The sequence below is a fragment of the Streptomyces sp. NPDC002817 genome, assembly GCF_053592055.1.
This window is the reverse complement of sequence record NZ_JBSFUY010000016.1, coordinates 1-115,343: the sequence shown is the minus strand read 5'-3', so window position 1 is coordinate 115,343 and position 115,343 is coordinate 1. Positions and strand designations below refer to the sequence as shown.

Genomic DNA, 115,343 nt, shown 5'->3' with positions numbered 1-115,343 from the left:
GTGCCACACCTGGGCGCGGCAGCCGTCCACCTCCTCGACACAGGTCTGCTGGGCGGGGGCGAGCGGGCGTCCGGGTTGCTCGACAAGGTGCAGACCGAACAGCTGGCCCGGCTGCTCGGCGGCCCCGCCATGGACTCGGGCTGGGGGTTGCGCGGTCTGGGTGCGAAAGAGGCGGGGTACAACCCGTTCGGCCACCGCGGGGGAGCCGTGCGCACCCACGAGACGGCCCTAGCCTGCGCCGGCCTGGCCGCCGCCGGCTACGAGAAGGAGGCGGCCTCTCTGCTGCGCGGCACACTGGCGGCGGCCGAGGCCTTCGGCCACCGGCTGCCCGAGATGTACGCGGGGGAGCAGCGCACCGACGGGAGCGCCCCCGTCCCGCATCCGGCGGCGTGCAGGCCCGCGGCCACGGCGGCGGCAGCGGGCGTGCTGCTGCTGACCACGCTCGCGGGCATCCGCCCCGACGCGCCTGCCGGGACCGTCACCCTGCGCCCGGTGCGCAGCGCACCGCTGGGCGAGATCGTCCTGACCGGACTGCGGGTCGCGGGTGCCCCGTTCTCCGTACGGGTGGGCCGCTTGGGCCTCGCCATGGTCGAGGAGGCGGCCGACGGGCTGCAACTGGGCGTGTGACCTCGTACGACGTGTCACCGCACGACGGCAGGGAGAGCGGTGGCACCCGCTCGAGCCGCAGTGGATCAGACATCGATGCGGCCGACGAAGGGAGTGTTTATCGTCAGGCAGACGACTATGATCGCCGCATGCCCTACGACCCGTCAGCCTTTCCGCCCTTCGCCGTCACCGTGGACCTGGTCGTGCTGACCGTGCGCCGCCATGCCCTGTGTGCGCTGGCGGTGCGCAGGGGCGAGCCGCCGTTCCAGGGACGCTGGGCGCTCCCGGGCGGTTTCGTACGGGCCGACGAGGACCTGTCACAGGCCGCGGCTCGCGAGCTGGCCGAGGAGACCGGGCTGCGTGCCCACGAGCCGGCCGTCCCCGTGCAGGACAACGGCGCCCACCTGGAACAGCTCGCGACGTACGGCGACCCCAAGCGGGACCCCCGGATGCGGGTGGTCAGCGTCGCCCACCTCGCGCTCGCCCCCGACCTCCCCGCGCCCCGCGCGGGCGGCGACGCCAGCAACGCCCGCTGGGCGCCGGTCGAGGAGTTGCTGCAGCAGAGCGGCTACGGGCGTGACGGCGAACCGGTCGCGCCGCTCGCCTTCGATCACGCCCAGATCCTGGCCGACGGAGTGGAGCGCGCCCGTTCCAAGATCGAGTACTCGTCGCTGGCGACGGCGTTCTGCCCCACCGAGTTCACCGTCGGCGAGCTGCGCCGCGTCTACGAAGCGGTGTGGGGAGTGGCGCTGGACCCGCGCAATTTCCACCGCAAGGTGACGGGTACGCCGGGCTTCCTCGTCCCCACCGGCGGCACCACCACCCGTCAGGGCGGCCGCCCCGCCCAGCTCTTCCGGGCCGGCGGCGCCACGCTGCTCAACCCGCCGATGCTGCGCCCCGAAGTGTGACGAGCGCTCAATCTCCTTGCCGACGCCGCGAGATGTGACGCCTCCGCCGCGGACCGGATCGACCGGCCTCACCGACAGCCGCCGGACATGGGTCCGACCGGGCCGAATTTCCGCTTGCGGAGCGAGCCTTGCGATGCCCGCAAAACCTGACATAGCGCGCTATCTTGCTACGGGTGATCCAGGCCTTCGGACTGACCAGCAACCCCCGCAAGGAGCTTCCGCCCGCCGTCGACGACGTCTCCTTCGAGGCACGCGCGGGCCGCGTCACCGCGCTGCTCGGCGCTCCGGGGGCGGGCAAGACGACAGCGCTCAGACTCATGCTCGAACTCCAACAAGGCCGCGGGGTCACCTACTTCAGAGGACGCCCCCTGCGCCGGATCGCCCATCCGTCACGCGAGGTCGGCGTGCTCCTCGGCGACGTGCCGGGGCACCCCGCCCGCACCGTCCGCGGCCATCTGCGCATGCTGTGTGCCGCCGCGGGCGTCCCGGTGCGCCGTGCCGACGAAGTGCTCGAGGTCGTCGGTCTCGTCAGCCTGCGCGAGGAACGTCTCGGCACCCTCTCGCGCGGAATGGACCGTCGCCTCGGTCTGGCCTGCGCCCTGCTGTCCGACCCGCACACGCTCGTCCTCGACGATCCCGCCGACGGGCTCTCCGCCCGCGAGGGCCGCTGGCTGTACGGCATGCTGCGCGCCCACGCGTCCCAGGGCGGCACAGTCCTGATCACCGCGACCGACCCCAAGGAGGCCGCCCGCACCGCCGACCGGATCGTCACGCTCGAGGAGGGCCGGCTCGTCGCCGACCAGCAGTCTGCCGAGTTCTCCCGCACCCGACTGCGCCCCCGAGTCGCTGTCCGGACCCCGCACGCCACCCGCCTCGCGACCCTGCTCACCAAGGAGGCCCGCACGGCACAGCGCTCCGTCGAGGTCGTACGGGAGGGCGGCAGCCGCCTCTCCGTGTACGGCAGTACCTGCGCCGACGTCGGCGAGACCGCGTTCCGCCACGGCATCCTCGTGCATCAACTCGCGGACGAGATCGGCGACATGGGTCCCGGAGCTGGAGTGGCCCCGTCGGACGCACCGCAGGCCACCCAGGGCGGGCACCGGCTCGACGCGATCCGGGAGTCCGACACCGCCGCACACGGTCCGGCCCCAGCCACTGCACCCGGAACAGCGGAAGCTGCGCCGAAGCCGTCTGCCGACGAGCCGCAACCGGACGCAGCCGCTTTCAGTCCCGAAGCCACTGCCGGAGCGGACCGGCCCCCGTCGACCGGCGCTCGCGAGGGTCACCTCGATCCTGGGGGAGCACGGGAGGTGCCGTCGCCGTTCACACGGGACGGTCAGGCCGGCCAGGAGGGAGCCGGCGAGGCGCCGCTCGTCGCCGAGGCCGATCACTCAGGAGCCCGCGAAGCTGACGATGCGGTGGCAGCCGACGTCAGCGAGCGATCAGCGACGTCCGCGCATACCTCAGGCGAGGGCACGGCCACCCGCCAACCCTCCGACTGTGTCGCACCCAACCCGGCCAAGGACGCCTCGCCTCAGCGCCCCACGCGGCTCCGACCCGCTGCCGGAGTCACCATCCTCAACGCCCTCTCCGAACTCCCGCCCCCCATCTCCGTCCGCCCCGCTCCCAGCCCGCTGCGCCCGCTGCGGTACGAGTTGCGCCGTGCCGCCGGTGTCGGGACCGGGTTCCTCACCGGTGCTGCCGTGCTCGTCGTCTCCGCCCTGACCGCCGCTCTTCTCGCCCGTGTCGGCCACACCCCGCAGCACCGACTGCTGGCCGCGTGGCCGCAGGAGCTGCCGTTGCCGCCCGCGGCGCTGGGTGCGGGGCTGCTCGGAGCGTTCGCCTTCGGCGACGAGTTCCGCCACCCCGCCCTGGCGGCGGACCGCGGCACCGTGCCCCGCCGACTGGGGCTGCTCGCGGCCAAACTCGTCGTCTCCGCGGCCACCGCGCTGCTGCTGGCCTTTCTCACGGTGGGCTGCGACGCCGAAGTGCTCTATCTCCTCTACGGACGAGAGCTCGCGCAAGTTCCCGCCGACTGGCTTCCACTGAGTGCGAGTTGGTTCGGGCTCGTGACCGGGTGCGCCTGGGCCGGTGTGCTGGCCGCCGGGATCTTCCGCTCCACCACGGCCGGGCTGGCGGCGGTGGTCGCGGTCCCCGTCCTGGTCGTACCCCTCGTACAAAAGGCCTTCGAAGGACCGGCTGTGCGGACGGCGGCCGGGTTTCCGCTGCGGCTGCGCGAGGGGCTCCTGCTGCAATGGCCCTTCGGCGGAGAGCGCTATCTTTCCGCTGCGGCGCGCATGATCGCCCAACCCGTGGGTGGTGCGCTGACGTTGTCGTTGATGGCCCTGCTCTGCGCATATGTGCTCACGACCCTGCGAAGCAGGGTCCGATGACGACCGTCCATGGCCGTCCGGTCCTGCTCTGCGCACAACTCCCCGTGGAAAGCCCATTTCTTTCCGATAAGGCGTCAATTGCGACGGGGTGAGCGATCACCCTTTCGTGTGCTTTTCACCAAAGACCTCAAGGCAGTTGAGGACGGCGCCGACAAAGGATCCGTGAGTACCCTTGCGCACACCATGATGACCGCCGCCCGCTCCGCAGACTCCGGCCTCGCCGGCCCGGGCGGACTTGACCGCTACCCCTATGCCGAGGCGCCCGCCGCCGACCGTGTCGGGGTGTCCGCCTGGGACGCCGCGGACCCCGAGCTGGGCCGCGTGGGCCGACGCGCCGCGGGCAGCCGTGGACGCGGACTGCACGGCCAACTCGTCCAGCAGCTAGGCCAGATGATCGTCTCGGGCGACCTGGGTGCCGACCGCCCGCTGGTGCCCGAGGAGATCGGCCAGCGTTTCGAGGTCTCCCGCACCGTCGTCCGTGAGTCCCTCCGTGTCCTGGAGGCCAAGGGCCTGGTCAGTGCCCGCCCGAACGTCGGCACGCGCGTGCGCCCCGTCAGTGACTGGAACCTGCTCGACCCGGACATCATCGAGTGGCGGGCCTTCGGGCCGCAGCGCGACGACCAGCGCCGCGAGCTGGGCGAGCTGCGCTGGACGATCGAACCCCTCGCCGCGCGCCTCGCCGCCGGGCATGGACGCGACGACGTCCAGCAGCGGCTCTCCGACATGGTCGAGATCATGGGGCACGCCATGGGCCAGGGTGACGCGCTCACCTTCTCCCGCGCGGACGCCGAGTTCCACTCCCTGCTCATCCAGGTCGCGGGCAACCGCATGCTGGAGCACCTTTCGGGGATCGTCTCGTCGGCCCTTCAGGTCTCCGGCGGTCCGGTCACGGGATGTGAGCGGCCGAACGAGGCGTCGCTGGTGCAGCACGGCAGGATCGTCGACGCCCTCGCCGCCGGCGACGGGACGGCGGCCGAGGCGGCCGTACGGCAGCTGCTCACCATTCATCCTGAGGTCGAGCGCGTGGTGCCTGCGCCGCGCGAGCACTGACCACGCACCGCGGGCGGTACGGCCGGAGGGTGCCTCCCCCTCCTGGGCATCGTTCGGCCGGTGAACCGTCCCCCCGTCGGACCCCGCAGGATCCTTCGGAATCCTGCGGGGTCCGATGGTGTGACAGGGCAGTTTCTTCCTCGAAGCGCCCGCTGGTGACCTCCTCTGTCCGTGTCTGACCGTTTTTGAACGCTTACGGGGTGTGACTCGGGCCACGCAGATTGGGCGTAACGCTTGTGGAAACAACGCGATGACCTAAGAGGTGACAGCCGCGGAGGGAATACGGACGCCGTAAAAGGCGCTGTGCATCTTCCCGGCCCCCGCCCGCACCGTCGGCCCATCCCCACGGCCGGTGGTCGGTTCCTGTCCATCCCGGACGGGGCCGGAAGCCGTTTTCCAACGTTCCGAGAGGTTGTTCGTGTCGGCCAGCACATCCCGTACGCTCCCGCCGGAGATCGCCGAGTCCGTCTCTGTCATGGCTCTCATTGAGCGGGGAAAGGCTGAGGGGCAGATCGCCGGCGATGACGTGCGTCGGGCCTTCGAAGCTGACCAGATTCCGGCCACTCAGTGGAAGAACGTACTGCGCAGCCTCAACCAGATCCTCGAGGAAGAGGGTGTGACGCTGATGGTCAGTGCCGCGGAGCCCAAGCGCACCCGAAAGAGCGTCGCAGCGAAGAGTCCGGCCAAGCGCACCGCCACCAAGACGGTTGCTGCGAAGACGGTGACCACGAAGAAGGCCACCGCCACCGCCACCCCGGCGGCGCCCGCCGCCGAGGCCTCCGTCGAGGACGAGGCGCCCGTGAAGAAGGCCGCCGCCAAGAAGACGACGACCGCCAAGAAGGCGGCCGCGAAGAAGACCGTCGCCAAGAAGACAGCGGCGAAGAAGACGACCGCCGGCAAGGACGACGCCGAGGCCACCGAGGACGAGGCCCTCGAGGAGATCAAGCCCGGCGAAGAGGAGGAGGAGGGCGGCGAGGCCAAGGGTTTCGTCCTCTCCGACGACGACGAGGACGACGCGCCTGCCCAGCAGGTCGCCGTGGCCGGTGCCACCGCCGACCCCGTCAAGGACTACCTCAAGCAGATCGGCAAGGTCCCGCTGCTCAACGCCGAGCAGGAGGTCGAGCTCGCCAAGCGCATCGAGGCCGGTCTGTTCGCCGAGGACAAGCTGTCCAACGCCGACAAGCTGGCTCCGAAGCTCAAGCGTGAGCTGGAGATCATCGCCGAGGACGGCCGTCGCGCCAAGAACCACCTCCTGGAGGCCAACCTCCGTCTGGTGGTCTCCCTGGCCAAGCGCTACACCGGTCGCGGCATGCTCTTCCTGGACCTGATCCAGGAGGGCAACCTCGGTCTGATCCGCGCGGTCGAGAAGTTCGACTACACCAAGGGCTACAAGTTCTCCACGTACGCCACCTGGTGGATCCGTCAGGCGATCACCCGCGCCATGGCCGACCAGGCCCGCACCATCCGTATCCCGGTGCACATGGTCGAGGTCATCAACAAGCTCGCGCGCGTGCAGCGCCAGATGCTCCAGGACCTGGGCCGCGAGCCCACTCCGGAGGAGCTGGCCAAGGAACTCGACATGACCCCCGAGAAGGTCATCGAGGTCCAGAAGTACGGCCGCGAGCCCATCTCGCTGCACACCCCGCTCGGCGAGGACGGCGACAGCGAGTTCGGTGACCTCATCGAGGACTCCGAGGCCGTGGTCCCGGCCGACGCGGTCAGCTTCACGCTGCTGCAGGAGCAGCTGCACTCCGTGCTGGACACCCTGTCCGAGCGCGAGGCCGGTGTGGTCTCGATGCGCTTCGGTCTCACCGACGGTCAGCCGAAGACCCTCGACGAGATCGGCAAGGTGTACGGCGTGACGCGCGAGCGCATCCGCCAGATCGAGTCCAAGACCATGTCGAAGCTGCGCCACCCGTCGCGTTCGCAGGTGCTGCGCGACTACCTCGACTAGGTCGCGGTCGTACGACGTCGAAGGCCCGGTTTCCCTGGTGGGAGCCGGGCCTTCGTGCTGAGCGGGTGCGCGTCGCGCCGACGTGGATCACTCTGGGTGTCCCATGACCACCCCAGAGTGAGGATCTTGCATGCGTCGTCCCTTTGCCCGGGCACTGAACGGGTCGCTGGTCCTGGCGGCCGTGGCGGGTGCCATACCGCTGGTGTCCGCCGCCCCCGTGGCCGCCGACAGCATCGTCGTCGGCGGGTTTCCCGTCGACATTTCCGAAGGGCCGTGGACCGTGGCACTGTCCAGCCGTGACCGCTTCGGAGGAACTCGCGCGGGGCAGTTCTGCGGCGGTGTGGCCGTCGGCCGGACCGTCGTGCTCACCGCGGCCCACTGCCTGGGCGCGGACGTGCTGGGGGCGCCGCCGAACCGAGTGCGCGATCTCAAGGTCATCGCGGGCCGTACGGACCTGCTCTCGGACCAGGGGCAGGAGATCCCCGTCCGCGACACCTGGGTGAACCCCGGATACGACACGAGCACCAACGCCGGGGACTTCGCGGTCCTCAGACTCGCCGAGCCGTTGGCGGGCGGCTCCGTCGTCACGATGGCGTCCGCCGGTGACGCGGCGTACGAGCCAGGGGCGGCGGCCATCGTCTACGGCTGGGGTGACGCCACGGGGGGTGGTGACTACGCGCGCGGTCTGCGGGCGGCACGTGTGCATGTGCTGGCCGACGCCCTCTGCGAGCGGGCCTACCCGGGCGATGCCGACGGCACCTATGCCGCCGACTCGATGCTGTGTGCCGGTGAGGAGGAGGGTGGTGTCGACGCCTGCCAGGGGGACAGCGGCGGGCCGCTGGTCGCCCAGGGGAAGCTGGTCGGGCTCGTGTCCTGGGGGAGTGGCTGCGGACGCCCGGGCAGCCCAGGCGTCTATACGCGCGTGTCCGACGTCGTACGGACGCTGGGGTGGGCCGGCGGCCTGCGGGGGCCGCACACGGCCCCCTGACGGATCCTGAGGGCCATTGCCGGATACGGCGCGGGCGGCCGCCCCTGCTTTGAGGGGCGGCCGCCCGCATGCCGGCCTGTGCCGACGCTGGCTCGTCGTGGACGCGAGGTGTCAGCGCTCTTCTTCGTTGGAGGATGCCGGAACGGTAGTCAGTCGCTCCGTCTCGTCCTGTATCTCAGCGGCGATCTTCTTGAGTTCCGGCTCGAACTTGCGGCCATGGTGGGCGCAGAAGAGCAGTTCACCGCCACTGAGCAGGACGACGCGCAGGTATGCCTGGGCGCCGCAGCGGTCGCAGCGATCGGCGGCCGTCAACGGGCTCGCGGGGGTCAGAACAGTAGTCACGTCGCCTCTTCTCTAGCTCGACGAGCTGTCGTACCAGGGTCAACATCCAACCAGCCCCAAAACGTTCCCGCTCAGGGCCTCTCCTCGAAAAAAATCTTCGAGTCCGGCTGTCTGCTGCCGGTTGGCGGCGAATGTGCCGTATTGGGTGTCTATGTGTCTTACGGGTTCGCTCTTGTTGTCAATGTCCGTCCTCCCGGCTGGGTTGCCGGTTGTTCATGAGGACGTGCCCGGAGCCTAAATGGTTCATGCCTCGAAGGGAACGTGATATGTACTTCACTCCATTGAGGGATCGAACACGTATGCGACTCTGGACTATCGTGAGTTCAGACGAGGGTGGCGTTACAACGGCTCTACCAGGCCTCGGTACCCTCTTGGCGGCGACCGAAGCCGCACCCTTACCCACAAGGGCCACATCTGAAATTCAGCGAGGAGCGAACCGCGTGACCGCCGAGACGTCCGTGCCGTCCACAGCGCTGCTGGCAGGAGCAGACCGGGACGGTTCCAACTACACCGCGCGGCACCTGCTCGTCCTCGAGGGGCTCGAGGCCGTGCGCAAGCGCCCGGGTATGTATATCGGCTCGACCGACAGCCGAGGCCTGATGCACTGCCTCTGGGAGATCATCGACAACTCCGTGGACGAGGCCCTCGGGGGCTACTGCGACCACATCGAGGTCATCCTGCACGATGACGCCTCGGTGGAGGTCCGGGACAACGGCCGGGGCATCCCGGTCGATGTCGAGCCCAAGACCGGTCTGTCCGGCGTCGAGGTCGTCATGACCAAGCTGCACGCCGGCGGCAAGTTCGGCGGAGGGTCGTACGCGGCCTCCGGCGGCCTGCACGGCGTCGGTGCCTCCGTGGTGAACGCCCTGTCCGCCCGGCTGGACGTCGAGGTGGACCGCGCCGGGAACACGCACGCGATCAGCTTCCGGCGCGGCGTCCCCGGCGCCTTCGCCGCGGTCGGTCCCGACGCCAAGTTCGAGACCGGCGGCCTGCGCAAGACCAAGCGGGTCCCCAAGACCCGCACCGGTACGCGCGTGCGGTACTGGGCCGACCGGCAGATCTTCCTCAAGGACGCCAAGCTGTCCTTGGAGAACCTCCACCAGCGTGCCCGTCAGACCGCGTTCCTGGTGCCGGGGCTGACCATCGTCGTCCGTGACGAGTTCGGTCTCGGCGAGGGCGGCAGCAAGGGAGAGGAGTCCTTCCGCTTCGACGGCGGCATCAGCGAGTTCTGCGAGTACCTCGCCACCGACAAGGCGGTCTGCGACGTCCTCCGTTTCTCCGGCCAGGGCACCTTCAAGGAGACGGTGCCGGTCCTGGACGATCATGGACAGATGACGCCCACCCAGGTCACCCGGGAGCTCGACGTCGATGTCGCCATGCGCTGGGGGACGGGCTACGACACGACTCTCAAGTCGTTCGTGAACATCATCGCCACCCCCAAGGGCGGCACTCACGTCGCGGGCTTCGAGACCGCCGTGGCCGGCACCATGAACGAGGTGCTGCGCGCCAAGAAGCTGCTCCGCGTCGCCGAGGACGACATCGTCAAGGACGACGCCCTGGAGGGGCTCACGGCGGTGGTGACGGTGCGACTGGCCGAACCGCAGTTCGAGGGTCAGACGAAGGAGGTCCTCGGCACCTCGGCGGCCCGCCGCATCGTGAACACTGTGATCGCCAAGGAGCTCAAGGCGTTCCTGACGTCCACGAAGCGGGACGCGGCGGCGCAGGCCCGGGTCGTCATGGAGAAGGCGGTCGCTGCCGCACGCACGCGTATCGCGGCCCGCCAGCACAAGGACGCGCAGCGCCGGAAGACGGCCCTGGAGTCCTCGTCGCTGCCCGCCAAGCTCGCCGACTGCCGCAGCGACGACGTCGACCGCAGCGAGCTGTTCATCGTCGAGGGAGACTCCGCGCTCGGTACGGCGAAGCTGGCCCGGAACTCCGAGTTCCAGGCGCTGCTGCCGATCCGCGGCAAGATCCTCAACGTGCAGAAGTCGTCCGTGACCGACATGCTCAAGAACGCCGAGTGCGGCGCGATCATCCAGGTCATAGGAGCGGGGTCGGGCCGGACCTTCGACATCGACGCGGCCCGCTACGGCAAGATCATCATGATGACCGACGCCGATGTGGACGGCTCCCACATCCGGACCCTGCTACTGACGCTGTTCCAGCGCTACATGCGGCCGATGATCGAGGCGGGCCGGGTGTTCGCGGCGGTTCCGCCACTGCATCGCGTCGAGCTCGTCCAGCCCAAGAAGGGGCAGGACAAGTACGTCTACACGTACTCGGACCGAGAGCTGCGCGACAAGCTCATGGAGTTCCAGACGAAGGGCGTTCGGTACAAGGACTCCATCCAGCGGTACAAGGGCCTCGGTGAGATGGACGCCGACCAGCTGGCCGAGACGACCATGGACCCCCGCCACCGCACTCTCCGACGCATCACCCTCTCCGACCTGGAGGCCGCCGAGCAGGTCTTCGACCTCCTGATGGGCAACGATGTGGCGCCGCGCAAGGAGTTCATCTCCAGCTCGGCCGCGACGCTGGACCGGTCGCGCATCGACGCGTAACGCCGCACTGGGCTTGGACCGGGAACCCGGACCGGCGATGCCGGGACGGGGCCCGGCCGGGCTTGGCGGGGCCCCGTCCGGTGGGCGCGGCTGCGCTGGGAGTGGTCGCCTCGGGCTGGTGAGGTCGCCGGGCTCGGTCCGGGGTCTGAGGCGTGCCTCCGGTTCATCGGGAGGCGCACTTCCGGCTGGGCGCGAGGCGGTGGGCACGGTCGGTGTCCGGCTGGCGACGGGTCGCCTGCGTACGACTGCCGGCGGCAGCGTCTCTCCACCCGTGGGTGGACGCCGCCGCACTCGCGGATCCACCCACGATCCACCCCTGCTCCGATCTCCTGACCTGCGAATTTCCGTAGCTTCGAAGGCGTCGGCAGCGCTCGCTGTCGGCACGGTCCTTCTTCGCTCACGGAGGCTCTGATGTCCGGGCTGGTCGACGCGTTTCTGATCGTGGCCGTGGTCGCCCTGGTGATCGCGCGCCAGTTCCGCGCGCAGCAGATCGACGCGGGACGCCGCTGGTGGGTGCTGCCCGTCGTCCTGGGCGTCGTGGCGCTGCGCGAGCCCGGCATCGTCGATGCCCATCACCACACGGCGTCGGCCGTCCTGCTCACCGCCGAGCTGCTCATCGGTCTGGCCACCGGAGCCGCGTGGGCCTGGACCACCCGCATATGGACGGAGCCGGACGGAGCCGTGTGGAGCAAGAGCACCAAGGCGAGCGGCATGGTCTGGTTCGTCGGCATAGCCCTCCGCGTCGGCCTCTACGCCCTCGGTGCCGCACTGGGCGTCCACCAGGAGTCGTCCGCCCTGCTCCTCGCCCTGGCGGCCACGCTGCTCGTCCGCTCGGGGATCCTCGCCCTTCGTGCCCGGTCCCTGCACACGGCTCCCGTACAGGGCGCGGCGTACGGTGACGGCATGCCCCGGCTCGCGTGGAAGGAGCGTGTGTGACGGAGAACGCCTGGACACGCTGGCCTTCCCGGGAGGCGCTGGGCCGTGACGGTGCCGCGCGATCCCGGAGGCTGATCGGCTGGGTCGTGCGGCTGTTGGTGATCGGCATGCTGCTGTGGGGTGCGTACGACAGCACTCACGTCCATGGATGGGGCGTGGTCGGGGCCGTTGCGGGAGTTCTGCTGACCGCCTTCGCCGCCTGGGCGTTCTGGCGCGCCACGCTCGCGCACCGGCTCCTGCCGTCGGTCGCGCTCATCGCCGTGCTCGTGGGGATCGCGGTCGTGGGACAGGCAGCCGACTTCACCACGGTGGCTCTCGTCATCTGGTGCGGCTGTGCCATCAGCGCCCTGGAGCGGCTACCCCTCGCTGCCGCGCTGCCCGTGACGGCGGTCTCCCTCGCGGCCTTCGCCGCGATGAACAACGACGTGTGGCTGACGACCGCGGTGACAGCGGCCGGACTGGCGCTCGCCGGCTACACCCTGCGCCTCGACGCCGAAGCCCGTGGCAACGCCCACCGGCTGCTGGCGCAGGAGCGGGCCGCGCGGGCGGCGGAGGCGGAGTCGGCGGCCCTCGCGGAACGGGCCCGCATCGCACGGGAGATCCACGACGTGCTGGCGCACAGCCTCTCGGCGCAGCTCGTGCATCTGGAGGCCGCCAGGCTGCTGATCGAGCAGGGCGCCGACCGGGAGCAGATCCTCGAGCGGGTCGTGGCGGCACGGGGGATGGCGCGGGGCGGACTCGCCGAGACCCGGCAGGCTCTCTCGGCGCTGCGCGGTGATCTGACGCCGCTGGAGGACTTCCTGACCCAGCTCGTGGGGACGACCGACGATGCCGAGGTCACCATTACGGGTGAGCGCAGGGGCCTGCCGGCCGAAGCCTCGCAGGCTGTCCGCAGGGTGGCCCAGGAGGCGCTGACCAATGTCCGCAAGCACGCTCCGGGCGCCCAGGTGCGGCTGAGGCTGGACTACGGCGAACATCAAGTGACCCTGGGCGTACGGGACTCTGGGGGATCGCCGGGCGAACTGACCGCTGCGGGGGCCGGGTACGGTCTGCTGGGTATGCGGGAGCGTGCCGAACTGCTCGGCGGTTCGCTGGAGGCCGGGCCGGACGAGGAGGGGTTCGTGGTGACGCTGAAGGTGCCCGTATGACGGAGGAGGTCCGGGGCAGGACCGCGCGGGTGGTGGTCGCTGACGACCAGACCGTCGTCCGGGAGGGCATCGTGATGCTGCTCGGATTGCTGCCCGGCGTCGAGGTCGTCGGCGCGGCCGGAGACGGGGACGAGGCGGTGCGGCTCGTGGCCGAACTCGCCCCGGACGTGGTGCTGATGGACCTGCGCATGCCCCGCTGCGACGGCGTGGAGGCGACCCGGCGGATCCGGACCGAGCACCCCGGCACCCAGGTGGTGGTGCTCACCACGTACGCGGACGACGAGTCGTTGTTCCCGGCGCTGCGAGCCGGTGCGCGCGGCTATCTGACGAAGGACGCGGGAGGTGACGAGATCGTCAGGGCGGTGCACAGTGTGCTGTCCGGGGACGCCGGGCTGTCGCCGAGCATCCAGCGGCGGTTGCTGGAGCGGCTGTCGGACCCCGAGCCGCAGCCGGCCGAGCCGGTGGAGGCGCCTGACGGGCTCACGGGGCGGGAGACCGAGGTGCTCGTGCTGATCGCCGATGGGCTCAGCAACCAGGAGATCGCCAGAAGACTGCATGTCTCCACCGCGACCGTGAAGACGCACATCAACAACCTGTTCGCCAAGACGGGGCTCAAGGACCGGGCGCAGGCGGTGCGTTACGCGTATGCGAAGGGACTTGTGCGGCCTCCGGCGGGTTGAGTCACCTGATGGGGTGAAGCGCGAGGGGAAGAAGAGTCGGGGATCTTCCCGTTCTGTCCATCCTTGGGCATGCAGTCAAGCAACGGTCGTCCCCGCGGCGGCGGGGGTGGTCCCGAAAGTGCGGCCGAACACCACGACGGTCACGACCCGGCACTCGCCGAGGCGCCCGAAGCCGTGAGGTACGAGGACCCCTGGTACGACGCACTCGCCTCCGGCTGGGGTGAGTCGGGCGGTGCCGGTGCGCCTGTGCCGTTGCCCGTTGCGCAGACCGGGCGGGCGCAGCGGGAGGCGGCGGCTGCGGACGTGTACCTCCAGGTGCAGCGCAGTGCGGCCTTCCAGGAGGTGCGCGGCCGGTACCGGAGATTCGTCGTGCCGGCGTCCGTCGTGTTCTTCGGCTGGTACGTGGGGTATGTCGTGACCGCGACGACCGCGCCCGGGTTGATGGCACGGCCGGTGGCGGGTGCGGTGAACGTGGCGATGGTCGCGGGGCTGGGGCAGTTCCTCAGCACTTTCCTGCTGACATGGGCGTACGCCCGGCACGCGCGGCTGCGCAGGGATCGGGCGGCGCTGGAGCTGCGTTGGGACACCCAGGAGCTGACGCGGGGCATCCGGGGCGGTGCTTCGTGACGGGCAATCATCAGACACTGGCGTTACTGCTGTTCAGCGCCTTCGTCGCGGTCACGCTGGGGATCACGACGTGGGTGAGCCGCAACCGGCACGGTTCGGCGGAGGAGTTCTACGCGGGGGGTCGTCTTTTCTCACCGCTGGAGAATGGTTTTGCCATCGCGGGCGACTACATGTCGGCGGCATCCTTCCTGGGCATCTCCGGGCTCATCGCGCTCTTCGGGTACGACGGGATGCTGTACTCGGTGGGCTTTCTCGTGGCGTGGCTGGTGGTGCTGTTCCTCGTCGCCGAACTGGTGCGCAACTGCGGGCGGTTCACGCTGGCCGACGTGGTGGCGGCGCGGATGCGTGAGAGGCCGGTGCGGATCGCGGCGGGAACTTCCTCGGTCACGGTGTCCGTTCTGTATCTGGTGGCGCAGATGGTGGGTGCGGGGAGCCTGGTCGCCCTGCTGCTCGGCGGTACCAGCGAGGCGGCGCAGACCTGGACGGTCATCGGGGTCGGCGCGCTCATGGTGATCTATGTGTCGTTGGGAGGGATGCGGGCCACCACATGGATCCAGATCGTGAAGGCGGTCCTGCTCCTCAGCGGCACGATCGTGTTGACCGTGCTCGTTCTGGTGCGGTTCCACGGCGATTTCGACCAGCTGCTGCTCACCGCGGCCGAACGCAGCGGGCACGGCGAGAAGTTCCTGGCGCCCGGTCTCAAGTACGGCGAGGACTGGACCGCGCGCTTCGACTTCATCAGCCTGGGACTCGCGCTGGTCCTGGGCACGGCGGGGCTGCCGCACATCCTCTCGCGCTTCTACACCGTGCCCACGGCGCGGGCCGCACGCCGTTCGGTGGTCTGGTCGATCGGGCTCATCGGCGGCTTCTATCTGATGACGATCGTCCTCGGTTTCGGGGCGGCCGCGATCGTGGGGCCGCAAGCTGTGCGCGGGTCCAACGCGGCCGGGAACACGGCCGTGCCCCTGCTGGCCCTTGATCTGGGCGGAGGCGCGGACTCCACAGGCGGAACGGTTCTGTTCGCGGTCGTCGCCGCCATCGCCTTCGCGACGATCCTCGCGGTCGTCGCCGGGATCACCCTCGCCTCCTCAGCGTCCGTGGCCCACGACCTGTACGCGTCGCTGCGGCGGCGGAACGCGAAGCCCCGCAGCGAGGTCGCCGTGGCGCGCGTCGCCGCCGTCGGTATCGGCGTGGTGGCGATCGGGCTCGGCCTCCTGGCCCGCGACCTCAACGTCGCCTTCCTGGTGGGTCTCGCCTTCGCGGTCGCCGCGTCCGCCAATCTGCCGGTGCTGCTCTACTCGCTGTTCTGGCCCGGTTTCACCACTCGGGGTGCGGTGTGGGCGGTGTACGGCGGGCTGATCCCGGCCGTGCTGCTCGTGCTGCTGTCGCCGGTGGTCTCGGGAAGCCCCGCGTCCCTGTTCCCGGGTGTCGACTTCCAGTTCTTCCCGCTGCAGAACCCCGGCCTCGTCTCGATCCCGCTGGGCTTCGTCGCCGGCTGGCTAGGGACGGTCACCTCGGCGGAGGTGGCGGACGAGGCCAGGCACGCGGAGACCGAGGTGCGGTCGCTCACGGGGGCGGGTGCCGCCTAGGTCGTCGAGACGACGACGGGGTGACATCCGTAAGAGGGGAGGGCACGGTTCCCTTCCCCCGCCCCCACGGGCCGTGCCCTCAGGCGCGGGTCGCCCACACGTAACGGTGTTCCGGGCGGCCCGCGTCGCCGTACTTGAGGGTGAGGCGGGCGCGTCCCGTGCGTTCCAGGAGCTTCAGATAGCGCTGAGCGGTCTGGCGGCTCACTCCGGTCCGTTCGGCGATCTCCTGGGCCGACAGGGGGCCTTCGGCGTTCATCAGGGACTGCCGTACGAGCTCCGCGGTCGTGGGGGAGTGACCTTTGGGCAGGTCCGGCTCCGACGGCGCGGACAGGGCGCCGAAGATGCGGTCCACCTCGGCCTGTTCCGCCTCGCCGCCGCCGTCGAGGGTGCGGCGCAGTTCCGCGTACGCCTCCAGCTTGGCGCGCAGGCCCGCGAAGGCGAACGGCTTGACCAGGTACTGCAACGCGCCCTGCCGCATCGCCGCCTGCACGGTGGTGATGTCCCGGGCCGCCGTCACCATGATCACGTCGGTCTGGTGGCCGCGGCGCCGCATCTCCTGGACGACCGACAGACCCGTCTCGTCGGGCAGGTAGTGGTCCATGAGGACCAGGTCGAGCCGGGGCAGGAGCTCCACCTGGCGCAGCGCCTCCGCCGCGCTGTGCGCCTCGCCCGCCACATGGAAGCCCGGCACCTTCTCGACATAGGCGGCGTTGACCCGCGCGACACGCGTGTCGTCGTCCACGACAAGGACCTCGATCATCACGACTCCTCCTCGACGACTGCGGGTACGGTGAGCGCCGGTTCCAGGTCGGGGCCCGCCAGGGCCTCCGGCAGGACGACGGTGAACTCCGCGCCCCCGCCGTCGGCCTCGGTCACGGTCGCGCTGCCGCCCTGGCGCTCGGCCAGCCTGCGCACCAGGGAGAGACCGATGCCGCGCTTGCCGTGTGCCGGCGGCTTCTTCGTGGACCAGCCCTCGGTGAAGACCAGTTCACGGTGTTCCGCGGGGATCCCGGGCCCTGTGTCACGCACCCTGAGGACGGCCGTACGTCCCTCCGCGCGCAACTCGACCTCCACGCGCGCGTGCGGTTTGCCCGCGACGGCGTCCAGCGCGTTGTCCACCAGGTTGCCGACGACCGTGACGATGCCGCGGGGATCGATCAGCCGATCGGGAAGCCAGGTCCGGTCCGAGATCCACAGCGCGACCGCGCGCTCCGCCGCGACGGTCGCCTTACCGACCAGCAGGGCCGCGAGCAGCGGGTCCCTGATCTTCTCGGTGACCTGCTCCGCGGTGGCGCGATGGTCGCCGACCACCTCTCCGACGAACTCCACGGCGTCGTCGTACATCTCCAGTTCGAGCAGTCCGAGGACCGTGTGCATCCGATTGGCGTGTTCGTGGTCCTGGGCGCGCAGAGCGTCGATCAGACCGCGCGTCGAGTCGAGTTCCCGCCCCAGCTGCTCCAGCTCGGTGCGGTCGCGCAGGGTGGCGACGGCGCCGCCGTCGTCGGTGGGCATGCGGTTGGCGATCAGGACCCGCTGGCCGCGCACGGTGAGCAGGTCGGTGCCGGTCACCCGGCCGGCCAGTACGTCGGTCGTACGGCCCTCGCCGAGCGCCTCGTCCAGGGAGCGGCCGACGGCCTCGTCGCCGATGCCCAGCAGGCGCCGCGCCTCGTCGTTGAGGAGACGGATACGGCCGCTGCGATCCAGAGCGACGACGCCCTCCCTGATGCCGTGCAGCATCGCCTCGCGCTCCGCGAGCAGCGCCGAGATGTCGGAGAAGGCCAGGTCACGGGTCTGCCGCTGGACCCGGCGGGAGATGAGCCAGGCGGCGAGCGCGCCGACGGCCAGGGCACCGCCCGCGTAGGCGAGCAGCCCCGGGATCGCGTGGATCAGCCGGGCCCGCACGCTGTCGTACGCGATGCCCACCGAGACCGCGCCGATGATGTCGCCGTCGCTGTCGCGCAACGGCACCTTGCCGCGGGCCGAGCGGCCCAGGGTGCCGTCGTCGATCTCCATGACCTGCTCGCCGGCCAGCGCCCGCGCGGGGTCGGTGGAGACGATCCCGCCGATCTGCTGTGTGTCGGTGTGCGACCAGCGCACGCCTCTCGTGTTCATGATCACGACGTACTCGGCCTGGGTGGCCTTCCGGATCCGCTCGGCCTCCACCTGCACCGGTCCGTTCACCGACGGCGAGGTGCTCTGCAGGTCCTTCGCGATCTGCGGCTGCTCGGCGGTCGTCTGCGCGATCGCGAGGGCCCGGCGCATCGCCTGGTCGTCCAGCTGGTCGCTCAGCGGCGCTAGGAAGAGCCCGGTCGCGAGCACCGTGACCCCCGCGGCGATCGCGAGCTGCATCAGCAGCAGCTGCGAGAACATCCGCCGCGGCAGACCGAGGCGGAGGCGTCGTGCGGGGGGAGTGGGGCTCATACCCATGACGGTACGCGGAGGGGTGCGAGCTGCCGTAGGGGTGTGGCGTGGATCTCTTGATCAATACATGGGGGCCGTACGACCGTCTCCGCGCGGAAGTCGTACGCCCAGGTCAGCTCGCGAGCGCTGCCGGCGGTGCCAGTTCGCGCACCGCCACCACGTCCATCCGCGCGGGCGAGCCCAGTACCGACGTCCCGCAGCTCTCGGCGCGCGGCGGCAGGGACGCGCTCTGGGCCACGGCGACCCGCCAGTGGCGCCCGTCGACGTGCGCGACGGTCACCTCCCAGCGCGGTGCCGCGCCGTCCATCCGTACGACGCTCAGCGCGTCCGCCGTGTACTCGCCCGCCGCCGTGCGCACCGCCAGCTCCGCCGCCTGGCCGGGCCGCTCCCAGGCCGAGCCTCCGCGGCAGCCTTCCACGACGATCCGTCCGTCCTGGACGCTGTGCAGGATCTCCTTGACGGCGTGGGCCCCGACCCGGCCGTACGCGTAGCCGTACGGCAGGACGAGCAGCGTCGGCGAGAAGCGATGTCCACCCAGATGGGTGACCTCCCAGACCCCCTCGACCCCGGAGGCGGACAGCTCGGCCGCCAGGGGTCGGCCGAGGAGCGCGCAGCAGCGGTCGCGCTTGCCGTTGGTGCAGACGAGCGCGAGCGGGTCACCTGTGTGGGGCCGTCCGTCGAGCGCCGAGCCGAAGCTGTGGTGGTCACCGGCGCCCAGCGCGGCGAAGTCGAGATCGAGCAGCCGCCGCGGGTCGCGGACCTCGGCACTGTGCAGCCAGACGCTCCCGGGAGCCGTGTGGGACGCGTACACCCGGCGCACGGACGGTGTGCCGCAGTCCGCGTGCCGCCCGGGACGGCGGATGAGCGCGATCCGTACGCCCGTGCCCTTCGCCGCCCGCTCCAGGGCGCGGCCCAGCGCGGGGTCCAGATGGCTCGAGGTGAGCGCATGAGCGCCCCACGGACCGGACTGTTCCAGGAGCAGCCAGGTCTTCGCGGTCGCCGCGGTCCCGGAAATGGGCTCGTCGAGGTCGCGGGAGACGGATACACACGTACTCACAGAGGTGAGCCTAACCTGACTCGGCTCGGGGCGACTTCCGACGGTGCTGGTGTCCCGCTACGGCAGCGCTTGAGGTGGCTTGGCGCCTACGTAGAGACCGGTCGGGCGCATGCGCAGCGGGCGCTCCCCGTACTCCTCCAGGGTGTGGGCGATCCAGCCCGCCGTGCGGGCGACAGCGAAGATCGTCTCGCCGGCCGTGGCGAGCATCCCGGAGGACGCGGTGAGCACGGCGAGGGCCAGGTCCACGTTGGCGTGCAGCGGGGTGTGGCGGGCGGTGGTGGCCACCACGTCGCGGGCCGCGGCGAGGGCGGGCGCGGCGCGGGGGATCTCCTCCAGGAGGCCGAACAGGGCACGCGCGCGTGGGTCCTCGCCCGGGTAGAGCCGGTGGCCCAGTCCCGGGATGCGGCGTCCGGCCCGCAGCTCGTCCGCGATCACGGGGCCCGCGTCGCCGCGGTCGAGTACGTCCAGCAGCAGCCGGTGGGCGAGCCCGCTGGCCGCGCCGTGCAGCGGGCCCTCGAGCACGCCGAGCCCGGCGGAGACGGCCGCGTAGGCGTGTGCGCGGGCCGAGGCGGCGACCCGCACGGCGAGGGTGGAAGCGGCCAGGTCGTGGTCGACGAGCAGGCCCAAGGCGGTGTCCAGGGCGCGCAGGGACGCCTCGTCGGGCTTGCGCGCGCTGAGCCGGGCCCACAGGCGCTCGGCCAGCGAGCCCTCGTCGCGGTGGCCGATCCGCACCGGAGGCAGGGCGGCGACGAGGGTGGGGATGAGGATGCGAGCGGTGCCCAGCACGGCGCTCTCGGACAGGTCGAAGCGCAGTGGGTCCGCGGTCGCGGCGGCGATCGCCGCGACCCGCAACCGGTCGGTGGGCGAGGTGTGTTCGGGTAGCGCGTCGACGGCGCGTCGGGCGACGGAGACAGAGGTGTCGGGGGCCGTGAAGGTCGTGCCGGGAAGCATCCGCCCCGTCCACAGCCACTCGGCGATCTCCTCGTAGGAATGGCGCGCGGCCAGTTCGGTCGCGTCGACGCCCCGGAAGTAGTACCGGTCCGTGTCGATGAGCGTGATGCGGGTCCGGACGGACAGCTCGCCGCCGGTGCCCGAACTCCCGCCGCTGTCGCGCCTGTTGCGCCGGGCGAGCGCCTGTACCTCCTTGGCGTCGAAGGTGCTGCCGCGGCCGCCGGGCACACGTCGGCTGCCGAGCTGACCGCGGCTCACATAGGCGTAGACGGTCTCGGACTTCACACCGAGGAGCTCGGCGGCCTCCTTGGTGGTCAGCCGCCGTCCCTCGAGGTCGGGAACGGGTTCGTGATCGCTCATGAGGTCACCGTATCGGCGTTGAGTGAATATTGATTCAATCAATATTGACAGTAGCGGAGTCAATCATGGACAGTCGAATCAAGTCCAGGGAGGAAACATGTCCGTCAACAGGACCGCGGCGACCCTCGTCGACGTACCGCGAGGACTCGCGGGCGTCGTCGTCACCGACACGGAGATCGGTGATGTCCGAGGGGTCGAGGGCTTCTACCACTACCGCCAGTACTCGGCCGTCGAACTCGCGCAGACCCGCGGGTTCGAGGACGTCTGGCATCTTCTGGTCCACGGCGAACTGCCGGACGCCGAACGTGGCGCCGCCTTCGCCGCCGAGACCGCCGCTCTGCGCCGGCTGCCCGACGAGGTGCGGGCGGCACTGCCCGCCGTCGCGGCGGCGAGCGCGGTCTCCGGCCCGCTCGCCGGGATGCGCACGGCGCTGTCGCTGCTGGGTGCGGCGAAGGGCTTCCGCCCGGTGTACGACATCGACGCGGACGAACGTCGGCGGGACACCGTCGGCACGGCCGCGGCCGTGCCGACCCTGCTCACCGCGCTGTACCGGCTGGGGCAGGGGCTGGAACCCGTGGAACCGCGCGAGGACCTGTCCTACGCGGCCAACTACCTCTACATGTTGACGGGTTCGGAGCCGGATCCACGCTGTGCGCGGGCGATCGAGCAATACTTGATCTCAACCATTGATCACGGCTTCAATGCATCAACCTTCACGGCGCGCGTCATCACCTCGACGGGTGCGGATGTCGCGGCGTGTCTCGTGGGTGCGGTCGGGGCACTGTCGGGGCCGTTGCACGGCGGTGCGCCCAGTCGTGCGCTGGACACCCTCGATGCGATCGGTACGCCCGACCGTATCGATCCCTGGATCCGTGAACGGGTCCTCGCCGGCGAGCGCATCATGGGCTTCGGTCACGCCATCTACCGCACCGAGGACCCGCGCTCCCGCATGCTGCGCGAGGTCGCCGAGCGGTTCGGCGGCCCGCGCGTCGCCTTCGCCGTCGAGGTCGAGCGTCAGATCGAGGCGATCCTGGCCGAGCTGAAGCCCGGTCGCGAACTCCACGCCAACGTCGAGTTCTACGCGGGCGTGGTCATGGAACTCTGCGGTCTGCCCCGCGAGATGTTCACCCCGACCTTCGCGGCGGGGCGGGTGGTGGGCTGGAGCGCCAACATCCTGGAGCAGGCACAGGATTCGAAGATCATCAGGCCGGTGGCGCGGTATGTGGGGCCGGGGGCGCCGGTGGCGGTGCCGGGGGCGGTGTGAGAGACGCGAAAGGTCCGGCACCTGGCGAGGTGCCGGACCTGAGAGCGCGCCCGTCACCCCGACCGGTCGGCCCGTCGGCGCGTATCGGGATCTTCGGGAAGTTGCGAAGTGGTGCCGGGGGGCTGATCTTCGAGGGCCTGGCGAGGCCCGTGCGGATCGGTCCCGGACCGGGCGGCGGGGCCTTCCGGGTGTCGAGGCCGACGCCTGAGAGCGATGACCGCGGCAGTGGCGGCGATCAGGCTACCTGCCGCGCCGGCGGCTGCTGATATGTCGGCGACAAGGGACATGGCATCACTCACACATCCGGGATGTCTGCTCTGGCGCGGACCAGCGTCTCCCGAGTGATCACCACGATGCGTTCGTAGTCCGCGCGCGCGGCGTCTGCGGGAAGTTGCGAGTCGAGTGAGTCGGTTGCGTCCGTGCCGATGATGGCGAAATTCCCGTCGGCCAATTCGAAAATATCCGGGCAAGTCGCACCGGTTGCACTCCCTCGTTCTCGTGGAGACGCGCCGAGGCGACGGACGATCTGACTCACTGTTGAATTCCCTACTGGTCTCAAGGCAAAGGCGCCTGCGCACGACAGCAGCGCGGCGCGATTGCATCCCTGTAGGGCTGGGTCTCGACCACCGGGCGGCGTGGAGCGACGAATCCTTGTGGTGGCCGACTCCTTGCGCGGTCGCGCAGTAGTCAACCTCATTCCCCTCGAAGAACGCGCCGTTTTATTCATCCGTTATCGCCCGTTGGCGTGACGTGCATCGACAGACGGTGAGTGGGTGCTCCGCAAGGGCGGCGAAAGGGGCCTGAGCTTACATTTTCTGCCAAGGCGGGCATGCGGCTATTGGGTCGGCGGGTCCCCGACCACCCACCACTCCTCCGTGTCCGCCTCTTCCAACTGGCGCAGGAGATCGTCGACCATCAGTCCGATTTCAGCTTCCTCGGAGTTCGCGATGCTGGCGCGATGCGGCTGAGTGGCGTACCAGTACTCCCGCACGATCGGGTTCTGGAACATCCCGCGCGCAAGTCCGAAGAATTCTTCGCGGCTTATATTCCCAATGCGGTAGTAGAAGAGCAGATTGGTGTAAAGGACGTTTGCGAACAGATATTGCCGACGCTGCTTGGGGGAGACGGGGTCCTCGTAGAGGTCCAGGACTTCGGCGAGGTCGGGATCGTCGATTGCCTTGCTCAGCAACTCCCAGTGCTGGCGATGCTGGTTGGCCAGGTTGGTGTGCTGCTGGTTGTGCGCGTGCTGTTCCAGGTGCTCCAGGCGCACGCGCAGCGACTCGATGGTGTGGCGCTGCGCGGCCATGGTGGCGAGGACGCCGACGACCGCGCCGAGTCCGGCTGTTGCTGCGGAGCCGAGTGCACGTATCCCGTAGTTCTGTGTGGCCATGTCAACCCCCGGATCAGGCGGCCGTCCGCCGGTCGTCGGGGTGCGGGTCGACGGAAGGGGACCGGCGAGCGGTGGGCGGCGCTTGCCGTCTCCCAGGGTGCCGAGCGGCTCTGATCGGCGGGGGAGGCGGAGAGGAGGCGCACGGAGGGAAGCGAGGGTCGCACGCACCGGCGCCTTGCCCAACGTCTGCCCCGCAAGTGCTGCTAACAATCGTTCACTTCGCGGTGATTCTTCCGGCTCGTATCCTGGTCCGGCATTCAATCCTCGTACGTGCGCCGGGCCCACGATCCGGTGCACGCACCGGTGTCAGAGAGGTCGCACGTTGAGTCAGCCGAGCCACAGCCGTCGGCAGATCCCGGTCGTCGTACTCGCCGGATTCCTCGGCTCCGGCAAGACCACCCTCCTCAACCACCTCCTGCACCGCAGCGGAGGCAGCCGCATCGGTGCGATCGTCAACGACTTCGGGGCCATCGAGATCGACGCCATGGCCGTCGCGGGCGCCCTGGGCGACTCCACCGTCTCCCTCGGCAACGGCTGCCTGTGCTGCGCCGTCGACGCCGCCGAGCTGGACGTGTACCTCGAACGGCTTGCCCGTCCGGACACCGGCATCGATGTCGTCGTTATCGAGGCCAGCGGACTCGCCGAACCCCAGGAACTCGTGCGCATGCTGCTCGCGAGTGAGCATCCGGGGATCGTTTACGGCGGACTCGTCGAGGTCGTCGACGCCGCCGAGTTCGACGACACCCGCGCCAAGCACCCCGAGATCGACCGGCATCTCGCCCTCGCCGACCTCGTCGTGGTCAACAAGCTCGACCGGGCGGCCGACGGCGAGCGCGTCCTCGGACTCGTACGGTCCCTCGTCGACCGTGCCGCCGTGGTGTCCGCCGCCTACGGCCGCATCGACCCCGAGTTCCTCTTCGACTGCCGGCCCGGCGAGGAGCGGATCGGGCAGCTCTCCTTCGACGACCTGCACCACCACGGGGACGACACGCACGACGGGCATCTGCACGCCGCGTACGAGAGCCTCTCCTTCGTCTCCGAGACGCCGCTCGATCCGCGCCGGCTGATGCGGTTCCTCGACAGTCGGCCCGAGGGGCTGTACCGGATCAAGGGGTACGTCGACTTCGGCGCGTACGACAACCGGAACCGTTACGCCGTCCATGCCGTCGGGCGGTTCCTGCGCTTCTACCCGGAACCCTGGCCCGCGGACACCGAGCGCCTCAGCCAGCTGGTTCTCATCGGGTCCGGCATCGATGTGCCCGCGCTCGGCAAGGAACTGGGGGAGTGCCGGAGCGACGCCCCGCACACCGCCGACGAGCACGGAATGTGGGGCGTCCTGCGCTACGTACAGGATCCCGAAGAGGACCTTCAGGACCCCGCGTTCTAGACCGGTCCCGCCACCACCGACACCGTCTTCGCCAGCGACACACCCGAACCGTCACGGCGCGGGTCGATCTCCGGCAGGTCCGCCGGTGTGCCGTTCTTCTGCGCGGCGCGGGCCGGTACGGGACCCGCCCAGGCCAGGGACAGACAGTCCTCGCCCTTCAGGAACCGCTGGCAGCGGACGCCGCCGGTGGCGCGGCCCTTGCGCGGGTACTGGTCGAACGGAGTCAGCTTGGCCGTCGTCTGGACGGAGTCGTCCAGCGTGCCGCGCGAGCCCGCGACCGTGAAGACGACCGCGTCCACGGCCGGGTCCACCGCGGTGAAGGAGATGACCTTCGCGCCGTCCGTGAGCTTGACGCCCGCCATGCCTCCCGCGGGCCGGCCCTGCGGGCGGACCTGCGCGGCCTGGTAGCGCAGCAACTGCGCGTCGTCCGTGATGAAGACCAGGTCCTCATCACCGGTGCGCAGCTCGACCGCGCCGACGATCCGGTCACCGTCCTTCAGCGTGATGACCTCCAACTCCTCCTTGTTGGTCGGATAGTCGGGCACCACACGCTTGACCACACCCTGCTCCGTGCCGAGCGCCAGACCCGGCGACGACTCGTCGAGGGTCATCAGGCAGACCAGCGTCTCGCCGTCCGGCAGGGAGACGAACTCCGTCAGCGGAGCCCCTCCGGCGAGGTTCGGCGCCGACGCCGTGTCCGGCAGTTGCGGCAGGTCGATGACGTTGATCCGCAGCAGCCGGCCGCTCGACGTCACCGCGCCCACCTCACCGCGCGCGGTCGCCGGGACCGCCGAGACGATCACGTCGTGCTTCACGCGCCGGCTGTCCGCGTCCTCCGGGAAGGGTTCGCCGTTCGCCGTACGGGCCAGCAGACCCGTCGAGGACAGCAGCACCCGGCACGGGTCGTCCGCCACCTGGAGCGGAACGCCGACCGCGGGGGCGACCGCTCCCGCCTCCAGCAGGACCGTACGTCGGTCGGTGCCGAACTTCTTGGCCACCGCGGCCAGTTCGGTGGAGACCAGCTTGCGCAGCTCCGTGTCCGAGTCGAGGATCCGGGTCAGCTCCTCGATCTCCGCGTTGAGCCGCTCCTTCTCGGACTCCAGCTCGATGCGGTCGAACTTGGTGAGGCGGCGCAGCGGCGTGTCCAGGATGTACTGCGTCTGGATCTCGCTCAGCGAGAAACGCTCCATCAGGCGCTGCTTGGCCTGCGCGGAGTTGTCGCTGGAGCGGATGAGGCGGATGACCTCGTCGATGTCGACGAGTGCCGTGAGCAGGCCCTCCACCAGGTGCAGACGGTCACGGCGCTTGGTGCGGCGGAACTCGCTGCGCCGGCGCACGACCTCGAAGCGGTGGTCGAGGTAGACCTCGAGGAGCTCCTTGAGGCCCAGCGTCAGCGGCTGGCCGTCGACCAGCGCGACGTTGTTGATGCCGAAGGACTCCTCCATCGGCGTCAGCTTGTACAGCTGCTCCAGGACCGCCTCCGGTACGAAGCCGTTCTTGATCTCGATGACCAGGCGCAGGCCGTGCGCACGGTCGGTGAGGTCCTTGACGTCGGCGATGCCCTGGATCTTCTTCGAGCCGACCAGGTCCTTGATCTTGGCGATGACCTTCTCCGGGCCGACCGCGAAGGGCAGCTCGGTGATGACCAGACCCTTGCGGCGGGCCGTGACGGTGTCCACCGACACCGTGGCGCGGATCTTGAACGTGCCGCGGCCCGTCTCGTACGCGTCCCGGATGCCGGCCAGGCCGACGATCCGGCCGCCGGTGGGCAGGTCGGGGCCCGGGACGTACTTCATCAGCGTCTCGAGATCCGCGTTGGGGTGGCGGATCAGATGGCGGGCGGCCGCGATGACCTCGGAGAGGTTGTGCGGGGGCATGTTCGTGGCCATGCCGACCGCGATGCCCGACGCGCCGTTCACCAGCAGGTTCGGGAACGCGGCGGGCAGCGCCACCGGCTCCTGCTCCTGGCCGTCGTAGTTGGGGGCGAAGTCGACCGTGTCCTCTTCGATCGACTCGGTCATCAGGCTCGTCGCCTCGGCCTGCCGGCACTCGGTGTACCGCATGGCGGCCGGCGGGTCGTCGTTGCCCAGCGAACCGAAGTTGCCGTGGCCGTCGACCAGGGGAACGCGCATGGAGAAGGGCTGGGCCATGCGCACCAGGGCGTCGTAGATCGACGCGTCGCCGTGCGGGTGCAGCTTGCCCATGACCTCGCCGACGACGCGGGCGCACTTCACATAGCCGCGGTCGGGGCGCAGGCCCATCTCGTTCATCTGGTAGACGATTCGCCGGTGCACCGGCTTGAGGCCGTCACGGGCGTCCGGCAGGGCGCGGGAGTAGATGACCGAGTACGCGTACTCGAGGAAGGAGCCCTGCATCTCGTCGACGACGTCGATGTCGAGGATCTTCTCCTCGAACGAGTCGTCGGGCGGCGGGGTCTTCGTGCTTCGGCGGGCCATCGCTGCCGGCTCCTCTTTTCTGGTCGCTCGCCTTCGGGTCGCGCCCCTTCGGCTCACTCTTGCTGAAGCGTGAACGGGATCTGACGCGGACCATTGTGGACCGCGGCACTGACAACGCGGACGACGACCCGGCGTCAGCCGTCCCGCCGGGTGTTCACCCGTACGGCACGCGGCGCCCGCCCGCAGGCTACGGGATCTCGCTGTCGGCGTACGACCACCGGGAACTTCACCGGCGCTCCGCACGCTTGCATACAGTGGCAGGACCGGCAGAAAAACGCGGTTCAGATCAACCGCACCGCGATCGAAGGGACGTACATGCCCATGGGTCACACGGCCACAGACCAGGCAGGCACCGGAGGCCTGACAGCAACGGAGCACCGCCTGGCCAACGGGCTGCGCGTGGTGCTCTCCGAGGACCACCTGACCCCGGTCGCGGCGGTGTGCCTCTGGTACGACGTCGGCTCGCGTCACGAGGTCAAGGGCCGTACCGGCCTGGCTCACCTCTTCGAGCACCTGATGTTCCAGGGCTCCGGACAGGTCAAGGGCAACGGCCACTTCGAGCTCGTCCAGGGCGCGGGCGGCTCGCTCAACGGCACCACGAGCTTCGAGCGCACCAACTACTTCGAGACCATGCCCACCCACCAGCTGGAGCTCGCCCTCTGGCTGGAGGCCGACCGCATGGGCTCGCTGCTCGCCGCCCTCGACGACGAGTCGATGGAGAACCAGCGGGACGTCGTCAAGAACGAGCGTCGTCAGCGCTACGACAACGTCCCCTACGGCACGGCGTTCGAGAAGCTGACCGCCCTCGCCTATCCCGAGGGGCACCCGTACCACCACACGCCGATCGGTTCGATGGCCGACCTGGACGCGGCCACGCTGGAGGACGCGCGCGCGTTCTTCCGGACGTACTACGCGCCGGGCAACGCGGTGCTGTCCGTCGTCGGCGACATCGACCCCGAGCAGACGCTCGCCTGGATCGAGAAGTACTTCGGCTCGATCGCGTCCCACGACGGCAAGCCCGCCCCGCGCGACGGCTCGCTGCCCGAGGTCATCGGCGAGCAGCTGCGCGAGGTCGTCGAGGAAGAGGTCCCCGCGCGCGCGTTGATGGCGGCCTACCGCCTGCCGCACGACGGCACGCGCGACGCCGACGCGGCAGACCTGGCGCTCACCGTCCTCGGCGGCGGCGAGTCCTCCCGCATCTACAACCGGCTGGTACGCCGCGACCGTACGGCCGTCGCCGCCGGCTTCGGCCTGCTGCGGCTCGCCGGGGCGCCCTCCCTGGGGTGGCTGGACGTGAAGACGTCCGGTGACGTCGAGGTGCCGGTCATCGAGGCGGCGATCGACGAGGAGCTCGCCCGGTTCGCCGCGGAGGGTCCCACGGCCGAGGAAATGGAGCGCGCCCAGGCCCAGTTGGAGCGCGAGTGGCTGGACCGGCTCGGCACCGTCGCGGGCCGCGCCGACGAACTGTGCCGCTACGCCGTCCTGTTCGGCGACCCGCAGCTCGCCCTCACCGCCGTCAACCGTGTGCTCGAGGTGAGCGCCCAGGAGGTCCAGGAGGTCGCCAAGGCCCGCCTGCGCCCCGACAACCGCGCGGTGCTCGTCTACGAGCCCGTCTCCGGAGAGACCGCCGAGGACGCGGATCCCCCGGAGGACCCCGAGGCCGAGGCCACCGTCGAGGCCGGCGACAAGAACGAGGAGGCGGCCAAGTGACCGAGCTCGCCACGATGGAATTCCACCCCCGGCCGCAGGCGGGCGAGGCGCGGCCGTGGGCCTTCCCGGCCCCCGAGCGCGGCACGCTCGACAACGGCCTGACGGTCCTGCGCTGCCACCGCCCCGGCCAGCAGGTCGTCGCCGTCGAGGTCCTCCTCGACGCCCCGCTGGACGCCGAGCCGGCCGGCCTGGACGGCGTCGCCACGATCATGGCGCGGGCCTTCTCGGAGGGCACCGACAAGCACACCGCCGAGGAGTTCGCCGCCGAGCTGGAGCGGGCCGGCGCCACCCTCGACGCCCACGCCGACCACCCCGGCGTACGGCTGAGCCTCGAGGTCCCGGCGTCGCGGCTGCCCAAGGCGCTCGGTCTGCTGGCCGACGCCCTCAGAGCGCCCGCGTTCGCGGACAGCGAGGTCGAGCGCCTCGTCACCAATCGCCTCGACGAGATCCCGCACGAGCTGGCCAACCCCTCGCGCCGGGCCGCCAAGGAGCTCTCCAGGACCCTGTTCCCGGCGGACCTGCGCATGTCCCGCCCACGCCAGGGCACCGAGGGGACCGTCCGGAACATCGACTCCGCGGCCGTACGCGCCTTCTACGAGAAGCACGTCCGCCCGGCCACCGGCACCGTCGTGGTCGTCGGTGACCTCACCGGCATCGACCTCGACGCGCTGCTCGCCGACACCCTCGGCTCGTGGACCGGCTCCCAGGCCGAGCCGCGTCCGGTGCCGCCGATCACCGCCGACGACACGGGCCGTGTCGTCATCGTGGACCGGCCCGGCGCCGTCCAGACGCAGCTGCTGATCGGCCGGATCGGCGCCGACCGGCACGACCGTGTGTGGGCCGCGCAGGTGCTCGGCACGTACTGCCTCGGTGGCACCCTCACCTCCCGCCTGGACCGCGTCCTGCGCGAGGAGAAGGGCTACACCTACGGCGTGCGCTCGTTCGGGCAGGTCCTCAGGTCCGCTCCCGACGGTACGGGCGCCGCGATGCTCGCCATCAGCGGCTCCGTCGACACCCCGAACACCGGTCCGGCCCTGGACGACCTGTGGACGGTCCTGCGCACCCTCGCCGCGGAGGGGCTCACCGACGCAGAGCGGGACGTCGCCGTGCAGAACCTCGTCGGCGTGGCCCCGCTGAAGTACGAGACCGCGGCGGCCGTCGCGAGCACGCTGGCCGACCAGGTCGAGCAGCACCTGCCCGACGACTACCAGGCCACGCTGTACCGCCAGCTCGCCGCGACCGGCACCGTGGAGGCCACCGCGGCGGCCGTCAACGCCTTCCCGGTGGACCGGCTGGTGACGGTCCTGGTCGGCGACGCGTCCGCCATCAAGGAGCCCGTGGAGGCCCTCGGAATCGGTGAAGTGACCGTCGTGTCCGCCGAGTAGCGGCACGCGCGTGAAGGGGCCCTGGTGACTGACGTGTCACCAGGGCCCCTTAATGTCCGAATTAGGGGAGAGGTTGCCTGTCTGCCCTGTGGCATGCGCTACAAAAGCCCTGATCCGTTTGGGGTTTGAAAGTCGCCCCGCTTAGCGTCATCCGGGCTGTTCGTCAGGCAGTGCGCCGCGCCCGCGGCACCGGACAGCCATCGCCGAGTCCCCGTACGGCGCGAGCCAGGGGAGCCGGGGACCCACATTTATGTAGTCCCTGGGGTGAATCGGACGCCCGCGCGTGCAGCGAGGGGGTCCGTAGGAGACCTTCCTGCTCCGAACCCGTCAGCTAACCCGGTAGGCGAGAGGGAAGGAAAGGACCAGCCACTACATGGCGTTCACGCGCGCCACCGGGAAGCACCGCCGTCCCAGCCGGATGAAGCGCACCACCGCCCACGTGGCGGGGGTCGCGGCACTCACCACCACCGGCGTCATCGGCACCCTCGCGGCCCCGGCCCTCGCCGCGGAGCCCGCGGCCGAGCAGACCGGCCTCACCCCGGTCATCACCATCGGCGACTCGGTCGCCGCCCAGATCGACGCCCAGGCCGAGGCCCAACAGCAGGCGGCCGTCGAGGCCGCCGAGCAGAAGGCCCGGCAGAAGGCCGAGGAGGAGGCGCGCGAGAAGGCCGCCGCCAAGGCCGAGAAGGAGCGCGAGGCCAAGGAGCGCGTCGCCCGCGCCGCCGCCGAGCGCAAGCGCCTCAACAGCTACGTCGCCCCGATCTCGGGCTCGTACATCTCCACCGGCTACAAGGCCGGCGGCGCCGTCTGGTCCTCCGGCAGCCACACCGGCGTCGACTTCCACGCCGCCAGCGGCACCTCCGTCCGCTCGGTCGGCTCCGGCACGGTCGTCGAGGCCGGCTGGGGCGGGTCGTACGGCAACAACATCGTGATCAAGATGAACGACGGCACGTACACCCAGTACGGGCACCTGTCGTCCATCGGTGTCTCGGTGGGCCAGACGGTCACTCCGGGCCAGCAGATCGGCCTCTCCGGCGCGACCGGCAACGTCACCGGGGCGCACCTGCACTTCGAGGCGCGCACGACCGCGGAGTACGGCTCGGACATCGACCCCGTCGCCTACCTGCGTTCGCATGGTGTGAACGTCTGACGACGGACCGCGAGATCTTCTGAAACCCCGGCTCTCCGAGCCGGGGTTTTGCCGTTTGTGTCGCCCCGCTGTCCAAAAAATATCCATGGATTCCGGCTCGCCATCGGAAATTCCCGCTCTTTGCAATAGAGTCACTGAACACACGTCAATCATCGACGTTTCACGGGGATTAAGGCGGAGGTCGGTCATGCGTATTCCGGCGCACTCGGTATGCACCGCGATCAGGGACGACATCGTCGCCGGTGTCTACGAGCGCGGCAGCCGCCTCACCGAGGAACTCCTCGCCCGTCGCTACGGGGTCTCCCGTGTCCCCGTCCGGGAGGCGCTGCGCACTCTGGAGGCCGAGGGCTTCGTGGTGACGCGGCGGCACGCGGGCGCGTGCGTGGCCGAACCGACCGAGCAGGAGGCCGCCGACCTGCTGGAGATGCGGATGCTCCTGGAGCCCCTGGGTGCCTCGCGGGCCGCCCAGCGGCGCACCGAGGCACATCTGAAGGTCCTGCGCGGTCTGGTCAGGCTGGGCCAGGAGCGCGCCAGGAGGGGCAACAGCGATGACCTGCGGTCCCTGGGCGGCTGGTTCCACGAGACGCTCGCCCAGGCCTCCGGCAGCCCCGCGCTGACCTCGATGCTGACCCAGCTGCGGCACAAGATCTCCTGGATGTACGCCGTGGACGCCCCGGCCAACCCCGTCGAGTCCTGGGCGGAGCACGGCGCCATCGTCGACGCCGTGGCGCGCGGCGACGGAGAGCGCGCGCGGGCGGTCACGGCGCTGCACACGGAGCGCTCGACAGCCGCGCACCGACTCCGATTCAACGGCGCGGGAGATCGGCCGGAGCGTGTGAGGAACTCGCAACATCCCGTAAACATGCCGAGCCTGCGGCATTAACACGAGAGCCGTATACAAAGAGGCAGTAATTCGTGGGGGATTATTTCTGCTGCCTTTGAGCGGGAAATGCAAAGGGCTCGCCCGATAAATTCGGACGAGCCCTTCTGTGGTGCCGTGAATCAGTCGGCCCCGGTAAATCAGACGGTCTCGGGAAGCTCCTCGAGACCCTCGGAGACCAGCTTCGCCAGTCGGTCGAGGGCGGCGTCCGCGCCCTCGGCGTCGGAGGCGAGGACGATCTCCTCGCCGCCCTGGGCGCCGAGGCCCAGAACCGCCAGCATGGAGGCCGCGTTGACGGGGTTGCCGTCGGCCTTGGCGATCGTCACGGGGATACCGGAGGCCGTGGTGGCCCGGACGAAGATGGAAGCGGGGCGGGCGTGAAGACCCTCGGCCCAGCCGACGTTGACGCGGCGCTCAGCCATGTGATGCTGCCCTTCGGTGTTCAGGGTTGTCTAGACCAGTTTCCCACAACGTGAAGCGTCTCCGGATCGGACCTGTGTCCCGTCCGGGGTGAGTCGTCGGACCGCGGCCTCGGTCCGACTTCCGTCCTTGAGTGATCCTCTTGCGTTCTCCACAGACTGCCTCGCGCCGTTGTCGTACGCGAGCCGTAATCTGGGGCCCATGCAGACCTCGCCGGACCGGCACGAGTACCCCGCGCACTGGGAAGCCGACGTGGTGCTGCGCGACGGCGGCACCGCGCGCATCCGCCCCATCACCGTTGATGACGCCGAGCGCCTGGTCAGCTTCTACGAGCAGGTGTCGGACGAGTCGAAGTACTACCGCTTCTTCGCGCCCTACCCTCGTCTGTCCGCCAAGGACGTCCACCGCTTCACGCACCACGACTTCGTGGACCGGGTGGGACTCGCCGCCACGGTCGGCGGTGAGTTCATCGCCACCGTACGCTACGACCGCATCGGCGCCGATGGAATGCCCGCGTCCGCACCGGCCGACGAGGCCGAGGTCGCCTTCCTCGTGCAGGACGCCCACCAGGGCCGGGGCGTCGCCTCCGCCCTCCTCGAACACATCGGGGCCGTCGCCCGCGAGCGCGGCATCCGCCGCTTCGCCGCCGAGGTGCTGCCCGCCAACAACAAGATGATCAAGGTGTTCAGGGACGCCGGGTACACCCAGAAGCGCAGCTTCGAGGACGGCGTCGTCCGCCTGGAGTTCGACCTCGAACCCACCGACCGCTCCCTCGCCGTGCAGTACGCGCGCGAGCAGCGCGCCGAGGCAAGGTCGGTGCAGCGGCTGCTCACGCCCGGCTCGGTCGCCGTGATCGGCGTCGGCCGCGCCCGTGGTGGCGTGGGCCGCGGCATCTTCGACAACATCCGCGACGCCGGCTTCACGGGCCGGCTGTACGCCGTGAACCAGGCATTCCCCGACAAGGAGCTCGACGGGGTACCCGCCTACCGCTCGGTGCGCGACATCGAGGGGCCCGTCGACCTGGCGGTCGTCGCCGTGCCCGCCGAGCACGTCCCCCAGGTCGTCACCGAGTGCGGCGAGCACGGCGTGCAGGGACTCGTGGTGATCTCCGCGGGGTACGCCGAGAGCGGGCCCGAGGGACGCGAACGGCAGCGCGAACTCGTACGGCACGCACGCGCGTACGGCATGCGGATCATCGGGCCCAACGCCTTCGGCATCATCAACACCAACCCGGACGTACAGCTGAACGCGTCCCTCGCCAACGAGAAGCCCCGCCCCGGCCGTATCGGCCTCTTCGCCCAGTCCGGTGCCATCGGCATCGCCCTGCTGTCCCGCCTGCACCGACGCGGCGGCGGCGTCACGGGGACCACGGGCGTGTCCACCTTCGTCTCCTCCGGCAACCGCGCGGACGTCTCCGGCAACGATGTTCTTCAGTACTGGTACGACGACCCGGACACCGACGTCGTCCTCATGTACCTGGAGTCCATCGGAAACCCGCGCAAGTTCACCCGCCTCGCCCGCCGCACCGCGGCCGCCAAGCCGCTGGTCGTCGTCCAGAGCGCCGGCGCCGCCCCCCAGGGGCATGCCGTACGGGCCACCCGGCTGCCGCACTCGACGGTGTCCGCCCTGCTCGGACAGGCCGGTGTGATCCGCGTGGACACGATCACCGAGCTCGTCGACACCGGCCTGCTGCTCGCCCGGCAGCCCCTCCCGGGCGGCCCGCGCGTGGCGATCCTCGGCAACTCCGAGTCCCTGGGCCTGCTGACCTACGACGCCTGCCTCTCCGAGGGGCTCAGGCCGCTGACCCCGCTGGACCTGACGACGGCCGCCTCGCCCGCGGACTTCCACACCGCCCTGTCGCGCGCGCTGGCGGACTACACCTGCGACGCGGTGGTCGTGACCGCGATACCCGCCGTGGGGGAGGGCTCCGCCGGGGACGCGGCGCTCGCCGAGGCGCTCAGGTCGGCGGCCGAGCGGCTGCCGGGCAAGCCGGTGCTGGTGGTCCACGTCGAGCTGGGCGGACTCGCGGAGGCACTGTCCGCCGCGGCCAGCACGGCACCGCAGGCCGCCACGCCGAGCGCCTCCCACCCCTTCCGCGCCCTGGACCGCCTCGCCGTCAAGGCCCCCGAAGAGGCACCCCGGAACTGCTCCCGTCTCATCCCCGCCTATCCCGCCGCGGAGCGTGCCGTCCGCGCCCTCGGCGAAGCCGTGAAGTACGCCCAGTGGCGACGAGACGCCGCGGAGCCCGGCAAGGTGCCCGAGCACGAGGACATCGACGAGAAGGGCGCCGCCGAACTGATCGACGGCCTCCTCGCACGCGGACAGGGCCTGACCCTAGGCACCGACGAGACCTGCGAACTCCTCGGCAGGTACGGCGTCCAGGTGCACCGGGCCCTGCCCGCACCCACCCCCGACGACGCCGCCCGAGCCGCCGGCGCCCTCGGCTACCCCGTCGCCCTCAAGGCCACCGCCCCGCACCTCAGGCACCGCGCCGACCTGGGCGGCGTCCGCCTCGATCTCGCGGACGAGGAACAACTGCGGCGGGCGTACGCCGAGTTGACCGAGCTGTTCGGGACGCCCGAGGAGCTGCGCCCCGTCGTGCAGCGGATGGCCCCACGCGGCGTGGACACCGTCGTACGGGCCGTCATCGACCCCGCGGCCGGAGCGGTGCTCTCCTTCGGGCTCGCCGGTGCCGCCTCGCAGCTGCTCGGGGACGTCGCGCACCGGCTGATTCCGGTCACCGACCGCGAGGCGACCTCTCTGGTCCGCTCCATCCGGACGGCACCGCTCCTGTTCGGCTGGAGAGGCTCGGCGCCCGTCGACACCGCGGCCCTGGAGGAGCTGCTGCTGAGGGTGTCCCGCCTCGTCGACGACCACCCCGAGGTCGTCGCGGTGACCCTGGAACCGGTCGTCGTGGCCCCGCACGGCCTGAGCGTCCTCGGCGCCTCCGTACGCCTGGCACCCCCGCCCGCCCGCGACGACCTCGGCCCGCGAACCCTGCCCGCGTACTGAGAACACCCCTGAGCGGTGCCTCGCAGTCGGTGGTCCCCCGTAGGATGGGGCTCATGGCCAAGACCAGTACGACGACCCAGGGGCTGCGAGCGGCGATCGAGCGCAGCGGCTACTACCCGGCCCTCGTGGCCGAGGCGGTGGAGGCCGCTGTGGGCGGCGAGCCCATCCGGTCGTACCTGGTCCACCAGGAGACGACTTTCGACCAGAACGAGGTGCGGCGGCATGTGACCGTGCTCGTCCTCACCGGCAACCGCTTCATCGTCAGCCACACCGACGAGCAGGCCGCCGACAGCACCTCCCCGACGCCGTACGCCACGACGTCCACCGAGTCCGTGAAGCTTGGCCGGATCTCGTCGGTCGTGCTCAGCCGGGTGGTCGCCAACCCGGAGCAGTACCAGCCGGGCACCCTGCCCCGCGAGGTCGTGCTGACCATCGGCTGGGGCGCCGTCTCCCGGATCGACCTGGAGCCGGCCGCCTGCGGCGACCCCAACTGCGAGGCCGACCACGGCTACACGGGCAACTCGACCGCAGACGACCTCAGTCTGCGGGTCAGCGAGGCCGGCGACGGCCCCGAGACGGTCCGCCAGACCCTCGTCTTCGCCCAGTCCCTCTCCGAGGCGACCGCGGACACCGCACACTGATGGCGCAGCCCACCGCCTGGGAGTCCTACCCGGAACCACTGGCCGTCGACTCCGCACCGCTGCCCGAATACGGCAGCGGCTCCCTCGCCGACCTCCTGCCCACGCTCGCCGCCGGCATGGGCGTACCCGGCACGACCGCCACGATCACCGAGCTGACCCCCGCCGACCGGAACTGCGTGTTCCTGATCGACGGCCTCGGCTGGGAGCAGCTGCGGGCGCACCCGGACGAGGCCCCCTACCTGGCCTCGCTGCTCGCGGGCTCGCGCGGCGGCACCGGCCGGCCGATCACCGCCGGCTACCCGGCGACCACCGCGACCTCCCTCGCCTCCGTCGGCACCGGACTGCCGCCGGGCGCGCACGGACTGCCCGGCTACACCGTGCGCAACCCCGACACCGGCGAGCTGATGAACCAGCTGCGCTGGCAGCCGTGGACCTCGCCGCGTGTGTGGCAGCCGTACCCCACGGTCTTCCAGCTCGCCCATGACGCGGGCGTGCACGCGGCGCAGGTGTCCTCACCGACCTTCGAGAACACCCCGCTGACCAAGGTCGCGCTGAGCGGCGGCAAGTTCCTCGGCCGGCTGGCGGGCGAGGACCGCATGGACCTCGCGGCCGAGCAACTGGCCGCCGCCGACCGCGCGCTGGTCTACACGTACTACGCCGAACTCGACGGCGCGGGACACCGCTTCGGCGTCGACTCCGACACCTGGCGCGGTCAGCTCATGCACGTGGACCGTCTGGTGCAGCGCCTCGCGGAACAACTCCCGCCGCGCAGCGCCCTCTACGTCACCGCGGACCACGGCATGGTCGACATCCCCTTCGACGAGCAGCACCGCATCGACTTCGACGAGGACTGGGAGCTGCGCGCCGGAGTCGCCCTGCTGGGCGGCGAGGGCCGGGCCCGCCACATCTACGCGGTGCCGGGCGCCGAGAACGACGTCCTGACCTGCTGGCGCGAGGTGCTCGGCGAGCAGTTCTGGGTGGCCTCGCGGGACGAGGCGATCGCCGCCGGCTGGTTCGGCCCACAGGTCGACGACCGGGTGTACGCGCGTCTCGGCGACGTGGTCGCGGCCGCGCGGGACGACGTCCTGATCATCGCGTCCGAGCGGGAGCCCAAGGAGTCGGCGATGGTCGGCAACCACGGTTCGATGACCCCCGCGGAGCAGTTGGTCCCGCTGCTCGAAGTACGCTCCTGAAACCTCCCGCTGCCGTCCTCCGTTGCCGAAAGGTGCTCAACTCCCCATGCCCGAGCTGGTGTTCTTCTCCGGAACCATGGACTGCGGGAAGTCGACCCTGGCTCTCCAGATCGAGCACAACCGCTCCGCGCGCGGCCTGCAGGGCATGATCTTCACCCGGGACGACCGCGCTGGCGAGGGCAAACTCTCCTCCCGCCTCGGCCTGGTCACGGACGCGGTGGAGGTCGAGGACGGCCAGGACCTGTACGCCTACCTGGTCGACCACCTCTCCCAGGGCGGCCGCGCGGACTACGTCATCGCCGACGAGGCCCAGTTCCTGGCCCCTGGGCAGATCGACCAACTCGCCCGCGTCGTCGACGACCTGGGCCTCGACGTCTACGCCTTCGGCATCACGACGGACTTCCGCTCCAAGTTGTTCCCGGGCTCCCAGCGCCTGGTGGAACTGGCCGACCGCGTAGAGGTGTTGCAGGTCGAGGCCCTCTGCTGGTGCGGCGCCCGCGCCACGCACAACGCCCGCACGATAGGGGGCGAGATGGTCGTGGAAGGCGCTCAGGTGGTCGTCGGGGACGTCAACCAGGCGGAAGCGATCGGGTACGAGGTCCTGTGCCGTCGCCATCACCGCCGCCGGATGACCGCGGCCACGGCACGGGCGGCGGCGTTGTCCCCCGACGTGCTGCCCGTCACCGCCGTCTGAGGGCCCGGCACGGCGGTCACTTCCTGGTCCGACCCGGCTCACGCATGCCCTGGCCGTCTCTCGAGTCGATCTCCAGCAAAGCCCGGCGGAGCTTTGAGAAGCCCCTCCTGCGTTTGACCTGTCCCGAAACCCCAGGGGCCACAGTCGACAACAGGAGGTTCAGACATGGACGCCGAGCAGATCACCGAGGTCGAGGTCGAGACGGACGAGCTGGCCGAGGAGTTCGGTCTCACGGTCTCGGGCGTGGCCTACTACGCCCCGGCCGTCTGATCTCCGACATCAGGCGACCTGCCCTCCTGGCGACCAGGCGGGCTCGCGATGGCCGCAAAGGGCGAACTCCCTTTGCGGCCATCACCCTTCGTGGCGCACACCCATCGGATCAACGACAGCCGATCAACGGCAGCTGATCAACGGCAGCTGATCAACGACAGCCGATCGACGACAGAGGACCACGACGGAGGAGCCAGCGGTGGAGAAGTTTCTGCGGACCAAGGGAAGCGTCGGCGACCTGCCCCCGATGCAGGAGCCGCCGGGGGGAACCTTCGAGCCGGAGCCGGCCCCTCGGTCACGTGAACTCCTCGCCTCCCACTTCGACCTGGAGAGCCCCGGCGGCCCCCTGCACGCCCAGTGCACCGCCGACGTCGGCCGTCGCCTCGACCATGACCTGCCCGTACCCGTCTACCAGATCGCCTCGCTCGGACTGCTGAGGCAGGCGCTGAAGACCGAGGAGCCCGGCCGGCCCAACCCGGACGACCCCCGCGACCTGCCCGTATCCCTGAGGTCGGCCCGCTGGCAGCACCTGTGCGCCCTGACCGAGAGCTGGTCCGGGCTGTCCACCGGCGACCGGTCCCGCCTGGTGACCGCGCTGGCCAAGCTCGGCTTCTGGAAGACCATCGCGGCCCTCGTCCCCGCCGACCCGACCGGCCGCGATCTGGACGCCCTGCGGCTGGCCTACTTCCGGCACAACGCCGACGCACAGCTCGCCGGGGACGCCCGGAGCGCGGCCGCGGCGTTCGTGCGGGCCGCGGCGTCATGGAGACCATCGCCCGCACCGAGGAGTTCGACCCGGCCGTACGGTACGGGGCCGCCGCCCACATGATCGTGCTGTGCGCCAAGGGCGAGAAGCAGAAGGCACTGGCCGACATGCGGTACTGGCTGGCCGCCGCCGACGAGGTGGCCGACCGGGCCGGCGTGGAGATGGAGCCGCTGCACACGTCCATCTACCGGCGCGGAGTGGCCTTCATACCGTTCTTCGAGGGCGACCACGCGGAGGTCGACCGGCAGCTGCAACTGGCGGAGAAATACGCCCTGGAGGCCGTGGCGCTCGCGGACGGCGATGCCCGGCTCCTGGCGCTGGAGAACGTCCACCCCGTCCTCGAGACCTCAGGGCGTTCGGCCAAGGCCCGCGGGGACGTCGAGGGCGCGGAGCGGTTCTACCGACGGATGACCGAGTGGGACCCGCTCGATCCCAAGGCGCACGTACGGCCGGCCGACTTCCTGATGGGGGAGCGCCGGGTCGCCGAGGCGCGCGAGGCGTACCGCACCGCCGCCGGGCTGGGTGCTCCGTACGCCTCCTACGCCCACTGCCAGGCCGCCCGCTGCTCCCTGCGGCTGGAGCAGCCGGACCGGGCCCACGGTGCCCTGGTGGCGTCGGCCTCCCTCGACCGGCAGGCGCTGTCCCCGCTGATCCTGCTGCGTGACATCAGCACCGACGGCGGGCCCGCCCCGCTGCGCCAGTGGGCCGTGGACGAGCTCGCCGTACGGATGGGGGCGGCCCGATGAGTCCGAACCCGCTTCTGGAGCCTCCCGCCCCTGGGCCTGGACGGCCGCTGACCGTCGTCAGGCCGATCACCGACCCCGCCCTCCTGCGATCCGTCGCCGGCCGGTTCCCCACGGGCGTCATCGTCATCACCACCACGACGTCGACCGGCCCGGCGGGATTCACCTGCCGGGCCTTCACCTCCCTGTCCCTGGACCCGCCGCTGATCTCCTTCAACGTCTCCCGGTTCTCGGACACTTGGCCACTGGTCCGCGAAGCCGGCATGTTCTGCGTCAACGTCCTCGCCGCGGACCAGCAGGACATCGCCCGCGCCTTCGCCCGCCGCCACCCCGACCGCTTCGCCGACATCCCCTGCTCCTGCGTCCTGGGCAACGGCACCCCACGCCTGTCCGGCGCAACAGCCTGGCTGGAAGCGACCGTTGAGGACACCTGCGCCGGCGGCGACCACCTGATCGTCATCGGCCGCGTCACGGCCGCCATCGCGGGAGAACGGGAAGAGGCACTGCTGTTCCACCCCGGCGCCTATGGACCGACCGGTTCCGAGGCGGAGGGGCTGAGGCGTGTGGGTTGACGGTCCCTTCGCCCACGTCGTCGGCGATCCGAGCCTCAGCGAGGTCCCTGTACCACCGAGAAGCGTGCCCCCTCCGGATCCGCCACCGTCGCCACGCGGCCGTGGGGGCTCTCGTGGGCCGGTTTCAGGATGTGGCCGCCGAGGGCGGTGAGGTGGGAGAGGGTTTCGTCGGTGTCGGCCACCTCGAAGTACGTCATCCAGTGCGGGCCCCGGTCGCGGGGGAGGGAGTTGCCGACGCCGTGGATTCCGGCAACCGGGTGACCGTCGATATGGAGGGTGACGTAGTCGAAGTCGGCGGAGACCACCGGCTCCTCCTCGTAGCCGAAGACCGTTTCGTAGAACTTGGTGACGCTCGCCGTCTCGAAGGTGAGCAGCTCGTGCCAGGCCGGTGTGCCGGGGACGCCCGAGATGCCCGTGCCGCGGTGCACTCCCGCCTGCCAGATGCCGAAGACCGCGCCGGAGGGGTCGGAAGCGATCGCCAGCCGGCCCGCGTCCTCCGCGTCCAGGGGGCCGACCCCGACCGTGCCGCCGCACAGCCGTACCGTCTCCGCGGTCAGGTCGACGTCGTCCGAGGCGAGGTAGGGCGTCCAGGCGACCGGAAGGTGGCGGTCGGGCGGAAGCTGGCCGATTCCGGCGACCTCCTCGCCGTCCAGCAGGGCCCGGACGTAGGGCCCGAGCTGCTTGGGACCGGGTTGGAATTCCCAACCGAACAGTTCGCCGTAGAAGTCCTGGGTCGTGGTCAGTCCGTGCACCATCAGGCTCACCCAGCAGGGCGTGCCGGGGGTGTGCGTCTCGCCGGTCATCGTCACTCTCTCCTCGACCCCTCGCGGCGGCCGTGTCGCCGCCGCTCTCCGGAACCCCGTGCCGATGCTCGCACCACCCGTGGCACGGCGCGCTCCGGGCGCGCCGCCGCTCCGTGGCCCGTGTCCGCAGAATGCCCGGTGTGCGGTTTCCCGTCCGTTTCTGCGTGATTGCCCACAGGTGTCGATCGGCTGTACAGCATGTGCCCGATCCCGTACGCCTCGTGATCGGGCCTGCCCGGCGGAGCAGAGTAGCCGGACATGGACGATGCGGCCACCCCGTGCGCAAGGATGGTGGCCATGAACGCCATCATCTCCGCATCCGAACTCGTGAGCGAACTGACGGGCGAGAACCCGCCGGTGCTGCTCGACGTCCGCTGGCAGTTGAGCGTGGCCAAAGCGGCCGGAGAACCGCCCTTCGACGGCCGGGCCGAGTACGCGGCCGGGCACATCCCGGGCGCGGTCTTCGTCGACCTGGACAGGGAACTTGCCTCCGCCGCCGGTGCGCGCGGTCGGCATCCGCTGCCCGATGTCGCGGAGTTCGGTGCCGCGATGCGCCGGGCGGGTGTGTCGGCCGTCGTGCCGGTGGTCGTGTACGACGGGGGACAGGGCTGGGCGGCAGCCCGCGCGTGGTGGCTGCTGCGCTGGACGGGTCACCCGGACGTGCGGGTCCTCGACGGCGGGTTGCCGACGTGGGAGGGGCCCCTGCGGTCGTCGGTGCCCGGTCCCGCTCTCGCCGAGGGCGACTTCGAACCGGTGCCGGGAGCCGCGGGGCTGCTCGACGCGGACGCGGCGGCGGCGCTGGCACGGTCCGGCGTGCTGTTCGACGCGCGGGCGGGGGAGCGGTACCGGGGCGAGGTCGAGCCGATCGACCGGGTCGGCGGGCACATCCCGGGCGCCGTGTCCGCGCCGACGAACGAGAACGTGGGGCCGGACGGGCGGTTCCTGCCCGCCGAGGAGCTGGGTGCGCGCTTCAAGGCCCTCGGGGCGGGTGACGGCTCCGAGGTCGGGGTGTACTGCGGTTCGGGCGTCTCCGGGGCGCACGAGGTGCTGGCCCTGGCGGTCGCGGGGATTCCGGCGGCGCTGTACGTCGGTTCGTGGTCGGAGTGGTCGTCGGATCCGTCTCGGCCGGTCGCCGTGGGCCCGGACCCTCAGTGACCCGGCGCTGGGGCTGAGCGGGGCTCGCGTGGCCCGGCTGCCGCCCTCTTCGGGTACGAATGCCCGCAGGGCAGGCGGCTGAAGGCGTGGCCGCGCGTGGCCACGCCGCCTGGCCGTACCCGCGTCGTCCAAGCCGGAGGGCCCGCTGCCGAACGGCGCGGGCCCTCATCCTCGTACGGCCGTCTTCACAGCCGTACGACCGACTACTCCTGCTTCTTGCGTCGCGTGCCGAACACGATCTCGTCCCAGCTCGGGACGGCCGCGCGGCGGCCGGGACGGACGCCGTCGGCCTCGGCCTGGCGGTCGGTGGAGCCGATGAGACGGTCGCGGTGGCTGCCGACGGAACGGGGCATGAGGACGTCCGCGTAGGCCGAGCCGGCCGAGGCCGCCGGGGCCGGGGGTTCCTCCGCCTCGGGTTCGGCGGGGGGCTCCTCCATGGGCGGGGCGGGCTCCGACGGGCGCTCCGGAACCACCAGGTCGCCCCGGAAGCTCGGCACCGCCTCCAGCAGGCTGGTCAGCGAGTCCCGCTCGGCCGCGGCCTCCTCGACCGGATCGGGCGTCGGCACGGGCAGGCTCGGCCCCCGTTCGAGGGCACGGTCCAGCGGACGGTCGCGCGGCAGCCGCGCGATCCTCGGGACGAACGGAAAGCTGGGCTCCGGCACGGCGAGGTCGTCGGACTCGCCGATCAGCGAGCGTGCCTCCTCGTCGACGGCCTGGACGAGCCGCCGGGGCGGGTCGTACGTCCAGCTCGCCGAGTGCGGCTCGCCCGCGACCCGGTAGACCAGCAGGACTTCCCAGGTGCCGTCGTCGCGGCGCCACGAGTCCCACTGGACGGTGTCCTTCTCGACGCCGCGCAGCAGCAGGCGCTCCTGGACGGCCTCGCCGAGCTGGGGACCCGCGTTCTCGCCGGGGCGGCGGACGGGTGTCTTGCGTGCCCGCTCGGCCATGAACGCGCGCTCCGCGAGCACAGGGCCCTCGAAACGGCGTACGCGGTCCACGGGGATGCCGGCCATCTGCGCGACCTCTTCGGCCGTCGCACCGGCGCGTATACGTGCCTGAATGTCACGGGGGCGGAGATGGCTCTCCACCTCGATCTCGATCTGGCCGAGGCGGGGACGGTCGCCGCGTACCGCGGCGCGCAGACGCTCGTCAATCGGAAGCGTGTACTCCGTGCTGTCCGCAGCCTTCAGCACCAGCCGTGTGCCGTCATTCGAGACGGCCACGACACGCAGTTCGGGCATGGGGACCTCCCGGGTGGTGCCTGCCGACGTCACGTGCGTCGCTGCTTCCGCTAGTCGAGTGTGGCCTGCCCGGGTGCAGCCTGCCACAACCTTGCCGAGTTGCCCGGCGTGTCGGGCACGGGCCCTGGATCGCCGTTATGGCACGGTTACCTATTCGCAACGCTAAGTGACCAACTCCGTCACCCTGTGCAACTAGCCCCCTCCTGGCGGTCCTTGGAGCCGCGGACGCCCTGGCGGGAGACCGGATCCAGGGCTCGCAACAGTACTCCATTTGGACCACGTGCGTGGATTGGCGCGCCGCCCAACTTCTGGCAACAGACCGGACTTGACGGCCTCTCGCGCGAATTTGCGGATCTTGAACGTGGCGTACTTCACGGAATCACCAGAAACGGAACTACTGGTTTCGTGCGTACGTCCTTTTCTCGTGCAGTTGGTTGGTCAAGTGCGGGAAAGCAGGCAAGATCCAGGAATGCGCGGAAGGTCCGATATCGGGAAAGGGGACGGTCTGTCGCGGACTCCTCGTCGTCCTCGAAGTCCGGTGACGGCACGCCCACTTCGAGCGGCACGTCATCGGACAGAGGTACGGGCTCCAGCTCGACGCGGACACCCACGTCTGTGCCGACACCCAGCGGGTCCGAGGGCGCTACGACCCCAACACCCTCCGCAAGTAGTCGTTCTGGAACCGACGATCAGGATCAAGCCGATCCCGCAGAGCGGTGAACTCGGCGAAGCGGGGATAGACCCCGGCGAAGTACTCGGCGTCGCGCGTGTGCACCTTGCCCCAGTGCGGACGCCCCTCGTGCGCGGTGAAGATGCGCTCGGCGGCGGTGAAGTACGCCTGGTAGGGCGTGCCCTTGACCATGTGCACGGCGATGTAGGCGCTGTCGCGGCCCGACGCAGTGGACAGCGTGATGTCGTCGGCCGGCGCGGTGCGCACCTCGATCGGGAAGCTGACCTTGAGGCCGGAGCGCTCGACCATGGTCCTCAACTCGCGCAGCGTCTCGGCGACGGCCTCGCGCGGGACGGCGTACTCCATCTCCACGAAGCGCACCCGGCGCGGTGATGTGAAGACCTTGTAGGGGATGTCCGTGTAGGTCCGCGAGGACAGGGCCTTGCTGGAGATCCGGGCGATCGTCGGGATCGTCCCGGGCGCCGCGCGGCCGACCCACTGGGCGACCTGGAAGACACCGTTGGAGAGGAACTCGTCCTCGATCCAGCCCTGGAGCTGCGGCACCGGCTTCTCCGGGCCCGCACTGCGGTTGTTGCGCTTGGTGTTGGTGCTGCCGGTGTGCGGGAACCAGTAGAACTCGAAGTGCTCGTTCTCGGCCCACAGTTCGTCGAAGTCGGCGAGGACCTTGTCGAAGGGCATCGGCTCCTCGCGAGCCGTCAGCAGGAAGATGGGCTCCACGGCGAAGGTGATCGCCGTGACGATGCCGAGCGCGCCGAGGCCGATGCGGGCGGCGGCGAAGACCTCGGGGTTCTCCTTCTCGGAGCAGGCGAGCACCGAGCCGTCGGCGGTGACCAGTTCCAGACCCTTGATCTGGGCGGCGATCGAAGCGGACTCACGGCCGGTGCCGTGCGTGCCGGTGCTGGTGGCGCCGGAGACGGTCTGCTCCATGATGTCGCCCATGTTCGTGAGCGACAGGCCCTCCCGCGCGAGAGCCATGTTGAGCCTCTTGAGCGGGGTCCCTGCCTCCACGGTGACGGTCCCGGCCTCACGGTCGATGTCGCGGATACCGGTCAACAGTTGAGGGCGGATCAACACACCGTCGGTGGCGGCGATCGAGGTGAAGGAGTGCCCGGTGCCGACGGCCTTCACCTTCAGGCCGTCCGCGGCCGCCTTCCGTACGGCGTCCGCGAGTTCCTCGACCGAGGCCGGAGTGACCTCCCGCGCGGGACGGGCGGCGACGTTTCCACCCCAGTTACGCCACGTGCCGTTCTTCCCGCTCGCTGTGCTGCTCAACGGTGCCTCCCCGACCCGGAGCCGGCCCCTTGAGCCGGCGGTACCCCAGAAAACCGACCGCGACCGCGACGGCCCCGGACACCGCCGGAACCCCGTACCCGGCGCGCGCCCCGGCCGCGTCGATGACCCAGCCGGCCGCGGAGGAGCCGAGTGCGACCCCGACCGCGAGCCCGGTACTGATCCAGGTCATGCCCTCGGTCAGCTGCGCGCGTGGTACGTGCTGCTCGATGAGGGACATCGTGGTGATCATCGTGGGAGCGATGGCCAGGCCCGCAAGGAACAGCGCCACGGCCAGAAACGGCAAGTTTCCGACCAGTAGGAGGGGGATCATACTCACGGCCATCGCGCATATGCCCAGCAGCCAGCGAGGTTCGGGCGCCCCCTTGAAGTGCAGCAGCCCGAAGACGAGGCCGGCCGCGCAGGAGCCCGCCGCGTACAGGGCGAGCACGATGCTGGCGGCGCCCTTGTGGCCCTGCTCGTCGGCGAAGGCCACGGTGACCACGTCGACGGCGCCGAAGATGGCCCCGGTCGCCACGAAGGTGGCCACCAGGACCTGGAGCCCGGGGGAGCGCAGGGCGCTGCCGCCGTCGCCGTGCTTCTCGCGCGGGTGCGGCGCGGGCTCGGTGGCGCGCTGGGCGGTCAGCCAGAAGACGCCGACCGCCAGGAAGCAGGCGGCGAGCAGCGGCCCCGCCTCCGGGAACCACGCCGTGGACAGCCCGATCGAGATGATCGGCCCGAAGATGAAGCAGACCTCGTCGATCACCGACTCGAACGAGTACGCGGTGTGCAGCTGCGGCGTCCCGCCGTACAGCGCGGCCCACCGCGCGCGGATCATCGCGCCGATGCTCGGCACGCACCCGATGCCCGCGCTGAACACGTACAGCGTCCAGTCGGGCCACCTGTAGTGCGCCGCGAACAGCAGCCCGGCCGCCGAGACGAGCGCGATCAGCGTCGCCGGCCGCAGCACCCGCCGCTGCCCGTGCTGGTCCACCAGCCGCGAGACCTGGGGACCTGCCACCGCCGCGGCCAGCGCCATGGTGGCCGACAGCGCGCCGGCGAGCCCGTACCGCCCGGTGAGCTGGGAGACCATGGTCACCACGCCGATGCCCATCATCGACAACGGCATCCGGCCGAGGAACCCCGCGGCGGAGAAGCCCTTGCTGCCGGGGGCGGCGAACAGGGCGAGGTAGGGGCTCGGCACGAGGGCCTCCGGTCGGACGGGATCGGCTGTGGATGCCGACAGTCCAGTAAGGCGTGAAGGCGGCGGATACAGCTTACGAGTTAGGTGACCCTAATGCACCTGGCGGGCCGGTCCCGGAACTCCGTCCGTCACCCCACCGTTTCCCGGCTGTCAGTACCGGATGACAGGATCGACCCATGCGAGACGCGCTCGATGCCACCCCCTACGACGCCCTGCTCCTGCTCTCGTTCGGCGGCCCGGAGGGCCCGGACGACGTCGTCCCGTTCCTGGAGAACGTGACGCGAGGGCGCGGCATCCCCAAGGAACGCCTGAAGGAAGTCGGGCAGCACTACTTCCTGTTCGGCGGGGTCAGCCCCATCAACGACCAGAACCGCGCCCTGCTGGACGCCCTGCGCAAGGACTTCGCCGACCACGGCCTGGGCCTGCCGATCTACTGGGGCAACCGCAACTGGGCCCCTTACCTGACGGACACCCTGCGCGAGATGGTCGCCGACGGGCACCGCCGCATCCTGGTCCTCGCCACGAGCGCGTACGCCTCGTACTCGGGCTGCCGCCAGTACCGGGAGAACCTCGCCGACTCGCTGGCGGCGCTGGAGGCCGAGGGCGTCGAGCTCCCCCGGATCGACAAGCTGCGGCACTACTTCAACCACGAGGGCTTCCTGGAGCCCATGATCGAGGGCGTCCTGCGGTCCCTCGCCGACCTCCCCGAGGCCGTCCGGGACGGCGCGCACCTCGCCTTCTCGACCCACTCCATCCCGAACGCGTCGGCGGACACCTCCGGCCCGGTCGAGGACCACGGCGACGGCGGCGCGTACGTGGAGCAGCACCTGGAGGTCTCGCGGCTGATCGCCGAGGCGGTCCGCGAGCGCACCGGTGTGGACCACCCCTGGCAGCTCGTCTACCAGTCCCGCTCGGGCGCCCCGCACATCCCGTGGCTGGAGCCGGACATCTGCGACCACCTGGAGGAGCGCCACGCGTCCGGCGCCCCCGCGGTCGTGATCGCCCCCATCGGCTTCGTCTCCGACCACATGGAGGTCCTGTACGACCTCGACACGGAGGCCAAGGCCAAGGCGGAGGAGCTGGGGCTGCCGATGCGCCGCTCGGCCACGGTCGGCGCCGACCCGCGGTTCGCCGCCGCGATCCGCGACCTGGTCCTGGAGCGATCCGCGGTCGAGCGCGGCCAGGAGGTCACGCCCTGCGCACTCGGCGCACTCGGCGCGAGCCACGACCTCTGCCCGATCGGCTGCTGCCCGTCCCGTGCCCCCCACCCCGCCGCCGCGGGCGTCGACAGCCCCTACGCGTGAGGAACCCCGTGACCGCCCCTCTGCACACGGAACTGCTTCGGCTCGCCCAGGAAGCCGCCCACAGGGCCGGTGCCCTCCTGAGGGACGGCCGCCCGGCCGACCTGGCGGTGGCCGCCACCAAGTCGAGCCCCATCGACGTGGTCACCGAGATGGACATCGCGGCGGAGAAACTGATCACCGACCTGATCGCCTCCCACCGCCCCGACGACGGCTTCCTCGGCGAGGAGGGCGCCTCCAGCGAGGGCACGAGCGGCATCCGCTGGGTGATCGACCCGCTCGACGGAACGGTCAACTACCTCTACGGACTGCCCACTTGGTCCGTCTCCATCGCGGCCGAGCAGGACGGCGAGACGGTCGTCGGAGTGGTGGCGGCCCCGATGCGCGGCGAGACGTACCACGCGGTGAAGGGCGAGGGTGCCTGGGCCACGGGCGCGTGGGACGGCGAACGCAGGCTGGCCTGCCGCCCGGCACCGCCCCTGGACCAGGCCCTGGTCTCGACGGGCTTCAACTACGTCCTGGAGGTCCGGGCCCACCAGGCCGAGGTCGCCCAGAAGCTGATCCCGCTCCTCCGGGACATCCGCCGCAGCGGATCGGCGGCGGTGGACCTGTGCGACGTGGCCGCGGGCCGCCTCGACGGCTACTACGAACGCGGCCTGAACGCCTGGGACCTCGCGGCGGGCGACCTGATCGCCCGGGAGGCGGGCGCCCTGACCGGTGGACGCCCCGGAGAACGCCCCGCACGGGATCTGGCGATCGCCGGCACCCCGGGCGTCTTCGAGCCCCTCCAGCGGCTCCTGGAGGACTTCGGCGCCTGGCACGACTGACGGGCACCGACGGAGCGCAAGCCAGTGGGCCCCGGTGCTGGATTCACCGGGGCCCACGGTCGTGCTCAAAGCCGATCCGACGCTATGCGCTGACCTCCACGCCATGCTCGGCGGCGAGGCGGCGCAGGTCTTCGAGCTCGCCCTGCTCCACCTCGACGAGGAAGTCGTCGCCCTCGTTGCGAGCCCGCGTCAGGTCGGTCTCGGTCGCCCTTATGCGCTGCAGAAGTCCTGCGGTGAATGCGTCCATGCTGCGCCCCCTCGTCCTGGGTCGTGGGTCGGTGGCACGGGGGTGTGCCGTTCGGAAGGGGCGATCACGCCTCCAGCAGATGCCCAGCGCTGCCCTGCTGGGCGGCGGCGGCGCCGGACACCCACGCCCGCTCTGCGGAAAGCGGATTGCGGTGTACCGCATGGTGCTGCGGCACATGCAGAGCGTGATCGCGGGGTGTAAAGCCGTCCTCCCCGCGCTCTCTTCCACGGAAACCTCAACCCGACGAGAAAATCTCGCATTCCCCGGCTTCACACCTGACCTTCACCCGGGCTCACACCTGGCCTTCAGACGGCCCTTCCCCGCCTTACAGCCGACTTATGGCCGAAAAGGGCAGGATGGAGGTCAACACACTCACCAAGGCCCCTGCCCGCGTGCCCCAGAAGCGCTACGCGGGTGGACACAGGAAGGACAAGCGACGTGCGCGTACTCGTCGTCGAGGACGAGCAACTGCTCGCCGATGCGGTGGCCACCGGACTGCGCCGGGAGGCCATGGCCGTCGACGTCGTGTACGACGGTGCGGCCGCCCTGGAGCGCATCGGCGTCAACGACTACGACGTGGTCGTCCTCGACCGTGACCTCCCGCTGGTGCACGGCGACGACGTCTGCCGCAAGATCGTCGAGCTCGGCATGCCCACACGCGTGCTGATGCTCACGGCGTCCGGCGACGTCAGTGACCGCGTCGAGGGCCTGGAGATCGGCGCCGACGACTATCTGCCCAAGCCCTTCGCGTTCAGCGAGCTGACGGCACGCGTGCGTGCCCTCGGCCGCCGCACCAGCATGCCGCTGCCGCCCGTCCTGGAGCGCGCCGGCATCAAGCTCGACCCGAACCGCCGCGAGGTCTTCCGGGACGGCAAGGAGGTGCAGCTCGCGCCCAAGGAGTTCGCCGTCCTGGAGGTGCTGATGCGCTCCGAGGGCGCGGTCGTCTCCGCGGAGCAGCTCCTGGAGAAGGCCTGGGACGAGAACACCGACCCGTTCACCAACGTCGTCCGGGTCACCGTCATGACCCTGCGCCGCAAGCTGGGCGAGCCGCCCGTCATCGTCACCGTGCCCGGCTCCGGCTACCGGATCTGATCCGCCGTGGCCGCCGCACCCGCGCCTCCCGGGGCGCCTCCGAAGCCCACCTGGGACCCGCGGCGGGTCGAACCGCCGTTCCCCTGGCTGCGCCCGACCATCCGCATACGGCTCACGCTGCTGTACGGCGGCATGTTCCTGATCGCCGGCATTCTGCTGCTGTCGATCATCTACCTGCTGGCCGCGAACGCGCTGAACGTCGGCAGCGACCTGCCCTTCAAGGTCGTCACCGGCACGGTGTCCAGCGAGAACTGCAACATCGTGTCCACCCAGCTGCCGGCGGCCGAGCTCAACCACGCGCTCAACGAATGTGTGAACGAGCAGCGCCAGCACGCCCTCGACAACCTCCTCAGCCGCTCTCTCCTCGCCCTGCTCGGCCTCGCGATCATCGCCTTCGCGTTCGGCTACGCCATGGCCGGCCGGGTCCTGTCCCCGCTGGGCCGGATCACCCGGACCGCACGCGCGGTGGCCGGCTCGGACCTGGCCCGGCGGATCGAGCTGGACGGCCCGGACGACGAGCTGAAGGAGCTGGCCGACACCTTCGACGACATGCTGGAGCGCCTGGAGCGGGCCTTCACGGCCCAGCAGAGGTTCGTCGGCAACGCCTCGCACGAGCTGAGAACGCCCCTCGCGATCAACCGCACGCTGCTCGAGGTGCATCTCTCCGACCCGGGCGCCCCGGTGGAGCTCCAGCAGCTCGGCAAGACGCTGCTGGCCACCAACGAGCGCAGTGAGCAGCTCGTGGAGGGCCTGCTGCTGCTCGCCCGCAGCGACAACCAGATCGTCGAACGCAAGCCCGTGGACCTCGCCGAGGTCGCCGAGCAGGCCGTCGACCAGGTGCACGCGGAGGCCGCGGCCAAGGGCGTCGTGATCCGCGGCGAGCGGCAGTCCGCGGTCGTCCAGGGCAACGGCGTGCTGCTGGAGCGGATCGCGCTGAACCTCGTTCAGAACGCCGTGCGGTACAACGTGCAGGAGGACGGCTGGGTCGAGGTCACCACCGAGGTCCTGCACGGGCAGGCGGTTCTGGTCGTGTCGAACACGGGCCCGGTCGTTCCGGCGTACGAGATCGACAACCTCTTCGAGCCGTTCAAGCGGCTCCGGGGTGCCGATCGCACCGGCAGCGACAAGGGTGTCGGTCTCGGACTGTCCATCGTCCGCTCGGTTGCCCGGGCGCACGGCGGGCACATCTACGCACAGCCGCGCGAGGGGGGAGGCCTCGTGATGCGGGTCACCCTGCCGATCTGAGATCATGTCGCCGACACACGGGGATGTTCGCTTTGCGCGGAATTTTCTGGGCACTCGTCGAGCTGTCCCGTGTGTGATCGATCACAAGGGCGAATTTCCGGCCATCTACTGTCAGTGATCAGGAATGCTGCCGGAAAGCCGGGAAAGTCCGGGTTTTCGAGGGGCTTGATCACGGGAAGTACACGGTGAGACGCCTTTGAAGTGCGGCATTCGGACCGTGTACGGTCCCCATCGCCATCCCAGCCGATCACTCATGAGGAGTCCGGTTGGGTGTCGATTGAGTAACAGACCTTGATGTGAGGCAAAATCTCCGCCTCGGGTCGGGCACAAGTCCGGCCTCTCACGCGTTACGTGCGCTGGAGACACCGCAGACACCCAGAGGGGGAGAGCGACATGGCAACGGATTACGACACCCCACGCAAGACCGACGACGACGTCGACTCGGACAGCCTTGAAGAACTGAAGGCTCGCCGGAACGACAAGTCGACCTCCGCAGTGGATGTCGACGAGTTCGAAGCCGCCGAAGGCCTCGAACTGCCCGGCGCGGACCTCTCGAACGAGGAGCTGGCCGTCCGGGTACTGCCCAAGCAGCAGGACGAGTTCACTTGCATGAGCTGCTTCCTGGTGCACCACCGCAGCCAGCTGGCCCGAGAGAAGAACGGTCAGCCGATCTGCCGCGACTGCGACTGAGGGCGGGTCGGCCGTGACTGGCTCGACCCCTCCTTGGAAGCGCCGCTCCCCCCTGCCGGGAGCGGACCAAGGGCCGTCCGACGGCCCTCACGGTGCGCGTGACGACGAGCGGGGCTCATCAGGTACGGGAGCCTCGCTCGAACCCGCGGCCGCCCGGGGTGACCTCCCGGCGCCCGCGGACCATCCCGCGCCCGTCGCCAGGCGACGGGTCGCGGTGATGCGCGACAAGGTCGGGGAAGGCGTCCGCAAAGGCGGTAGCCGCGCCAGGGCGGGCTTGGCGTACCTCGCCGACCGGATCATCGACAACGCCCCGCGGATCCCCGTACGCGACCTCCAGGCGCTCCGCAGGCAGTTCCCGGGCCTCGGGCCCGAGCAGCTCGCCGACAAACTCGTGGCGGGCGCCGCGAACGCCTCCTCGACCGTCGGAGCCGGGGTCGGCGCGGCGGCGATGCTGCCTGTCCCGCCGGCGATGCCGACGGAGCTGGCCGCGGAGATCACCGGGGTCGCGGCGATCGAGCTGAAGCTGATCGCCGAGCTCTACGAGGTCTACGGCGTGCGACCGCCGGGCGGTCTCAAGGACCGCAGCACCGCGTATCTGAACTCCTGGTCGGGAGAGCGCGGCATCGACGTGACCAAACCGTCGACGATCAACTCCGCCCTCGGTGGCCCGATGAAAGCTCAGCTGCGGCAGCAGATCATGAAGCGGATGGTCCGGAACCTGCCGAACCTGATGCCGTTCATGGTCGGCGCGGCCGTGGGCGCGGTCATGAACCGCAGAGACACCAAGAAGCTCGCGGCACGCATCCGCGCGGACCTGCGCAAGATGCAGGTGCCCTGGGAGGCACTCGACGCGCTCCCGCCGCTGGAGGCGCCGGCGCATCCCCTGGAGATCGGGGACATCGCGAAGGAACTCGGGCGGGGACACGGCGAGGGCCGCGGAACCCGGTAAGAGTTCCGTGAGATTCCGGGACCCCTGAGAAAGCGGGTCTGCGCGGAGTGAAACCTCGCGCGAACGTTCTAGGCGGCGTCCCGCGCCTGCTTGATCGCCTCCGCCAGCCGCTCCGGCTCCCGCGTCGACAGATACAGGTACGGCGTCGGGTCCTGAGGGTCCGTGACCTCCACGCGCAGCGCCGTCGGGATGTAGGCGCGCAGCAGCAGGAAGGCGCGGGTGTCGGCCTTGTACGTGCGCCAGGCGCGCGCCTCCTCCGCGTCCAGTACCTCCGCCGCACCCAGCGCCGTGACCGGGATCTTCGCCTCGCCGGCGATCAGCGAACCGCCCACCACACGGATGCGGAGCGCGCCGTACGAGCTGGCGGCGACGGCCGCGACCGCGGTGCCGCCGACCAGGCCGCCGAGCAGCGGCAGCGTGCCGAACGGCAACAGGATCAGAGCGAAGGAGACCCCCACCAGGAACGAGATGAGCCACCACGAGCGGGGGGCGGTGAGGCGTTCTTCGTAGGGGGCGGCGGAGAGCTGCATGGAGCCAAGCTTGGCACGGTGTGAGACGAAGGCCGACGCGCGGGTAAGGTCTGCGGCTGTGAGTGGTAGTTCCGCAGCTCTTCAGCCTCCCGCCGACGCCGTGCAGCCGGTGCGTCACCCCGACGCGCCCGCACCCGGCGAGCTCCTCGGCGCGCACTACGGCCAGTGCTTCGGCTGCGGCGGCGAGCAGGCCCACGGACTGCACCTGGAGGCCCGGGCAGGCGAAGGGGTCTCGGTCACCGCCGAGTTCACCGTGCGGCCCGCCCACCAGGGCGCACCGGGCCTGGCGCACGGCGGTGTGCTCGCGACCGCCCTCGACGAGACCCTCGGCTCGCTGAACTGGCTGCTGCGGACGATCGCGGTGACCGGACGCCTGGAGACCGACTTCGCGCGGCCCGTCCCGGTGGGGACGGTGCTGTATCTGGAGGCCGAGGTGACGGCCGTCGCGGGACGGAAGATCTACTCGACCGCCACCGGACGGATCGGCGGCCCCGACGGGCCCGTCGTCGTCCGTGCCGAGGCGCTCTTCATCGAGGTGAAGGTCGACCACTTCATCGACAACGGCCGCCCGGAGGAGATCCGGGCCGCCATGGACGACCCGGACCAGGTCCGGCGTGCCCGTGCCTTCGAGGTGAACCCGTGAGCCGTGAACCCCTGAGCGTGCTGATCCGGCGCGTCGACCCCGACGTACCGCTTCCGTCGTACGCGCACCCCGGCGACGCGGGAGCCGATCTGCGCACCACCGAGAGCCGTGAACTGAAGCCGGGCGAGCGGGCCGTGCTGCCCACCGGGGTGTCTGTGGCGCTCCCGGAGGGGTACGCGGCCTTCGTGCACCCCCGATCAGGCCTCGCCGCCCGCTGCGGTGTCGCTCTCGTGAATGCCCCAGGGACGGTTGATGCCGGGTACCGTGGGGAGATCAAGGTGATCGTGGTGAATCTCGACCCGCGCGAGGTGGTGCGGTTCGAGCGCTTCGACCGGATCGCCCAACTGGTCGTCCAGCAGGTCGAACGGGTCCGCTTCCAGGAGGTCGCGGAACTTCCCGACTCGGCGCGGGCCGAAGGGGGCTTCGGGTCCACCGGAGGCCATGCCGCGGTGGCCGGGGCAAGCAGCACAAGCGGTCAGGCCGCCGACGGCGGCACAACGGGTGGGAATCGATACGCTTCGGTCGTATCCGACCGGGAAGGACAGTGACGTGTTCGGACGTCGCAAGAAGAAGGGTGCCGCCGAGGACGCGGCCGGCGAGGCCGAGCAGGTCGTCGACAGTGTCGACACTGAGGCGGACGACGAGGACGGCGCGCGTGAGCGCGTGAGGCTCGAGCCCGAGCCGCGGCCCGACGGGCCCTGGGACGACACCGAGGTGCGCGAGCCCGGCGAGGGCCGCGTGGACCTGGGCGGACTCTTCGTGCCCGGCGTCGACGGCATGGAGCTGCGGGTCGAGGTCGCGGGTGACGCGATCGTCGCGGCGACCGTCGTGCTGCGCGACAGCGCCGTGCAGCTGCAGGCCTTCGCCGCTCCCAAGCGCGAGGGCATCTGGGGCGAGGTGCGCGAGGAGATCGCCACCGGCATCACCCAGCAGGGCGGCATCGTCGACGAGGTCGAGGGTCCGCTGGGCTGGGAGCTGCGGGCCCAGGTGCCGGTGCAGCTGCCGGACGGCACGGGCGGTTTCCAGGTCGTGCGGTTCGTCGGTGTGGACGGTCCGCGCTGGTTCCTGCGCGGTGTGATCTCGGGCCAGGGCGCGGTGCAGCCGCAGGCCGCGGGTCTTCTCGAGCAGATCTTCCGGGACACGGTCGTGGTCCGCGGCGAGGGCCCGATGGCCCCTCGCGACCCGATCGTCCTCAAGCTGCCGAACGACGCCCAGATGGTCCCCGAGGGCGTCCAGCAGCAGGAACAGGAGGGCTCCCGCTTCTCCGGCGGCATGGGCCAGCTCCAGCGCGGCCCGGAGATCACCGAGGTCCGCTGAGCGTCGTAGAACCGCAAGGGCCGCACCCCCACCGGGGGTGCGGCCCTTTCTCGTGCGCGGACCCTTGACGGCACATTGGTCTGTACCTACCGTCTCCGGCCAACGCGTCTGTTCATAAAGGCGCTTAACGTTCACATACGAGAACGGAAGGCCCCCACGTATGCGCAGAACCGCTCTCCTCGCCGCCGTCGCCGCGCTCGTCGCCGGTGCCCTCGCCTGGCCCGCCGATGCCGCCCCCGCCACCTTCGCCCACCCCGGAGTCACCGTCTCCAAGGGTCAGTTGGACTTCGCCCGATCCAAGGTCAACGCCGGCGCCCAGCCCTGGAAGGGCGCCTACGACCAGATGATGGCGAGCAGGTACGCCGATCTGAACCGCACGCCCAAGCCCCGCGCGGTCGTCGAGTGCGGTTCGTACTCGAACCCCAACTACGGCTGCACCGACGAGCGCGAGGACGCGATAGCCGCGTACACGCAGGCGCTCGCCTGGTACATCACCCGCGACGAGCGCTACGCGAAGAAGTCGATCCAGCTCATGGACGCCTGGTCGGCGGTCATCACGGACCACACCAACAGCAACGCGCCCCTCCAGACCGGGTGGGCCGGCTCCTCCTGGCCGAAGGCGGCCGAGATCATCAAGCACACGTACACGGGCGGCTGGGCCAACTCCGGGCGCTTCGCGACCATGCTCCGCAACGTCTACCTTCCGGAGATCATCAACGGCTCCAACTCCAACGGCAACTGGGAGCTGTCGATGATGGAGGCCGCCGTCGGCGTCTCCGTCTTCCTGGAGGACAGGGCGTCGTACGACAAGGCCATGGCGAAGTTCCGCACCCGCGCCGCCGCCTTCGTCTACATCGCCTCCGACGGCGATCTGCCGAAGACCGTGCCGAGCCAGAACCTCGACACCCGGGACAAGGTCGTCAAGTACTGGCAGGGGCAGTCCACCTTCGTCGCCGGCCTCACCCAGGAGACCTGCCGCGACCTCACGCACACCGGGTACGGCATCTCCGCGCTCTCGCACGTCGCCGAGACCAGCCGCATCCAGGGGCAGGACCTCTACGGCACCGACGTGGGCGAGCGGCTGCGGCAGGCGCTCGGGTTCCAGGCCAAGTACGAGCTGGGTACGGCCGTGCCGAGCTGGCTGTGCGGTGGGGCGCTGCATCTGGGTCTCGGGCCGGTCACCGAGGTCGGCTACAACGCCCTGCACAACAGGCTTGGCATGGCCATGACTAACACACAGGCGCTGACCGAGCGGAACCGCCCGGCCGGCAGCAACAACCTGTTCGTGGCCTGGGAGACCCTCACCCACGGGGACAACCTGAGCTGAAACCGTTGATCGGCCGGGCGTGCGGTGGGGATACTGGCGCCCGGTCGAAGGCTTCACGGGGGAGCGTCAGATGAGCCAGGTGGTCACCGAGACCATGGTGCGGGTCGAGAACGTCCACAAGTCCTTCGGGCGCGGAGCCGGCGTCGTCCACGCCCTGCGCGGGGTCTCCCTGGAGGTGCCGCGCGGTGAACTCGTCGCCCTGAAAGGACGGTCGGGGTCCGGGAAGACCACGCTCCTCAACATCGTCGGCGGACTCGACACCTCGGACGAGGGGCGCGTCGAGGTCGACGGCCGCGACCTCGCCGGGCTCGACGAGGACGGGCTGCTCGCCCTGCGCCGCGACAGCATCGGCTTCGTCTTCCAGTCCTTCGGGCTCATCCCGATCCTCACCGCCGCCGAGAACGTCGGTGTCCCGATGCGGCTGCGCCGGGCCGAGGCACGCGCGCGTGAGGAGCGCGTCGAACTGCTGCTGTCCCTGGTGGGCCTCGCCGACCACGCGGCACAGCGGCCCACCGAGCTCTCCGGCGGCCAGCAACAGCGCGTCGCCATCGCCCGCGCCCTCGCCAACAGCCCCTCGCTCCTGATCGCCGACGAACCGACCGGCCAGCTCGACGCGGAGACCGGGCACGCCGTGATGGAGCTGCTGCGGGCCGTCGTACGCAGCGAGAACGTCACCGCACTGGTCGCCACGCACGACGCGACCCTGCTGGATCTCGCCGACCGGGTGCTGGAGCTGGGCGACGGGGAGATCGTCGAGGTCTAGACGGGGAGACCGTGGCGGTCCGGCCGCCGCGGGTGTGCCGTCAGGGTTGCGTCAAAGACGACCCCGGCGGCGCCCCTCCGTCCCGTTTGCCGCGATTGCTGGTCGTAAGGTCGACGCTGCGCAGGCAGTAATGACCGGAAGACAATGGGACCCATGGGACGCGGCAGGCTTCGGATCTACCTCGGTGCGGCACCGGGCGTCGGCAAGACGTACGCGATGCTGTCCGAGGGGCACCGCAGGATCGAGCGGGGCACCGACTGCGTGGTGGCGTTCGTCGAGCACCACGGTCGGCCCCGCACCGAGGTGATGCTGCACGGTCTGGAGCAGATCCCGCGCCGGGAGCTGGCGTACCGGGGGAGCGCCTTCACCGAGATGGACGTGGACGCCGTACTGCGCCGCGCCCCCGCCGTCGCCCTGGTGGACGAACTCGCCCACACCAACGTCCCCGGCTCGCGCAACGCCAAACGGTGGCAGGACGTGGAGGAGCTCCTCGCGGCCGGGATCGACGTGGTGTCGACCGTCAACATCCAGCATCTGGAGTCGCTGGGGGACGTCGTCGAGTCGATCACCGGGGTACGGCAGCGCGAGACCGTGCCGGACGAGGTGGTGCGGCGGGCGGATCAGATCGAGCTTGTCGACATGTCGCCGCAGGCGCTGCGGAGGCGGATGGCGCACGGCAACATCTACCGGTCCGACAAGGTCGACGCGGCGCTGTCGAACTACTTCCGGCCCGGGAACCTCACCGCTTTGCGGGAGCTGGCGCTGCTGTGGGTGGCGGACCGGGTCGACGAATACCTCAAGCAGTACCGCAGTGAGCACCGGGTGTCGAAGATCTGGGGTTCGCGCGAGCGGATCGTGGTCGGGCTGACCGGCGGTCCGGAGGGGCGGACGCTGATCCGGCGGGCCGCGCGGCTGGCGGAGAAGGGGGCGGGCGGGGAAGTGCTGGCCGTGTACATAGCCCGCAGCGACGGACTCACCGCCGCCTCGCCCAAGGAACTCGCCGTCCAGCGCACCCTTGTCGAGGATCTCGGCGGCACCTTCCACCACGTCGTCGGCGACGACATACCCGCGGCGCTGCTCGACTTCGCACGCGGCGCCAACGCCACCCAGATCGTCCTCGGGTCCTCTCGCCGCAAGACCTGGCAGTACGTCTTCGGCCCCGGTGTCGGCGCCACGGTGGCCCGCGAGTCCGGACCCGACCTGGACGTCCACATCGTCACCCACGACGAGGTCGCCAAGGGGCGCGGACTGCCCGTCGCCCGGGGCGCGCGGCTCGGGCGGGCCCGGATCATCTGGGGCTGGGCGGTCGGAGTGGCCGGCCCGCCGGTCCTGGCCGTGCTGCTCAGCACCGTCGACCTCGGCCTGGCCAACGACATGCTGCTGTTCCTGACCGTGACGGTCGCGGCCGCCCTGCTCGGCGGACTGGCGCCCGCGCTGGCCTCGGCCGCGGTCGGCTCCCTGCTGCTGAACTACTTCTACACACCGCCCCTGCACCACTGGACCATCGCCGACCCCAAGAACATCGTCGCCATCGCGATCTTCGTCGGCGTCGGTGTCTCGGTCTCCTCGGTGGTCGACCTCGCGGCCCGGCGTACGCACCAGGCGGCGCGGCTGCGGGCCGAGTCGGAGATCCTCTCCTTCCTCGCGGGCAACGTGCTGCGCGGCGAGACCGGTCTGGAGGAACTGCTGGAGCGGGTCCGGGAGACCTTCGCCATGGAGTCGGCGGCCCTCCTGGAGCGCGTGAGCGATGTCGAACCGTGGACCTGCGCGGGCCGGGCCGGGCTCGGGCGCCCGGTGGAGCGGCCGGAGGACGCGGACGTGGACGTGCCGGTCGGCGACCACATGGCCCTCGCACTGACCGGACGGGTGCTGCCCGCGGAGGACCGCCGGGTGCTGGCCGCCTTCGCCGCGCAGGCGGCCGTCGCGCTGGATCGGCGGCGGCTCCAGGAGGAGGCCGACCAGGCCCGCACGCTGGCGGAGGGCAACCGGATCAGGACGGCGCTGCTGGCCGCCGTGAGCCATGATCTGCGGACGCCGCTGGCCGGGATCAAGGCGGCGGTGTCCTCCCTGCGGTCCGATGACGTGGCGTGGTCCGAGGAGGATCAGGCGGAGCTGCTGGAGGGCATCGAGGAAGGGGCCGACCGACTGGACCACCTCGTCGGGAACCTGCTCGACATGTCCCGGCTCCAGACCGGCACCGTCACCCCGCTGATCCGGGAGATCGACCTCGACGAGGTCGTCCCCATGGCGCTGGGCGGGGTGCCCGAGGACAGCGCGGAGCTGGACATTCCCGAGACGCTGCCCATGGTCGCCGTGGACCCGGGGCTGCTGGAGCGGTCCGTGGCCAACCTCGTCGAGAACGCCGTCAAGTACAGCCCGCCCGGTGAGGCCGTCCTGGTGTCCGCCAGCGCCATCGCCGACCGGGTCGAGGTCCGGGTGGTCGACCGCGGCCCCGGCGTCCCCGACGAGGCCAAGGAGCGCATCTTCGCGCCCTTCCAGCGGTACGGCGACGCCCCGCGCGGCGCCGGGGTCGGGCTGGGCCTCGCGGTGGCCCGTGGTTTCGCCGAGGCGATGAGCGGCACGCTGACCGCCGAGGACACGCCGGGCGGCGGCCTGACGATGGTCCTCACGCTCAGGGCGGCAGGATCGCAGCCTGAGCCACAACCGGTCGTACAACCCGAAAGGCAGGTCACATGACCCGGGTGCTCGTGATCGAAGACGAGCCGCAGATCGTGCGCGCCCTCGTGATCAACCTCAAGGCCCGCAAGTACGAGGTCGACGCGGCCCACGACGGCGCCACCGCCCTCGAGCTGGCCGCCGCCCGCCACCCCGACGTGGTCGTCCTCGACCTGGGCCTGCCCGACATGGACGGCGTCGAGGTGATCCGGGGACTGCGCGGCTGGACCCGGGTGCCGATCCTGGTGCTGTCCGCCCGGCACTCCTCCGACGAGAAGGTCGAGGCCCTCGACGCGGGTGCCGACGACTACGTCACCAAGCCCTTCGGCATGGACGAGCTGCTGGCCCGGCTGCGGGCGGCGGTCCGGCGGGCCGAGCCGGTCGGACCGGGCGAGGGCGACGTGACGACGGTGGAGACCGAGGAGTTCACCGTCGACCTCGCCGCGAAGAAGGTCAACCGGGCCGGCAAGGACGTACGCCTGACCCCCACGGAGTGGCATCTGCTGGAGGTGCTGGTGCGCAACACCGGTCGTCTGGTCAGCCAGAAACAGCTGCTCCAGGAGGTGTGGGGACCCTCGTACGGAACCGAGACGAACTACCTGCGCGTCTACATGGCACAACTGCGCAGGAAGCTGGAGGCGGACCCCTCGCACCCCAGGCACTTCATCACCGAACCCGGTATGGGCTATCGGTTCGAGGGCTAGTACCGCGGGTACGAACGTGTCAGTGCACCCCGGTACGCTTCACATATGAGTGCTGTTCCGCGTTCCGAAAAGCCGGTGGGCCGGTTCCGGCGCATGCTCGACAGGCTCTCCTCGTCCCAGGAGGACCTGGAGTCGGAGGAGCTGCGGGAGGACGCCGAGACCGCAGGCTGCATCAAGATCGGTGACTGCCACGACCGACAGATCGTGACCGTTACTGGTACCTTGCGCACGGTCACGCTGCGCCCGAGAGCCGGTGTCCCCGCGCTGGAGGCCGAGCTGTTCGACGGCTCCGCCGCACTGGACGTGGTGTGGCTCGGCAGGCGCTCCATCGTGGGGATCGAACCGGGGCGCAAGCTGATCGCGTCGGGCCGGATCTCGATGAGCCGGGGCCGCCGGGTGCTGTTCAACCCGAAATACGAACTGAGACCCCTCGGTAGGGAGTAGCCGGTGACGTCGCTCGACAAGCCGACCGAAGACACTGAGCAGCACGACGCCCGGGCGGTGACCGAGGCCGCGCTGTTCGAGGCCTTCGGAGGCCTGCGGGGCATGGTGGAGACGGTGCTGCCGGGCCTCCTCTTCGTCACGATCTTCACGATCAACAAGGACCTCCACATGTCCGCGATCGCCGCGCTCGCGGTGTCGCTGACCCTGGTCGTGGTCCGGCTGGTGACCAAGGACACCGTCAAGCACGCCTTCAGCGGTGTCTTCGGCGTCGCCTTCGGTGTCGTCTTCGCGATGATGACCGGCAACGCCAAGGACTTCTACCTGCCCGGCATGCTCTACACGCTGGGTCTGGGCCTGGCCTACATCATCACCACGCTGTGCGGTGTCCCGCTGATCGGCCTGATCCTCGGCCCGGTCTTCAAGGAGAACCTCTCCTGGCGCACCCGCAACCCGGGCCGCAAGAAGGCGTACGCCAAGGCCAGTTACGCGTGGGGCGCGATCCTGCTCGCCAAGTGCGCCATTCTCTTCCCGCTGTACTGGTGGGCCGACACGGCACAGCTGGGCTGGGTGCTGGTCGCGCTGAAGATCCCGCCCTTCCTGCTCGCCGTCTGGCTGACCTGGGTCTTCCTGGCGAAGGCCCCGGCGCCCATCGACGTCTTCGCGGAGATGGAAGCGGCCGAGAAGGCGGAGGAAGAGCGCAAGGCGGCACTGGCCGAGGAGCGCGGCGAGACGACCGGCGCCGCCCGGCACCGGCGCGACGCGTAGGGGCGAGGACTTCCGCCACGACGACGGAGGGCGCCCCGGGAATCCCGGGGCGCCCTCCGTCGTCGTAGCGCCTGACAAGGTCAGCTCGTCGCGTCCTCGCGGCGCACCGACAGCAGGTCCTCCAGCTGCTCCTCGCGGGCCGGGGCGGCCACGAAGAGGAGTTCGTCGCCGGCCTCCAGGGAGTCGTCCGGGGTCGGGGTGAGGACACGGTTGCCGCGGATGATCGTCACCAGGGACGTGTCCTGCGGCCACTCGACGTCGCCGACCTGGGTGCCGGCCAGGGCCGACTCCTCGGGCAGGGTCAGCTCGACGAGGTTGGCGTCGCCGTGGCTGAAGCGGAGCAGCCGGACCAGATCGCCGACGCTCACCGCCTCCTCGACCAGGGCCGACATCAGACGCGGGGTGGAGACGGCGACGTCCACTCCCCAGGACTCGTTGAAGAGCCACTCGTTCTTCGGGTTGTTCACCCGGGCGACGACGCGCGGGACGCCGTACTCCGTCTTCGCGAGCAGCGAGACGACCAGGTTCACCTTGTCGTCGCCCGTCGCGGCGATCACCACGTTGCAGCGCTGCAGCGCCGCCTCGTCCAGGGACGTGATCTCGCAGGCGTCGGCCAGCAGCCACTCCGCCTGGGGGACGCGCTCGACCGAGATGGCCGTCGGCGCCTTGTCGACGAGCAGGACCTCGTGGCCGTTCTCCAGCAGTTCGCCCGCGATCGAGCGGCCCACCGCACCGGCACCGGCAATGGCGACCCTCATCAGTGACCGCTCTCCTCTTCGGGACCCTTGGCGAAGGACGCCTCGACCTTGTCGACCTCGTCGGTGCGCATCATCACGTGCACCAGGTCGCCCTCCTGCAACACCGTCTGCGAGCTGGGCAGGATCGCCTCGCCGAGGCGGGTCAGGAACGCCACGCGGACGCCCGTCTCCTCCTGGAGCCGGCTGATCCGCTGGCCCACCCAGGAGGCGGAGGTGTGCACCTCGGCCAGCTGGACGCCACCGGTGGGGTCGCGCCACAGCGGCTCGGCACCGGAGGGCAGCAGCCGGCGCAGCATCTGGTCGGCCGTCCAGCGGACCGTGGCCACCGTCGGGATGCCCAGGCGCTGGTAGACCTCGGCGCGGCGGGGGTCGTAGATCCGGGCTGCGACGTTCTCGATACCGAACATCTCGCGGGCCACCCGGGCGGCGATGATGTTGGAGTTGTCACCGCTGGAGACGGCGGCGAAGGCGCCGGCCTCCTCGATGCCCGCTTCGCGCAGGGTGTCCTGGTCGAAGCCGACTCCGGTGACACGCCGGCCTCCGAATCCGGAGCCCAGTCGTCGGAAGGCGGTGGGGTCCTGGTCGATCACGGCGACCGTGTGCCCCTGTTGCTCCAGGGTCTGGGCGAGAGCGGAACCCACTCTGCCGCAGCCCATGATGACGATGTGCACGACCGTCCTTCCGGTGTCAAGAGATACTGCTCAGCCCCATCAGGGTCTCAGACCGTCGCCCAAGCTACACACGCACGGTAGGACGGCGGCACCCCTGTGCACGGTTGTCCCGGGGATCGGGACGATCAGCGGCGGCTGATGCTGCGGACACTCACCAATGTCAGGATTCCGAGGCCGACGAGGGTGGCGGCGGCACCGATCAGCTCTGCGGTGGCGTGCATGGGCCCTCCAGGGGGCGGTGAGAGGCAGGTACTGCCCGGGCGACAGGCGGGTTTTTGTCATATAGGCATGCGCATCCGGCCACCTGCGGAATCCGCAGCCGGGACGCCTCGTGTTTTCACCCGGAGGGCAGAAGCGGGGTGGCGGGTGGTTGGGCACCCGTTCGAACGCCTACGATGTTCTGTCGTGTCCAAACTGACCGACGTGCCCAAACGGATTCTGATCGGGCGCGCACTGCGCAGTGACCGGCTGGGGGAAACGCTCCTGCCGAAGCGCATCGCCCTCCCCGTCTTCGCCTCCGACCCGCTGTCCTCCGTGGCGTACGCGCCTGGCGAGGTACTGCTGGTCCTGTCCATCGCGGGTGTGTCGGCCTACCACTTCAGCCCCTGGATCGCCGTGGCGGTCGTCGTGCTGATGTTCACGGTGGTCGCCTCCTACCGACAGAACGTCCACGCCTACCCGAGCGGGGGCGGTGACTACGAGGTCGCCAACACCAACCTCGGCCCCAAGGCCGGCCTCACCGTCGCCAGCGCCCTGCTCGTCGACTACGTCCTGACCGTCGCCGTCTCGATCTCCTCCGGCATCGAGAACCTCGGCTCCGCGGTGCCCTTCGTCGTCGAGCACAAGGTGCTCTGCGCGACCGCCGTGATCGTGCTGCTCACGCTGATGAACCTGCGGGGCGTGAAGGAGTCGGGCTCGCTGTTCGCGATCCCGACGTACGTCTTCGTCGTGGGCGTCTTCATCATGATCGCGTGGGGGGCGTTCCGCGGCCTGGTCCTCGACGAGACCATGCGGGCGCCGACGGCGTCGTACGAGATCAAGGCCGAACACCAGGGCCTGGCGGGCTTCGCCCTGGTCTTCCTCCTGCTGCGCGCCTTCTCCTCCGGGTGTGCCGCCCTCACCGGCGTCGAGGCGATCTCCAACGGCGTCCCGGCCTTCCGCAAGCCCAAGTCGAAGAACGCCGCCACCACGCTCGCGGCGATGGGCCTGCTCGCCGTCACCATGTTCTGCGGCATCATCGCGCTGGCCATGGTGACCAAGGTCCGCATGGCCGAGAACCCGGCCGTGGACCTGCTGAAGGACGGTGCCGCCATCGGCTCCGACTACGTCCAGAACCCGGTGATCTCCCAGGTCGCCGAGGCCGTCTTCGGCAAGGGCAGCTTCCTGTTCATCGTCCTGGCCGCGGCCACCGCGCTGGTGCTGTTCCTCGCCGCGAACACGGCGTACAACGGCTTCCCGCTGCTCGGCTCGATCCTCGCCCAGGACCGCTACCTCCCGCGCCAGCTGCACACCCGCGGCGACCGCCTCGCGTTCTCCAACGGCATCGTGCTCCTGGCCGGCGCCGCCGGACTGCTGGTGTGGATCTACGGCGCCGACTCGACCCGTCTGATCCAGCTCTACATCGTCGGCGTGTTCGTGTCCTTCACGCTCAGCCAGACCGGCATGGTCCGGCACTGGAACCGCCATCTGGCCACCGAGAGGGACCCGGCCAAGCGCCGCCACATGGTCCGCTCCCGCGCCATCAACACCTTCGGCGCCTTCTTCACCGGCCTGGTGCTGATCGTCGTCCTGGTCACCAAGTTCACCCACGGCGCCTGGGTCGCCCTGCTCGGCATGGTGATCTTCTACGCGACGATGTCGGCGATCCGTAAGCACTACGACCGGGTGGCCGAGGAGATCGCGGCCCCCGAGGGCCCGAGCGACGACAGCGTACGACCGTCCCGCGTCCACTCCGTCGTCCTCATCTCGAAGATCCACCGCCCCACGCTGCGGGCCCTGGCGTACGCCAAGCTGATGCGCTCGGACACGCTGGAAGCCCTGAGTGTCAACGTCGACCCGGCGGAGACCAAGGCGCTGCGCGAGGAGTGGGAGCGGCGCGGGATCGACGTACCGCTGAAGGTGCTGGACTCGCCGTACCGCGAGATCACGCGGCCGGTCATCGAGTACGTGAAGGGGCTCCGCAAGGAGTCGCCGCGCGACGCGGTGTCCGTGATCATCCCGGAGTACGTGGTCGGCCACTGGTACGAGCATCTGCTGCACAACCAGAGCGCGCTGCGGCTCAAGGGCCGGCTGCTGTTCACGCCGGGGGTCATGGTGACCTCGGTGCCGTACCAGTTGCAGTCGTCGGAGGCCGCGAAGAAGCGGGCTCGCAAGCGGCAGGACTGGAACGCGCCGGGTGCGGTGCGGCGGGGGCCGGCGGAGGAGCGGGCGAAGGAGACGTCGACGCCGAAGTAGAGTGGTGGGTTGTTGTCGGCCCATCCCGTGGGCCCGCTCGTGGTCCATCCCTCACTCGATCGTTGTGGAGTCTCCCCGCCATGCAGGCAGAACCGAAGAAATCACTGGTGGGGGTCGACTGCGAGGTCGAGGTGGGCCCCGTAGCGCACGGCGGGCACTGCATCGCCCGTACGTCCGACGGACAGGTGCTGTTCGTCCGGCACACGCTGCCCGGTGAGCGGGTCGTGGCCCGGGTGACGGACGGCGAGGAGGGCGCCCGGTTCCTGCGCGCGGACGCCGTCGAGATCCTGGAAGCCTCCAAGGACCGTATCGAGGCGCCCTGTCCCTACGCGGGGCCCGGCCGCTGCGGCGGCTGCGACTGGCAGCACGCCAAGCCGGGGGCCCAGCGTCGGCTCAAGGGCGAGGTCGTCGCCGAGCAGTTGCAGCGGCTCGCGGGGCTCACGCCCGAGGAGGCCGGCTGGGACGGCACCGTGCTGCCCGCCGAGGGCGACAAGCTCCCGGCGGGCCAGGTGCCGCAGTGGCGGACCCGGGTGCAGTACGCGGTGGACGCCGACGGCAACGCGGGGCTCCGCCGCCACCGCTCGCACGAGGTCGAGCCGATCGAGCACTGCATGATCGCGGCGCCGGGCGTCAGCGAGCTGGGCATCGAGGACCGTGACTGGTCCGGGATGGCGTCGGTGGAGGCGATCGCCGCGACGGGTTCGCAGGACCGCATGGTGATCCTGGAACCCCGTCCCGGAGCCCGCCTGCCGCTCGTGGAGCTCGACAAGCCCGTCTCCGTCATGCGTGTCGAGGAGCACGACGGCGGCATCCACCGGGTCCACGGCCGCGCCTTCGTGCGTGAGCGGGCCGACGGCCGTACCCACCGGGTGGGCAGCGGCGGCTTCTGGCAGGTCCACCCGATGGCCGCCGACACGTTGGTCAAGGCTGTCATGCAGGGCCTGCTGCCGCGCAAGGGCGACATGGCGCTGGACCTGTACTGCGGTGTGGGTCTCTTCGCGGGCGCCCTCGCCGACCGGCTCGGTGACAAGGGTGCCGTCCTCGGTATCGAGTCCGGCAAGCGCGCGGTGGAGGACGCCCGGCACAACCTCGCCGCCTTCGACCGCGTCCGCATCGAACAGGGCAAGGTCGAGTCCGTCCTCCCGCGCACCGGGATCACCGAAGTCGACCTGATCGTCCTGGACCCGCCGCGCGCGGGGGCGGGGCGCAAGACGGTCGAGCACATGTCGTCGCTGGGGGCGCGGCGGATCGCGTACGTCGCGTGCGATCCCGCCGCGCTGGCCCGGGACCTGGGGTACTTCCGGGACGGGGGGTACCGGGTGCGGTCGTTGCGGGTGTTCGATCTGTTTCCGATGACTCATCACATGGAGTGCGTGGCGATCCTGGAGCCTGCCGCCAAGGGGCGCTGAACGCGGTCCTGGAAGCCCTCCCCTCCCCGGATCCGGTCGCGGGCGGCGTTGTCAGTGGTGACCTCTATTTTGGAATCACTGGGGATCGGCCGTCGCGGTCGACCGGGGTCTTGGGGAGGGGTGTGCTGTGTCCGCTGCGCAGGGACGACAGTCGGGGAGCACGACGTATCTGGAGCTGTCTCAGGAGAGCGGCGGTGCCCACAAGTTCTATGAGGTGACCGTCGAGGGGACCACCGTCTCCGTGCGGTACGGGCGGATCGGTGTGGACGGGCAGCGTCAGACCTCCGCCTTTCCGACTGTGGAGAAGGCGAACGCGGCGGCGGCGAAGAAGATCGCCGAGAAGGTGCGCAAGGGGTACGCGCCGGCTGTGCAAGGGCAGCGTGCGGCCCGGTCCGTGACGCGTCGTCAGGTGACGTCCGCTCCGTCCACGGCGCGGGCGACCGCCCCGGTGCTGTGGCGGTTCCGTACGGGCGCGTCGGCGTTCGGGATCCATGTGGACGAGGACCGCTGCTGGGTCGGCAACCAGCACGGCAGTGTGTACAACCTGAGTCATGACGGTGAGGTGCTGGCTCACTACTCCCTGCCCGACGGTGTGAAGTGCCTGGTGGCGGACGACTTCTGGATCTACGCGGGCTGTGACGACGGCCGCGTGTACGACCTCTCGGCGAAGGTGCCGTTCGCCGCCTACGAGATCGCGGCCGAGGTGGACATCTTCTGGCTGGACATCCACGCGGGCGTGCTGAACGTCTCCGACCGCAACGGCGGTCTGACGGTCATCGACCACGAGGACGAGCTCCAGTGGTCGCGCAACTCCTCCGGCGAGCAGGGGTGGATGGTGCGGGCCGACGACCGTGCCGTGTACCACGGGCACAGCGCCGGTGTGACGGCCTACGCGGCGGACGGCACCGGCCAGCTCTGGCACACCGCGACCAGCGGCAATGTGCTCTTCGGATGGCAGGAGGAGGACGCGGTCTACGCCGGGACGGGGCGGCGGGTCGTGCAGCGGCTCGCGAAGTCCTCCGGGTGGGTCGAGGCCTCCTACCAGTGCGATGCAGCGGTGTACTCGTGCGCTACCTCCCCCGGCGGGCGGTACGTCTTCGCGGGTGATTCCGCCTCCTCCGTCTACTGCTTCACCGCCGACGGCGCCCGGCTGTGGAAGCTCGGCACGGGTGGTGGCTCGGCCCTCTCCATGCAGTACCACGACGAGAGGCTGTACATCGTCTCCACGGACGGCTCGCTCGCCTGCATCGACGCGAGCGAGGCCGCGATCAACGCCGCTCAGTCGGGCACCGTCCCGGTCGCCGCGGACATCAAACTGGCGGCCGCCCTGCCGACGTACGCACCGTTGACCACCGCCGCCTCCGTCGCCACGGTCAGCGCCGTGCCCGCGGCGGGGAGCGGAGTCGTCGTGGAGTGCGTCGAGCACGGAGGCCGAGTGCGGGTGCATGTGGTCTCCGAGGGCTATGAGCCGAGTTGGAACGTCCAGTTCCCCCGTGCGATACGCCAGCCCGGCGCACGCTATGTGGTGGACGCCTTGCACTCCTCCTCGGGCGGCTTCTACCGGGTGCGCGGAGAGATCAGGCGGCTGGTGTGACGGAGGGTGCGTCGCGGTTCTCGCCGGACGCACCGACCGAGTTCGCCTCGCGGACAGGCCCAATGCGTCGCGCGAACGGTGCTTTCCTGTAAGGCTCGGTCCTGTGACGTACGTAGTGACAGTGGACACCTGCATCCCGGAGGGCACTCCGGAGATGGACCCGCTTCAGCGTGCCGGAGCCGTGGCGCTCGTCGAGGACGGATTCGATTCCGTCCGGGCGATCGAGGGGCCCGACGGCGTGGCAGTCGAGCTGCTGGACACCATCGTGGCCGTCCACCCCGGTGGCGCGCTTCTGAAGGTGATCGTGGACGCTCCGGCACTGGAGTTCGCCGAGGACTCGGTGCGGGCGCTCGTGGACGAAGTGCTGGAGCGGTCCGAGCTGTTGGCGGACTGGACGATCGAGCGATGCGAGGTGGAGCTGCACCAGGATCTGGCGAGGAAGAGCCTCGACGCGGCCGAAGGTCCCGATGCCCCGCCCGACGATCCCGCCACCCGTAAGGCGCGGCACGCCGGGAGTCCCACACCGGAAGGTGCCGAGGAGGCGCACGACGGCGAGGCGAAAGCCGCCGCGGTGCGGAGCCGGATGCTGGGCGTGGCGGCTGAACTGCGGTCCTTTCCACCGGCCGTGTTCGGTGTGCCAGGTGAGGAAGGCGACGGGAGGGTGCACGGCGACGGCGCGTCCGCCGTTTCGCCGGCAGGCGCCGCACTCGCCGCCGGTGCGTTGGTCCACGCGATCGACGTCCTGGTGGACGAGCTGTTCGAGGACGTGCAGGTCCTGACGCAGGAGGACGCCACCGTCGCGGAATGCGAGGGCCCTCTGTGGCACTTGGAGCGCCTGCCCGACCGGTACGCGCTCCGGTACGACGCCCGCTTCGCCCGCCGCTTCCTGGTGACGGTGATCGCCATGACCACCCGCTTCACCGACGGGAGCTTCGAGCGGCTCAGCTGTGTCGCCGAGGAACTCGCCCTGCGGTTCCTCCTGAGCCAGGCCGTCGTGACCCTGGAGCTGTACGGGCTGCTCGATGACGAGGTGTCGGCCGCTCTCGACGCGTTCGCCGGGAACGTCTACGAGGACATGGACCACGAGTGGCTCTACGACGGCGCGTCGGACGGGATCGACGAGTCCGCCGTGGGGGTCGGACTCGACGGCGCGCCCATCGCGTTCGGTTCGTGGTTCACCCCGTTCGGCGAGGACAGATACGTCCACCCGTCCGCGACGGACGAACCCGAGGCGGCGGCGCGGTGAGACACGGGGTGAACCTGCGGTAGGCCGGTCTCCGCGGTGGCGCGCGGGCACGGGCGGTGTGGGAGAGGCTTCGGTCGCATGGCAGCATCGGGTGGCATGAGTGCGTCCCTGGGGGTGCGGAGCCTGCGTGCGGCGGTGTTCGCCGTGCTGTGTGTGCTGTTGGCCACCGGGGGACATGTGCTGGCCGTGGGGGTGGCGCCGCCGGTGTCCGTGCAGGGCGCCGGGGGCCTGGCGGTCTTCGTGGCCGGTCTGCTGCTGGGCGGGCGTGAGCGGTCGCTGGCCGGTATCGGTGGCGGGACGTTGGCCGCCCAGGGCGGGCTGCACCTCGCGTTCGGCGCCGCCCGGCCGTACGCCGGGACGGCCATGCACGGCATGCGTATGGCGCCGCACCTCCATGCGTCGGCACCCCACGCCACCGCCGCCCATGTCGGGGCGGCTCTCCTGCTGACCTGGTGGCTGCGGCGCGGTGAGGCCGCGTTGTGGTCGCTGCTGCGGTGGGCGGTCGCCTTCGTGCCGGGGCTCGTCGCCTGGTGGCGGGCGGCCGGTGGCTTCCGGGGCGTGCCGAGCGGACTGGAGCCCGTGCGTCGGGTCGGCGACCGGACGTGGTCGCCGCGGCAGGTGTGGCTGCGCTACGCCGTTCGCCGGCGCGGGCCGCCCGCCGGGATGTCGTACGCCGTCTGAACCCCGACATCCCTTCCGCAGTACGGAGATCCACTCAGCCATGTCCACCACCCTGCGCCGCGTCGGCGCCGTCACCGCTCTCGCCGCGGTCGGAGTCCTCACCGCCGCCGGTGCCGCCTCCGCGCATGTCACCGTCCACCCGGAGAGCTACGCCAGGGGCGCCACCGACGGCACCCTGACCTTCCGCGTCCCCAACGAGGAGGACACCGCCTCCACCACCAAGGTCCAGATCTTCCTGCCCACCGACCACCCCCTCCTCGGCGTGCTCGTCGCGCCGCGGGGCGGCTGGACCGCGAAGGTCACCGACACCGAGCTCAAGACGCCGGTCAAGACGGACGACGGCACCATCACCGACGCCGTCTCCGAGATCACCTGGACCGGAGGGAAGATCGGAGCCGGGCAGTACGAGGACTTCGACGTCGCCTTCGGCCAGCTGCCCGACGACACCGACCAGCTGGCCTTCAAGGCCCTGCAGACCTACTCCGACGGCAAGACCGTCCGCTGGATCGAGGAGGCCGCGCAGGGCGACGAGGAGCCGGAGAACCCGGCGCCGGTCGTGAAGCTCACCGCCGAAGAGGGTGGTACCGCTGCCACTCCGGCGAAAGCCCAGGCCGCCGCCGACAGCAGCGACTCGACCGCGCGTGGGCTCGGCATCGCCGGGCTGATCGTGGGCGCGCTCGGGCTGGCCGCGGCCGCCTTCGCCGTCGTGCGGACGCGGTCCGCCGGATCCCGGGGAGCATGAGGCGCCTGCCCTGCCGACGGGGTCCCGTCGGCAGAGCAGGGCAGGTCCGTCATCGGGCCGCGGTGTCTTGAAACATCGCGGCCAGTTCGTCCGGGGTGCGTGGCCCCGGGGCGTCGTCGGCCGACAGCCCTTGGACCCGAGGGCCGTGATGTCCAGGGCGGCGAGCGCCTCGTCGGCCCGGGTCCGTACCTCCGTGTCGGGCAGGCCTGGATCCAGCGGCCCGAAGTACACGTCCTGCGCCACGGACCCGGCGAACAGTCGGTCGTCCGGGTCCTGGACGACCGACTGGACGGTGGTCCGCAGCCGGGTCAGGCCCTTGCGGTCATGGCGGAGACGGGCCGTCCCTCCACGGTCCACTCGCCGGTGCGCGGCCGCAGTCTCCCGTTCACCAAGGCGTGGTGACAGTAATGCCCCCGTAAAGAGGCTGGGAAGCGGCTACGGGGGGTGCGCGGAGGGCGCCCGAGGGTTCCGCCGGGCGCACGCGTCGACGGCGGCGGTCGGCTTCGAGGGGGCGTCGAGGACCAGCCTGCGGACGCCTCGACGGATTCGGGCGCGTTTCGCATACGATCGCAGGACGTGGACGAGGCTCCGACAAGTGTGCAGGATGCACACTTGCGCAGAAGTTAGGTAAGCCTTACCGTTCACAATCGCACCACTCGGGGCCCTGGCCGGAACACCGGCCCCGCCCGCGGCGAGCGCTTCACCGACGCAGCCTGGCCGTCCGATGCCGGAACTCGCTGCTCCCAGGACGCCCCTTTGAATCACAGCACCTTCGGTCTGTACGACCCTGCCCTCGACCACAGCGACTGCGGCGTCGGCTTCATCACCCGGCTCGACGGGACACCGAGCCATGACGTCATCCGCAAGGGCGACGAAGCGCTCCGCACCATCCCGCACCGCGGCGGCAAGTCCGCCGAGGGCGTCGGGGACGGCGCGGGCGTGAACGTGGACCTGTCGGTGGAGTTCTTCGGCGCGATCACCGGCGAGGAACTGCGCGCCGGGCACTTCGGCGTCGCCAACTGCTTCGTGCCGGCCGACGACGAACGCCGTGCCGCGGCGATCGACCTCGTGGGCCGGAGCATCGCCGAGCAGGGCTTCGACGTACTCCTCGTCCGGGACGTACCCGTCGACCACACCGTCGCCCGTCCCGCCGCCGAGCAGTACCAACTGCCCATCGTGCAGTGGGTGTTCCGGGCGCCCGAGAGCTGGGACCGCGAAGGCGTCGACTCGGCCGCCAACCGTGCCCTGCTCGCCGTGGAGGCCGTGGCCTACGCCGACGGGACGACGTACGCGGGGCTGTACGTGCTGTCGCTCAGCGCCCGCACCCAGGTGCTCAAGGGACGGCTCAACTCCGGAGAGGTCATCGGGTACTTCCGCGACCTCGTCGACCCCCGGCACTCCGTGCGCTCGCTCTACTTCCACACCCGGTTCTCCACCAACACCGAGCCGCACCCGACCATGGCCCAGCCGTTCCGGCTCATGGCGCACAACGGCGAGCTCAACACCGACCGCAAGAACCGTCTCAGCGACGAGGCCCTCGCGCGGGCCCGGACCCGGAGCATCGTGCGCCCGCCGGGGCAGTCCGACTCCAGCCGGCTCGACCAGACGCTCCAGAGCCGCGTGTTCGACGACGGCCTGGACCTCGTCGAGGCCGTCGTGTCCCTCATGCCGCCCGCCTGGGAGAACGACCGCACGCTGCCCGCGGCCACCAGGGACATGCTCGAGTACTTCTCCCTGTACGAGGAGAAGAACGACGGCCCCGCCGCCCTCATCTTCAGCGACGGCGACGTCGTCGGCGCCCGCCTCGACCGGCTCGGGCTGCGCCCACTGCGTACCGTCGAGACCGCCGAGTACCTGATGGTCGCCTCGGAGGCCGGTCAGGTCGCCTTCCCCGACGACGAGGTCGTGCACCGCGGTCGTATCGAGGCCGGCGGCATGCTCGTCGTCGACCACCGCACCGGACGCCGGCTGCGCACCCGCGAGGTACTGGACGCCCTCGCCGCGCGCCGCCCGTACAGCGACCTGCTCACCTCCGCCCGGGTGAACCTCGACGACCTGCCCGCCCCCGACTACTACCGCGGCACCACGACGCTCGGCTACGACGGCGACCTGACCCTCGCCGGGCGGTACGTGGCGTACTCGCTGAACCAGGAGAGCTTCCGGTTCATGCTCGACCCGATGCTCGCCGACGGGTCGGAGCGGATCTCGGCGATGGGCTACGGCAACGCCATCAACGCGCTCAGCGACACCGAGGGCGGCATGGCGAAGTACTTCTCGCAACGCTTCGCCCAGGTGACCAACCCGCCGCTGGACAGCATCCGCGAGGCCGACGGCATGAGCATGCGTGTCGCGCTCGGCCCCAAGCCCGACGGGACCCTGCACAGCGGCGGCCGCCAACTCGTGGTGTCCTCGCCCGTGCTCGGGCACCTCGACATGGTCCGACTGCGGGATCAGCGGATCGTGCCGCTGGAGCGGTTCGCCATGCTCTACGAGCCGGTGGCCGGGGACGAGACCGCCAACGCCAATGCCCTGCGGAGCGCACTCCACCAACTCTGCGACGATGTCGAGCGGTTCGCGTCGGAAGGGGGCGGCATCGCCGTCCTCACCGACCGGGCCGTCTCCTCGACGCGCGCGCCGCTGCCCGTCATCCTCGCCGTCGCCGCCGTCAACCAGCGGCTCATCGAGACCGGGCTGCGACTGCGCGTCTCGCTCGTCGCGGAGAGCGGCCAGCTGGCGTCCTCGCACCACGTGGCGACCGCGCTCGGCTTCGGCGCCTCCGCCGTCTACAGCCTCAGCGCACGGCTGCGCGCCGAGGAGAAGTTCCCGAGCGCACCCGCCCCCGCCGGTGAGATCACGGCGACCGACCGGGCGCTGGCGAAGTTCCGCAAGGCCGCCGAGAAGTCCCTCGCCAAGACCATGGGCCGGGTCGGACTGTGCACCGCCGAGAGCTACATCGGCGGCGAGTTCTTCGAACCCAACTACCTCGACACCCGCGACGACGTCTTCGCCCGGACCTTCCCGCACATGGACGCCCCGGTCGGCGGTGTCGGGTTCGCCCGGATCGCGCAGGCCGCCACGGACTGGCACGAGCGCGCCCGAACGGTCCAGGGCGAGCAGCAGATCCCGCTGCTCGGGCTGTTCAAGGAGCGGTCGGACGGCGCCGGGCACTCCTTCGGTGTCACGGCCGTGCGCGGCTTCGGCGACATGGTCGAGGAGCGGCCGGAGTTCGGGAAGCCCGAGGACTCCGACGCGCTCCGGCTGCTCACCCTCGGCCAGCTCGACGACGCGTTCGGCATCACCGACGCCGCGTACCGCAACACCGGGTACGACGCGCTCAGCGACGCCGAGATCGACGCGTTCCGGATCACCCCCGGGTACCGCGCCTTCCTGCGGACCACGCACGAGGAGCGCTCGCGCCGCCCGGCCGCGCTGCGGGACGTGCTCGCACTGCCCGCCGACGTCACCGGACTGCGTACGGCCGAGGACTTCGCCCGGGAGCTGGGACGGTTCTCCACGGACGGGAACGCGAGCGTCACGGTCCGCGGTGTCGCCGTCTCCCGCACGGAACAGGGCACCTTCCGACTGCGCCTCGCCGCACCGGACCCGGACCGTCACACCGCCCTCGCCGAAGGGCTCGCGCACCTGGGCGAGGCCGAGACCCTCGCCGTGGGCGCCGACGGCATCGAAGTCACCGCCGCCGGCACCGAAGCCCGCCTCCTGGCCCTCCTCGACAGCGACAGCGCCCCCGACAGCGTCCCGCTCGACGAGGTCCAGCCCGCGCACGAGATCACCCGGTCCCTCGCCTCCGGCGCCATGAGCCACGGCGCGCTCGTCGCCACCGCGCACGAAGCCGTCGCGCACGGCACGAACATGGTCGGCGGCATGTCGAACAGCGGTGAGGGCGGCGAGCACCACACCCGGTACGGCACGATCCGCGGCTCCCGGATCAAGCAGTTCGCCTCCGGCCGGTTCGGCATCTGGGCGGGCTATCTCGCCGACCCGATGCTCGAGGAACTGGAGATCAAGATCGGGCAGGGCGCGAAGCCCGGCGAGGGCGGCCAGCTGCCCGCGCCGAAGGTCACCGTCGACATCGCGGCCGCGCGCGGCGGCACCCCCGGCATCGAGCTGATCTCCCCGCCGCCGCACCACGACACGTACTCCATCGAGGACCTCGCGCAGCTCATCCACGACTGCAAGGCCGCCCGGGTCCGGGTCATCGTCAAGCTGGTGTCCTCGGAGGGCATCGGCACCATCGCGGTCGGTGTCGCCAAGGCCGGCGCGGACGTCATCAACGTCGCCGGGAACACCGGCGGTACGGGCGCCGCGGCCGTCACCAGCCTCAAGTACGCGGGCCGTTCGGCGGAGATCGGCGTCGCCGAGGTACACCAGGCGCTCGTCGCGAACGGGCTCCGGCAGAAGGTCGTCCTGCGCTGCTCCGGCGCGCACCAGACCGGCGGCGACGTCGTCACCTCGGCCCTTCTCGGCGCCGACAGCTTCGAGTTCGGAACGACCGCGCTGATGATGCTCGGCTGCGTCATGGCGAAGAACTGCAACGTGAAGTGTCCCGCCGGACTCACCACGAACCCCGAGGTCTTCGAGGGCGACCCGCGCGCGCTGGCCCAGTACCTGCTCAACATCGCGCACGACGTCCGGCAGATCCTCGCCCGCCTCGGACTGAGGTCCCTGCGCGAGGCCCGGGGACGCACGGACCTGCTGCAACTCCTCGACCACCCCGCGAGCGTGGGCCGCCTGGACGTGCGCCGCCTGCTCGCGCGCGTGCCCGAGAAGGTCGTGGCGGACCCGGAGTACCTGGAGAAGGACTTCACCACCGACGACGCCCTCATCGAGCGCATCGAGGAAGCGCTCCTCGACCAGCGCCAGCCGTCCCTGCTGGTCGAGGGCGTCCACCTCGGCAACAGCGACAAGTCGGTGGGCGGGCAGCTCTCCATCGACGTCGAGTGGCTGCTCAACCACGGCGACAACCGACTCCCCGGCCACGCCCCCGCGGTCACCACCGACGACCGCGGCCGCCGCCGCCTCGTCGACGACGCCGTCCGCATCCGCACCACGGGGTCCGCCGGTCAGTCGTACGGCGTCTTCTGCAACGACGGCATCACCCTCGAACACACCGGCACCGCCAACGACGGCGTCGGCAAGAGCCAGAGCGGCGGCCGGATCATCGTCCGAGCTCCCGGCGGCGGCAGCGCCGAACGCGGCGGCAACGTACTGATCGGCAACTTCGCGCTGTTCGGCGCGACCGGCGGGCGGACGTTCGTGCAGGGCGAGGCCGGTGACCGGTTCGCCGTGCGCAACTCCGGCGCGACCGCGGTCGTCGAGGGCGTCGGCGACTTCGGCTGCGAGTACATGACCGGCGGCACCGTGCTCAACCTCGGCGGCTTCGGCAAGGGCCTCGGCAACGGCATGAGCGGCGGGTTCCTGTACCAGTACGATCCCTCGGGCGAGCTGGCCGGACGGGTGAGCGCCGACTCGCTGCTGGTGTTCCCGGTGACGGACACCGCGCGCGGCGCCTTCCACGAGGAGGCCGTACGACTGCTGCTGGCCTGGCATGCCGAGGCCACCGGCTCCGAGCTGGCGGCCCGGCTCCTGCACGACTGGGACTCCGAGCGGCAGCACGTGTACTGCGGGATGCCCCGCGCGCTGCTGCTCTACCAGGACTCCACGGAGATCCTCGCCGCGGCGACCCGGTCCCAGCTCCTCGACGAGCTGGCGACCTCCATCGCGACCGACAAGCTCCGCGCGTTCAAGGTCGACTACCGCGACCGCCGCACCGTGCTCGACGGCCGGGCCCCGGCCTTCGGCGACCAGGGCAGCGACGACATGTTCTCGCTGCTGTCCTCGTACACGGTGCTCGGCGTCGCGCAGGACCTCGCGCTCCAGCGGGTGCCGGGCGCGAGTGGCCCGGAGGACCCGCGCATCGCCGAAGCCGTGCGCAACCTCGTGCTCACCGAGGACTTCTTCGTCAAGCAGCGCGTGGTGAAGTACCTGCGCGGCACGCTGGACCGCTTCGACGACGGCGAACTCGCCACCCTCATCGCGATCAAGCGCCTCGACGACTACAAGCGTGCGCTCAAGCAGCGCAACAACCTCAGCGTGGACGCCCCCGGCACCTACGGGTGGATCATCCACCAGACCATCAAGAACGCCGGTCGCGTCCGCGCCGCCCGGTTCGACGAACTGCTCGCGAACGCCGCGCTGGAGGACATCGCCTCCCGCCGCGCCCCGCAGGCCCCGACCGAGGCGGTGACCGCATGACCGTCATGCCCCCGACCGGAACCCTCATCCCGGCCGACGCGCCCTTCTCCGCCCAGCAGGAGTCCTGGCTCGCCGGGTTCATCGCCGGCATCGCGGCCGCCGGACGCCGGGACAGTGCCGGCGCCGACGCGCCCGCGGCGACCATCGACGTACTGATCGGCACCCAGACCGGCAACGCCGAACTCGTGGCCGACGACGTCGTCGCCGGTGCCCGCGCCCGCGGCCTCGGCGGCCGGGCCACTGCCCTCGACGACGTCACCCCTGAGGCGCTCGCCGCGATGTCCCACGTCATCGTCGTCACCTCGACGTACGGCGAGGGCGAGATGCCCGACAACGCCGGGCTGTTCTGGGAGGCGCTCCAGTCCGACACGGCCCCGCGCCTGGAGGGCGTGCGCTACTCGGTCCTCGGGCTCGGCGACCGCGGCTACGACGACTTCTGCCAGGCCGCGAAGCTCATCGACACCCGTCTGGAGCAGCTCGGCGCGACCCGGCTGCACGAACGCGTGGACTGCGACGTGGACTTCGAGGAGTCCGCGGGGGAGTGGACGACGGCGGTGCTCGACCTGGTCGCCGCCGAGACCGGCGCGAAGGGCACGGGCGCCGCGGAGGCACCGAAGAAGCCCCGCTCCCAGTGGAACAAGCGAACCCCCTACCGGTCCCGGCTCACCAGCAACCGGCTCCTGTCCGCCCCGCACAGCGCGAAGGAGATCCGCCACTACGAGTTCGACCTCGGCGACAGCGGCATCACCTACGAGGCCGGCGACGCGCTGGCCGTCGTACCGGTGAACGACGACGCACTGGTCGGAGCGCTGCTGGAGCACCTGGGCGCGAGCGGCGACCAGGAGACCGCCGAACTCCTGCGCACGGAACGGGAGATCCGCACGCCGTCGAAGGAGCTGATCGCCGACCTGGTCGAACGGGCGCCCGCCGCCGAGCTGGCCTCGGTCGTCGCGCACGGCGACCGCAGCGACCTCGACTCCTGGCTCTGGGGCCGGGACCTGCTCGACCTGCTCCGGGACGCCGGGTCCAAGGCACCCTCGCTCGCCGAACTCCTGCCGTTTCTCCGGCCGTTGCAGGCACGCCAGTACTCGATCTCGTCGAGTCCGCTGGCCCACCCGGGCAGCATCCACCTCACCGTCGCGTCCGTGCGGTACGACAGGTACGAGGGCGTCGCGTCGACGTATCTGGCGGATCGGGTCGGTGCGGACTCGACCGTAGGCATCTACCTCCAGCCGAACGCCTCCTTCAGCGTGCCGGCGGACGACGACTCGCCCGTGATCATGATCGGCCCCGGCACCGGCATCGCCCCCTTCCGCGGCTTCCTCCACGAGCGGGCCGCGCGCGGCGCCTCCGGACGGAACTGGCTGTTCTTCGGAGACCAGCACCGCGAGACCGACTACGTGTACGAGGACGAGCTGACCGAGCTCCACAAGCGCGGTGTGCTCACCGAGCTGGACCTCGCCTTCTCGCGCGACCAGGCCGAGAAGATCTACGTGCAGACACGGATGCGGGAGCGGTCGAGGGAGCTCTACGCGTGGCTGGAGGAGGGCGCGCACTTCTACGTCTGCGGCGACGCCTCCCGCATGGCGAAGGACGTGGAGACGGCCCTGCTGGGCATCATCGCCGAGCAGCGCGGACGCGGGGAGGACGACGCCGCGGAATACCTCGCGGATCTGCGCCGGGCCAAGCGCTACGTACGGGACGTGTACTGAGCATGACGGACCAGCACGGTTGCGTGTTCGAGGGCTGCTGCCCCAGGCGCGACACCGGCGCGCGGCTGATCGACCCACGCATGCCGGAACTGGCGCGCTGCCTGACGCTCTTCCAGTACGTCCAGGCCGTCACCGGAGGTCCGGTCGCGCGCATCGACCAGGCCGGCAGCTACGCGGCCCCGAGCCTGCGCGGCGACGCCTTCGCCGTGCACCCGGGCGAGATCGCGCTGCGTCTCGACGCGGCCGGTGTGGACACGGCCGTGGTCGCGCGGGACGAGGGCTCGGTTGCCGTGCGCCTGCTCGACGCGCAGGGCCGGATCGTGCACGAGGGGCGGCTGCTCTCCGACGGGGACCGGCTGCTGGCCGGCCTCACCCCCACGGTCCACGTCGGATCGCAGGCCATGACACCTTCCCGCGCCCGCGACATACCGGCGTGGGAGAACGGCGACCAGCTCGCCCAGCTCGACGCGATCCTCACGGACGGCGGCCCGGCCCGGCGCGCGGCGTTCGACCGGTACCGGGGCGAGCACCGGAACATCGGCGTCGATGTCGTGCCCGCGGTGCTCGACCACGTCTGCTCCGTCGGACTGCCGATCGGCGTCGCGGTGTTCGCCCCCTCGGTCATGCAGGCATGCGGCGGCCGGGTCCACGTCACCGACCGGACCACCGGCGGGCGGGTGTTCGCGGCGATCGCGCAGAGCTCGGTGGAGATCGACCTCGCGGGCGTCCGGGCCTGCCGGCTCGTCCGCTCCACGGCGGCCCACGGACCGACCTCGGCACTCGAACTCGACGACGCGGACGGCCGCTGCGTCGCGGTCGTCACACAGTTCGGGATCGTGGGGGAACAGGTGCACGCGGCGTGGGAGCACCTCGCGGCGTCGCTGCCCGACGCCTAGCCCGATGCCACGGAAATTCAGGATCAACTTCCTTTGCACTCAGGTAGGTTCGGGCGCGACCAGTTGTTCGAAGAGAGGAACGCTGTCTTGCGCAAGCCCCATCGCCGACTGACGACCGTTCTCGGGATCGCCGCGGCCTCCGCATCGGCGTTCGCCCTGGGCATCGCCCCGGCCCAGGCCGCGGGCGAGGTCTACGAGGCCTCCAACTCCATCATCTCGTCGAACGTCACCGCGAAGACGTACTTCGCCGCCGACGGCGAGATCCTCACCGCCCTCGACATGAAGCAGGACGGCCACGGCACCGCCGCCCAGTGGCGCTACAACTCCAGCTCCGCCACCCACTCGTACTACAACAGCTACGGCTACGCCGTTGCCCACGACTGGGACCTGTCCTTCGCCGAGGGCACCACCCTCCAGATCCGCGCCTGCCTCCAGGAAGGCTCCGACGGCACCCCGTACAGCTGCGGTGGCTGGGAGTACGCCAAGGCCTGAGCACCGGGCCCGACGGTCGCACGGCAGTGAAGGGGCGGGCCCGAGGGCCCGCCCCTTTCGTGACCGCTTAGGGTCGAGGACGTTCCGTCCCTCGCCGAGCCGGAGGTCGCCGCATGCGGATCTCGCAGCGGGCCCAGTCCGTCGCCCCGTTCTACGCCATGGAGTTCGGCAAGCACGCCGCCGCCCTGGAGGCCCAGGGCCACCATGTCGTCAAGCTCAGCCTCGGAGAGCCCGACTTCGGCGCGCCCCCGGCCGTCGTCGAGGCGATGCGGACGGCCATGGACGGGCGGCCCATGAGCTACACCGAGGCGCTCGGGATGCCGTCCCTGCGGCAGGCGATCGCGGGGTTCTACGGGGAGCGGCACGGCGTCGACGTCGACCCGGGCCGTGTCGTCGTGACCGCCGGGGCCTCGGCCGCCCTGGTGCTGGGCGCGGCCGCGCTCGTCGATGCCGGGGACGAGGTGCTGATCGGCGACCCGTCGTACCCCTGTAACCGGCAGATCATGGAGAGCTTCGGCGCCCGGGTCACGCTCGTCCCGACCAGCGCGGCATCCCGCTTCCAACTGGACGCGGACTCCGTGCGGGCGCACTGGACGGACGACACGCGCGGGATCATGGTCGCCACCCCGTCCAACCCGACCGGCACCTCGGTCCCGGAGAGTGAACTCGCCGCACTGTGCGACCTCGCCCGGGAGCGGGACGCGTGGCGGATCGTCGACGAGATCTACCTCGACCTCGGCGACCACGACGACCAGGACCGGCCGCCGCGCAGCGCGCTCTCGTTCGACCCCGACGCCGTCGTCATCAACAGTTTCTCGAAGTACTTCGGCATGACCGGCTGGCGGCTCGGCTGGTGCGTCGTCCCGGAGAGCCTCGTACCGGCGCTGGAACGCCTCGCCCAGAACTACTTCCTGTGCGCCTCGACCCCCGCCCAGCACGCCGCCCTGGCCTGCTTCACCCCCGACTCCCTCGCCGTCTGCGAGGAACGGCGCGCCGAGTTCGGGCGCCGGCGCGCGCTCGTCCTCGACGGTCTGGCGCGGCTCGGGCTGCCGGTGCCCGTGCCGCCCGACGGGGCGTTCTACGTCTACTTCGACGTCAGCGGCACCGGGCTCACCTCGTGGGAGTTCTGCGCCCGGGCACTCCAGGAGGCGCACGTCGCGCTCACCCCGGGCCGGGACTTCGGGGTGGGCACGGCGGAGACGCACGTACGGCTGTCGTACGCGGCCTCCGCCGGGGAACTGCGCGAAGGGATCGCCCGCTTGGGGAAGTACGTCGCAGCACTGCGGTAGTACGTCGCTTCACGGAACGCACACACACCTCACCCGTTAGCTTTAAAGTTCAAGCGATAGGCTCTTCGCCAGTCGAGTGGGGGCGACGGAGCCCACGCGCCGCGCTGCTCACTTCCCCCCACGGACACAGGAGAGTCGTGTGAGCGACGGCGACGTAGTGGTGATCGGCGGCGGCTACGCGGGAGTCCGCCTGGCGAAAAGGCTGGACGCGACGGCGCGGGTCACGCTGGTGGACCGCAAGGAGGTCTTCTTCCACCGCATCGCCTCACTGCGCGCCGGGATCCGGCCGGAGTGGTCGGTGACGCCGTTCATCCCGTACGACCGGCTGCTGAACGGCGGTCGGGTGGTGCTGGGCAAGGCGCTGCGCATCGACACGGAGGCCCGGCAGGTCGTCCTGGCGACGGGGGAGCGACTGCCGTACGACGTGGTGGTGATCGCCACCGGCGCCGACTATCCCGAACCGGCCCGCTTCAACGGCACCACCCCGGACGAGGCGGTGAAGGCCTTCGCCGGGCATCAGCAGGCGGTCGCCCGTGCCGGGCACGTCCTCGTGGTCGGCGGCGGGCCCTCCGGCGTCGAGCTCAGCGCGGAGATACGGCTGGCCCGGCCGGACGCCCGCGTCACGCTGGCCCACTCCGGGTCGGTGCTGCTGCACGGCACGGGCAGTGAGCGCGCCGGGCGCAAGGCGCTGGCCTGGCTGGAGGCGCATGACGTGGACGTGCGGCTGAACTCCTTCATGTCCCCCGGCTTCGACTTCGGCACCTATCGCGACGCGCACGGCAACGTCCTGGAGGCCGACCTCTCCTTCTGGGCCACCGGCACCACGCCCAACACGCTCTGGCTACGGTTGGGCGGCCACGGCGACTGGCTGAACCACTCCGGACACGTCAAGGTCGACCGCACGCTCCGGGTCGACGGGCGTCCGGACGTCTTCGCGGTCGGCGACGTCAACGACGCCACGGAGCTGAAGATCACCCCCGCCGCGCTGGCCCAGGCCGACCTGGCGTTCCACAACATCCGCGCCCATCTCCAGAGCTCCGGCAAGCACCGCAAGGAACCCCGCTTCTACAGGCCCGGCCACCGCACCCCGCTCATCGTCCCGTTCGGGGCGGCCGACGGCGTGACCCTGCTGCCGGTGCCGGGCGGGGAGAGCGCGGTGCTGGGAGGACGGACGTCGGTGCTGGCGAAGGCGAAGACGCTGATGACGCCTTATATGCGGCGGCAGTTGGGGTACACGGCGGCGTGAGGTGGCGGAGTGGCTGGGTGGCACGGTGGCCCAGTGGCCCAGTGGCCCAGTGGCCCAGTGGATCAGCCATTAGCCGCGGCGAATGGGCGAGCGGCTGAGTGGTCAAGAGGTGCAGTGGCTCAGCCATTAGCTGCGGCGAGTGACTTGAGCGGCTCAGTGGCTCAGTGGCTGAGCGGGTGAGCGGGTGAGTGGCCGAGCGGCGCAGTGGCTCAGCCTTTCGCCCGCCGTCCGCTCCGCCTCGGCGCCGGTTCCGCGCCGTCGAGGAGTTCCAGGCGGCGTTCCTCGCCGTTCTCCTCGACCTGGAGCACCACCTGACGCAGTCCGTCGGCGAGATCGCGGCACTCCTCGCCGGTGAGGCGGGAGGCGACGAAGGCCTCCTCCTCGTTGAAGGCGGGGAACAGGCGCCGCATCAGGGCCTCGCCCTCCTCGGTGAGGCTGAGCAGCACCAGGCGGCCGTCGGACGGATGGCCGGCCCGCTTGAGCAGCCCGCGCCCCTCCAGCGTGCGCGAGACCCCGGTGAGCGTCCCCTTGGAGATGCCCGCCTCCTCCGCGACATGCCGGGTCTCCGACTCGCCCCACACCCACACCACCCACAGCACGACGAACGCCGTCCAGGTGAGGTCGGCGCCGCGCAGCACGGAGTTCTCGAGGTGCTGACGTACCGCCGAGGCGGCGCGGTGGATGTTGGCGACCACCGCCATCTGATCGCGGTGGATCGGGATCCCCCCGAGCTTCGCCGCCGCCAGTTTCTCCGCTTCGGTGATGGACCGCTGGCCGGGCACAGGCACGCTCCTTTGATCGTTCGGAGTCAAATTGTACGAGGACGCAGGCCACCTGCGGAGAAACGGGGAACGCCCCGGCCGGCCCGTGCGGGCCGGCCGGGGCGTCCCGGTGATCGGATCAGGCTCGGATCGGGCTCAGACCAGGTCGAAGCGGTCCGCGTTGGACACCTTGACCCACGCCGAGACGAAGTCCTTCACGAACTTCTCCTTGGCGTCGTCGCTCGCGTAGACCTCGGCGAGCGCGCGGAGCTCGGAGTTCGAGCCGAAGACGAGGTCGGCACGCGTACCGGTCCACTTGACCGCGCCCGAGGCGTCACGGGCCTCGAAGTGGTTCTGGTCCTCGGAGGTCGACTTCCACTCCGTGCCCAGGTCGAGCAGGTTGACGAAGAAGTCGTTGGTGAGGACGCCGGGGGTCTCGGTGAGGACACCGAGGGACGTCCCGCCGTGGTTGGCGCCCAGGACGCGCAGACCGCCGACGAGCACGGTCAGCTCGGGGGCGCTCAGGCCGAGCAGGTTCGCCTTGTCGAGCAGCAGGTACTCGGCCGGGAGGCGGTTGCCCTTGCCCTGGTAGTTGCGGAAGCCGTCCGCGGTCGGCTCGAGGGCGGCGAACGACTCGGTGTCCGTGTGCTCCTCGGTCGCGTCGACACGGCCCGAGGTGAACGGCACCTCGACGGCGTGGCCGGCGTCCTTGGCGGCCTTCTCGACCGCGGCGGCACCGCCGAGGACGATCAGGTCGGCCAGGGAGACCTTCTTGGCGCCGGAGTTGAACTCCGACCGGACACCCTCCAGGACACGCAGGACCTGGGCCAGCTCGTCGGGCTGGTTGACCTCCCAGCCGGCCTGCGGCTGCAGACGGATGCGGGCACCGTTGGCGCCGCCGCGCTTGTCGCTGCTGCGGAACGTGGACGCGGACGCCCACGCGGTCGACACCAGCTGCGAGACGGTCAGACCCGAGTCGAGGAGCTTGGCCTTGAGGGCCGTGACGTCGGCGGCGTCGATGGCCTCGCCCTCGGCCTGCGGCAGCGGGTCCTGCCACAGCAGGGTCTCCGCCGGGACCTCCGGGCCGAGGTACAGGGACTTCGGGCCCAGGTCACGGTGGGTCAGCTTGTACCAGGCGCGGGCGAAGGCGTCCGCGAACTGGTCCGGGTTCTCGTGGAAGCGCTTGGAGATCTCGCCGTAGATCGGGTCGAAGCGCAGCGAGAGGTCGGTGGTGAGCATCGTGGGCAGCTTCTTGGAGTCGCTGTGGGCGTCGGGGATGATCGCCTGAGCGTCCTTGGCCACCCACTGGTTGGCGCCGGCGGGGGACTGGGTCAGCTCCCACTCGTAGCCGAAGAGGATGTCGAAGAAGTCGTTGCTCCACTGGGTGGGCTTGGTGGTCCAGGTGACCTCGAGACCGGAGGTGATGGCGTCGCCGCCCTTGCCGGTGCCGTGGGTGCTGGCCCAGCCGAGGCCCTGGGCCTCGATCGGGGCGGCCTCGGGGTCGGCGCCGACGTTGTCCGCCGGGCCGGCACCGTGGGTCTTGCCGAAGGTGTGACCACCGGCGATGAGGGCGACGGTCTCCTCGTCGTTCATCGCCATGCGGCGGAACGTCTCGCGGATGTCGCGGGCCGCGGCGATCGGGTCCGGGTTGCCGTTGGGCCCCTCCGGGTTGACGTAGATGAGGCCCATCTGGACGGCGCCGAGCGGGCTCTCCAGCTCACGGTCGCCGGTGTAGCGCTGGTCGTCGAGCCAGGTGGTCTCGGGACCCCAGTACACGTCCTCGTCGGCCTCCCAGACGTCGGCGCGGCCGCCGGCGAAGCCGAAGGTCTCGAAGCCCATCGTCTCCAGGGCGACGTTGCCGGTGAGGATCATGAGGTCGGCCCAGGAGATGGACTGGCCGTACTTCTTCTTCACCGGCCACAGCAGACGGCGGGCCTTGTCCAGGTTGCCGTTGTCCGGCCAGCTGTTCAGCGGCGCGAAGCGCTGCTGGCCACGGCCGCCACCGCCACGGCCGTCGCTGATGCGGTAGGTGCCGGCGCTGTGCCAGGCCATCCGGATCATCAGCGGGCCGTAGTTGCCGAAGTCCGCCGGCCACCAGTCCTGCGAGGTGGTCAGGATCTCGGCGATGTCCTGCTTGACGGCAGCCAGGTCGAGGTTGCCGAACGCCTCGGCGTAGTCGAACTGCGCACCGAGCGGGTTCGCGACGACCGGGTCCTTCGCGAGGATCTTCAGGTTGAGCCGCTCCGGCCACCACTGCCGGTTTCCGCCGCCCTGGGTGGGGTGTGCGGCGCGCTCGTGCGCGACCGGGCATTTACCTTCAGCGGCGTTGTTCTCGGACATGAGGGGAATTCCTTCCGGGTTTGGTGCTCAAGCCTTGCGGGCGGTGGAACAGGAGGGGCACAGGCCCCAGTAGATGACCTCGGCCTCGTCGATGGCGAAGCCCCGGTCGTCCGAAGCGGTCAGACAGGGCGCGTGCCCGACCGCGCAGTCGACGTCGACGACAGCCGTGCACTCCCGGCAGACCAGGTGGTGGTGGTTGTCGCCGACCCGGCCCTCGTACCGGGCGGGGCTGCCCGGTGGCTCGATACGGCGGACGAGTCCCGCCGCGGTGAGTGCGTGGAGGGCGTCGTAGACGGCTTGCACTGATATGTGGCCGACCCGGTCCCGGACCCCGGAGGTGAGGGCGTCGACCCCGAGGTGGTCACCGGCGCGAACGGTCTCCAGAAGCGCGACGCGGGCGGCCGTCACCCGCAGGCCGGCCCCCCGCAGATCTCCTGCGGTGGTCGGAGGCTGCGGTGAAGTCATGGGGCCAACCTACCCCCACAAACACGAATGGTTCAAGAAATGGATTCGTTCCAACTCTGTGTCGTGTCGTGTTGCCATGCGTTCACCTTCTGCCGGCTTCGGGTGGGCGGACGTGCGGGGTTTCGGCGACTCCGTACGCGCTGCCGGCCCTCCCGGGCAGTCCGCGGGCCGGCAGCTCAGCCGGATGCACCGCCTCATGGCCCCCGCTGTCGAACTCGTGGATCTGCCTGCCGCAGCCGAACCCGTCGGCCGGTACCGCCGTGCCCGCGTCCGCCTCCCGCAGCCGGGGCGGCGGTACCCGCTCCGCGCATGCCTCGTTGACGTCGAGATGCGGCGGAGTGGGTCGCGGTCGGCGTACCGGCCGTGGGCCGCGTGCTGGTTGCAGTGCACCCGGGCGGGCGCCCGCGCGGAGCAGCTCGGCGCGGGTGACGGTCCGTGCGTGCAGGCGCCGTACGTCCGGGGCGCCGGAGCGCAGGTCGCCCCCGTCCGAGCGGAACACGGTCGTGCGGCTCGGTTCGAGGCCCACCACGAGACCGCCTTGGCGCAGATGCCCGGCCATCCGGCGCACGGTACGGCCCAACACCCGCTCGGCGAAGCCGAGTTGTCCCGTGGAGATCCAGGTCGGCCCGCAGCGCAGCGGCTCGTCGGGCAGTTCGGCGCGCCGGACCGCGTGCTCCAGCACCTGCACGACCGCCCGGCCGACGTGCGGGTGGAGGTGGTTGGTGAAGGTGTCCGGCCAGGGCAGGACGCTGCCGCGCGCCCCGTCACCGTACGGCTCATGCCCCCGCGAACCACTGCCGGCGGGCGACGGTCACCGGTCCTGGCAGGCGTGGGAGCGGAAGTCCTCGACGGAGCCCGTCTCGTGGTCGTCGCCATCGCCGCTCCGGTAGCGGACCCGGCCGGGGGTGAGGGCGGCCAGATCGGCGGGGGTGAAGGTCACGTTGCCGGTCGACCAGGAGCTGTCGCGTGTCCAGCCGTACAGGTGGTAGCTGTGGTTCTTCTTCAGGACCTGAAGGGGTTTGTCGACGCTCCAGCCGTCGCCGGCCGTGTCGAGGGGCCAGGTCGCGAATCCCTTCACGGACGCGTCGGCGCTCCATCTCCCGACCTCGACCGACCTGCTCTCGTCCGGTTCGGCGGGCTTGCTGTCGGTGTACGACGTGGCGCCGTCGATGTGATCGTGACAGACCATCAGCACTCCCATCGGCCGCCCGTCCCCGTCGACCGTGATGCCCGTGGCGCCGGCGATCGGCACGGTGCAGCCGGACACCGCGGCGAGTGCCGTCACGCCGGCTGCCGCCAGAACGACCCGTCTTCGTCTCATCCCCTCATCTCACCGTGCGCCGGCCCGTTCCGTGGCGGGATCCGGGACAAGGTCCCGCGCCGGTGACTACTCCGGGCCCGCGTCCTCGGCGAAGTCGGGCACCAGCGCGCCCATCGCCTCGCGCTGAGTGGGTCCCATGATCCGGGCCAGCGCCTCCTTGACCGTCTGCGCGAGGACCCCCGAGGCCTCCCTGAGCAGGCCTCGGGCCTTCTCGGTGAGGGCGACCTCGATGCCGCGCTTGTCGCCGCAGACCGACTGGCGGGTGACGAGGCCGGCGTGCTGGAGACAGGCGATCTGGTAGGTGAGGCGGGTCTTGGGGCGGCCCAGGAGTTCGGCGATCCGCGTCATGCGCAGACCTTCCGAGGGGTTCCCCGCCAGCAGGCACAGGACCAGGAACTCGTCGTGCGAGACGTCCAGTCGCTCCTTGACCACGGAACGCAGCTCCTGCTCGACGGCTCCGGTCGCGGCCAGCATCAGCATCCAGGCGTGCAGCTCTGCGGGGAGGAGTCCGCCACCTGCGGCGGAGGGGCAGTCGGAGTGATCGGCCATGACGCCCAGTCTACCTGTTGTCCAATTTTGGATCAGAGGGGGTTGTTCATATTTGGATGACCCGCTAGCGTGAGGTCATTCAAATTTGGATGACCCCTGGGCAGGGGCATCAGCACGAAGGAGACCCCGTCATGACCGTCGCCGTGGAAACCGGCCTGTGGCAGCTCGACACCGCCGCCTCGACCGTCGCGATCAAGCACAAGTCGATCTGGGGGCTCATCACCGTGAAGGGCGCCTTCACCGCCTTCACCGGCCAGGGCGAGGTCCGCCCCGACGGATCCGCCGTCGGCACCCTGACCCTGACCGTCGCGTCCCTGGACACCAAGAACCCCAAGCGCGACACCCACCTGAAGGGCCCCGACTTCTTCGACGCCGACAACCACCCCGAGCTCACCTTCGCGGTCCGCAGCGCCGAACTCCGCGACGGCGACAAGGTCCACGTCATCGGCCAGCTCACCGCGCGCGGCATCAGCCGCCCCCAGACCTTCACCGCCCGCCTCACCGGCGCGGACGCCGACGCCCTCACCCTGGACGCCGAATTCTCCGTGGACCGCAACCAGTTCGGGATGGGCTGGAACCAACTCGGCATGATCGCCCGCCTCACCACGGTCACCACCAGCCTCCGCTTCATCCGGACGGCAGCCTGACGTACACGCTCGACAGCGTCTGCGGTACGGCGGTGAAGGCCCGCAGCCGGATCCGCGCACCCGCGCGCGGGAGCCCGTACCTCCCGGCGGGCGGCCGGAGTTCATAGCGCGCCGTGGCGTGGGCGGGCAGCGTGGCCGGCCCCTGGACGACCGTCCAGTACCGGCTCATGCCCTGTCCCACGGTCAGCATGAAGTGGGGCGCGAGGGCGCTGTCGGCCGTGTTGGTGACCCGGATCGTCAGCCGGGAGCCGTCGGCCGGCCTGGCCCGCTGCAACCCGGTGACCTGCATCCGCAGCGGCGGTGTGCCCGTCACGGCCAGCGTCGAACCCACCAGGGCCGGCGACAGCACGAGCAGGGCCACGGCGATCCGCGCCGCACGGGAGCGCAGCCGCAGCCCCGGCTGCCACGCGCCCGCGAACTCCGACGCGGGCGCGGTGACGGCCGCCGCCAGCCACAGCGGCGTCATCATCAGGTAGTAGCCGTCCTGCGAACGCGTCGCCAGGAAGAAGGCACACCATGGCAACACGGTCGCAGCGGGCCCCAACCGCCGTACGAACAGCACGAACAGCGCCAGCAGCCCCGCCGCCAGCAGCATGCTCGCGTGCGCGTACCAGTCCAGCCGGTCGCTGCCGCCCGTGAGATAGGCGGACACGTCCACCAGGCCCTGGCCGTGCAGCACCGCGCCCTGTGTCAGCGGCAGGGCGACACCGGTGAGCCAGGGGCCCGGCTCGCTCACGAGGAAATACGTGTCGATCAGCAGCCATACGGTGGCGGCGACCCCGACGATCCGCAGCACCACCAGCGCCGCGGCCCGGCCGCCCAGCTCCCCGCGGCGCACCGCGTAGATCCCGGCCAGCAGGAACGGCACGAGGAACCAGGGCAGTTGCTGCGCCGCACACGCCGCCCCCAGGCACCCGGCCCGCGCCACCCCGGCCGCGCCCAGCCGCCCGCCCCGTCCGATCCGCGGCCAGCGCACCACCACCGGCACCAGCAGGGCGAGCGCGAGGATCGCGGGATAGCCGAGCCGGCCGTACTGCGGCAGCATCGCGAAGCCCAGGCACACCATGGTCGCCGCCGGCCGCCACGGCACCGGCAGCATCCGCCACAGCGCCACCGCGCCGACGACCAGCGCACCCGTGCTCAGCGCCGTCGCCGGGGCGCCGCCGTGGCCCAGCCACAGCAGCGGCGCGGTCAGCAGCGGGGCGAGCGGGGGATAGCCGTACGTGAAGTCGTAGCCGCCGGTCACCGTGGGGGTCAGGGCGACGCCGTGGCCGAAGAGCCAGGGCCACGACTGGCCGTAGACGGGGTGCCCCGCGACCAGTTCGCGGGCGGCCTGTGTGGTCAGGAGCGCCTCGTCACTGCCCTGGTGGAGCACCGACCAGGCGCACAGCGTCAGGGTCACGGCCGTCACCAGGACGCAACCGTCGACGCGGGCCAGCGAACGGGTCCGGCGCACCACCAGCGCCAGCACCCCGCACACCAGGATCGAGGCGTAGCAGACCGAGATGACCGCGGCCACGGCGACCTGGTGCGAGGCCGCCTGTGTCCACACCGCGCGCGTACCGATGAGGAGGCTGATGTCGGCGAGCAGCGTCAGGACGCGATGCCACTGCGCGGGGATTTCCGGGCTGAGGGAGGACACCGCCGACTGCGTCCGCCGGCCGGGTGTCACCGGCTTCAGTTCTGCCAAGTGCACGGCACCGGACCGTAATCGCGCCCGGTGAGCGAGGTGGCGACGGAGGTGAAGAGTCCGGTAGGAGAGGGGTAAGAAAGCGAGGTTTGTCAGTAGACGTCCCGCACGTACCGTTTCGCCGCAGCCAACTGCTTCACGTACGCCGCCGCCTCCTGCTCGCCCAGCCCGCCGTGCGCGACCGCGATGTCCTTCAGCGCCCGGTCCACGTCCTTGGCCATCCGGGAGGCGTCGCCGCACACATAGAAGTGGGCACCGTCCTGGAGCCAGCGCCACAGTTCGGGGCCGTGCTCGCGCATCCGGTCCTGGACGTAGACCTTCTGGCGCTGGTCGCGGGAGAAGGCGGTGTCGAGACGGGCGAGGGTGCCCTCGTCGAGCAGCTCGGTCAGCTCCTCCTCGTAGTAGAAGTCGCTGGCCCGGTGCTGCTCCCCGAAGAACAGCCAGTTGGGCGCCCGGTGTCCGAGCGCGCGCCGCTCCTGGAGGAAGCCCACGAAGGGCGCGACCCCCGTGCCGGGACCGACCATCACCATCGGCGTCGCCGGTTCGGCGGGCGGCCTGAAGTGCGGGGAGGCCTGGACGAAGACCGGCACCTCGGTGTTCGCGTCGGCGTCCGCGAGGAACGGCGAGCAGACCCCGCCGCGCGGTGTGCCGTGCAGGTTCTCGTACCGCACGACGGACACCGTCAGCGAGACCAGGTTCGCGTCGACGAGGGGACTGGAGGATATGGAGTACAGGCGCGGCTGAAGCCTCTTGAGGACGCCCGCCCAGTCCCGCGCGTCCGCCCGCACCGGATGCTCGGCGAGTACGTCCACCGCCTGCCGTCCCCAACTCCACTGCGCCAGCCCGTCCTTGTTGTCGGGCCGCAGGAGCTTCTTCAACTCCCGCCCGTCACGGACGCGTTCGCCGACGAAGCGGAGGAAGTCGGGGGTGATACGGGTGATGTCGAGATGCCGGTGCAGGGCCTCGGCGAAGGGGACGTCGCCGACACCGTCCATTTCCACGGCGGTTGACCCGTCGGCCCCGGTGACCGCCAGCCACTCCTCCACCAGGGCGGCCGAGTTGACCGGCCGCACGCCGAGCGCGTCCCCCGCCTCGTATGTCAGCGGGGTCCCGCTCGTGTCGAAGGTGAACCGCCGGACCTCCTTGCCCGCGCCGGGCAGGCTGAGCAGCCGGTTGCCGACGAGGCGGGCGGTGGTGGGGGCGGGCCTGGGGGAGCGGGCGGGCTTCCTCGGCGCCTCGGTCGTGCCGGTGGGCGGGGTACCGGTCTCGCCTCCCAGCGCGGAGAGCACCTCGTCCAGCCAGGCGTCCGCGGACGGCTCGAAGTCCGGCTCGCAGTCGGTACGCGGCGCCAGCCGCACCCCGCCCAGTTCGTCGAGGCGGTCGTCGAGCCGTCGCCCGTGTCCGCAGAAGTCGTCGTACGAGGAGTCGCCGAAGGCCAGGACGGAGTAGCGGACCCCGTCCAGGCGCGGGGCCTGCTCGGCGGCGAGCCGGTCCCAGAAGCCGGAGCCGTTGTCGGGCGCGTCGCCGTCCCCGAAGGTGCTGGTGACCAGCAGCAGGTCGGCGCCCCGGGGCAGCGCGCCGGGGTCGGTGTCGTCCATGCCGGCGAGCAGGGGGCGGTGTCCGCTCGCGGAGAGCCGGTCGGCGACGGCACCGGCGAACTCCTCCGCGTTCCCGGTCTGCGAGGCCCACAGCACGACCACCTCGCGGCCGGGCTGCGTGCGGGGCGTCTGAGCCGACCGCGAGTACATGCCGGCCAGCACGCCGTTGACCCACATCGCGTGCTCGGGGCTGAACGGCGCGTCCGGTGGCAGCACCGGGACGCCGGGGGCGCCGGAGTCGATGCCCGCGAGGAAGCCGGTCAGGTACAGGCGCTCCTGGGCGGTCAGGACGGGCGGCGGGGCGGGGTCGAGGCCGAAGGGGTTGGCGCCGGGAGTGACGGAGGTGGGGACGATGACCGCGGGTGCGGGCACCGGCGCGGGTGCGGGAGCGGCGGAGACCCGGGTCAGCGACACCGCGCACACCTTGAACTCCGGCTGGAAGGAGATCGGGTCCACCGCGTCGCTGGTCACGGCGTTGACGCTCAGATACTCGCCGAAGAGGTCGTTCCAGTGGAACGGCGCGAAACAGCACCCCGGCCGCACCCGGTCGGTCACCACCGCGGGCAGCACCGCCCGCCCCCGCCGCGAGGCCACCTCCACCCGGTCGCCCTCGGCGATCCCCAGCGCAGCGGCGTCCTCGGGGTGCAGTTCCACGAACGGCCCGGGGTTCAGCTTGTTGAGCTTGGCGACCCTTCCGGTCTTGGTCAGCGTGTGCCACTGGTGCTGCACCCGCCCCGTGTTCAGCACGAAGGGGAAGTCGTCGTCCGGCATCTCCGCGGCCGGTATGTGCGGCCGCGCGTGGAAGACGGCCCGACCGCTCGCCGTGGGAAAGCGCAGCTCGTCGCCGCTGACGTACCGGATCGGATTGCGCGCGGGCCCGCCCTCGGCGGCCGGCCACTGCACGGGAGTCTCCCGCAGCCGCTCGTACGTCACCCCGCGCAGGTCCCACCCCGTGACGGGGTTCCAGGCGCGCCGGATCTCCTCGAAGACCTGCTCAGCGCTGTCGTACGAGAACCCCTTCTCGTACCCCATCTCCCGCGCGACGGCCGCGATGATCCGCCAGTCCGCCATCGCCTCGCCCGGCGGGTCGGCGACCGGCATGGTCAGGGTGAGGTTGCGCTCGCTGTTGACGAAGACGCCCTCGCCCTCGGTCCACATCGCCCCGGGGAGCACGACGTCGGCGTAGGCATTGGTCTCCGTCTCCCCGAACACGTCCTGGGTGACGACGAACTCGGCGGCCTCCAGGCCCTCGATGACGGTACGGCGGTTGGCCACCGAGGCGACCGGGTTGGTGCAGATGATCCAGCAGGCCTTGATCTCGCCGTCGGCCATCTTCTGGAACATCTCGACGGTGCCCTTGCCGACGCCGTCCTTGCGGACGGTGCCCGCCGGCAGCTCCCAGAGATCCTCGATGAACTCCCTCTCGGAGTCGACGAGGACGGACCGCTGACCGGGGAGACCGGGCCCCATGTACCCCATCTCGCGCCCGCCCATGGCATTCGGCTGGCCGGTGAGGGAGAAGGGCCCGCTGCCGGGACGGCAGATGGCACCGGTCGCGAGATGCAGGTTGACCAGGGCGTTGGTGTTCCAGGTGCCGTGCGTGGACTGGTTGAGGCCCATGGTCCACAGGCTCATCCACTCACCGGCCGAGCCAATGAGCCGGGCGGCCTCGCGAAGGTCGTCCTCGTTCAGCCCCGTGATCTCGGCGACGACGTCGGGCGTGTAGTCGGCGAGGAACTCCGGCATCGCCTCCCAGCCCTCGGTGTGGGCGGCGACGAAATCGGGGTCGGTGTGCCCCTCCTCGACCAGAAGATGCAGCAGACCGTTCAGCAGCGCCAGGTCGGTACCCGGTTTGACCTGCAGAAACAGATCGGCTTTGGCGGCCGTCGCGGTGCGCCGCGGATCGACGACGATCAGCTTCGCGCCCGCCTTGACCCGCTCCATCATCCGCAGGAAGAGGATCGGATGGCAGTCGGCCATGTTCGACCCGATGACGAGAAAGGCATCGGCCCGGTCGAAGTCCTCGTACGACCCGGGCGGCCCGTCGGCGCCCAGCGACAGCTTGTAACCGGCCCCGGCGCTGGCCATGCACAGCCGGGAGTTCGACTCGATCTGATTGGTGCGGACGAACCCCTTGGCGAGCTTGTTGGTGAGGTACTGGGCCTCCAGGCTCATCTGTCCGGACACATAGAAGGCGACCGAGTCCGGACCGTGCTCGTCGATGATCGCGCGCAGCCGCCGCGCGGTCTCGGCGACGGCGTCGGCCATGGGCGCCGGCATCGGCTCGGCACCGCGGTCGTCCCGGACCAGCGCGGTGGTCAGCCTCCCGGGCGCGGAGAGCATCTCGGCCGTGGTGGCGCCCTTGGTGCACAGCCGCCCCGCGTTCGCCGGGTGCGCCTTGTCGCCCGTGGCCTTCAGGACCGTACGCCGCCCGTCGGGCCCCATGCCGACGTCCAGCACGATGCCGCAGCCCACTCCGCAGTAGGAGCAGACCGAGCGCACCTGGGACGTGGGAGTGGTGGGGGTCACACGGGGCCCTTTCGGCAGTCGGTTCTTACCCCCAGAGCGTACGAATCGCCCATTACGCCGATGTCACATGGCTTGATCATGAGGAGTTACGTCGGACACACAGCCGTTCGTGGCGCGATGTGAGGGAGCGGGGCTGTCGCGGTCCGTGTCGCTGTTGGGCCGAACGGGTGACTTGGCGTAAGAATTGGCCGGTGCAGGCAATGAAGGCGAGCGAGTCCGGGGGGAACCGGTGAGCAGGTACGACGTCACCGATGAACAGTGGGAAGGGCTCGCCCAGGTCGTTCCGTTGCGCGGCCGGGATGCCTGGCCGTCCGCGGTGGACCACCGGGTGCCGCCCGAAGCGGTGACGGAACCGCGCCGCCGCTTCGTCGTGCTGAGGGTGAATGTCTTCGGCGACGCCCGTGAGGTCGCCGAGACCCTGATGGCGGGCATCCCGGTGCTGCTCGACCTGACCGGGGCGGAGGGCGAGGTCGCCAAACGGGTCCTCGACTTCAGCACGGGAGTCGTCTTCGGTCTCGCCAGCGGCATGCACCGCGTCGACCGCAACGTCTTCCTGCTGACCCCGCCCGGCACCGAGGTCAGCGGCCTGATGGAGACCGCCGGCGCCCCCAGCGCCTGACCCCGGTCCCCCGATCGTGGGAAGCGGCGCCCGGCGGAACGGTTCGCCTTGTTCCGGAGGCTTACGGTCCGGACATGTGCGTGACTTCTGTGCCGGCGGATTCTGCGGCTCATGCGGTTCCGGAGGCTTCCAGTGACCAGCGGGTGCCGGCCCAGGGGCGGCCGGGGGGTGACGGGGAGCGTCCGGGACCGCCCGGCGAGCCGTCTGCCGCGAGACGCGCGGAGTCGTCCGCCGAGCGGCGGCCGGGGACGTCCGCCGCAGACCGCTCGGCGGCGCCGCTGCCCGGCTCACCCGGCGTCCGTGTCGCGGCCGGCCACCACCCCGGTCGCCCCCACCTCACCGAGCTGCGGCTGTCCGCCTTCGCCTCGCACAGGCGTGCGAGCTTTCCGATGGGTCCTCTCACCCTTCTCGTCGGGTCCAGCGGATCCGGCAAGTCGAGTGCGCTGCGGGCGTACGAGGCGCTGGCCCGGCTTGCCGCCGGGGCGGAGCTGGGGGAGGTGTTTCCCGATCCGCTCGCGTGTGTGCCGGAGTGGGCGCGGCCCGACGCACAGCGGCGGCGCGGGTTTCGGATCGGGTGCACGACGGACGGTCCCCAGGGGCCGGTCCGGCTCGACGTCGCCGTGCAGGCCGAGCCCGAACTCCGGGTCGTGGGGGAGCGGCTGACCGTCGGTGGACAGGTCCTGCTGGAGACCGCGCTGCGCGACCCCTCACGACGGGCCGTACAGGCTGCCTGGCACACGGCCGGCTCCGCGCCGGTGACCCGCGCCCCGCTCCCGGACGACCGGCTCGGCACCGCGCTGCTTCCGCTGAGGGTGGCGGGCAAGACCGACGGTCAGCGCCGGGTGCTCGCCGCCGCCGAACAGACGGTCGTCGCCCTGCGTTCCGTGTTCGCCTGCGACCCCCGCCCCGACCGGATGCGTGCCCCGGTGCCCACCGGCTCCGGGCGCCTCCTCGGCGGCTGCGACAACCTCGCCGACGTGCTGTGGCGCACCCGCTCCGAATGCGGCCGCCGCCACGCGCAGTTCGTCGCGGCGGTGCGCACCGGATGCGCGGGCCCGGTGGCGGACGTCCTCGCCGAACTCCTCGGCGAGGGCACGGTCCGGGCCGTGCTCGACCGGGGCGAGGGTGCCCGCACGGAACTCGCACGGCTCGGCGACGGCGAGTTGAGGTACCTCGCGCTCGCCCTCGTGCTCTTCACCGGACCCGGCGTTCTGGAGGTCGACCCCGCCGGTGAGGTGCCCGCGGCGATGCAGACGCTCACCGTGCTCGCCGACGGGTTCGACCGGCGACTGGACCCGCGCCAGCGGGACGAACTCCTGGGCCTCGCCTCCCGGATGTGCGACCGCGGACACATCCGGCTGCTCGGCACGGCGACCGACGCGTCCTGGGCCACGAAGGCCGAGGGGCTCACGGTGGTACACCTGGACCCGTGACAGACCCTCTCGATGTGGCGAAACTGCAGCGCAGGCTGGCCGAGTTCGCGGCGGCGCGCGACTGGCAGCCGTACCACACCCCCAAGAACCTCGTCGCCGCGCTCAGCGTGGAGGCCTCCGAACTGGTCGAGATCTTCCAGTGGTTGACACCGGAGGAGTCGGGCCGCGTCATGGACGACGCCGACACCGCGCACCGGGTCACGGACGAGGTCGCCGACGTGCTCGCGTATCTGCTGCAACTGTGCGAGGTGTTGGGCATCGACCCGTTGGCGGCACTGGACGCGAAGATCGACCGGAACGAGCGGAGGTTTCCGGCGCCGTAGGGGTGTCGGCTCCGGTGCGCAGGGAGCAGCTCGGTCCGTTTTCACTCTCCGGAGTCAAAATCCGGCCCGAAATCGATTCGTTGTCCACAGATTTCCGCCTTCCTCTGGCTTTTCGTCCCGCCGACCCTCACTCTGGGTAGTGGACAACGGAGTTCGGGCGGCGGACGGGGTCAGGGCATGGACGCGGTGCGGCTCATAGTGACGAGCAGGCGTGCCCTCGCGGGGAGCGGCGCGGCGCCTCAGGTGCTGACGGAGGTGTGGCAGGCGCAGGCGCTGGCCCAGGCGATAGGAAGCAGGCTGGCGGTCTCCGGCCCTCCCCGACTCCGCGGCGAGGCACTGGGGTTGACCGAGCTGGCGGGCAGAGGCTGCGGTGTCCTGGACCGTCCCGACCTGGACACCGTCGACCTGCGCGCCGCCCAGCTCACCGAACTGGGCGACGCCCGCCAGGTTCTGCTCTGCCTCGGCGGCCTGCTCGGCGAGGTGGGCATCGCCCTCGTCGGCCTCGCCTGCGCCGTGGACGACGAGGGCACGTACTGGCAGTGCATGGAGGCGATCGACGCGGCGGACGAGTCCCGGGACCGCGTCCTGGAGATGCTCAGCAAGCTCGCGGACCGGGATCAGGCCTTACCGGAACGGGAGGCGGGGTAGGCGCTCAGAAGAACCGGAACCCGGGGTGAGCGACGTCGTCGCTCCCCTCAGCGGCCCTCGGCGTCGTCCGCGCTCCGCCCCGCCGACTGCAGATCCGCGTCCAGGGCGGAGAGGTCCGCGTTGAGCGACGCCATCAGCTCTTCCATCTGCTGCAGCAGCCCCTTCGGCTGACCGGTTGGCCCGGCCCCCTGCTGCGGGACGGATTCTTCGGACATGACGGCCTCCTCGGCCCAGGCCTCCACGGGAGGCCGACACGGGTGACGCCCGGCGCTGACCGGCCGGCGCGGGCGCCGGTCGGTCCGGCTCCGCCCGAGCAACGATCATCACCTTCGCCGGGTCACTGGCCCGGGCAGTCCCCGTGCGCCGCGTTGACGGAATTTCACCCGACCGGGCAGGGGAGGGACGGCAGGGGCGGATGGGGTTGACCGGCAGGACGGCGTGCAGGATGGAGGTATGGATCTTCGCATCTTCACCGAGCCCCAGCAGGGGGCCACCTACGACACCCTTCTCACGGTCGCCAAGGCCACCGAGGACCTTGGCTTCGATGCCTTCTTCCGGTCCGACCACTATCTGAGGATGGGCTCCGCCGACGGTCTGCCCGGCCCCACCGACGCCTGGATCACCCTTGCCGGTCTCGCCCGCGAGACCAAGCGCATCCGCCTCGGCACGCTGATGACCGCCGGTACCTTCCGGCTGCCCGGCGTACTCGCCATCCAGGTCGCGCAGATCGACCAGATGTCCGGCGGCCGCGTCGAACTGGGCCTGGGCGCGGGCTGGTTCGAGGAGGAGCACAAGGCGTACGGCATCCCCTTCCCGAAGGAGAAGTTCGGCCGTCTCGAGGAGCAGCTGGAGATCGTCACCGGGCTCTGGGCGACCGAGGCCGGCAGCACCTTCGACTTCCACGGCGAGTACTACGACCTCACCGACTCGCCCGCGCTGCCCAAGCCGGCCCAGGCGAAGATCCCCGTCCTGGTCGGCGGCCACGGTCCGTCCCGTACCCCGGCGCTGGCCGCGAAGTACGCCGACGAGTTCAACATGCCCTTCGGTTCGGTCGAGGACAGCGAGCGCCAGTTCGCCCGGGTGCGCGCCGCCGCTCAGGAGGCCGGCCGCAAGGGCGACGAGCTGACGTACTCCAACGCCCTCGTCGTCTGCGTCGGCAAGGACGACCAGGAGGTCGCCCGCCGTGCCGCCGCGATCGGCCGTGAGGTACCCGAGCTGAAGAGCAACGGCCTCGCCGGGTCCCCGGCCGAGGTCGTCGACAAGATCGGCCGCTATGCCGAGATCGGCTCCCGCCGTATCTACCTCCAGGTCCTCGACCTCCACGACCTGGAACACCTGGAGCTCATCTCGGCGCAGGTGCAGTCGCAGTTGTCGTAACCCTGGAAGAGGACCGACCGGCGGACCGCGCTGCACGGCCCGGTCCGCCGGACCGTCCGTCCGTCAGGACTTGTGCCCGACCCCCACATACAGGGGGATCTCCTCGCCGCCCTGTCGTGCCCCGAGCTCGGGATGCCACTGGGCCGCGAGCACGACGCCCGGGTCCACCAGCTCCAGCCCGGTGAAGAATCCGGAGAACTCCTCGCGCGAGCGCACCTGTGCCGCCGTACCGCCCTTGCGGTACACCTCCACGACCCGCTCCCAGGTCTCCGGGTCGAAGTCCCCGGTCGCGTGGGAGAGCGTCAAGTAGCTGCCGGGCGCGAGGGATCCGACGAGTTCCCGCACGATCCGGAGCGGCTCGTCCTCGTCCGCGACCAGGTGCAGGAGGGCCACCAGGGACAGCGCGATCGGCTGGGTGAAGTCGAGGGTCTCCCGGGCCGCCGCGAGGATCTTGCCCGGTTCCCGTACGTCGGCCTGGACGTAGGCGGTCTTCCCCTCCGGCGTGCTGTGCAGCAGGGCCTCGGCGTGCCGGAGGACGATCGGGTCGTTGTCCGCGTACACCACCCGGGCGTCGGGGGCCGTCCCCTGGACTATCTGGTGGAGGTTCGGCTCGGTCGGGATGCCGGTGCCGATGTCGAGGAACTGCCGGACGCCCCGCTCGGCCAGCAGCCGGGAGGCCCGGTGCATGAACGCGCGATTGGTCCGCGCCATCTGGCTCACGGCGGGGAAGTGCGAGGTCACCTGCTCGGCCGCCGCCACGTCGACCGGGTAGTTGTCCTTCCCGCCGAGGAAGTAGTCGTACATGCGGGCCGAATGGGGCTTGCTGGTGTCGATCGTGCTCACAGTCGTGGTCCTCCCTCGAACGCCCGGTCGACCGGAGGCTAGCGAACATTTCCGATCGCTGCCGCCGCCACTCCCTGGTACACCGTCGGCGCCGACCGCCCCGACAGCCGCAGTCCGGAGTGATAAATCGAGAGTGCGTACGGGGCGGCCCGAGGTACGTTGAGCGGGCCCACAGCAGCTCAGAACGGCGAGAAGCCGCAGCTCAGAAGGATCCCAGAGGTGTAACCACCGTGTTCCTCACGATCAGTACCACCGGCACATCCGAACGCCCGGCGACCGACCTCGGCTTCCTGCTGCACAAGCATCCCGAGAAATCGCAGGCGTTCTCCACGTCCTACGGCAAGGCGCACGTCCTCTACCCCGAGGCGGATGCCGAGCGCTGCACGGCCGCGCTGTTGCTGGAGGTCGACGCGGTGGCGCTGGTCCGGCGGGGCAAGGGCAAGGGCCGGGGCGGCGCTCCCGACGCGGCGCTCGCGCAGTACGTCAACGACCGGCCCTACGCCGCGTCCTCGCTGCTCGCCGTCGCGCTGAGCGGGGTGTTCTCCAGCGCCATGCGCGGGGTGTGCAACGCCCGCCCCGAGCGGGCCGCGCAGCCGCTGCCGCTGCGGATCGAGGTGCCCGCGCTGCCCGCCCGTGGCGGCCCCGACCTGGTACAGAAGCTGTTCGAGCCGCTCGGCTGGACGGTCACCGTCGAACCGGTCGCGCTGGACACGCAGTTCCCGGAGTGGGGCGACTCGCGGTACGTGCGGCTCGTGCTGGAGTCGCAGACCCTGACTCTCGCAGAGGCCCTGCGTCACCTCTACGTCCTGCTGCCCGTCCTCGACGACGCCAAGCACTACTGGGTCGCCTCCGACGAGGTCGACAAGCTGCTGCGGGCCGGTGAGGGCTGGCTGCCCGACCACCCCCAGCAGAAGCTGATCACCAGCCGCTACCTGTCGCGCCGCTGGTCGCTCACGCGAGAGGCGATGGAACGCCTGGAGCTCGTACGGCTCGCCGAGGCCGACGACAGCGAGGTCGAGGAGATCGACAACGCCGTCGAGGCGGAGACCGAGGACGAACAGAAGCCGACCCCGCTCGCCGTCCAGCGCCGGGACGCCATCCTCGCCGCCCTCCGGACGTCCGGCGCCTCCCGTGTGCTCGACCTCGGCTGCGGGCAGGGCCAGTTGGTGCAGGCGCTGCTCAAGGATGTGCGGTTCACCGAGATCGTGGGCGTCGACGTGTCGATGCGCGCGCTCACCATCGCCTCCCGGCGGCTCAAGCTGGACCGCATGGGGGAGCGGCAGGCCTCCCGCGTCAAGCTCCTTCAGGGGTCGCTCGCCTACACGGACAAGCGGCTCAAGGGCTACGACGCCGCCGTGCTCAGCGAGGTCATCGAACACCTCGACCTGCCACGGCTGCCCGCCCTGGAGTACGCGGTCTTCGGCGCCGCCCGCCCGCGGACCGTCCTCGTGACGACCCCGAACGTCGAGTACAACGTGCGCTGGGAGACCCTTCCGGCCGGCCATGTCCGGCACGGCGACCACCGCTTCGAGTGGACGCGGGAGGAGTTCCGGACCTGGGCCCGGGCGGTGGCCGAACGGCACGGGTACGACGTGGAGTTCGTACCGGTGGGGCCGGACGACCCCGAGGTCGGACCGCCCACCCAGATGGCACATTTTGAATTGAGCACAGCTGAGATGAGCACAGCCACTGTGAGGACCGAGAAGGAGGCGAAGGCGGCATGACCGAGAACCAGACCAAGGGGCGCGTGCTGCCCGTCACCGACCTCTCCCTGGTCGTCCTCGTCGGCGCCTCCGGTTCCGGCAAGTCCACTTTCGCCCACCGGCACTTCAAGTCCACCGAGATCATCTCCTCGGACTTCTGTCGCGGCCTGGTCTCCGACGACGAGAACGACCAGGGCGCGACGAAGGACGCCTTCGACGTGCTCCACTACATCGCGGGCAAACGGCTCGCCGCCGGCCGCCGTACGGTCGTGGACGCGACCAGCGTGCAGTCGGACTCCCGGCGCCAGTTGATCGACCTGGCCAAGCAGTACGACGTCCTGCCCATCGCCATCGTCCTCGACGTGCCGGAGAACGTGTGCGCCGAGCGCAACGCGTCCCGCAGCGACCGGGCGGACATGCCGATCCGGGTCATCAAGCGCCACATCCGCGAACTCCGCCGCTCCATCCGCCACTTGGAGCGCGAGGGGTTCCGCAAGGTGCACGTCCTGCGGGGCGTGGAGGACATCGAGAACGCCACCGTCCGCACCGAGAAGCGCTTCAACGACCTCACCCACCTCACCGGCCCGTTCGACATCGTCGGCGACATCCACGGCTGCGGCTCCGAACTGGATTCGCTGCTGGGCAAGTTGGGCTACGTCGACGGCGTGCACCCCGAGGGCCGCACCGCGGTCTTCGTCGGCGACCTCGTCGACCGCGGCCCGGACAGCCCGGGCGTGCTGCGCCGCGTGATGTCGATGGTGAAGTCCGGCAACGCCCTGTGCGTCCCCGGCAACCACGAGAACAAGTACGGCCGTTACCTCAAGGGCCGCAAGGTCCAGCACACCCACGGGCTCGCCGAGACCATCGAGCAGATGGAGGGGGCGTCCGAGGAGTTCCTCGCCGAGGTGCGGGAGTTCATCGACGGACTGGTCAGCCACTACGTCCTCGACGGCGGCAGGCTGGTCGTCTGTCACGCCGGGCTGCCGGAGAAGTACCACGGCCGCACCTCGGGCCGGGTCCGCTCGCACGCGCTGTACGGCGACACCACCGGGGAGACCGACGAGTTCGGCCTGCCGGTGCGCTACCCGTGGGCAGAGGACTACCGGGGCCGGGCGGCCGTGGTCTACGGCCACACCCCCGTCCCGGAGGCGACCTGGCTCAACAACACCATCTGCCTGGACACCGGCGCCGTCTTCGGTGGCAAGCTCACCGCGCTGCGCTGGCCGGAGCGGGAGCTGGTCGACGTACCGGCGGAGAAGGTCTGGTACGAGCCGGCGAAGCCGCTGAAGTCGGAGGCGCCGGGCGGACACGACGGCCGGCCGCTGGACCTGGCGGACGTGCACGGCCGCCGTGCGGTGGAGACCCGGCATCAGGGCCGTGTCGCGATCCGTGAGGAGAACGCGGCCGCGGCCCTCGAGGTCATGAGCCGTTTCGCGGTGGACCCGCGGCTGCTGCCGTACCTCCCGCCGACCATGGCTCCGACCGCGACCTCGCAGGTCGAGGGCTATCTGGAGCACCCGGCCGAGGCCTTCGCGCAGTACGCGGCGGACGGGGTCGCACGGGTCGTGTGCGAGGAGAAGCACATGGGCTCGCGGGCGGTGGCGCTGGTGTGCCGGGACGCGGAAGCGGCACGTAGGCGCTTCGGCGTGGACGGTCCGACCGGCTCGCTGTACACCCGCACCGGTCGCCCGTTCTTCGACGACGAGTCGGTGACGGAGGAGATCCTGGGCCGACTGCGCGCGGCCGTCACCGAAGCCGGTCTCTGGTCCGAACTCGACACGGACTGGCTCCTGTTGGACGCCGAGCTGATGCCGTGGTCGCTGAAGGCGTCGGGGCTGCTGCGTTCGCAGTACGCGGCCGTCGGTGCCGCGTCCGGGGCGGTGTTCCCGGGTGCGCTGGCCGCGCTGGAGGGTGCCGCGGGGCGGGGCGTCGAGGTCACCGACCTGCTGGGGCGCCAGCAGGAACGGGCCTCGAACGCGGCCGCGTTCACGGAGGCGTACCGGCGCTACTGCTGGACGACGCAGGGCCTGGACGGCGTACGCCTGGCCCCGTTCCAGATCCTGGCCGTGCAGGGCCGCAACCTGGCGTCCCTGCCGCACGACGAGCAACTGGCCCTGCTGGACCGCCTCGTGGAGCACGACGGCACGGGCCTGCTCCAGACCACCCGTCGCCTCTACGTCGACACGGCCGACCCCGAGTCGGTCCGGGCGGGCGTCGACTGGTGGCTGGAGATGACCGGCCGCGGCGGCGAGGGCATGGTGGTCAAGCCGCTGGGGGCGGTGGTGCGCAGCGAAGAGGGGCGCCTGGTGCAGCCCGGCATCAAGTGCCGCGGCCGCGAGTACCTCCGGATCATCTACGGCCCGGAGTACACCCGCCCCGACAACCTGACACGGCTGCGCGGCCGCTTCCTCAACCACAAGCGCTCGCTCGCGATCCGCGAGTACGCGCTCGGCCTGGAGGCACTGGACCGGCTGGCCGAGGGTGAGCCGCTGTGGCGGGTGCACGAGGCGGTGTTCGGGGTGCTGGCGCTGGAGTCGGAGCCGGTGGACCCGCGGTTGTGACGGTCAGCCGACCAGTCTCAGCCGCTCCGCGCACACCCCCACCCGGACGCTCTGGCCCCAGGTCAGCTCCAGGGCGTCCGACTCCATACCGTCCCCGAACGCGATCAGCCGTTCGGACTCGACGGTGAGGTGCAGGGCGGCCGACGCCGGCAGTTCGCCGGCCACCAGTGAGGTACCGGTGGCCGGCGAGGGCCAGGCCTCGCGGACGAACCACAGCAGGCGGTCCTCGGTGGGGCGGGGCAGCGGCAGATCGCTGCCCCGCTCCTGCCACACCGACCGCACCCACCCCGTCGCGCCCGTCCCCGTGCCCACCAGCACCCCGGAGGAAGCCTGGGCCTCGGCGACACCCCCGTGGTCGTCGAGGCCCAGGCGGTAGCGGGCGGTCTGGTGGCCCGGGGCGCCCAGGTAGATCTCGTTGAGGGCGACCAGACGCTGGCTGTCGTCGGCGACCGCCTCGACCATGGTGAGTTCGTCGACCGGTGGGGTGCCGGACGTCAGGAGTTTCGCGGCGTCCTGGGGGCGATGGCGTACCAGCACACCCGGGTTGCGGCCGGGGTCGGTGTCGATGCCCAACACCGGTTGCCCGGAGAGGTACTTGGCCGCGTTCGCCACCAGTCCGTCCTGGCCGACCACGACCACCACGTCCTCGGGTGCGAACAGGAAGCGGTCCAAGTCGCCGCGCTCCACGCGTGACTGACGCCAGGTCAGGGGAATCGCCGCCGTGACCTCCGCGAGCGCGCGTCGCGTACGGCGGTGGCGCTCGGCCACCTCCTCGATGTCCCGGCCGCGGGAAGAGAGGAAGAAGGCGGCCTGGCCGTGGGTGCCGTGGTGGGCCACCAACTCCTCGTACTCCGTGGTGCGGTGGACGAGGACGACCCGCGGGGCGAGGCTCACGTGCGGTCCTGCGTGCCCAGCTTGGCCAGCAGTCCGGTCAGGACGTCCGGCGACACCGTCACGCTGTCGATGCGGGGGAGGTTCTCGGCCAGCCGGCTCGCGGTGAGCGCGTGCAGGACGGTCACGTCCACGTCCGTGTGCACCTGGAGCCACGCCGCCTGCGCCTGGGCCCGTGCCGCGCCCACCGCCTGCGCGCTCTCCGCCTCGGCGCGGGCCAGTCTGACCGATCGTGCCGCCTCGGCCCCGGCCCGTACCGCGTCCGCCGCCGCGTGCTCCTCCGCCTCCCGCCGGGCGTTCGTGCCGCGCTGGTCCACCAACTGCTCCTCGCGCCGGGCGAGTTCGATCTGGCTGGCCAGCTCGTTCTCGGCGATCGTCCGCTCCCGCTCGACCGCCACCGCCCGTCGCTCGTACGTCGCCCGGTCCGCCTCCTGCTGGATCTGCTCGCGGGCAGGGGTGCGCAGGGCCCGTTCCACCTCCGGCTCCGGTCGCAGCGCGACCACGCGGACGGCCACCACCTCGATCCCGGTGGCCGGCAGCCGCGGTTCCGTCGCCAGCCCCGCCGTCACCCGCTCCCGCACCGCCGCCACGCCGTCCACCAGCGCCGCCGACAACGGGGTACGGGCCAGCACGTCCAGCGCGTGCTGCTGCGCCGTCTCCGTGAGCAGTGTGCCCAGTTGCTCCAGCGGTGTGCCGCGCCACGCGCCCGTGTCCGGGTCGATCGAGAAGTCCAGGCGGGCCGCGGCGAGCGCCGGGTCGCTGATCCGGTAGGTCACGGTCGCCTGCACCGCCACGTCCTGGAAGTCGGAGGTGCGGGCGTGGAAGGTCATCGCCAACTCCCGGTCGTCGACCGGTACTTCGGAGAGCGCCGCGGTCAGGGCGCGGAACCAGAAGCTCAGGCCCGGCCCGTCGTGCAGGAGCTGTCCGCCGCGGTGGTGCCGCACGTGCGCGGTCGGTGCGCCACGCAGATGGCGCCAGCCCAGGCGCCGGGTGATGTCTGCCACGAGACCCTCTTTTCGTCTTGACGACGATAACCGTGCGTACTGATTATCGTCAAGAGGACGAGAAAGGGAAGTGGTCAAGCGGGGGGTGAAGACGGTCGCCGATGGTCAGGATGGAGTCATGGGATTCCATGTCGACTCCGAGGCCGGGCGGCTGCGCCGCGTCATCCTGCACCGGCCGGATCTCGAGCTCAAAAGGCTCACCCCCAGCAACAAGGACGCCCTCCTCTTCGACGACGTGCTGTGGGTGCGCCGGGCGCGCGCCGAGCACGACGGGTTCGCGGACGTGCTCCGCGACCGCGGGGTCGCCGTCCATCTCTTCGGCGACCTGCTCACCGAGGCCCTGGCGATCCCGGCGGCCCGCACCCTCGTCCTGGACCGGGTCTTCGACGAGAAGGAGTACGGCGTCCTCGCCACCGACCACCTCCGCGCCGCCTTCGAGTCACTGCCCGCGCCCGAACTGGTCGAGGCGCTCGTCGGTGGAATGACCAAGCGGGAGTTCCTGGAGGCCCACGAGGAGCCGGTCTCGGTCCGCTTCCACGTCATGGACCTCGACGAGTTCCTCCTCGCCCCCCTCCCCAACCACCTCTTCACCCGTGACACCTCCGCCTGGATCTACGACGGCGTCTCCGTCAACGCCATGCGCTGGCCGGCCCGGCAGCGCGAGACGGTCCACTTCGAGGCGATCTACCGGCACCACCCCCTCTTCCGTGACGAAGCGTTCCGCGTCTGGAGCGAGGGGCAGGCCGACTACCCGTCCACCATCGAGGGCGGGGACGTCCTCGTCATCGGCAACGGTGCCGTCCTCATCGGCATGAGCGAGCGGACGACACCCCAGGCCGTGGAGATGCTCGCGCACAAGCTGTTCGATGCCGGGTCCGCCCAGACGATCGTGGCCCTCGACATGCCCAAGCGCCGCGCCTTCATGCACCTCGACACCGTGATGACGATGGTCGACGGCGACACCTTCACCCAGTACGCCGGCCTCGGCATGCTCCGCTCGTACACCATCGAACCGGGCGTCGGCGACAAGGAGCTGAAGGTCACCGACCACCCGCCGGAGCACATGCACCGCGCGATCGCCGCCGCTCTCGGCCTCGACGAGATCCGCGTCCTGACCGCGACCCAGGATGTGCACGCCGCCGAGCGTGAGCAGTGGGACGACGGCTGCAACGTCCTGGCCGTCGAGCCGGGCGTCGTCGTCGCCTACGAGCGCAACGCCACCACCAACACCCATCTGCGCAAGCAGGGCATCGAGGTCATCGAGATCCCGGGCAGCGAGCTGGGGCGGGGGAGGGGCGGGCCGCGCTGTATGAGCTGCCCGGTCGAACGGGAGGCCGTATAGAAGTACACGCGATCGCATATAAATGCCGAACGTCGTATAGACTTCCAGGAGTACCTGTCACTCGCATCTCTGGAGCGCCCCCATGGCGACCGTCCCGACCGCCCTCGCCGGGCGCCACTTCCTCAAGGAGCTCGACTTCACGAGGGAAGAGTTCCTCGGTCTGATCGAGCTGGCCGCCGAACTGAAGGCGGCCAAGAAGGCGGGCGCCGAGACGCAGTACCTGCGGGGAAAGAACATCGCGTTGATCTTCGAGAAGTCCTCGACGCGCACGCGCTGCTCCTTCGAGGTCGCGGCGGCCGACCAGGGGGCCTCGACGACGTACATCGACCCCTCGGGCTCGCACATCGGCAAGAAGGAGTCCACGAAGGACACCGCGCGGGTGCTGGGGCGGCTCTTCGACGCGATCGAGTTCCGCGGCGACGCCCAGAGCACGGCCGAGACGCTCGGAGCGTTCGCCGGCGTACCCGTCTACAACGGCCTCACCGACGACTGGCACCCCACCCAGATGCTCGCCGACGTCCTGACGATGACCGAGCACAGCGGCAAGCCGGTCGAGGAGATCGCCTTCGCCTACCTCGGTGACGCCCGCTTCAACATGGGCAACTCCTACCTGATCACCGGCGCCCTGCTCGGCATGGACGTCCGGATCGTCGCCCCCAAGTCCTACTGGCCGGCCCAGGACGTCGTCGAGCGGGCCCGGGAGCTCGCGGTGGCCAGCGGGGCGCGCATCACGCTCACCGAATCCCTGGCGGAGGGCGTCGCGGGCGCCGACTTCGTCGCCACGGACGTCTGGGTCTCCATGGGTGAGCCCAAGGAGGTCTGGGACGAGCGGATCACCGCGCTGGCGCCGTACGCCGTGACCATGGACGTCCTGCGCGCCACCGGCAACCCGGACGTCAAATTCCTGCACTGCCTGCCGGCCTTCCACGACCTGGGCACGAAGGTGGGGCAGGAGATATACGACTCCCACGGCCTGGAGAGCCTGGAGGTCACGGACGAGGTCTTCGAGTCGGCCCACTCGGTCGTCTTCGACGAGGCGGAGAACCGCCTGCACACGATCAAGGCGGTACTGGTGGCGACGCTGGCCTGACGGCTACGCGGGCCGCCACTGCGACGGCACCGCCGGCAGCCTGAACCACACCGCCTTGCCGGACTCGGTGGGGCGGTGCCCGCAGGACGAGCTGAGTGCGCGGATCAGCAGCAGGCCGCGCCCGTGCTCCTGCCAGGGGTCCGGCTCGGTGTCCACGGGACGGGTGAGGTTGCCGGGCGGCGCCGGGTCCGGGTCGTGCACCTCGACCTGGCAGCCGCTGGGCAGCAGCTCCACGACGAGCTCTATCGGGGCGTCCCCGGCGGTGTGCTCCACGGCGTTCGCGACCAGCTCGGCCGTCAGCAGCTCAGCGGTGTCGCTGTCGGCCCCGTGCTCCAGCTCGGCCAGCGCCGTGCGGACCAGCGCACGGGCGACGGGCACGGCCGCTGCGGAGTGCGGCAGCGCGATGCGCCAGGAGGCGGAGGCTGAGGGGCGATCTTGCAAGGCGGTTCCGTTCATGAGCAGGCTGTCCTGCTTTCAACCTTATGAATGGTACGGCGCCGCCCGGCAGAGGCATCCGACGGGCACCGTACGGGACCTTCGACCCCGTTACCGGGCGGCTTACCCCTCACAACGCCTTCCCTCGCACGGCTGCTCCCGCCGTAGCCGCTCTGTCGACGAGCCGTGACAGATGTGACCGGTCCAGGTCACATCCGTACGGTGTTATCGCGCACTCGTGACGACAGTCAAAGATGAGTGATAGCTTCGAAGGGTAGAGCGCACCTCATCTGGGGAGGCCGCACCGCATGAGTCCCTTCACCGGCTCCGCCGCCCGCACCAACCGCTGGGAACATCTGCGCGTGGAGGTCGCGTCCGGCGTCGCCACCGTGACCCTCGCCCGCCCCGACAAACTCAACGCGCTCACCTTCGGCGCCTACGCCGACCTGCGCGACCTGCTCGCCGAGCTCTCCCGGGAGCGGTCGGTGCGCGCCCTGGTGCTGGCCGGTGAGGGCCGCGGATTCTGCTCCGGCGGCGACGTGGACGAGATCATCGGCGCGACACTGTCGATGGACACGGCCCAGCTCCTCGACTTCAACCGGATGACCGGGCAGGTCGTGCGGGCGGTACGGGAGTGTCCGTTCCCGGTGATCGCGGCGGTGCACGGCGTGGCGGCGGGCGCGGGGGCGGTACTGGCCCTGGCGGCGGACTTCAGGGTGGCGGACCCCACGGCCCGGTTCGCCTTCCTCTTCACCCGGGTGGGTCTGTCGGGCGGCGACATGGGCGCGGCGTACCTGCTGCCCCGGGTGGTGGGCCTCGGCCACGCGACCCGCCTGCTGATGCTGGGCGAACCGGTGCGGGCACCCGAGGCCGAGCGCATCGGCCTGATCAGCGAGCTGACGGACGAGGGCGGGGTGGACGAGGCGGCCCAGACACTGGCCCGCCGCCTGGCCGACGGCCCAGCACTGGCGTACGCCCAGACGAAGGCACTGCTGACGGCGGAACTGGACATGCCGCTGGCGGCGAGTGTGGAACTGGACGCGTCGACGCAGGCCTTGCTGATGAACGGCGAGGACTACGCGGAGTTCCACAAGGCGTTCACGGAGAAAAGGCCTCCCACATGGCAAGGACGGTAACCGTGGCTTGCCCAGGGGCACGGGGCTGTGCTGAATCTCCGGCCACCGCCGCGCGGGCGCGACCAGCCACAGACGGCCGACAGTCGCCCTCTTCGCTGAGCCACCCCCTACGAGTCGCGATCATCGGCGGCGGCCCCGGCGGCCTGTACGCGGCAGCGCTGCTGAAGCGCCTCGACCCGGCCCGCGAGATCACCGTCTGGGAACGCAACGCCCCCGACGACACCTTCGGCTTCGGAGTAGTCCTCTCCGACGAAACCCTGGGCGGCATCGAACACGCCGACCCCTTCGTCTACGAGGCCCTCCAGCAGGACTTCATCCGCTGGGACGACATCGACATCGTCCACCGAGGCACCCGCCACACCTCCGGAGGACACGGCTTCGCCGCCCTCGGCAGAAAACGCCTCCTCGAAATCCTGCACACCCGCTGCCACGACCTCGGCGTCGACCTCCGCTTCCGCACCGAGGCCCCACCCGACCTCGCGACCACCCACGACCTCGTCATCGCCGCCGACGGAGTCAACAGCACCACCCGCGAAACCCACGCCCAAGCGTTCCGCCCCCATGTGACCACCCACCACTGCCGCTACATCTGGCTCGCCGCCGACTTCGCCTTCGACGCCTTCCGCTTCGAGATCGCCGAGACGGAACACGGCGTGATGCAGCTGCACGGCTACCCGTACGCGGCAGACGCCTCGACGGTGATCGTCGAGATGCGTGAGGAGGTCTGGCAGGCGGCCGGCTTCGACGAAGTCACCCCGCAGGAGTCGGTCGAACGCTGCGCCAAGATCTTCGCGGACGCGCTCGGCGGCAGGTCGCTGCGCTCCAACAAGTCCGCGTGGACCACCTTCCGTACGGTCGTCAACGAACACTGGTCCCACGGCAACACCGTCCTCCTCGGCGACGCCGCCCACACCGCGCACTTCTCGATCGGCTCGGGCACCAAGCTCGCGGTGGAGGACGCCCTCGCCCTGGCCGCCTGTCTGGAGGAACAGCCGACACCGGAGCAGGCGTTGGCCGCCTATGAGACGGAACGCAAACCCGTCGTCGCCTCCACGCAGCGCGCCGCCCGCGCCAGCCTGGAGTGGTTCGAGAACCTCGGCCGCTACCTCGACCAGCCGTCCCGTCAGTTCGCCTTCAACCTGCTCACCCGCAGCCGCCGCGTCACCCACGACAACCTGCGGCTGCGCGACGCCCGCTTCACCGGAGCCGTGGAGCGCGAGTTCGGCTGCCCACCCGGTACGCCCCCGATGTTCACCCCGTTCCGGCTGCGCGGCCTGACCCTGCGCAACCGGGTCGTGGTGTCCCCCATGGACATGTACTCGGCGACCGACGGCCTCCCCGGCGACTTCCACCTCGTCCACCTGGGAGCGAGGGCGCTCGGCGGCGCGGGTCTGGTGATGACCGAGATGGTGTGTGTCAGCGCGGAGGGCCGTATCACCCCCGGCTGCACCGGCCTCTACACCGGCAGGCAGGCCGAGGCCTGGAAACGGATCACCGACTTCGTGCACGTCCAGGCGCCCGGCACCGCGATCGGCGTCCAGCTCGGCCACAGCGGCCGCAAGGGCTCGACCAGGCTGATGTGGGAGGGCATCGACGAGCCGCTGCCCGACGGCAACTGGCCCGTCGTGGCCGCGTCCCCGATCCCGTACGGGCCCGGCAACCAGACCCCGCACGAGCTGACCCGCGCCCAACTCACCGACCTCCGCGAACAGTTCGCCGCCGCCGCCTGGCGAGCTGCTCGGGCCGGCTTCGACCTGCTCGAACTGCACTGCGCGCACGGTTACCTGCTGTCCGGATTCCTCTCCCCGCTCACCAACCGCCGCACGGACGCCTACGGCGGCACCCTCGCGAAGCGGCTCCGGTTCCCCCTCGAAGTCTTCGACGCCATACGGGGCGTGTGGCCGGAGGAACGGCCCATGACGGTCCGGATCTCCGCCACCGACTGGGCGCAGGGCGGCACGTCCGCCGAGGACGCCGTCGAGATCGCCCGCGCCTTCGCCGCGCACGGCGTTGACGCGATCGACGTGTCGACCGGGCAGGTCGTGGCGGACGAACGGCCCGAGTACGGGCGGTCGTACCAGACGCCCTTCGCGGACCGCATCCGCCATGAGACCGGCGTCCCGGTGATCGCGGTCGGCGCGATCTCCTCCTGGGACGACGTCAACTCCCTGATCCTGGCCGGGCGTACGGATCTGTGCGCCCTCGCCCGCCCGCACCTCTACGACCCGCACTGGACGCTGCACGCCGCCGCCGAGCAGGGGTACGAAGGGCCCGGCGCCGGCTGGCCGGACCCGTACCGGGCGGGCAGCCGGCGCCCGCAGACCGGACGCACGGACGCCCCCAAGCCCCGCCTGACGCTGGGGACTTGAGGGCGTGCTCGTGAGGGTGTTTACGAGAGCTCGACCATGCCCGCGGTCAGCGTCGCCCCGTCCGCCGGGTCGATCAGGATGAACGCACCCGTGCGCCGTGAGAGCGCGTAGTCGTCGAGCGCCAGCGGCTCGGCGGTGCGCAGGGTGACGCGACCCAGGTCGTTCGCGCTCAACTCGCCGGCGCCGTCGAGGTCCTTGACGATCGCCTTGACCGTCCGTGTCGTGTGCCGCACCAGCACCCGGTCGCCGACCCGCAGGGGACGGTCGGCCAGATGGCAGACGGACGCCCGGACGTCCCGCGTGAGCGCCGGGACATCGACACCGGCCGTGATCATGTCACCGCGCGAGACATCCCGCTGGTCCGCGAGGCGCACACCGATCGACTGCGGCGCGTACGCCACCTCGGCCGGAACGCCGAGCACGTCGATACCGGTGATCTCGGAGCTCTCGCCGGAGGGGTGGACCGTGACCCGGTCACCGACCCGGAGCGCGCCCGACACCAACTGGCCCGCGTAGTGGCGGACTTCGCCGTCGCGGATGACGTACTGCACAGGGAAGCGGGCCGGCGCGTCCGCGGCCTCGACACCGACGGGCACGTTCTCCAGGAACTCCAGGAGCGCCGGACCCCCGAACCAGTCCATGTGCGCCGAGCGGTCCACGACGTTGTCGCCGACGAGGGCCGACACCGGGATCGGTGTGAAGGACGGCAGGCCCAGGTCGGCCGCGTGCCCGGCGAAGTCCTCGACGATACGGTCGAACTCCTTCTCCTCGTACCCGACGAGGTCCATCTTGTTGACGGCGAGGACCACATGCGGGACCCGCAGGAGAGCCGCGATCGCGGCGTGGCGGCGGGTCTGCTCGACCACGCCGTTGCGGGCGTCGACGAGGATGATCGTCAGCTCGGCCGTGGAGGCTCCGGTGACCATGTTGCGGGTGTACTGCACATGGCCGGGGGTGTCGGCGAGGATGAACCGGCGGACCGGGGTGGCGAAGTAGCGGTAGGCGACGTCGATGGTGATGCCCTGCTCGCGCTCGGCGCGCAGACCGTCCGTCAGCAGCGCCAGGTCCGGCGTCTCCTGACCACGGTTGCGGGACGCGTGCGCCACGGCCTCCAGCTGGTCGGTGAGGACCGACTTGGAGTCGTGCAGCAGTCGGCCCACCAGCGTGGACTTGCCGTCGTCGACCGAACCGGCCGTCGCGAAGCGCAGGGTGTCGATGGCGGTGCCGACCATGTCGGTGGTGGCGGTCATGGTTAGAAGTACCCCTCGCGCTTGCGGTCTTCCATCGCGGCCTCGGACATCTTGTCGTCGGCGCGGGTCGCGCCCCGTTCGGTCAGCCGGGAGGCGGCGATCTCGACGATGACGTCGTCCAGCGTCACCGCGTCGGAGTCGACGGCGCCGGTGCAGGACATGTCGCCGACGGTGCGGTAGCGCACCAGGCGCTTCTCGACGGTCTCGCCGTCCTTGGGGCCGCCCCACTCGCCGGGAGTCAGCCACATGCCGGCGCGCGCGAACACTTCACGCTCGTGCGCGAAGTAGATCTCCGGCAGTTCGATGCCCTCGCGGGCGATGTACTGCCAGACGTCCAGCTCGGTCCAGTTGGACAGGGGGAAGACGCGGACGTGCTCGCCGGGGGCGTGCCGGCCGTTGTAGAGGTTCCACAGCTCGGGGCGCTGGCGGCGTGGGTCCCACTGCGAGAACTCGTCGCGCAGGGAGAAGACGCGCTCCTTGGCGCGGGCCTTCTCCTCGTCACGCCGGCCGCCGCCGAAGACCGCGTCGAACTTCTCCGCCTGGATCTTCTCGGTCAGCGGCAGGGTCTG

Annotated in this window: 97 protein-coding genes, 1 pseudogene and 1 riboswitch (1 of these 99 running past the window's edge); of the genes and pseudogenes, 65 read left to right on the top strand and 33 right to left on the bottom strand. The window is 70.8% G+C overall.

Going from position 1 to position 115,343, the window contains the following annotated elements; translation table 11 throughout:
* The 6 genes from ACWD3I_RS27580 to ACWD3I_RS27555 all read left to right on the top strand — a co-directional run.
* A protein-coding gene (locus ACWD3I_RS27580) for a glycogen debranching N-terminal domain-containing protein (RefSeq protein WP_451084203.1) crosses the window boundary here: on the top strand, positions 1-627 show its 3' end. It extends 1,290 nt beyond the left edge of the window; 627 of the gene's 1,917 nt are visible here — the last part of the coding sequence; its start codon lies off the left edge, out of view; the stop codon is at positions 625-627.
* A gap of 128 nt (positions 628-755) precedes the next feature.
* Positions 756-1,514 (top strand): NUDIX hydrolase, encoded by a 759-nt coding sequence (locus ACWD3I_RS27575; RefSeq protein ID WP_266887156.1) that lies wholly within the window; start codon positions 756-758, stop codon positions 1,512-1,514.
* Positions 1,515-1,687: 173 nt separating this feature from the next.
* Entirely contained in the window at positions 1,688-3,907 is a 2,220-nt protein-coding gene (locus ACWD3I_RS27570) for an ATP-binding cassette domain-containing protein (protein WP_365413656.1), read from the top strand.
* Between the two features lie 162 nt (positions 3,908-4,069).
* A complete protein-coding gene (locus ACWD3I_RS27565; protein ID WP_266887152.1) occupies positions 4,070-4,957 on the top strand; it encodes a FadR/GntR family transcriptional regulator in 888 nt (295 codons plus the stop codon).
* A 418-nt stretch (positions 4,958-5,375) separates the two neighbouring features.
* The gene (locus ACWD3I_RS27560) at positions 5,376-6,911 is read left to right on the top strand and encodes an RNA polymerase sigma factor (protein ID WP_365413654.1); all 1,536 of its coding nucleotides are present in this window, start codon (positions 5,376-5,378) and stop codon (positions 6,909-6,911) included.
* A gap of 130 nt (positions 6,912-7,041) precedes the next feature.
* The gene (locus tag ACWD3I_RS27555; protein WP_365413652.1) at positions 7,042-7,899 is read left to right on the top strand and encodes a S1 family peptidase; all 858 of its coding nucleotides are present in this window, start codon (positions 7,042-7,044) and stop codon (positions 7,897-7,899) included.
* A gap of 111 nt (positions 7,900-8,010) precedes the next feature.
* Here the strand turns inward: ACWD3I_RS27555 and ACWD3I_RS27550 are convergent, their stop codons facing one another.
* A complete protein-coding gene (locus tag ACWD3I_RS27550; protein ID WP_046257057.1) occupies positions 8,011-8,241 on the bottom strand; it encodes a DUF7455 domain-containing protein in 231 nt (76 codons plus the stop codon).
* Positions 8,242-8,681: 440 nt separating this feature from the next.
* On the opposite strand from ACWD3I_RS27550, the gene ACWD3I_RS27545 reads away from it, so the two are divergent.
* The 6 genes from ACWD3I_RS27545 to ACWD3I_RS27520 all read left to right on the top strand — a co-directional run bounded on the left by ACWD3I_RS27545 (position 8,682) and on the right by ACWD3I_RS27520 (position 15,782).
* Positions 8,682-10,802: a DNA gyrase/topoisomerase IV subunit B gene (locus ACWD3I_RS27545; protein WP_365413017.1), complete on the top strand. Its 2,121-nt coding sequence runs from the start codon at positions 8,682-8,684 to the stop codon at positions 10,800-10,802.
* A gap of 411 nt (positions 10,803-11,213) precedes the next feature.
* Positions 11,214-11,738: a DUF1453 domain-containing protein gene (locus tag ACWD3I_RS27540; protein WP_365413015.1), complete on the top strand. Its 525-nt coding sequence runs from the start codon at positions 11,214-11,216 to the stop codon at positions 11,736-11,738.
* On the top strand, positions 11,735-12,886 hold the full coding sequence (locus ACWD3I_RS27535; RefSeq protein WP_365413013.1) for a sensor histidine kinase: 1,152 nt from the start codon (positions 11,735-11,737) through the stop codon (positions 12,884-12,886). Before ACWD3I_RS27540 ends, ACWD3I_RS27535 begins: the two co-directional genes overlap by 4 nt.
* Positions 12,883-13,566 (top strand): response regulator transcription factor, encoded by a 684-nt coding sequence (locus tag ACWD3I_RS27530; RefSeq protein WP_365413011.1) that lies wholly within the window; start codon positions 12,883-12,885, stop codon positions 13,564-13,566. Before ACWD3I_RS27535 ends, ACWD3I_RS27530 begins: the two co-directional genes overlap by 4 nt.
* A gap of 69 nt (positions 13,567-13,635) precedes the next feature.
* Positions 13,636-14,193 (top strand): DUF485 domain-containing protein, encoded by a 558-nt coding sequence (locus tag ACWD3I_RS27525; RefSeq protein ID WP_365413009.1) that lies wholly within the window; start codon positions 13,636-13,638, stop codon positions 14,191-14,193.
* Entirely contained in the window at positions 14,190-15,782 is a 1,593-nt protein-coding gene (locus ACWD3I_RS27520) for a solute symporter family protein (protein WP_365413007.1), read from the top strand. Before ACWD3I_RS27525 ends, ACWD3I_RS27520 begins: the two co-directional genes overlap by 4 nt.
* A 79-nt stretch (positions 15,783-15,861) precedes the next feature.
* Here ACWD3I_RS27520 and ACWD3I_RS27515 read toward each other — a convergent pair whose 3' ends face one another.
* The 4 genes from ACWD3I_RS27515 to ACWD3I_RS27500 all read right to left on the bottom strand — a co-directional run bounded on the left by ACWD3I_RS27515 (position 15,862) and on the right by ACWD3I_RS27500 (position 20,571).
* On the bottom strand, positions 15,862-16,542 hold the full coding sequence (locus ACWD3I_RS27515) for a response regulator (protein ID WP_046257064.1): 681 nt from the start codon (positions 16,540-16,542) through the stop codon (positions 15,862-15,864).
* On the bottom strand, positions 16,542-18,203 hold the full coding sequence (locus tag ACWD3I_RS27510; RefSeq protein WP_365413004.1) for a sensor histidine kinase: 1,662 nt from the start codon (positions 18,201-18,203) through the stop codon (positions 16,542-16,544). Before ACWD3I_RS27510 ends, ACWD3I_RS27515 begins: the two co-directional genes overlap by 1 nt.
* Positions 18,204-18,315: 112 nt before the next feature.
* On the bottom strand, positions 18,316-19,260 hold the full coding sequence (locus ACWD3I_RS27505) for a sucrase ferredoxin (protein WP_365413002.1): 945 nt from the start codon (positions 19,258-19,260) through the stop codon (positions 18,316-18,318).
* 57 nt (positions 19,261-19,317) lie between these two features.
* Entirely contained in the window at positions 19,318-20,571 is a 1,254-nt protein-coding gene (locus ACWD3I_RS27500; RefSeq protein ID WP_365413000.1) for a citrate synthase, read from the bottom strand.
* 97 nt (positions 20,572-20,668) lie between these two features.
* Here ACWD3I_RS27500 and ACWD3I_RS27495 point away from each other — a divergent pair, with 97 nt between their 5' ends.
* Positions 20,669-21,835 carry a citrate synthase/methylcitrate synthase gene (locus tag ACWD3I_RS27495; protein ID WP_451084201.1) on the top strand — a complete coding sequence of 389 codons (1,167 nt, stop codon included), beginning with the start codon at positions 20,669-20,671 and terminating at the stop codon, positions 21,833-21,835.
* A gap of 295 nt (positions 21,836-22,130) precedes the next feature.
* Here ACWD3I_RS27495 and ACWD3I_RS27490 read toward each other — a convergent pair whose 3' ends face one another.
* Both ACWD3I_RS27490 and ACWD3I_RS27485 read right to left on the bottom strand, forming a co-directional pair.
* The gene (locus tag ACWD3I_RS27490) at positions 22,131-22,370 is read right to left on the bottom strand and encodes a hypothetical protein (RefSeq protein WP_365407897.1); all 240 of its coding nucleotides are present in this window, start codon (positions 22,368-22,370) and stop codon (positions 22,131-22,133) included.
* Between the two features lie 300 nt (positions 22,371-22,670).
* Positions 22,671-23,225, bottom strand: a complete 555-nt coding sequence (locus ACWD3I_RS27485) for a DUF6082 family protein (RefSeq protein ID WP_365407900.1) — start codon at positions 23,223-23,225, stop codon at positions 22,671-22,673.
* A gap of 322 nt (positions 23,226-23,547) precedes the next feature.
* Here ACWD3I_RS27485 and ACWD3I_RS27480 point away from each other — a divergent pair, with 322 nt between their 5' ends.
* Entirely contained in the window at positions 23,548-24,612 is a 1,065-nt protein-coding gene (locus tag ACWD3I_RS27480; RefSeq protein ID WP_365407903.1) for a CobW family GTP-binding protein, read from the top strand.
* On the opposite strand, the gene ACWD3I_RS27475 is transcribed toward ACWD3I_RS27480, so the two are convergent.
* Positions 24,609-27,068, bottom strand: a complete 2,460-nt coding sequence (locus ACWD3I_RS27475) for a DNA gyrase/topoisomerase IV subunit A (protein WP_365407906.1) — start codon at positions 27,066-27,068, stop codon at positions 24,609-24,611. The two genes, ACWD3I_RS27480 and ACWD3I_RS27475, sit on opposite strands and share 4 nt — an antisense overlap.
* A gap of 315 nt (positions 27,069-27,383) precedes the next feature.
* Here ACWD3I_RS27475 and ACWD3I_RS27470 point away from each other — a divergent pair, with 315 nt between their 5' ends.
* From ACWD3I_RS27470 to ACWD3I_RS27455, 4 genes are all read left to right on the top strand, one after another.
* Positions 27,384-28,778: a M16 family metallopeptidase gene (locus ACWD3I_RS27470; RefSeq protein WP_365407909.1), complete on the top strand. Its 1,395-nt coding sequence runs from the start codon at positions 27,384-27,386 to the stop codon at positions 28,776-28,778.
* A complete protein-coding gene (locus ACWD3I_RS27465) occupies positions 28,775-30,163 on the top strand; it encodes a M16 family metallopeptidase (protein WP_365407912.1) in 1,389 nt (462 codons plus the stop codon). The genes ACWD3I_RS27470 and ACWD3I_RS27465 overlap by 4 nt, the downstream gene beginning before the upstream one ends.
* Positions 30,164-30,354: 191 nt before the next feature.
* A riboswitch (cyclic di-AMP (ydaO/yuaA leader) is annotated at positions 30,355-30,524 on the top strand.
* Between the two features lie 12 nt (positions 30,525-30,536).
* Positions 30,537-31,313, top strand: a complete 777-nt coding sequence (locus tag ACWD3I_RS27460) for a M23 family metallopeptidase (protein WP_365407915.1) — start codon at positions 30,537-30,539, stop codon at positions 31,311-31,313.
* A gap of 187 nt (positions 31,314-31,500) precedes the next feature.
* The gene (locus ACWD3I_RS27455) at positions 31,501-32,196 is read left to right on the top strand and encodes a GntR family transcriptional regulator (RefSeq protein ID WP_365407918.1); all 696 of its coding nucleotides are present in this window, start codon (positions 31,501-31,503) and stop codon (positions 32,194-32,196) included.
* Positions 32,197-32,333: 137 nt separating this feature from the next.
* Here ACWD3I_RS27455 and ACWD3I_RS27450 read toward each other — a convergent pair whose 3' ends face one another.
* The gene (locus tag ACWD3I_RS27450; RefSeq protein ID WP_059198592.1) at positions 32,334-32,615 is read right to left on the bottom strand and encodes an HPr family phosphocarrier protein; all 282 of its coding nucleotides are present in this window, start codon (positions 32,613-32,615) and stop codon (positions 32,334-32,336) included.
* A gap of 199 nt (positions 32,616-32,814) precedes the next feature.
* Between ACWD3I_RS27450 and ACWD3I_RS27445 the strand changes: the two genes are divergently transcribed.
* The 7 genes from ACWD3I_RS27445 to ACWD3I_RS27415 all read left to right on the top strand — a co-directional run bounded on the left by ACWD3I_RS27445 (position 32,815) and on the right by ACWD3I_RS27415 (position 40,504).
* A complete protein-coding gene (locus tag ACWD3I_RS27445; protein WP_365407921.1) occupies positions 32,815-35,625 on the top strand; it encodes a bifunctional acetate--CoA ligase family protein/GNAT family N-acetyltransferase in 2,811 nt (936 codons plus the stop codon).
* A 53-nt stretch (positions 35,626-35,678) separates the two neighbouring features.
* A complete protein-coding gene (locus tag ACWD3I_RS27440) occupies positions 35,679-36,266 on the top strand; it encodes a DUF5998 family protein (protein WP_365407925.1) in 588 nt (195 codons plus the stop codon).
* On the top strand, positions 36,266-37,459 hold the full coding sequence (locus ACWD3I_RS27435; RefSeq protein ID WP_365407928.1) for an alkaline phosphatase family protein: 1,194 nt from the start codon (positions 36,266-36,268) through the stop codon (positions 37,457-37,459). The genes ACWD3I_RS27440 and ACWD3I_RS27435 overlap by 1 nt, the downstream gene beginning before the upstream one ends.
* 46 nt (positions 37,460-37,505) lie before the next feature.
* Positions 37,506-38,153, top strand: coding sequence for a thymidine kinase (locus ACWD3I_RS27430; protein ID WP_365407931.1), 648 nt, complete (start codon positions 37,506-37,508; stop codon positions 38,151-38,153).
* Between the two features lie 469 nt (positions 38,154-38,622).
* Positions 38,623-39,252 carry a hypothetical protein gene (locus ACWD3I_RS27425; protein ID WP_365407934.1) on the top strand — a complete coding sequence of 210 codons (630 nt, stop codon included), beginning with the start codon at positions 38,623-38,625 and terminating at the stop codon, positions 39,250-39,252.
* Positions 39,186-39,935, top strand: a complete 750-nt coding sequence (locus ACWD3I_RS27420; protein ID WP_365407937.1) for a hypothetical protein — start codon at positions 39,186-39,188, stop codon at positions 39,933-39,935. The genes ACWD3I_RS27425 and ACWD3I_RS27420 overlap by 67 nt, the downstream gene beginning before the upstream one ends.
* The gene (locus ACWD3I_RS27415) at positions 39,932-40,504 is read left to right on the top strand and encodes a flavin reductase family protein (RefSeq protein WP_365407940.1); all 573 of its coding nucleotides are present in this window, start codon (positions 39,932-39,934) and stop codon (positions 40,502-40,504) included. Before ACWD3I_RS27420 ends, ACWD3I_RS27415 begins: the two co-directional genes overlap by 4 nt.
* Positions 40,505-40,539: 35 nt before the next feature.
* On the opposite strand, the gene ACWD3I_RS27410 is transcribed toward ACWD3I_RS27415, so the two are convergent.
* The gene (locus tag ACWD3I_RS27410) at positions 40,540-41,307 is read right to left on the bottom strand and encodes a VOC family protein (RefSeq protein ID WP_365407943.1); all 768 of its coding nucleotides are present in this window, start codon (positions 41,305-41,307) and stop codon (positions 40,540-40,542) included.
* A gap of 297 nt (positions 41,308-41,604) precedes the next feature.
* On the opposite strand from ACWD3I_RS27410, the gene ACWD3I_RS27405 reads away from it, so the two are divergent.
* Positions 41,605-42,462 carry a sulfurtransferase gene (locus ACWD3I_RS27405; RefSeq protein WP_365407946.1) on the top strand — a complete coding sequence of 286 codons (858 nt, stop codon included), beginning with the start codon at positions 41,605-41,607 and terminating at the stop codon, positions 42,460-42,462.
* Between the two features lie 203 nt (positions 42,463-42,665).
* Here ACWD3I_RS27405 and sepH read toward each other — a convergent pair whose 3' ends face one another.
* The 3 genes from sepH to ACWD3I_RS27390 all read right to left on the bottom strand — a co-directional run bounded on the left by sepH (position 42,666) and on the right by ACWD3I_RS27390 (position 46,867).
* Positions 42,666-43,703, bottom strand: a complete 1,038-nt coding sequence (gene sepH, locus ACWD3I_RS27400) for a septation protein SepH (RefSeq protein ID WP_365407949.1) — start codon at positions 43,701-43,703, stop codon at positions 42,666-42,668.
* A 643-nt stretch (positions 43,704-44,346) separates the two neighbouring features.
* Positions 44,347-45,666: a D-arabinono-1,4-lactone oxidase gene (locus tag ACWD3I_RS27395; RefSeq protein ID WP_365407952.1), complete on the bottom strand. Its 1,320-nt coding sequence runs from the start codon at positions 45,664-45,666 to the stop codon at positions 44,347-44,349.
* On the bottom strand, positions 45,626-46,867 hold the full coding sequence (locus tag ACWD3I_RS27390) for an MFS transporter (RefSeq protein ID WP_365407955.1): 1,242 nt from the start codon (positions 46,865-46,867) through the stop codon (positions 45,626-45,628). Before ACWD3I_RS27390 ends, ACWD3I_RS27395 begins: the two co-directional genes overlap by 41 nt.
* 176 nt (positions 46,868-47,043) lie before the next feature.
* On the opposite strand from ACWD3I_RS27390, the gene ACWD3I_RS27385 reads away from it, so the two are divergent.
* Together ACWD3I_RS27385 and ACWD3I_RS27380 are read left to right on the top strand one after the other, a co-directional pair.
* A complete protein-coding gene (locus ACWD3I_RS27385; RefSeq protein ID WP_365407958.1) occupies positions 47,044-48,171 on the top strand; it encodes a ferrochelatase in 1,128 nt (375 codons plus the stop codon).
* 8 nt (positions 48,172-48,179) lie between these two features.
* Positions 48,180-48,995 (top strand): inositol monophosphatase family protein, encoded by an 816-nt coding sequence (locus ACWD3I_RS27380; RefSeq protein ID WP_365407961.1) that lies wholly within the window; start codon positions 48,180-48,182, stop codon positions 48,993-48,995.
* Between the two features lie 82 nt (positions 48,996-49,077).
* On the opposite strand, the gene ACWD3I_RS27375 is transcribed toward ACWD3I_RS27380, so the two are convergent.
* Entirely contained in the window at positions 49,078-49,242 is a 165-nt protein-coding gene (locus ACWD3I_RS27375) for a hypothetical protein (protein ID WP_199924513.1), read from the bottom strand.
* Positions 49,243-49,680: 438 nt separating this feature from the next.
* On the opposite strand from ACWD3I_RS27375, the gene ACWD3I_RS27370 reads away from it, so the two are divergent.
* The 4 genes from ACWD3I_RS27370 to ACWD3I_RS27355 all read left to right on the top strand — a co-directional run bounded on the left by ACWD3I_RS27370 (position 49,681) and on the right by ACWD3I_RS27355 (position 53,218).
* Positions 49,681-50,334, top strand: a complete 654-nt coding sequence (locus tag ACWD3I_RS27370) for a response regulator transcription factor (RefSeq protein WP_046257092.1) — start codon at positions 49,681-49,683, stop codon at positions 50,332-50,334.
* A 6-nt stretch (positions 50,335-50,340) separates the two neighbouring features.
* Positions 50,341-51,579: a sensor histidine kinase gene (locus ACWD3I_RS27365; RefSeq protein WP_365407965.1), complete on the top strand. Its 1,239-nt coding sequence runs from the start codon at positions 50,341-50,343 to the stop codon at positions 51,577-51,579.
* Positions 51,580-51,972: 393 nt separating this feature from the next.
* Positions 51,973-52,269, top strand: a complete 297-nt coding sequence (locus ACWD3I_RS27360; protein WP_005481602.1) for a DUF4193 domain-containing protein — start codon at positions 51,973-51,975, stop codon at positions 52,267-52,269.
* Positions 52,270-52,282: 13 nt separating this feature from the next.
* Complete coding sequence (locus ACWD3I_RS27355; RefSeq protein ID WP_365407969.1) at positions 52,283-53,218, top strand: hypothetical protein; 936 nt, start codon at positions 52,283-52,285, stop codon at positions 53,216-53,218.
* A gap of 68 nt (positions 53,219-53,286) precedes the next feature.
* Here the strand turns inward: ACWD3I_RS27355 and ACWD3I_RS27350 are convergent, their stop codons facing one another.
* On the bottom strand, positions 53,287-53,748 hold the full coding sequence (locus ACWD3I_RS27350) for a DUF3093 domain-containing protein (protein WP_365407972.1): 462 nt from the start codon (positions 53,746-53,748) through the stop codon (positions 53,287-53,289).
* A 58-nt stretch (positions 53,749-53,806) separates the two neighbouring features.
* Between ACWD3I_RS27350 and ACWD3I_RS27345 the strand changes: the two genes are divergently transcribed.
* The 9 genes from ACWD3I_RS27345 to ACWD3I_RS27305 all read left to right on the top strand — a co-directional run bounded on the left by ACWD3I_RS27345 (position 53,807) and on the right by ACWD3I_RS27305 (position 62,387).
* Positions 53,807-54,391 carry a PaaI family thioesterase gene (locus ACWD3I_RS27345; protein ID WP_365407975.1) on the top strand — a complete coding sequence of 195 codons (585 nt, stop codon included), beginning with the start codon at positions 53,807-53,809 and terminating at the stop codon, positions 54,389-54,391.
* Entirely contained in the window at positions 54,388-54,939 is a 552-nt protein-coding gene (dut, locus tag ACWD3I_RS27340) for a dUTP diphosphatase (RefSeq protein ID WP_365407978.1), read from the top strand. The genes ACWD3I_RS27345 and dut overlap by 4 nt, the downstream gene beginning before the upstream one ends.
* 1 nt (position 54,940) lies before the next feature.
* Positions 54,941-55,708, top strand: a complete 768-nt coding sequence (locus ACWD3I_RS27335; RefSeq protein WP_307024912.1) for a DUF3710 domain-containing protein — start codon at positions 54,941-54,943, stop codon at positions 55,706-55,708.
* A gap of 160 nt (positions 55,709-55,868) precedes the next feature.
* Positions 55,869-57,035 (top strand): alginate lyase family protein, encoded by a 1,167-nt coding sequence (locus ACWD3I_RS27330; protein ID WP_365407981.1) that lies wholly within the window; start codon positions 55,869-55,871, stop codon positions 57,033-57,035.
* Positions 57,036-57,105: 70 nt separating this feature from the next.
* Positions 57,106-57,798: an ABC transporter ATP-binding protein gene (locus tag ACWD3I_RS27325; RefSeq protein WP_365407984.1), complete on the top strand. Its 693-nt coding sequence runs from the start codon at positions 57,106-57,108 to the stop codon at positions 57,796-57,798.
* A gap of 153 nt (positions 57,799-57,951) precedes the next feature.
* Complete coding sequence (locus ACWD3I_RS27320) at positions 57,952-60,495, top strand: sensor histidine kinase KdpD (protein ID WP_365407987.1); 2,544 nt, start codon at positions 57,952-57,954, stop codon at positions 60,493-60,495.
* Positions 60,492-61,178, top strand: coding sequence for a response regulator (locus ACWD3I_RS27315; protein ID WP_365407990.1), 687 nt, complete (start codon positions 60,492-60,494; stop codon positions 61,176-61,178). The genes ACWD3I_RS27320 and ACWD3I_RS27315 overlap by 4 nt, the downstream gene beginning before the upstream one ends.
* A 45-nt stretch (positions 61,179-61,223) precedes the next feature.
* A complete protein-coding gene (locus tag ACWD3I_RS27310; RefSeq protein WP_046257102.1) occupies positions 61,224-61,622 on the top strand; it encodes an OB-fold nucleic acid binding domain-containing protein in 399 nt (132 codons plus the stop codon).
* 3 nt (positions 61,623-61,625) lie between these two features.
* The gene (locus tag ACWD3I_RS27305) at positions 61,626-62,387 is read left to right on the top strand and encodes a DUF3159 domain-containing protein (protein WP_451084200.1); all 762 of its coding nucleotides are present in this window, start codon (positions 61,626-61,628) and stop codon (positions 62,385-62,387) included.
* A gap of 80 nt (positions 62,388-62,467) precedes the next feature.
* Here the strand turns inward: ACWD3I_RS27305 and ACWD3I_RS27300 are convergent, their stop codons facing one another.
* Together ACWD3I_RS27300 and ACWD3I_RS27295 are read right to left on the bottom strand one after the other, a co-directional pair.
* A complete protein-coding gene (locus ACWD3I_RS27300; protein WP_451084199.1) occupies positions 62,468-63,145 on the bottom strand; it encodes a potassium channel family protein in 678 nt (225 codons plus the stop codon).
* Positions 63,145-63,816, bottom strand: coding sequence for a potassium channel family protein (locus ACWD3I_RS27295; protein ID WP_266821272.1), 672 nt, complete (start codon positions 63,814-63,816; stop codon positions 63,145-63,147). Before ACWD3I_RS27295 ends, ACWD3I_RS27300 begins: the two co-directional genes overlap by 1 nt.
* Before the next feature lie 405 nt (positions 63,817-64,221).
* Between ACWD3I_RS27295 and ACWD3I_RS27290 the strand changes: the two genes are divergently transcribed.
* The 6 genes from ACWD3I_RS27290 (at position 64,222) to ACWD3I_RS27265 (ending at position 71,942) form a co-directional block, all read left to right on the top strand.
* Positions 64,222-66,270 carry an APC family permease gene (locus tag ACWD3I_RS27290; RefSeq protein WP_365409569.1) on the top strand — a complete coding sequence of 683 codons (2,049 nt, stop codon included), beginning with the start codon at positions 64,222-64,224 and terminating at the stop codon, positions 66,268-66,270.
* 80 nt (positions 66,271-66,350) lie between these two features.
* Entirely contained in the window at positions 66,351-67,679 is a 1,329-nt protein-coding gene (locus tag ACWD3I_RS27285) for a class I SAM-dependent RNA methyltransferase (RefSeq protein WP_365409566.1), read from the top strand.
* A 127-nt stretch (positions 67,680-67,806) separates the two neighbouring features.
* A complete protein-coding gene (locus ACWD3I_RS27280) occupies positions 67,807-69,273 on the top strand; it encodes a WGR domain-containing protein (RefSeq protein WP_365409563.1) in 1,467 nt (488 codons plus the stop codon).
* Between the two features lie 103 nt (positions 69,274-69,376).
* Entirely contained in the window at positions 69,377-70,519 is a 1,143-nt protein-coding gene (locus tag ACWD3I_RS27275) for a hypothetical protein (RefSeq protein ID WP_365409560.1), read from the top strand.
* Between the two features lie 96 nt (positions 70,520-70,615).
* Complete coding sequence (locus ACWD3I_RS27270; RefSeq protein WP_365409557.1) at positions 70,616-71,200, top strand: hypothetical protein; 585 nt, start codon at positions 70,616-70,618, stop codon at positions 71,198-71,200.
* Positions 71,201-71,240: 40 nt separating this feature from the next.
* Positions 71,241-71,942, top strand: a complete 702-nt coding sequence (locus ACWD3I_RS27265; RefSeq protein ID WP_365409554.1) for a YcnI family copper-binding membrane protein — start codon at positions 71,241-71,243, stop codon at positions 71,940-71,942.
* Positions 71,943-72,056: 114 nt separating this feature from the next.
* Here the strand turns inward: ACWD3I_RS27265 and ACWD3I_RS27260 are convergent.
* A pseudogene (locus tag ACWD3I_RS27260) lies at positions 72,057-72,334 on the bottom strand (ABC transporter ATP-binding protein); the annotation flags it as partial.
* Positions 72,335-72,698: 364 nt separating this feature from the next.
* On the opposite strand from ACWD3I_RS27260, the gene ACWD3I_RS27255 reads away from it, so the two are divergent.
* From ACWD3I_RS27255 to ACWD3I_RS27230, 6 genes are all read left to right on the top strand, one after another.
* Positions 72,699-78,215, top strand: a complete 5,517-nt coding sequence (locus ACWD3I_RS27255; RefSeq protein WP_365409551.1) for a glutamate synthase-related protein — start codon at positions 72,699-72,701, stop codon at positions 78,213-78,215.
* Entirely contained in the window at positions 78,212-79,927 is a 1,716-nt protein-coding gene (locus ACWD3I_RS27250) for a diflavin oxidoreductase (RefSeq protein WP_365409548.1), read from the top strand. The genes ACWD3I_RS27255 and ACWD3I_RS27250 overlap by 4 nt, the downstream gene beginning before the upstream one ends.
* A 2-nt stretch (positions 79,928-79,929) precedes the next feature.
* On the top strand, positions 79,930-80,823 hold the full coding sequence (locus tag ACWD3I_RS27245; protein ID WP_365409545.1) for a hypothetical protein: 894 nt from the start codon (positions 79,930-79,932) through the stop codon (positions 80,821-80,823).
* 87 nt (positions 80,824-80,910) lie between these two features.
* A complete protein-coding gene (locus ACWD3I_RS27240) occupies positions 80,911-81,315 on the top strand; it encodes a hypothetical protein (protein WP_365409542.1) in 405 nt (134 codons plus the stop codon).
* A 113-nt stretch (positions 81,316-81,428) separates the two neighbouring features.
* Positions 81,429-82,604 (top strand): pyridoxal phosphate-dependent aminotransferase, encoded by a 1,176-nt coding sequence (locus ACWD3I_RS27235; protein ID WP_365409539.1) that lies wholly within the window; start codon positions 81,429-81,431, stop codon positions 82,602-82,604.
* Between the two features lie 139 nt (positions 82,605-82,743).
* Complete coding sequence (locus ACWD3I_RS27230) at positions 82,744-83,850, top strand: NAD(P)/FAD-dependent oxidoreductase (RefSeq protein WP_365409536.1); 1,107 nt, start codon at positions 82,744-82,746, stop codon at positions 83,848-83,850.
* Between the two features lie 209 nt (positions 83,851-84,059).
* On the opposite strand, the gene ACWD3I_RS27225 is transcribed toward ACWD3I_RS27230, so the two are convergent.
* The 6 genes from ACWD3I_RS27225 to ACWD3I_RS27200 all read right to left on the bottom strand — a co-directional run bounded on the left by ACWD3I_RS27225 (position 84,060) and on the right by ACWD3I_RS27200 (position 89,286).
* Positions 84,060-84,632, bottom strand: coding sequence for a MarR family winged helix-turn-helix transcriptional regulator (locus tag ACWD3I_RS27225; RefSeq protein WP_266887025.1), 573 nt, complete (start codon positions 84,630-84,632; stop codon positions 84,060-84,062).
* Positions 84,633-84,767: 135 nt separating this feature from the next.
* Positions 84,768-86,951 carry a catalase/peroxidase HPI gene (gene katG / locus ACWD3I_RS27220; protein ID WP_451084198.1) on the bottom strand — a complete coding sequence of 728 codons (2,184 nt, stop codon included), beginning with the start codon at positions 86,949-86,951 and terminating at the stop codon, positions 84,768-84,770.
* Between the two features lie 27 nt (positions 86,952-86,978).
* On the bottom strand, positions 86,979-87,416 hold the full coding sequence (locus ACWD3I_RS27215) for a Fur family transcriptional regulator (protein ID WP_365409532.1): 438 nt from the start codon (positions 87,414-87,416) through the stop codon (positions 86,979-86,981).
* 82 nt (positions 87,417-87,498) lie between these two features.
* A complete protein-coding gene (locus ACWD3I_RS27210) occupies positions 87,499-88,098 on the bottom strand; it encodes a hypothetical protein (RefSeq protein WP_365409529.1) in 600 nt (199 codons plus the stop codon).
* Positions 88,099-88,227: 129 nt separating this feature from the next.
* Positions 88,228-88,737, bottom strand: a complete 510-nt coding sequence (locus ACWD3I_RS27205) for a hypothetical protein (protein ID WP_365409526.1) — start codon at positions 88,735-88,737, stop codon at positions 88,228-88,230.
* A 66-nt stretch (positions 88,738-88,803) separates the two neighbouring features.
* On the bottom strand, positions 88,804-89,286 hold the full coding sequence (locus ACWD3I_RS27200) for a MarR family winged helix-turn-helix transcriptional regulator (protein WP_365409523.1): 483 nt from the start codon (positions 89,284-89,286) through the stop codon (positions 88,804-88,806).
* A gap of 131 nt (positions 89,287-89,417) precedes the next feature.
* Between ACWD3I_RS27200 and ACWD3I_RS27195 the strand changes: the two genes are divergently transcribed.
* On the top strand, positions 89,418-89,933 hold the full coding sequence (locus ACWD3I_RS27195) for a YceI family protein (RefSeq protein WP_365409520.1): 516 nt from the start codon (positions 89,418-89,420) through the stop codon (positions 89,931-89,933).
* Here ACWD3I_RS27195 and ACWD3I_RS27190 read toward each other — a convergent pair.
* A complete protein-coding gene (locus ACWD3I_RS27190) occupies positions 89,914-91,605 on the bottom strand; it encodes a hypothetical protein (protein WP_365409575.1) in 1,692 nt (563 codons plus the stop codon). The genes ACWD3I_RS27195 and ACWD3I_RS27190 overlap by 20 nt on opposite strands.
* A gap of 110 nt (positions 91,606-91,715) precedes the next feature.
* Positions 91,716-95,750, bottom strand: coding sequence for a molybdopterin-dependent oxidoreductase (locus ACWD3I_RS27185; protein WP_451084197.1), 4,035 nt, complete (start codon positions 95,748-95,750; stop codon positions 91,716-91,718).
* Positions 95,751-95,979: 229 nt separating this feature from the next.
* On the opposite strand from ACWD3I_RS27185, the gene ACWD3I_RS27180 reads away from it, so the two are divergent.
* The 4 genes from ACWD3I_RS27180 (at position 95,980) to ACWD3I_RS27165 (ending at position 98,773) form a co-directional block, all read left to right on the top strand.
* Entirely contained in the window at positions 95,980-96,369 is a 390-nt protein-coding gene (locus ACWD3I_RS27180; protein WP_046263090.1) for a cell division protein SepF, read from the top strand.
* 74 nt (positions 96,370-96,443) lie between these two features.
* The gene (locus tag ACWD3I_RS27175; protein ID WP_365411858.1) at positions 96,444-97,802 is read left to right on the top strand and encodes an AAA family ATPase; all 1,359 of its coding nucleotides are present in this window, start codon (positions 96,444-96,446) and stop codon (positions 97,800-97,802) included.
* Positions 97,799-98,125, top strand: a complete 327-nt coding sequence (locus ACWD3I_RS27170) for a nucleotide pyrophosphohydrolase (RefSeq protein ID WP_365411861.1) — start codon at positions 97,799-97,801, stop codon at positions 98,123-98,125. Before ACWD3I_RS27175 ends, ACWD3I_RS27170 begins: the two co-directional genes overlap by 4 nt.
* A gap of 177 nt (positions 98,126-98,302) precedes the next feature.
* Positions 98,303-98,773 (top strand): DUF6099 family protein, encoded by a 471-nt coding sequence (locus ACWD3I_RS27165; RefSeq protein ID WP_365411863.1) that lies wholly within the window; start codon positions 98,303-98,305, stop codon positions 98,771-98,773.
* A gap of 47 nt (positions 98,774-98,820) precedes the next feature.
* Here the strand turns inward: ACWD3I_RS27165 and ACWD3I_RS27160 are convergent, their stop codons facing one another.
* Entirely contained in the window at positions 98,821-98,988 is a 168-nt protein-coding gene (locus ACWD3I_RS27160) for a hypothetical protein (protein WP_266887006.1), read from the bottom strand.
* A 238-nt stretch (positions 98,989-99,226) separates the two neighbouring features.
* On the opposite strand from ACWD3I_RS27160, the gene ACWD3I_RS27155 reads away from it, so the two are divergent.
* A complete protein-coding gene (locus ACWD3I_RS27155) occupies positions 99,227-100,150 on the top strand; it encodes an LLM class F420-dependent oxidoreductase (RefSeq protein ID WP_266887004.1) in 924 nt (307 codons plus the stop codon).
* A 63-nt stretch (positions 100,151-100,213) separates the two neighbouring features.
* Here the strand turns inward: ACWD3I_RS27155 and ACWD3I_RS27150 are convergent, their stop codons facing one another.
* On the bottom strand, positions 100,214-100,993 hold the full coding sequence (locus tag ACWD3I_RS27150; RefSeq protein WP_365411868.1) for an SAM-dependent methyltransferase: 780 nt from the start codon (positions 100,991-100,993) through the stop codon (positions 100,214-100,216).
* Positions 100,994-101,223: 230 nt separating this feature from the next.
* On the opposite strand from ACWD3I_RS27150, the gene ACWD3I_RS27145 reads away from it, so the two are divergent.
* Together ACWD3I_RS27145 and ACWD3I_RS27140 are read left to right on the top strand one after the other, a co-directional pair.
* A complete protein-coding gene (locus ACWD3I_RS27145) occupies positions 101,224-102,717 on the top strand; it encodes a 3' terminal RNA ribose 2'-O-methyltransferase Hen1 (RefSeq protein WP_365411871.1) in 1,494 nt (497 codons plus the stop codon).
* Complete coding sequence (locus ACWD3I_RS27140) at positions 102,714-105,257, top strand: polynucleotide kinase-phosphatase (RefSeq protein WP_365411874.1); 2,544 nt, start codon at positions 102,714-102,716, stop codon at positions 105,255-105,257. The genes ACWD3I_RS27145 and ACWD3I_RS27140 overlap by 4 nt, the downstream gene beginning before the upstream one ends.
* A 3-nt stretch (positions 105,258-105,260) precedes the next feature.
* Here ACWD3I_RS27140 and ACWD3I_RS27135 read toward each other — a convergent pair whose 3' ends face one another.
* On the bottom strand, positions 105,261-106,151 hold the full coding sequence (locus tag ACWD3I_RS27135) for an NAD(+)/NADH kinase (protein ID WP_365411877.1): 891 nt from the start codon (positions 106,149-106,151) through the stop codon (positions 105,261-105,263).
* On the bottom strand, positions 106,148-107,152 hold the full coding sequence (locus ACWD3I_RS27130) for an SPFH domain-containing protein (RefSeq protein ID WP_365411880.1): 1,005 nt from the start codon (positions 107,150-107,152) through the stop codon (positions 106,148-106,150). Before ACWD3I_RS27130 ends, ACWD3I_RS27135 begins: the two co-directional genes overlap by 4 nt.
* 118 nt (positions 107,153-107,270) lie before the next feature.
* Here ACWD3I_RS27130 and ACWD3I_RS27125 point away from each other — a divergent pair, with 118 nt between their 5' ends.
* Positions 107,271-108,494, top strand: a complete 1,224-nt coding sequence (locus ACWD3I_RS27125; RefSeq protein WP_365411883.1) for an arginine deiminase — start codon at positions 107,271-107,273, stop codon at positions 108,492-108,494.
* Positions 108,495-108,576: 82 nt separating this feature from the next.
* Complete coding sequence (gene argF / locus ACWD3I_RS27120; RefSeq protein ID WP_365411886.1) at positions 108,577-109,584, top strand: ornithine carbamoyltransferase; 1,008 nt, start codon at positions 108,577-108,579, stop codon at positions 109,582-109,584.
* A 3-nt stretch (positions 109,585-109,587) separates the two neighbouring features.
* Here argF and ACWD3I_RS27115 read toward each other — a convergent pair whose 3' ends face one another.
* Complete coding sequence (locus ACWD3I_RS27115; protein WP_046263104.1) at positions 109,588-110,040, bottom strand: ATP-binding protein; 453 nt, start codon at positions 110,038-110,040, stop codon at positions 109,588-109,590.
* 287 nt (positions 110,041-110,327) lie between these two features.
* Between ACWD3I_RS27115 and ACWD3I_RS27110 the strand changes: the two genes are divergently transcribed.
* Positions 110,328-111,155 (top strand): enoyl-CoA hydratase family protein, encoded by an 828-nt coding sequence (locus ACWD3I_RS27110; protein ID WP_365411889.1) that lies wholly within the window; start codon positions 110,328-110,330, stop codon positions 111,153-111,155.
* Entirely contained in the window at positions 111,140-113,524 is a 2,385-nt protein-coding gene (locus tag ACWD3I_RS27105; protein ID WP_365411892.1) for a bifunctional salicylyl-CoA 5-hydroxylase/oxidoreductase, read from the top strand. The genes ACWD3I_RS27110 and ACWD3I_RS27105 overlap by 16 nt, the downstream gene beginning before the upstream one ends.
* Before the next feature lie 20 nt (positions 113,525-113,544).
* On the opposite strand, the gene ACWD3I_RS27100 is transcribed toward ACWD3I_RS27105, so the two are convergent.
* Together ACWD3I_RS27100 and cysD are read right to left on the bottom strand one after the other, a co-directional pair.
* Positions 113,545-114,774 carry a sulfate adenylyltransferase subunit 1 gene (locus ACWD3I_RS27100; protein WP_451084196.1) on the bottom strand — a complete coding sequence of 410 codons (1,230 nt, stop codon included), beginning with the start codon at positions 114,772-114,774 and terminating at the stop codon, positions 113,545-113,547.
* Positions 114,775-114,776: 2 nt separating this feature from the next.
* Positions 114,777-115,343: sulfate adenylyltransferase subunit CysD (cysD, locus tag ACWD3I_RS27095; protein ID WP_451084195.1), on the bottom strand; the 567-nt coding region annotated here is incomplete at its 5' end.

Bases quoted from the DNA above. Each gene is read 5' to 3' on its own strand.
- ACWD3I_RS27485 (WP_365407900.1), bottom strand. From the start codon at position 23,225: ATGGCCACACAGAACTACGGGATACGTGCACTCGGCTCCGCAGCAACA.
- ACWD3I_RS27495 (WP_451084201.1), top strand. From the start codon at position 20,669: ATGTCCGTCAACAGGACCGCGGCGACCCTCGTCGACGTACCGCGAGGA.
- ACWD3I_RS27360 (WP_005481602.1), top strand. From the start codon at position 51,973: ATGGCAACGGATTACGACACCCCACGCAAGACCGACGACGACGTCGAC.
- ACWD3I_RS27455 (WP_365407918.1), top strand. From the start codon at position 31,501: ATGCGTATTCCGGCGCACTCGGTATGCACCGCGATCAGGGACGACATC.
- ACWD3I_RS27100 (WP_451084196.1), bottom strand. From the start codon at position 114,774: ATGACCGCCACCACCGACATGGTCGGCACCGCCATCGACACCCTGCGC.
- ACWD3I_RS27460 (WP_365407915.1), top strand. From the start codon at position 30,537: ATGGCGTTCACGCGCGCCACCGGGAAGCACCGCCGTCCCAGCCGGATG.
- ACWD3I_RS27315 (WP_365407990.1), top strand. From the start codon at position 60,492: ATGACCCGGGTGCTCGTGATCGAAGACGAGCCGCAGATCGTGCGCGCC.
- ACWD3I_RS27160 (WP_266887006.1), bottom strand. From the start codon at position 98,988: ATGTCCGAAGAATCCGTCCCGCAGCAGGGGGCCGGGCCAACCGGTCAG.
- ACWD3I_RS27330 (WP_365407981.1), top strand. From the start codon at position 55,869: ATGCGCAGAACCGCTCTCCTCGCCGCCGTCGCCGCGCTCGTCGCCGGT.
- ACWD3I_RS27555 (WP_365413652.1), top strand. From the start codon at position 7,042: ATGCGTCGTCCCTTTGCCCGGGCACTGAACGGGTCGCTGGTCCTGGCG.
- ACWD3I_RS27300 (WP_451084199.1), bottom strand. From the start codon at position 63,145: ATGAGGGTCGCCATTGCCGGTGCCGGTGCGGTGGGCCGCTCGATCGCG.
- ACWD3I_RS27420 (WP_365407937.1), top strand. From the start codon at position 39,186: ATGGAGACCATCGCCCGCACCGAGGAGTTCGACCCGGCCGTACGGTAC.
- ACWD3I_RS27195 (WP_365409520.1), top strand. From the start codon at position 89,418: ATGACCGTCGCCGTGGAAACCGGCCTGTGGCAGCTCGACACCGCCGCC.
- ACWD3I_RS27250 (WP_365409548.1), top strand. From the start codon at position 78,212: ATGACCGTCATGCCCCCGACCGGAACCCTCATCCCGGCCGACGCGCCC.
- ACWD3I_RS27270 (WP_365409557.1), top strand. From the start codon at position 70,616: ATGAGTGCGTCCCTGGGGGTGCGGAGCCTGCGTGCGGCGGTGTTCGCC.
- ACWD3I_RS27245 (WP_365409545.1), top strand. From the start codon at position 79,930: ATGACGGACCAGCACGGTTGCGTGTTCGAGGGCTGCTGCCCCAGGCGC.
- ACWD3I_RS27200 (WP_365409523.1), bottom strand. From the start codon at position 89,286: ATGGCCGATCACTCCGACTGCCCCTCCGCCGCAGGTGGCGGACTCCTC.
- ACWD3I_RS27530 (WP_365413011.1), top strand. From the start codon at position 12,883: ATGACGGAGGAGGTCCGGGGCAGGACCGCGCGGGTGGTGGTCGCTGAC.
- ACWD3I_RS27320 (WP_365407987.1), top strand. From the start codon at position 57,952: ATGGGACGCGGCAGGCTTCGGATCTACCTCGGTGCGGCACCGGGCGTC.
- ACWD3I_RS27375 (WP_199924513.1), bottom strand. From the start codon at position 49,242: ATGGACGCATTCACCGCAGGACTTCTGCAGCGCATAAGGGCGACCGAG.
- ACWD3I_RS27115 (WP_046263104.1), bottom strand. From the start codon at position 110,040: ATGAACGGAACCGCCTTGCAAGATCGCCCCTCAGCCTCCGCCTCCTGG.
- ACWD3I_RS27175 (WP_365411858.1), top strand. From the start codon at position 96,444: ATGTGCGTGACTTCTGTGCCGGCGGATTCTGCGGCTCATGCGGTTCCG.
- ACWD3I_RS27430 (WP_365407931.1), top strand. From the start codon at position 37,506: ATGCCCGAGCTGGTGTTCTTCTCCGGAACCATGGACTGCGGGAAGTCG.
- ACWD3I_RS27440 (WP_365407925.1), top strand. From the start codon at position 35,679: ATGGCCAAGACCAGTACGACGACCCAGGGGCTGCGAGCGGCGATCGAG.
- ACWD3I_RS27285 (WP_365409566.1), top strand. From the start codon at position 66,351: ATGCAGGCAGAACCGAAGAAATCACTGGTGGGGGTCGACTGCGAGGTC.
- ACWD3I_RS27165 (WP_365411863.1), top strand. From the start codon at position 98,303: ATGGACGCGGTGCGGCTCATAGTGACGAGCAGGCGTGCCCTCGCGGGG.
- ACWD3I_RS27525 (WP_365413009.1), top strand. From the start codon at position 13,636: ATGCAGTCAAGCAACGGTCGTCCCCGCGGCGGCGGGGGTGGTCCCGAA.
- ACWD3I_RS27105 (WP_365411892.1), top strand. From the start codon at position 111,140: ATGGCAAGGACGGTAACCGTGGCTTGCCCAGGGGCACGGGGCTGTGCT.
- ACWD3I_RS27265 (WP_365409554.1), top strand. From the start codon at position 71,241: ATGTCCACCACCCTGCGCCGCGTCGGCGCCGTCACCGCTCTCGCCGCG.
- ACWD3I_RS27205 (WP_365409526.1), bottom strand. From the start codon at position 88,737: ATGAGACGAAGACGGGTCGTTCTGGCGGCAGCCGGCGTGACGGCACTC.
- ACWD3I_RS27350 (WP_365407972.1), bottom strand. From the start codon at position 53,748: ATGCAGCTCTCCGCCGCCCCCTACGAAGAACGCCTCACCGCCCCCCGC.
- ACWD3I_RS27500 (WP_365413000.1), bottom strand. From the start codon at position 20,571: ATGAGCGATCACGAACCCGTTCCCGACCTCGAGGGACGGCGGCTGACC.
- ACWD3I_RS27575 (WP_266887156.1), top strand. From the start codon at position 756: ATGCCCTACGACCCGTCAGCCTTTCCGCCCTTCGCCGTCACCGTGGAC.
- ACWD3I_RS27540 (WP_365413015.1), top strand. From the start codon at position 11,214: ATGTCCGGGCTGGTCGACGCGTTTCTGATCGTGGCCGTGGTCGCCCTG.
- ACWD3I_RS27235 (WP_365409539.1), top strand. From the start codon at position 81,429: ATGCGGATCTCGCAGCGGGCCCAGTCCGTCGCCCCGTTCTACGCCATG.
- ACWD3I_RS27310 (WP_046257102.1), top strand. From the start codon at position 61,224: ATGAGTGCTGTTCCGCGTTCCGAAAAGCCGGTGGGCCGGTTCCGGCGC.
- argF (WP_365411886.1), top strand. From the start codon at position 108,577: ATGGCGACCGTCCCGACCGCCCTCGCCGGGCGCCACTTCCTCAAGGAG.
- ACWD3I_RS27510 (WP_365413004.1), bottom strand. From the start codon at position 18,203: ATGAGCCCCACTCCCCCCGCACGACGCCTCCGCCTCGGTCTGCCGCGG.
- ACWD3I_RS27405 (WP_365407946.1), top strand. From the start codon at position 41,605: ATGAACGCCATCATCTCCGCATCCGAACTCGTGAGCGAACTGACGGGC.
- ACWD3I_RS27445 (WP_365407921.1), top strand. From the start codon at position 32,815: ATGCAGACCTCGCCGGACCGGCACGAGTACCCCGCGCACTGGGAAGCC.
- sepH (WP_365407949.1), bottom strand. From the start codon at position 43,703: ATGCCCGAACTGCGTGTCGTGGCCGTCTCGAATGACGGCACACGGCTG.
- ACWD3I_RS27125 (WP_365411883.1), top strand. From the start codon at position 107,271: ATGGGATTCCATGTCGACTCCGAGGCCGGGCGGCTGCGCCGCGTCATC.
- ACWD3I_RS27155 (WP_266887004.1), top strand. From the start codon at position 99,227: ATGGATCTTCGCATCTTCACCGAGCCCCAGCAGGGGGCCACCTACGAC.
- ACWD3I_RS27450 (WP_059198592.1), bottom strand. From the start codon at position 32,615: ATGGCTGAGCGCCGCGTCAACGTCGGCTGGGCCGAGGGTCTTCACGCC.
- ACWD3I_RS27325 (WP_365407984.1), top strand. From the start codon at position 57,106: ATGAGCCAGGTGGTCACCGAGACCATGGTGCGGGTCGAGAACGTCCAC.
- ACWD3I_RS27110 (WP_365411889.1), top strand. From the start codon at position 110,328: ATGAGTCCCTTCACCGGCTCCGCCGCCCGCACCAACCGCTGGGAACAT.
- ACWD3I_RS27385 (WP_365407958.1), top strand. From the start codon at position 47,044: ATGCGAGACGCGCTCGATGCCACCCCCTACGACGCCCTGCTCCTGCTC.
- katG (WP_451084198.1), bottom strand. From the start codon at position 86,951: ATGTCCGAGAACAACGCCGCTGAAGGTAAATGCCCGGTCGCGCACGAG.
- ACWD3I_RS27140 (WP_365411874.1), top strand. From the start codon at position 102,714: ATGACCGAGAACCAGACCAAGGGGCGCGTGCTGCCCGTCACCGACCTC.
- ACWD3I_RS27215 (WP_365409532.1), bottom strand. From the start codon at position 87,416: ATGACTTCACCGCAGCCTCCGACCACCGCAGGAGATCTGCGGGGGGCC.
- ACWD3I_RS27410 (WP_365407943.1), bottom strand. From the start codon at position 41,307: ATGACCGGCGAGACGCACACCCCCGGCACGCCCTGCTGGGTGAGCCTG.
- ACWD3I_RS27515 (WP_046257064.1), bottom strand. From the start codon at position 16,542: ATGATCGAGGTCCTTGTCGTGGACGACGACACGCGTGTCGCGCGGGTC.
- ACWD3I_RS27415 (WP_365407940.1), top strand. From the start codon at position 39,932: ATGAGTCCGAACCCGCTTCTGGAGCCTCCCGCCCCTGGGCCTGGACGG.
- ACWD3I_RS27470 (WP_365407909.1), top strand. From the start codon at position 27,384: ATGCCCATGGGTCACACGGCCACAGACCAGGCAGGCACCGGAGGCCTG.
- ACWD3I_RS27475 (WP_365407906.1), bottom strand. From the start codon at position 27,068: ATGGCCCGCCGAAGCACGAAGACCCCGCCGCCCGACGACTCGTTCGAG.
- ACWD3I_RS27435 (WP_365407928.1), top strand. From the start codon at position 36,266: ATGGCGCAGCCCACCGCCTGGGAGTCCTACCCGGAACCACTGGCCGTC.